General features: G+C 60.5%; 103 protein-coding genes, 2 tRNA genes and 1 pseudogene (1 of these 106 only partly in view). 27 read left to right on the top strand and 79 right to left on the bottom strand.

Annotated features, from left to right (window positions below; translation table 11 throughout):
• Positions 1–1,358: the 3' portion of an ABC transporter ATP-binding protein gene (locus ACTNB2_RS04225; protein WP_441040832.1), read on the top strand. Its footprint begins 499 nt before the window's first position; only the last 1,358 of its 1,857 coding nucleotides appear in the window; its start codon lies off the left edge, out of view; its stop codon occupies positions 1,356–1,358.
• A 305-nt stretch (positions 1,359–1,663) separates the two neighbouring features.
• Complete coding sequence (locus tag ACTNB2_RS04220) at positions 1,664–2,695, top strand: 3-deoxy-7-phosphoheptulonate synthase (protein WP_441040834.1); 1,032 nt, start codon at positions 1,664–1,666, stop codon at positions 2,693–2,695.
• 558 nt (positions 2,696–3,253) lie between these two features.
• On the opposite strand, the gene ACTNB2_RS04215 is transcribed toward ACTNB2_RS04220, so the two are convergent.
• A complete protein-coding gene (locus ACTNB2_RS04215; protein ID WP_441040835.1) occupies positions 3,254–5,455 on the bottom strand; it encodes an FtsX-like permease family protein in 2,202 nt (733 codons plus the stop codon).
• On the bottom strand, positions 5,445–6,230 hold the full coding sequence (locus ACTNB2_RS04210) for an ABC transporter ATP-binding protein (protein WP_154514962.1): 786 nt from the start codon (positions 6,228–6,230) through the stop codon (positions 5,445–5,447). Before ACTNB2_RS04210 ends, ACTNB2_RS04215 begins: the two co-directional genes overlap by 11 nt.
• Before the next feature lie 262 nt (positions 6,231–6,492).
• Between ACTNB2_RS04210 and vsr the strand changes: the two genes are divergently transcribed.
• On the top strand, positions 6,493–7,482 hold the full coding sequence (gene vsr / locus ACTNB2_RS04205; RefSeq protein WP_441040837.1) for a DNA mismatch endonuclease Vsr: 990 nt from the start codon (positions 6,493–6,495) through the stop codon (positions 7,480–7,482).
• A 688-nt stretch (positions 7,483–8,170) separates the two neighbouring features.
• Here vsr and ACTNB2_RS04200 read toward each other — a convergent pair.
• Positions 8,171–9,028: a class II fructose-bisphosphate aldolase gene (locus tag ACTNB2_RS04200; protein ID WP_022095149.1), complete on the bottom strand. Its 858-nt coding sequence runs from the start codon at positions 9,026–9,028 to the stop codon at positions 8,171–8,173.
• A 334-nt stretch (positions 9,029–9,362) separates the two neighbouring features.
• Here ACTNB2_RS04200 and ACTNB2_RS04195 point away from each other — a divergent pair, with 334 nt between their 5' ends.
• Positions 9,363–10,166 (top strand): DeoR/GlpR family DNA-binding transcription regulator, encoded by an 804-nt coding sequence (locus ACTNB2_RS04195; protein WP_441040839.1) that lies wholly within the window; start codon positions 9,363–9,365, stop codon positions 10,164–10,166.
• A 64-nt stretch (positions 10,167–10,230) separates the two neighbouring features.
• On the opposite strand, the gene ACTNB2_RS04190 is transcribed toward ACTNB2_RS04195, so the two are convergent.
• Both ACTNB2_RS04190 and ACTNB2_RS04185 read right to left on the bottom strand, forming a co-directional pair.
• Complete coding sequence (locus tag ACTNB2_RS04190) at positions 10,231–11,391, bottom strand: FprA family A-type flavoprotein (RefSeq protein WP_441040841.1); 1,161 nt, start codon at positions 11,389–11,391, stop codon at positions 10,231–10,233.
• A gap of 129 nt (positions 11,392–11,520) precedes the next feature.
• Positions 11,521–12,507 carry a LacI family DNA-binding transcriptional regulator gene (locus ACTNB2_RS04185; protein ID WP_441040921.1) on the bottom strand — a complete coding sequence of 329 codons (987 nt, stop codon included), beginning with the start codon at positions 12,505–12,507 and terminating at the stop codon, positions 11,521–11,523.
• Between the two features lie 383 nt (positions 12,508–12,890).
• Here ACTNB2_RS04185 and ACTNB2_RS04180 point away from each other — a divergent pair, with 383 nt between their 5' ends.
• Together ACTNB2_RS04180 and ACTNB2_RS04175 are read left to right on the top strand one after the other, a co-directional pair.
• Positions 12,891–14,096, top strand: a complete 1,206-nt coding sequence (locus ACTNB2_RS04180; RefSeq protein WP_441040843.1) for a galactokinase — start codon at positions 12,891–12,893, stop codon at positions 14,094–14,096.
• Positions 14,087–15,715 carry a UDP-glucose--hexose-1-phosphate uridylyltransferase gene (locus tag ACTNB2_RS04175; protein WP_441040844.1) on the top strand — a complete coding sequence of 543 codons (1,629 nt, stop codon included), beginning with the start codon at positions 14,087–14,089 and terminating at the stop codon, positions 15,713–15,715. The genes ACTNB2_RS04180 and ACTNB2_RS04175 overlap by 10 nt, the downstream gene beginning before the upstream one ends.
• Before the next feature lie 269 nt (positions 15,716–15,984).
• On the opposite strand, the gene ACTNB2_RS04170 is transcribed toward ACTNB2_RS04175, so the two are convergent.
• The 6 genes from ACTNB2_RS04170 to ACTNB2_RS04145 all read right to left on the bottom strand — a co-directional run bounded on the left by ACTNB2_RS04170 (position 15,985) and on the right by ACTNB2_RS04145 (position 21,572).
• Positions 15,985–16,920 carry a hexose kinase gene (locus ACTNB2_RS04170; protein WP_441044784.1) on the bottom strand — a complete coding sequence of 312 codons (936 nt, stop codon included), beginning with the start codon at positions 16,918–16,920 and terminating at the stop codon, positions 15,985–15,987.
• Between the two features lie 345 nt (positions 16,921–17,265).
• On the bottom strand, positions 17,266–17,790 hold the full coding sequence (gene lacB, locus ACTNB2_RS04165) for a galactose-6-phosphate isomerase subunit LacB (RefSeq protein WP_346981957.1): 525 nt from the start codon (positions 17,788–17,790) through the stop codon (positions 17,266–17,268).
• 63 nt (positions 17,791–17,853) lie between these two features.
• Complete coding sequence (lacA, locus tag ACTNB2_RS04160) at positions 17,854–18,282, bottom strand: galactose-6-phosphate isomerase subunit LacA (protein ID WP_006234830.1); 429 nt, start codon at positions 18,280–18,282, stop codon at positions 17,854–17,856.
• 310 nt (positions 18,283–18,592) lie between these two features.
• Positions 18,593–19,603: a hypothetical protein gene (locus ACTNB2_RS04155; RefSeq protein ID WP_441040848.1), complete on the bottom strand. Its 1,011-nt coding sequence runs from the start codon at positions 19,601–19,603 to the stop codon at positions 18,593–18,595.
• A 411-nt stretch (positions 19,604–20,014) separates the two neighbouring features.
• Entirely contained in the window at positions 20,015–20,353 is a 339-nt protein-coding gene (locus tag ACTNB2_RS04150; protein ID WP_055252615.1) for a PTS lactose/cellobiose transporter subunit IIA, read from the bottom strand.
• 214 nt (positions 20,354–20,567) lie between these two features.
• Positions 20,568–21,572 carry a LacI family DNA-binding transcriptional regulator gene (locus ACTNB2_RS04145; protein ID WP_427795504.1) on the bottom strand — a complete coding sequence of 335 codons (1,005 nt, stop codon included), beginning with the start codon at positions 21,570–21,572 and terminating at the stop codon, positions 20,568–20,570.
• 357 nt (positions 21,573–21,929) lie between these two features.
• Here ACTNB2_RS04145 and ACTNB2_RS04140 point away from each other — a divergent pair, with 357 nt between their 5' ends.
• Together ACTNB2_RS04140 and lacG (ACTNB2_RS04135) are read left to right on the top strand one after the other, a co-directional pair.
• Positions 21,930–23,705: a lactose/cellobiose PTS transporter subunit IIB gene (locus tag ACTNB2_RS04140; protein ID WP_427728585.1), complete on the top strand. Its 1,776-nt coding sequence runs from the start codon at positions 21,930–21,932 to the stop codon at positions 23,703–23,705.
• 66 nt (positions 23,706–23,771) lie between these two features.
• Complete coding sequence (gene lacG / locus ACTNB2_RS04135; protein WP_154514977.1) at positions 23,772–25,211, top strand: 6-phospho-beta-galactosidase; 1,440 nt, start codon at positions 23,772–23,774, stop codon at positions 25,209–25,211.
• A gap of 357 nt (positions 25,212–25,568) precedes the next feature.
• Here the strand turns inward: lacG (ACTNB2_RS04135) and ACTNB2_RS04130 are convergent, their stop codons facing one another.
• Positions 25,569–26,570, bottom strand: coding sequence for a LacI family DNA-binding transcriptional regulator (locus tag ACTNB2_RS04130; RefSeq protein WP_441040850.1), 1,002 nt, complete (start codon positions 26,568–26,570; stop codon positions 25,569–25,571).
• Between the two features lie 285 nt (positions 26,571–26,855).
• Here ACTNB2_RS04130 and ACTNB2_RS04125 point away from each other — a divergent pair, with 285 nt between their 5' ends.
• The gene (locus tag ACTNB2_RS04125; protein ID WP_441040852.1) at positions 26,856–28,634 is read left to right on the top strand and encodes a PTS lactose transporter subunit IIBC; all 1,779 of its coding nucleotides are present in this window, start codon (positions 26,856–26,858) and stop codon (positions 28,632–28,634) included.
• 75 nt (positions 28,635–28,709) lie between these two features.
• On the top strand, positions 28,710–30,131 hold the full coding sequence (lacG, locus tag ACTNB2_RS04120) for a 6-phospho-beta-galactosidase (RefSeq protein WP_260699522.1): 1,422 nt from the start codon (positions 28,710–28,712) through the stop codon (positions 30,129–30,131).
• A 513-nt stretch (positions 30,132–30,644) separates the two neighbouring features.
• Here lacG (ACTNB2_RS04120) and ACTNB2_RS04115 read toward each other — a convergent pair.
• A complete protein-coding gene (locus ACTNB2_RS04115; protein ID WP_441040854.1) occupies positions 30,645–31,409 on the bottom strand; it encodes a DeoR/GlpR family DNA-binding transcription regulator in 765 nt (254 codons plus the stop codon).
• A gap of 206 nt (positions 31,410–31,615) precedes the next feature.
• Here ACTNB2_RS04115 and ACTNB2_RS04110 point away from each other — a divergent pair, with 206 nt between their 5' ends.
• Both ACTNB2_RS04110 and ACTNB2_RS04105 read left to right on the top strand, forming a co-directional pair.
• Positions 31,616–32,668, top strand: a complete 1,053-nt coding sequence (locus tag ACTNB2_RS04110; RefSeq protein ID WP_441040856.1) for an aldose epimerase family protein — start codon at positions 31,616–31,618, stop codon at positions 32,666–32,668.
• Between the two features lie 206 nt (positions 32,669–32,874).
• Positions 32,875–32,950: transfer RNA gene (locus ACTNB2_RS04105), tRNA-Thr, on the top strand.
• A gap of 212 nt (positions 32,951–33,162) precedes the next feature.
• Here ACTNB2_RS04105 and ACTNB2_RS04100 read toward each other — a convergent pair.
• The 4 genes from ACTNB2_RS04100 to ACTNB2_RS04085 are packed head-to-tail and all read right to left on the bottom strand — an operon-like array spanning position 33,163 to position 35,716.
• Positions 33,163–33,636, bottom strand: coding sequence for a YhcH/YjgK/YiaL family protein (locus ACTNB2_RS04100; RefSeq protein WP_117778978.1), 474 nt, complete (start codon positions 33,634–33,636; stop codon positions 33,163–33,165).
• Between the two features lie 32 nt (positions 33,637–33,668).
• Positions 33,669–33,809, bottom strand: coding sequence for a hypothetical protein (locus tag ACTNB2_RS04095; protein ID WP_441045717.1), 141 nt, complete (start codon positions 33,807–33,809; stop codon positions 33,669–33,671).
• Positions 33,810–33,840: 31 nt separating this feature from the next.
• On the bottom strand, positions 33,841–34,776 hold the full coding sequence (locus ACTNB2_RS04090) for a hexose kinase (RefSeq protein ID WP_441040858.1): 936 nt from the start codon (positions 34,774–34,776) through the stop codon (positions 33,841–33,843).
• A 58-nt stretch (positions 34,777–34,834) separates the two neighbouring features.
• On the bottom strand, positions 34,835–35,716 hold the full coding sequence (locus tag ACTNB2_RS04085) for an aldose 1-epimerase family protein (RefSeq protein WP_441040860.1): 882 nt from the start codon (positions 35,714–35,716) through the stop codon (positions 34,835–34,837).
• A gap of 156 nt (positions 35,717–35,872) precedes the next feature.
• Between ACTNB2_RS04085 and ACTNB2_RS04080 the strand changes: the two genes are divergently transcribed.
• Entirely contained in the window at positions 35,873–36,457 is a 585-nt protein-coding gene (locus tag ACTNB2_RS04080) for a flavodoxin domain-containing protein (RefSeq protein ID WP_229770598.1), read from the top strand.
• A gap of 75 nt (positions 36,458–36,532) precedes the next feature.
• Here ACTNB2_RS04080 and nagA read toward each other — a convergent pair whose 3' ends face one another.
• The 20 genes from nagA to tmk form a co-directional block, all read right to left on the bottom strand.
• Complete coding sequence (gene nagA / locus ACTNB2_RS04075; protein WP_154514990.1) at positions 36,533–37,702, bottom strand: N-acetylglucosamine-6-phosphate deacetylase; 1,170 nt, start codon at positions 37,700–37,702, stop codon at positions 36,533–36,535.
• A 117-nt stretch (positions 37,703–37,819) separates the two neighbouring features.
• Complete coding sequence (gene agaS / locus ACTNB2_RS04070; protein WP_441040861.1) at positions 37,820–38,986, bottom strand: SIS domain-containing protein; 1,167 nt, start codon at positions 38,984–38,986, stop codon at positions 37,820–37,822.
• A 114-nt stretch (positions 38,987–39,100) separates the two neighbouring features.
• Positions 39,101–39,832, bottom strand: a complete 732-nt coding sequence (locus tag ACTNB2_RS04065) for a GntR family transcriptional regulator (RefSeq protein ID WP_154514994.1) — start codon at positions 39,830–39,832, stop codon at positions 39,101–39,103.
• Positions 39,833–40,016: 184 nt separating this feature from the next.
• Complete coding sequence (locus ACTNB2_RS04060) at positions 40,017–41,099, bottom strand: PTS system mannose/fructose/sorbose family transporter subunit IID (protein WP_138374505.1); 1,083 nt, start codon at positions 41,097–41,099, stop codon at positions 40,017–40,019.
• A complete protein-coding gene (locus ACTNB2_RS04055; RefSeq protein ID WP_154514996.1) occupies positions 41,089–41,889 on the bottom strand; it encodes a PTS mannose/fructose/sorbose/N-acetylgalactosamine transporter subunit IIC in 801 nt (266 codons plus the stop codon). The genes ACTNB2_RS04060 and ACTNB2_RS04055 overlap by 11 nt, the downstream gene beginning before the upstream one ends.
• Before the next feature lie 90 nt (positions 41,890–41,979).
• Positions 41,980–42,462: a PTS N-acetylgalactosamine transporter subunit IIB gene (gene agaV / locus ACTNB2_RS04050; RefSeq protein WP_154514998.1), complete on the bottom strand. Its 483-nt coding sequence runs from the start codon at positions 42,460–42,462 to the stop codon at positions 41,980–41,982.
• 36 nt (positions 42,463–42,498) lie between these two features.
• Positions 42,499–42,780, bottom strand: coding sequence for a preprotein translocase subunit YajC (gene yajC, locus ACTNB2_RS04045; protein ID WP_022094612.1), 282 nt, complete (start codon positions 42,778–42,780; stop codon positions 42,499–42,501).
• Positions 42,780–43,223 (bottom strand): PTS fructose transporter subunit IIA, encoded by a 444-nt coding sequence (locus ACTNB2_RS04040; RefSeq protein WP_117743271.1) that lies wholly within the window; start codon positions 43,221–43,223, stop codon positions 42,780–42,782. Before ACTNB2_RS04040 ends, yajC begins: the two co-directional genes overlap by 1 nt.
• A gap of 646 nt (positions 43,224–43,869) precedes the next feature.
• The gene (locus ACTNB2_RS04035) at positions 43,870–44,955 is read right to left on the bottom strand and encodes a hypothetical protein (protein WP_441040864.1); all 1,086 of its coding nucleotides are present in this window, start codon (positions 44,953–44,955) and stop codon (positions 43,870–43,872) included.
• 126 nt (positions 44,956–45,081) lie between these two features.
• Positions 45,082–46,167, bottom strand: a complete 1,086-nt coding sequence (locus tag ACTNB2_RS04030) for an isocitrate/isopropylmalate dehydrogenase family protein (protein WP_427728602.1) — start codon at positions 46,165–46,167, stop codon at positions 45,082–45,084.
• 6 nt (positions 46,168–46,173) lie between these two features.
• On the bottom strand, positions 46,174–46,872 hold the full coding sequence (locus tag ACTNB2_RS04025; protein WP_427718960.1) for a hypothetical protein: 699 nt from the start codon (positions 46,870–46,872) through the stop codon (positions 46,174–46,176).
• 15 nt (positions 46,873–46,887) lie between these two features.
• The gene (locus ACTNB2_RS04020) at positions 46,888–47,316 is read right to left on the bottom strand and encodes a hypothetical protein (protein WP_441031309.1); all 429 of its coding nucleotides are present in this window, start codon (positions 47,314–47,316) and stop codon (positions 46,888–46,890) included.
• Between the two features lie 5 nt (positions 47,317–47,321).
• Positions 47,322–48,401 (bottom strand): NAD(P)-binding domain-containing protein, encoded by a 1,080-nt coding sequence (locus tag ACTNB2_RS04015; protein WP_427718955.1) that lies wholly within the window; start codon positions 48,399–48,401, stop codon positions 47,322–47,324.
• Positions 48,402–48,499: 98 nt separating this feature from the next.
• Complete coding sequence (locus tag ACTNB2_RS04010; protein WP_427718953.1) at positions 48,500–49,453, bottom strand: DegV family protein; 954 nt, start codon at positions 49,451–49,453, stop codon at positions 48,500–48,502.
• A gap of 80 nt (positions 49,454–49,533) precedes the next feature.
• Entirely contained in the window at positions 49,534–50,118 is a 585-nt protein-coding gene (gene hpf / locus ACTNB2_RS04005; protein ID WP_055285508.1) for a ribosome hibernation-promoting factor, HPF/YfiA family, read from the bottom strand.
• A 317-nt stretch (positions 50,119–50,435) separates the two neighbouring features.
• Positions 50,436–51,428, bottom strand: a complete 993-nt coding sequence (locus tag ACTNB2_RS04000) for a substrate-binding periplasmic protein (protein WP_441040922.1) — start codon at positions 51,426–51,428, stop codon at positions 50,436–50,438.
• A gap of 604 nt (positions 51,429–52,032) precedes the next feature.
• Complete coding sequence (locus ACTNB2_RS03995) at positions 52,033–52,773, bottom strand: ComF family protein (protein WP_441040866.1); 741 nt, start codon at positions 52,771–52,773, stop codon at positions 52,033–52,035.
• Positions 52,774–52,941: 168 nt separating this feature from the next.
• Positions 52,942–54,636 (bottom strand): PSP1 domain-containing protein, encoded by a 1,695-nt coding sequence (locus tag ACTNB2_RS03990; protein WP_427718946.1) that lies wholly within the window; start codon positions 54,634–54,636, stop codon positions 52,942–52,944.
• Entirely contained in the window at positions 54,627–55,754 is a 1,128-nt protein-coding gene (locus ACTNB2_RS03985; protein ID WP_441040868.1) for a DNA polymerase III subunit, read from the bottom strand. Before ACTNB2_RS03985 ends, ACTNB2_RS03990 begins: the two co-directional genes overlap by 10 nt.
• A gap of 1 nt (position 55,755) precedes the next feature.
• Positions 55,756–56,439 carry a dTMP kinase gene (tmk, locus tag ACTNB2_RS03980; RefSeq protein WP_441040869.1) on the bottom strand — a complete coding sequence of 228 codons (684 nt, stop codon included), beginning with the start codon at positions 56,437–56,439 and terminating at the stop codon, positions 55,756–55,758.
• A 306-nt stretch (positions 56,440–56,745) separates the two neighbouring features.
• Here tmk and ACTNB2_RS03975 point away from each other — a divergent pair, with 306 nt between their 5' ends.
• The gene (locus ACTNB2_RS03975; protein WP_441040871.1) at positions 56,746–57,726 is read left to right on the top strand and encodes a zinc-ribbon domain-containing protein; all 981 of its coding nucleotides are present in this window, start codon (positions 56,746–56,748) and stop codon (positions 57,724–57,726) included.
• Between the two features lie 153 nt (positions 57,727–57,879).
• Here the strand turns inward: ACTNB2_RS03975 and ACTNB2_RS03970 are convergent, their stop codons facing one another.
• From ACTNB2_RS03970 to ACTNB2_RS03940, 7 genes are all read right to left on the bottom strand, one after another.
• Positions 57,880–60,453 (bottom strand): DNA topoisomerase I, encoded by a 2,574-nt coding sequence (locus ACTNB2_RS03970; RefSeq protein ID WP_441040873.1) that lies wholly within the window; start codon positions 60,451–60,453, stop codon positions 57,880–57,882.
• A 54-nt stretch (positions 60,454–60,507) separates the two neighbouring features.
• Positions 60,508–61,191 (bottom strand): hydrogenase nickel incorporation protein HypB, encoded by a 684-nt coding sequence (hypB, locus tag ACTNB2_RS03965; protein ID WP_152068470.1) that lies wholly within the window; start codon positions 61,189–61,191, stop codon positions 60,508–60,510.
• A gap of 54 nt (positions 61,192–61,245) precedes the next feature.
• The gene (gene hypA, locus ACTNB2_RS03960; protein WP_152068469.1) at positions 61,246–61,602 is read right to left on the bottom strand and encodes a hydrogenase maturation nickel metallochaperone HypA; all 357 of its coding nucleotides are present in this window, start codon (positions 61,600–61,602) and stop codon (positions 61,246–61,248) included.
• A 6-nt stretch (positions 61,603–61,608) separates the two neighbouring features.
• Positions 61,609–62,403: a twin-arginine translocase subunit TatC gene (tatC, locus tag ACTNB2_RS03955; RefSeq protein WP_193221504.1), complete on the bottom strand. Its 795-nt coding sequence runs from the start codon at positions 62,401–62,403 to the stop codon at positions 61,609–61,611.
• On the bottom strand, positions 62,403–62,975 hold the full coding sequence (locus ACTNB2_RS03950; RefSeq protein WP_193221503.1) for a twin-arginine translocase TatA/TatE family subunit: 573 nt from the start codon (positions 62,973–62,975) through the stop codon (positions 62,403–62,405). The genes tatC and ACTNB2_RS03950 overlap by 1 nt, the downstream gene beginning before the upstream one ends.
• Positions 62,976–63,128: 153 nt before the next feature.
• Positions 63,129–63,443 carry an STAS domain-containing protein gene (locus ACTNB2_RS03945; protein ID WP_152068467.1) on the bottom strand — a complete coding sequence of 105 codons (315 nt, stop codon included), beginning with the start codon at positions 63,441–63,443 and terminating at the stop codon, positions 63,129–63,131.
• A 66-nt stretch (positions 63,444–63,509) separates the two neighbouring features.
• The gene (locus ACTNB2_RS03940) at positions 63,510–64,814 is read right to left on the bottom strand and encodes an aminotransferase class I/II-fold pyridoxal phosphate-dependent enzyme (protein WP_441040874.1); all 1,305 of its coding nucleotides are present in this window, start codon (positions 64,812–64,814) and stop codon (positions 63,510–63,512) included.
• A 158-nt stretch (positions 64,815–64,972) separates the two neighbouring features.
• Here ACTNB2_RS03940 and ACTNB2_RS03935 point away from each other — a divergent pair, with 158 nt between their 5' ends.
• On the top strand, positions 64,973–65,227 hold the full coding sequence (locus ACTNB2_RS03935; RefSeq protein WP_154515036.1) for a hypothetical protein: 255 nt from the start codon (positions 64,973–64,975) through the stop codon (positions 65,225–65,227).
• Positions 65,228–65,327: 100 nt separating this feature from the next.
• Here the strand turns inward: ACTNB2_RS03935 and nhaA are convergent, their stop codons facing one another.
• The 3 genes from nhaA to ACTNB2_RS03920 all read right to left on the bottom strand — a co-directional run bounded on the left by nhaA (position 65,328) and on the right by ACTNB2_RS03920 (position 68,993).
• Positions 65,328–66,686 (bottom strand): Na+/H+ antiporter NhaA, encoded by a 1,359-nt coding sequence (gene nhaA, locus ACTNB2_RS03930; protein WP_154515038.1) that lies wholly within the window; start codon positions 66,684–66,686, stop codon positions 65,328–65,330.
• Between the two features lie 263 nt (positions 66,687–66,949).
• Entirely contained in the window at positions 66,950–67,873 is a 924-nt protein-coding gene (locus ACTNB2_RS03925; protein ID WP_154515040.1) for a manganese-dependent inorganic pyrophosphatase, read from the bottom strand.
• 166 nt (positions 67,874–68,039) lie between these two features.
• Positions 68,040–68,993: an ROK family protein gene (locus ACTNB2_RS03920; RefSeq protein ID WP_427728539.1), complete on the bottom strand. Its 954-nt coding sequence runs from the start codon at positions 68,991–68,993 to the stop codon at positions 68,040–68,042.
• 340 nt (positions 68,994–69,333) lie between these two features.
• Between ACTNB2_RS03920 and ACTNB2_RS03915 the strand changes: the two genes are divergently transcribed.
• Together ACTNB2_RS03915 and ACTNB2_RS03910 are read left to right on the top strand one after the other, a co-directional pair.
• Positions 69,334–70,053, top strand: a complete 720-nt coding sequence (locus ACTNB2_RS03915) for a GntR family transcriptional regulator (RefSeq protein ID WP_154515044.1) — start codon at positions 69,334–69,336, stop codon at positions 70,051–70,053.
• Positions 70,054–70,125: 72 nt separating this feature from the next.
• The gene (locus ACTNB2_RS03910) at positions 70,126–71,058 is read left to right on the top strand and encodes a type I phosphomannose isomerase catalytic subunit (RefSeq protein WP_441040877.1); all 933 of its coding nucleotides are present in this window, start codon (positions 70,126–70,128) and stop codon (positions 71,056–71,058) included.
• A 238-nt stretch (positions 71,059–71,296) separates the two neighbouring features.
• On the opposite strand, the gene ACTNB2_RS03905 is transcribed toward ACTNB2_RS03910, so the two are convergent.
• The 4 genes from ACTNB2_RS03905 to ACTNB2_RS03890 all read right to left on the bottom strand — a co-directional run bounded on the left by ACTNB2_RS03905 (position 71,297) and on the right by ACTNB2_RS03890 (position 77,477).
• Positions 71,297–72,064, bottom strand: a complete 768-nt coding sequence (locus ACTNB2_RS03905; RefSeq protein WP_441040879.1) for a hypothetical protein — start codon at positions 72,062–72,064, stop codon at positions 71,297–71,299.
• Positions 72,052–73,005 (bottom strand): hypothetical protein, encoded by a 954-nt coding sequence (locus tag ACTNB2_RS03900; protein WP_441045716.1) that lies wholly within the window; start codon positions 73,003–73,005, stop codon positions 72,052–72,054. The genes ACTNB2_RS03905 and ACTNB2_RS03900 overlap by 13 nt, the downstream gene beginning before the upstream one ends.
• Positions 73,006–73,446: 441 nt before the next feature.
• Entirely contained in the window at positions 73,447–76,350 is a 2,904-nt protein-coding gene (locus ACTNB2_RS03895) for an ATP-dependent helicase (RefSeq protein ID WP_441040882.1), read from the bottom strand.
• A 146-nt stretch (positions 76,351–76,496) separates the two neighbouring features.
• Entirely contained in the window at positions 76,497–77,477 is a 981-nt protein-coding gene (locus ACTNB2_RS03890; protein ID WP_441040884.1) for an undecaprenyl-diphosphate phosphatase, read from the bottom strand.
• 242 nt (positions 77,478–77,719) lie between these two features.
• Here ACTNB2_RS03890 and ACTNB2_RS03885 point away from each other — a divergent pair, with 242 nt between their 5' ends.
• The gene (locus ACTNB2_RS03885) at positions 77,720–78,157 is read left to right on the top strand and encodes a universal stress protein (protein ID WP_154515052.1); all 438 of its coding nucleotides are present in this window, start codon (positions 77,720–77,722) and stop codon (positions 78,155–78,157) included.
• Positions 78,158–78,409: 252 nt separating this feature from the next.
• Here ACTNB2_RS03885 and ACTNB2_RS03880 read toward each other — a convergent pair whose 3' ends face one another.
• The 4 genes from ACTNB2_RS03880 to ACTNB2_RS03865 all read right to left on the bottom strand — a co-directional run bounded on the left by ACTNB2_RS03880 (position 78,410) and on the right by ACTNB2_RS03865 (position 82,491).
• Positions 78,410–79,453: an ATP-binding protein gene (locus ACTNB2_RS03880; protein ID WP_441040886.1), complete on the bottom strand. Its 1,044-nt coding sequence runs from the start codon at positions 79,451–79,453 to the stop codon at positions 78,410–78,412.
• Between the two features lie 9 nt (positions 79,454–79,462).
• The gene (locus tag ACTNB2_RS03875) at positions 79,463–80,134 is read right to left on the bottom strand and encodes a response regulator transcription factor (RefSeq protein ID WP_427728526.1); all 672 of its coding nucleotides are present in this window, start codon (positions 80,132–80,134) and stop codon (positions 79,463–79,465) included.
• 170 nt (positions 80,135–80,304) lie between these two features.
• Entirely contained in the window at positions 80,305–81,435 is a 1,131-nt protein-coding gene (locus ACTNB2_RS03870) for an aminotransferase (RefSeq protein ID WP_441040888.1), read from the bottom strand.
• Between the two features lie 24 nt (positions 81,436–81,459).
• Entirely contained in the window at positions 81,460–82,491 is a 1,032-nt protein-coding gene (locus ACTNB2_RS03865) for an ornithine cyclodeaminase family protein (RefSeq protein WP_441040889.1), read from the bottom strand.
• 217 nt (positions 82,492–82,708) lie between these two features.
• Here ACTNB2_RS03865 and ACTNB2_RS03860 point away from each other — a divergent pair, with 217 nt between their 5' ends.
• Positions 82,709–83,890, top strand: a complete 1,182-nt coding sequence (locus tag ACTNB2_RS03860; protein ID WP_441040890.1) for a PucR family transcriptional regulator — start codon at positions 82,709–82,711, stop codon at positions 83,888–83,890.
• Between the two features lie 18 nt (positions 83,891–83,908).
• On the opposite strand, the gene ACTNB2_RS03855 is transcribed toward ACTNB2_RS03860, so the two are convergent.
• Both ACTNB2_RS03855 and purH read right to left on the bottom strand, forming a co-directional pair.
• Entirely contained in the window at positions 83,909–84,619 is a 711-nt protein-coding gene (locus ACTNB2_RS03855) for a hypothetical protein (RefSeq protein ID WP_441040891.1), read from the bottom strand.
• A gap of 277 nt (positions 84,620–84,896) precedes the next feature.
• A complete protein-coding gene (gene purH / locus ACTNB2_RS03850; RefSeq protein WP_427794233.1) occupies positions 84,897–86,504 on the bottom strand; it encodes a bifunctional phosphoribosylaminoimidazolecarboxamide formyltransferase/IMP cyclohydrolase in 1,608 nt (535 codons plus the stop codon).
• 277 nt (positions 86,505–86,781) lie between these two features.
• On the opposite strand from purH, the gene ACTNB2_RS03845 reads away from it, so the two are divergent.
• On the top strand, positions 86,782–87,423 hold the full coding sequence (locus tag ACTNB2_RS03845; RefSeq protein WP_441040893.1) for a GNAT family N-acetyltransferase: 642 nt from the start codon (positions 86,782–86,784) through the stop codon (positions 87,421–87,423).
• Between the two features lie 459 nt (positions 87,424–87,882).
• Here ACTNB2_RS03845 and ACTNB2_RS03840 read toward each other — a convergent pair whose 3' ends face one another.
• Positions 87,883–89,826: a DUF2207 family protein gene (locus ACTNB2_RS03840; RefSeq protein ID WP_441040895.1), complete on the bottom strand. Its 1,944-nt coding sequence runs from the start codon at positions 89,824–89,826 to the stop codon at positions 87,883–87,885.
• Positions 89,827–90,480: 654 nt separating this feature from the next.
• Between ACTNB2_RS03840 and gluQRS the strand changes: the two genes are divergently transcribed.
• Positions 90,481–91,377, top strand: coding sequence for a tRNA glutamyl-Q(34) synthetase GluQRS (gluQRS, locus tag ACTNB2_RS03835; RefSeq protein ID WP_441040923.1), 897 nt, complete (start codon positions 90,481–90,483; stop codon positions 91,375–91,377).
• 15 nt (positions 91,378–91,392) lie between these two features.
• Here gluQRS and ACTNB2_RS03830 read toward each other — a convergent pair whose 3' ends face one another.
• Genes ACTNB2_RS03830 through ACTNB2_RS03820 form a run of 3 tightly spaced genes read right to left on the bottom strand, consistent with a single transcriptional unit; the run spans position 91,393 to position 93,033 of the window.
• Complete coding sequence (locus tag ACTNB2_RS03830; protein WP_441040896.1) at positions 91,393–92,118, bottom strand: metallophosphoesterase; 726 nt, start codon at positions 92,116–92,118, stop codon at positions 91,393–91,395.
• The gene (locus tag ACTNB2_RS03825) at positions 92,115–92,783 is read right to left on the bottom strand and encodes a metallophosphoesterase (protein ID WP_441044780.1); all 669 of its coding nucleotides are present in this window, start codon (positions 92,781–92,783) and stop codon (positions 92,115–92,117) included. The genes ACTNB2_RS03830 and ACTNB2_RS03825 overlap by 4 nt, the downstream gene beginning before the upstream one ends.
• Before the next feature lie 10 nt (positions 92,784–92,793).
• Positions 92,794–93,033 (bottom strand): hypothetical protein, encoded by a 240-nt coding sequence (locus ACTNB2_RS03820; protein WP_441040899.1) that lies wholly within the window; start codon positions 93,031–93,033, stop codon positions 92,794–92,796.
• Between the two features lie 589 nt (positions 93,034–93,622).
• On the opposite strand from ACTNB2_RS03820, the gene ACTNB2_RS03815 reads away from it, so the two are divergent.
• From ACTNB2_RS03815 to ACTNB2_RS03805, 3 genes are read left to right on the top strand one after another with little or no spacing between them, the layout of a single operon-like run.
• Positions 93,623–94,165, top strand: a complete 543-nt coding sequence (locus tag ACTNB2_RS03815; RefSeq protein ID WP_441040901.1) for a DUF4342 domain-containing protein — start codon at positions 93,623–93,625, stop codon at positions 94,163–94,165.
• An 18-nt stretch (positions 94,166–94,183) separates the two neighbouring features.
• Positions 94,184–94,969 (top strand): response regulator transcription factor, encoded by a 786-nt coding sequence (locus ACTNB2_RS03810; protein WP_441040903.1) that lies wholly within the window; start codon positions 94,184–94,186, stop codon positions 94,967–94,969.
• Positions 94,953–96,248, top strand: coding sequence for a sensor histidine kinase (locus ACTNB2_RS03805; RefSeq protein WP_441040904.1), 1,296 nt, complete (start codon positions 94,953–94,955; stop codon positions 96,246–96,248). Before ACTNB2_RS03810 ends, ACTNB2_RS03805 begins: the two co-directional genes overlap by 17 nt.
• Positions 96,249–96,542: 294 nt before the next feature.
• Here the strand turns inward: ACTNB2_RS03805 and ACTNB2_RS03800 are convergent, their stop codons facing one another.
• Together ACTNB2_RS03800 and ACTNB2_RS03795 are read right to left on the bottom strand one after the other, a co-directional pair.
• Positions 96,543–96,917 carry a VOC family protein gene (locus ACTNB2_RS03800; RefSeq protein WP_427718886.1) on the bottom strand — a complete coding sequence of 125 codons (375 nt, stop codon included), beginning with the start codon at positions 96,915–96,917 and terminating at the stop codon, positions 96,543–96,545.
• 11 nt (positions 96,918–96,928) lie between these two features.
• A complete protein-coding gene (locus ACTNB2_RS03795; RefSeq protein WP_055252380.1) occupies positions 96,929–97,216 on the bottom strand; it encodes a PTS sugar transporter subunit IIB in 288 nt (95 codons plus the stop codon).
• A gap of 163 nt (positions 97,217–97,379) precedes the next feature.
• Between ACTNB2_RS03795 and ACTNB2_RS03790 the strand changes: the two genes are divergently transcribed.
• Both ACTNB2_RS03790 and ACTNB2_RS03785 read left to right on the top strand, forming a co-directional pair.
• Positions 97,380–98,003, top strand: coding sequence for a hypothetical protein (locus ACTNB2_RS03790; protein WP_427718884.1), 624 nt, complete (start codon positions 97,380–97,382; stop codon positions 98,001–98,003).
• A gap of 31 nt (positions 98,004–98,034) precedes the next feature.
• A tRNA-Leu gene (locus ACTNB2_RS03785) sits at positions 98,035–98,119 on the top strand.
• Between the two features lie 152 nt (positions 98,120–98,271).
• Here the strand turns inward: ACTNB2_RS03785 and ACTNB2_RS03780 are convergent.
• From ACTNB2_RS03780 to larC, 5 genes are all read right to left on the bottom strand, one after another.
• On the bottom strand, positions 98,272–99,273 hold the full coding sequence (locus ACTNB2_RS03780; RefSeq protein ID WP_441040905.1) for a Ppx/GppA phosphatase family protein: 1,002 nt from the start codon (positions 99,271–99,273) through the stop codon (positions 98,272–98,274).
• Between the two features lie 19 nt (positions 99,274–99,292).
• Positions 99,293–100,054, bottom strand: coding sequence for a hypothetical protein (locus ACTNB2_RS03775; protein WP_441040906.1), 762 nt, complete (start codon positions 100,052–100,054; stop codon positions 99,293–99,295).
• Between the two features lie 168 nt (positions 100,055–100,222).
• On the bottom strand, positions 100,223–101,083 hold the full coding sequence (mazG, locus tag ACTNB2_RS03770) for a nucleoside triphosphate pyrophosphohydrolase (RefSeq protein ID WP_441040908.1): 861 nt from the start codon (positions 101,081–101,083) through the stop codon (positions 100,223–100,225).
• A gap of 2 nt (positions 101,084–101,085) precedes the next feature.
• Positions 101,086–101,634, bottom strand: coding sequence for a phosphodiesterase (gene yfcE / locus ACTNB2_RS03765; RefSeq protein ID WP_154515089.1), 549 nt, complete (start codon positions 101,632–101,634; stop codon positions 101,086–101,088).
• Positions 101,635–101,699: 65 nt separating this feature from the next.
• Positions 101,700–102,185, bottom strand: coding sequence for a nickel insertion protein (gene larC, locus ACTNB2_RS03760; RefSeq protein WP_441040909.1), 486 nt, complete (start codon positions 102,183–102,185; stop codon positions 101,700–101,702).
• 338 nt (positions 102,186–102,523) lie between these two features.
• Here larC and ACTNB2_RS03755 point away from each other — a divergent pair, with 338 nt between their 5' ends.
• The gene (locus tag ACTNB2_RS03755) at positions 102,524–103,435 is read left to right on the top strand and encodes a PHP domain-containing protein (RefSeq protein WP_441038899.1); all 912 of its coding nucleotides are present in this window, start codon (positions 102,524–102,526) and stop codon (positions 103,433–103,435) included.
• A gap of 110 nt (positions 103,436–103,545) precedes the next feature.
• On the opposite strand, the gene hisE is transcribed toward ACTNB2_RS03755, so the two are convergent.
• The 11 genes and pseudogenes from hisE to ACTNB2_RS03700 form a co-directional block, all read right to left on the bottom strand.
• A complete protein-coding gene (hisE, locus tag ACTNB2_RS03750) occupies positions 103,546–103,863 on the bottom strand; it encodes a phosphoribosyl-ATP diphosphatase (RefSeq protein WP_006235893.1) in 318 nt (105 codons plus the stop codon).
• A gap of 46 nt (positions 103,864–103,909) precedes the next feature.
• The gene (gene hisI, locus ACTNB2_RS03745) at positions 103,910–104,239 is read right to left on the bottom strand and encodes a phosphoribosyl-AMP cyclohydrolase (RefSeq protein WP_154515095.1); all 330 of its coding nucleotides are present in this window, start codon (positions 104,237–104,239) and stop codon (positions 103,910–103,912) included.
• 140 nt (positions 104,240–104,379) lie between these two features.
• Positions 104,380–105,162 carry an imidazole glycerol phosphate synthase subunit HisF gene (gene hisF / locus ACTNB2_RS03740; RefSeq protein ID WP_117769949.1) on the bottom strand — a complete coding sequence of 261 codons (783 nt, stop codon included), beginning with the start codon at positions 105,160–105,162 and terminating at the stop codon, positions 104,380–104,382.
• Between the two features lie 3 nt (positions 105,163–105,165).
• Positions 105,166–105,909, bottom strand: coding sequence for a HisA/HisF-related TIM barrel protein (locus ACTNB2_RS03735; RefSeq protein WP_427718862.1), 744 nt, complete (start codon positions 105,907–105,909; stop codon positions 105,166–105,168).
• Entirely contained in the window at positions 105,906–106,607 is a 702-nt protein-coding gene (hisH, locus tag ACTNB2_RS03730) for an imidazole glycerol phosphate synthase subunit HisH (RefSeq protein ID WP_441040911.1), read from the bottom strand. The genes ACTNB2_RS03735 and hisH overlap by 4 nt, the downstream gene beginning before the upstream one ends.
• 137 nt (positions 106,608–106,744) lie before the next feature.
• Complete coding sequence (gene hisB / locus ACTNB2_RS03725) at positions 106,745–107,332, bottom strand: imidazoleglycerol-phosphate dehydratase HisB (RefSeq protein ID WP_441040913.1); 588 nt, start codon at positions 107,330–107,332, stop codon at positions 106,745–106,747.
• The gene (gene hisC, locus ACTNB2_RS03720; RefSeq protein ID WP_441040915.1) at positions 107,333–108,448 is read right to left on the bottom strand and encodes a histidinol-phosphate transaminase; all 1,116 of its coding nucleotides are present in this window, start codon (positions 108,446–108,448) and stop codon (positions 107,333–107,335) included.
• Position 108,449: 1 nt separating this feature from the next.
• Positions 108,450–109,886, bottom strand: a complete 1,437-nt coding sequence (gene hisD, locus ACTNB2_RS03715; RefSeq protein WP_441040916.1) for a histidinol dehydrogenase — start codon at positions 109,884–109,886, stop codon at positions 108,450–108,452.
• A gap of 105 nt (positions 109,887–109,991) precedes the next feature.
• Positions 109,992–111,707 (bottom strand): ATP phosphoribosyltransferase, encoded by a 1,716-nt coding sequence (gene hisG, locus ACTNB2_RS03710; RefSeq protein WP_441040918.1) that lies wholly within the window; start codon positions 111,705–111,707, stop codon positions 109,992–109,994.
• Positions 111,708–112,171: 464 nt separating this feature from the next.
• Positions 112,172–113,008: a sugar phosphate isomerase/epimerase family protein gene (locus tag ACTNB2_RS03705; protein ID WP_441040919.1), complete on the bottom strand. Its 837-nt coding sequence runs from the start codon at positions 113,006–113,008 to the stop codon at positions 112,172–112,174.
• A gap of 73 nt (positions 113,009–113,081) precedes the next feature.
• A pseudogene (locus ACTNB2_RS03700) lies at positions 113,082–113,457 on the bottom strand (SIS domain-containing protein); the annotation flags it as partial.

Genomic DNA, 113,457 nt, shown 5'->3' with positions numbered 1-113,457 from the left:
TCGATACGCTGGGTCAGTCGCTCAACCAGAGCGTGACGCAGCTCATCACGTCGGTGACGCAGATTATCGGCGTGCTCGTCATGATGCTGTCGATCAGCCTGCCGCTTACCGGCGTCACCGTGCTCACACTGCCGGCCGCCGCGATTATCCTGACCGTGATGATTCATTTCTCGCAGCCGTACTTCCGCGAGCAGCAGCAGGTCCTGGGCACCGTCAACGGCATTATCGAGGAGGACTTTGCCGGCCAGAACGTCATTCAGGTGTTCGACCGCGCCGAGGCCTCAATCGAAGAGTTCGACCGTCAAAACGACCGCCTCTTTATTAGTGGCTGGCGCTCGCAGTTCCTGTCGGGCCTGATGATGCCGCTTATGAGCTTGGTGGGTAACATGGGCTACGTGGGCGTGGTCGTGGTGGGCGCACAGCTCGCGCTGACCGGCAATGCCACGCCCGGCGACATCCAGAGCTTTATCCAGTACGTTCGCAACTTTACGCAACCCGTGCAGCAGCTGGGCAACGTGAGCAACACGATGCAGTCTATGGCCGCTGCCACCGAGCGCGTCTTTGAGTTCCTGGCCGCGCCCGAGGAGGAGCAGAAGGCCAACGCGCAGATTCCCGAAAAGCGCCCTGGCCATGTGGAGTTTGACCACGTCAAGTTTGGCTACACGCCCGACAAGACCATCATCCACAACTTTAGCTGCGAGGCACAGCCCGGCCAGACCATCGCCATCGTCGGTCCCACCGGCGCCGGCAAGACCACGCTCATTAAGCTGCTACAGCGCTTCTACGACGTGGACGGCGGCTCGCTGCGCGTCGATGGCGTCGACGTACGCGATTGGGACCGCGCGGCACTGCGCGGCGAGTTTGCCATGGTGCTGCAGGATACGTGGCTGTTTAACGGCACCATCCGCGAGAACATCCGCTACGGACGCCCCGATGCAAGCGATGCCGAGGTCGAGGCCGCTGCACGCGCTGCACGCTGCGACCACTTTATCCATACGCTCGCCGGCGGTTACAACTTTATGATCAACGAGGAAGGCACCAACCTTTCGCAGGGCCAACGCCAGCTCGTGACCATTGCCCGCGCCATTTTGGCCGACCGCCCGGCGCTGATTTTGGACGAGGCGACATCCAACGTCGATACCCGCACCGAGGAGCTTATTCAACGCGCCACGGATGCGCTGATGCAGGGCCGTACCAGCTTTGTTATCGCACACCGCCTGTCCACGATCCGCAACGCCGACGTGATCTTGGTAATTCGCGACGGCGACATCGTCGAGAAGGGCACGCACGACGAGCTGCTCGCCCAAGGCGGCTTCTACGCCGACCTGTACAACTCGCAGTTCGACGAAGCGGCGTAAATTCTGCCGCAGGGAACGGATAACGCCCGAAAACGGGGGCGCAGGACAACCTGCGCTCCCGTTTTTTGTTCTGCGACCCTCAAACCGCCTCCCCTGGGACCAAATCGACGGCCTCTTCCAAGCCGCGTGGCATCATTCCATTCCAGGGCCAGCCAACGTTTGCCCAGATAAAACCTGCCAAAATAAACCTGTCCCTTTTTGGCAGGTTTTGGGGTGACGAGGGCTTGCACTTTAGCGTGCGACAGCGGATAATGCCGAGCATTCGACAATGCACACTTTGTCTTATTTGATTGAGGAGGCCCCGTATGGCCATGGAATTCAAGCGCAGGTTGCCGATCCCCATGGAAATCCGCGAGGAAATGCCGCTTTCCGCCGATCTTACCGCCAAAAAACAGGCATTCGACGCCGAGGTCGCCAAGGTCTTTACCGGCGAGGACGCGCGCAAGGTGCTCATCATCGGCCCGTGCTCTGCCGACCGCGAGGACTCGGTGCTTGAGTACATGAACCGACTGGCCAAGGTCGCCGAAGAGGTCAAGGACAAACTCATCATCATTCCGCGCGTCTATACCAACAAGCCGCGCACCAAGGGCACTGGCTACAAGGGCCTGCTGCACAACCCCAACCCCGAGGCTCCCGACGACCTGCTCGAGGGCGTCAAGGCCATCCGCCGTATGCACCTGCGCGTCATCGAGGAGACCGGTTTCTTTACCGCCGATGAGATGCTCTACCCGTCCAACTACCAGTACCTCGTCGACCTGCTGAGCTACGTCGCCGTGGGCGCGCGCTCGGTCGAGAACCAGGAGCATCGTCTGGTGTCGAGCGGCATTTCGGTGCCTGTGGGCATGAAGAACCCCACCGCCGGTTCCACCACCGTTATGCTCAACTCCATCTACGCCGCCCAGGCACATCAAAGCTTCATCTTCCGCAACTGGGAGGTCGAGTGCGACGGCAATCCGCTCGCGCACGCCGTCATGCGTGGCTACATTGGTCTCGACGGTCGTACCTACCCCAATTACCACTACGAGCATCTGGAGCGTCTGGCTGAGCGCTATACCGAGCATGCCGGCTACGCCAACCCGGCGGCGATCATCGACTGCAACCACGACAACTCGGGCAAGCGCCCGCTGGAGCAGCACCGCATCTGCAAGGAGGTGCTCGACAGCTGCCGCCGCAACGAGTCCATCTCCAAGCTGGTCAAGGGCTTTATGATCGAATCCTACCTGGAGGACGGTAACCAGTCTGTCGACGGCGGCGTCTTTGGCAAGTCCATCACCGACCCGTGCCTGGACTGGGAAAAGACCGACTACCTCATCCACGAGATCGCAGAGCGGGTGTAGGTTACGGCGTTTTACCAAACCGCGTAACTACTCGACGCTGCGCGGGCCGCATTTGGACAATCTGACGCTCAACTTCAAGGGCGCGACCAGAAGGTCAGCGCCCTTTCGTTTCACGTCACCTTGTCTCAAATGCGGCCCGCTCGCTGTCCGTCCTCTACCTGCGGCGCCGTCTTGCTCCGAACGCGACAGTTAGGGACGTTCCTTTTCTGCCGGCAGTCTGGGACATTCCTTGGGGTAGTCGTTGGGGACGCTCTTGTTTGACTAGTCGTTTAAGAACGTCCCCAACGACTACCGGGGGAGTTGCCTTCCCTCGCGGCGGTCTTCTAGCAGAAAAACCAAGTGAGTAGGCTTTTTGCAGGAGGCCAAGCACGCCCCAAAACGCCACAGCTCTGACCTGCGGTTTTATTGAGCATTTGTCGCGATGTGCTCGGCAGGTTCAAAAAAGTCTACTCACTTGTATCTGAGACGCACCAGGTTGGAAAAAACCGCCGCGAAAGGGCCCCTGGTCCCTTCGCGGCGGTCATACGCCTCTGATTTTGCGACGATTTTGCCCGCTTGTTATTCGCTGTAGCGGGTGGCTATGGCAGCTCGCACCATTTCGGCACTCATGAGGTAGGTCACCAGGAAGTAGCCACCGTATGCTGCCAGGAAGATCGCGCAGGTGAGGCCCACGGTGCCGCCGATGCTCATATTTCCGAATATGCTCACCAGCTCGATAATCACCTTAAGTGCCACAAAGGAGTGCGCCAGACCCACTGCCAGCGGGAACAGGAAGAATACCGCCTGCTGCGCCATCACCGAATGGCGAATCTGGCGGTCGTCGCAGCCGATCTGTGCCAGCACACGATAGCTGCGGCAGCCGTCGGCCACGTTGGAGAGTTGCTGGATCGACAGAATCGCCGCGCATGCAACAACCAATACAAAGCCGATGTAGATGGCTAGGTAGCTAATAAGACCGTTCATTTGCGCTGCTTGCGTGTACATCTCGGAGCGTGTGATGAAGGTTCCCCAAAACCCCGGCTCTTTGCCGTCAACGAGCAGATTGTCGAGCAAAGTGTATTCAATGCTCTCGTCTGCCTCGGTCGTATCCATCCCCTGTTTGTAGTTAACGAGCAGGCTACTGGAATACGGCTGCAGATTAAGTTGGGACAACAGCTCGTCGGCAACGACGACGGTACCCGGATTACTGCCCATCGCCGAGTTGGCGATGGCCGCCGTATCTTCGTCCGACTTATCGGTTGCGGGCTTGAGCGTATGCCCGCCCAAGGTAAGGGCATGGCCGCCAGCCATATACTTGGTGTACAGGTCGACCAGCTCGCCGCCCATATCACACGTGAGCAAATACTGGTCGTGACCGATGTGCACCGGCTCCTCGCCCATCATCTGGCGCAGTTTGTTGTACTGGCTCGCCGGCGTCACAAACAGACCCATCGCATCGGCATTGCTACCCCCGAACGCCTTTGGAAGCTTTTCGCCCATGATCTTGCACATCTCACTTGGGGTCACCGAAGGATTCGAGCCGCCAACCGGGTAACTCAGATACGAATCGATCTGTACATGCTCACCGGCAACATCGGCGATATTGACCTTCTTGCCGGTCTCGTCGTTGTTGTCCGCCGACTTGCCCTTACCGTGCCATGCGGGGTACAAATCGACCGTTGTATCGGCCAGCACCATGCGATCGGCCTCAGACGGATTGACATACTCTTTGTAGTAGTCGAGCGTATCGGGCGTGTAATAGACATACGTCTGCGACATATCGGCCGGCGTATAGCGCTCCAGGTTTTCGTTCATCACATTGGCAATCGACATACCGCACGTCACCGAGGTGATGGCCAAAAACAGGAGCATCGCGATGACGCCCATCGAAAAGCACACCGTGTTGACCTTGGCCGCAAGCTGGCGCACGGTAAACATGTTGAGGCCGCGCCAATACACGCCGCGCAGGCTCTGCAGCAGCTTGATAAGCATGCCCGAGAGTCCCCAAAACAGGGCAAAGGTACCCACGGTAACCATAGCGGTCGTAATGCCAAACTGGTTCATGGCCTCTTGCAGCTTGCTGTCCGTCGCGGTTAGCGGGAACCCATCACGTAGCAGACGGTAATAGGCCACGCCCACAAGCACCACGCCCACGGCAAAGATGGCAATCGCGATCCAGGGGTTGCGTGTCTTGATGCTCTCGTTGCGACGCTCGGCACCCATAAGCTCGATGAGTTTGGTACGACGCACGGCGCGAAGGTTCAGCAGTAGCGTGAGCACAAACATTACGAGCATGCAGGCAAGGGTCAGGTTGAACGCATGCACCGAGAAAAAGAAGTGGAAATTGGCGATCTGTGTCTTAAAGAGCGAGGCCGTAAAGAACGTCATGAGCTGGGAGAGTCCCACACCCAGCACAATGCCGGCGACAAAGGCCACAACCGATACTATCACGGTCTCGAGCGCCATGATCGTGGCGACGCGCCCGCGCCCCATACCGAGCACCTGGTACAGGCCAAACTCCTTCTTGCGGCGTTTCATAATGAAGTTATTGGCATACACCATCAAAAAGGCCATGACACCGGCCAAAAAGTACGTCAGGTAGCCGAGCATGCTGCCCATAACCTGCGCCAAGCCCTCTTCATCGATTCCGGCGATGTCGACCTGCATCGAGATGGTGTTAAAGGCATAGAAGACCGTGACGCCCAGGGTGAGCGTCAAAAGGTAGACGAGGTAGTCGCGGCCGGCGCGGCGGACGTTGCCCCAAGCGAGTTTACAGAGCATCGGAGCCCTCACCGCCCATCATGGCAACGACCTCCATAATGCGGTCGAAGAACTCGCGGCGGTCGGTGTCTCCGCGGCGCAGCTCGGTGAAGATCTTGCCGTCGCGAATAAACAGCACACGGCTCGTGTAGCTGGCGGCAAAGCTGTCGTGCGTGACCATGAGCACGGTGGCGCGCAGGCGGCGGTTAAGGGCCTCCAGGCTCTCGAGCAGCAGGCGAGCGCTCTTGGAATCGAGGGCGCCGGTGGGCTCGTCGGCCATGATCATGGTGGGGTCGGTGACGAGCGCGCGAGCCGCGGCAACGCGCTGCTGCTGACCGCCGGACATCTGGTAGGGATACTTGTCGAGCACCTGACTGATGGACAGGCGCGCTGCCACATCCTGCACGCGGGTCGAGATCTCTGCCGAGTTTGTGCGGGCGATGGTGAGCGGCAGGGCGATGTTCTCGCGTGCCGTGAGCGTATCGAGCAGGTTGGAGTCCTGGAAGATAAAGCCGAGCTCCTCGCGGCGGAACTGCGAAAGCTTAGCCTGCTTCATGCGCGTCACGTCCTGGCCGTTGATGCGGATCGCGCCACTTGTGGCACTATCGATGGTCGACACGCAGTTGAGCAACGTCGACTTGCCCGAGCCCGAAGCGCCCATGATGCCAACGAATTCGCCGCGGTTGACGGTAAAGCTGACGTCGTTGAGCGCGCGGGTCACGTTGCCCAGCGCTCCGTATACCTTTTCGAGATGCACGACTTCCAGTACCGGGGTCGCCATGTGCGTGGTTTGCATACCGAGTCCTTTCTTGCGATTAGTCTACGGCATCTATAGTCGCAAGAAGCCGAGTCGGCTACCATCGATATCGCTTACGCTTGCCTTACCGTTGCGTAAGGTAGGGGTAGTCTTTTTGGGACGGGGCTTTTTTAGCTACCCTATCCGTAGCCTTCGAAGCATGAGGCCGCATTTGACATAGGGCAGCTAAAAAAGCCCCGTCCCAAAAAGACTACCCAAATGAGCTGCCTTGTCATGTGTTGATGCTGAGAGAGGACTCCTGTTGAAGACTGTTCATGTTGCCGCTGGGATCATTCGCAAGGAAGGATCTGACGAGCTGCTTGCCGTGCAGCGCGGCTACGGCGACATGCGGGGACTTTGGGAGTTTCCCGGCGGCAAGCTCATGCGCGGCGAGACGCCCGAGGACGCCGTACGCCGCGAGCTCATGGAAGAGCTGCAGGTAAAAGTCACCAACCTGCGCGATTTCTATACCGTTGAGTACGACTACCCCGATTTTCATCTCTCCATGGAGTGCTACTACTGCTCGCTCGCCGATGACTCCGATGAGCCCCAGAAGCACGACCGCCAGCTCGATATCCGCTGGATTCCGCGCACCTCGCTTGCCACCGTTGAGTGGATGCCCGCCGACAAAGGGCTTATCGATGCTCTGATTGAGTTGAAGGAAGATCGGCTTGAGGCCAACGGCGCCGCCGATGACGCCACGCCCAACACGGCCGACAAACCCGCCACCAAGCCCAAGCGCGCACCTAAGCGCCGCAGCAAAAATCGTCCCAAGCCCGGTCTGCTCGACGGCATCGATACCTCGGACCTCTCCGCTGACGAGCGCGAACTGGTGCGCCGTCGCGCCGCTATAAAAAAGTCCATGAAGGGCAACAAGCGCGCCAACACCAAACCCGAGCTGCTCGTTCGCCAGCGCCTGCGGGCAGCGGGCCTTACGGGATACCGTCTGGAATGGAAGGTACCCGGCAAGCCTGACATCGCCTTTCCCGGGCGCAAGATCGCCATTTTCGTCAACGGCTGCTTTTGGCATCGCTGCCCTAAGTGCAATCCGAGCCAGCCCAAGCGCAATGTTGAGTTTTGGGAGGCAAAGTTTCGCCGCAACGTCGAGCGCGACCGAGCCGCCATCGACGCGCTTACCCGAATGGGCTGGACGCCCATCACCGTCTGGGAATGTGAGCTCAAGAAAGACCGCATCGACGCCACCATGGAAAAGGTCATCGAACAGGTACGCGCCGCCGCACCGCAGCGCTAACAGCGATCATTCACACGCTCCGCACGTCCGCGCCACAAACCTTAGAAAGCCCTTAAGCTCAAAACCTTTCAAGAGTGTTATTCGATACCTTTGACCTGCAGTTTCACTGTTATAACAAACCTGATTAAGCCTTTCTTTAGTGCTTCTTTGCAGCAGCCGCGGCATAATACTGCCAACGAACGGGACCTAGCAGCACACCCCGTGCGCAACCTTTTGGTGGACATCGAGGAGGCCGCATAAGCATGCATTCTTCCAATGACGCAGCACAGCAGCCATCCCTAAAACATGCAGACCTTTTCTCCTTCCCCCCGACACAGAGAAACGGCCTCCTCGACTCCCCCACCACAAAAGCCAAACGCTCAACCGATCAGAATCTCAACTTGCGAGCATCGTTCGAAAAGCTCCAAGCATCCCTAAACAAGTCATTCCCCAACCAAGCCCGGGCATACTAGTCCCCCATCAACAAAGAAGCCCTAGCGCCCCACCCCTTCAGCCCCAACGCCACAAGGGCGATCGAGCAGGGCCGTCCGGAAACGGAAAAGGGCCTATCTCTCAGAACATTCCGCAGGACGGAGGAAGCCCCGCAGCGCGTGCGCGCAGCGGGGCTTCCGACATGTCCGAGGACGTTCTGAGAGATAGGCCCTTTTCCGTTTCCGGACGGCCCGGTGGGATCAGAGTACCCTTGCTGTTACTCTGCTTTGCCCACAGAGTTGAGGTTGGTCATGCGAATCTTAACCAGCTCGGTGATCTCACGCATGCCCTCCTTGGCCGGCTTCTTGGGATCGAAGCAGGCGGGGTTCTCGGCCATGTAGGCCATGAAGCCCTTGGTGTAGGCCTGACGCAGCTCGGTAGCGTAGTTAACCTTGCAGATGCCGTTCTTCACAGCCTCGGCAACCTGCTCATCGGGCACACCGGAAGTGCCGTGCAGAACCAGCGGCACGTCGACGGCGTCGCGGATGGCCTTGACCACGGACTGCTCGATGTGCGGATCGCTCGTGTACACGCCGTGGCTGGTGCCAACGCCAATGGCCAGCGAGGTGCAGCCGGTGCGCTCGACGAACTCCTTGGCCTCGGCAGGATCGGTGTAGGGGCTCTCGCCCTCAACCGCGGGACCGTCGTCCTCCTTGCCGCCAACCTTGCCGAGCTCGGCCTCGACGGGCACGCCCATGGCGCGGCCAGCGTCAGCGACGGACTTGGTCAGGGCAATGTTGTCCTCAAAGGACTCGTGCGAGCCGTCGATCATGACGGAGGTGTAGCCCGTGCGGAAAGCCTGCATGCAGCGGTCATAGCCATCGCCGTGATCGAGGTGCAGAGCGACGGGCACGGAAGCGCGCTCGGCAGCGGCCTTCACCATGCCGTAGAAGTAGTCCAGACCAGCGGTCTTGATGGTGCCCGGGGTGGTCTGCATGATGACGGGGGACTTGGTCTCCTCGGCAGCGGCCAGAACGGCCATAACAAACTCGAGGTTCTCGACGTTGAACGCGCCGACGGCGTAGTGGCCGGCCTGAGCGTCCTTGAGCATCTTTTCGGTGGTAACAAGTGCCATGAGCGTTTGCTCCTCTCCCTCGCCCGCATCTGGACATCGGGCGTAGTTGTTCACAAGGCGTTTTACCTTGCGTTTTACTGCGCTCATTGTATGAAATTCAGCGGCTTTGCACGTACGAGATATTGAGTCCATGCAGGCCAATACAGTCGTTTTTGAAAAGTAAACGGAAGGAATCGGAACCGAGTGGGCGTGTTCGATATTGAATTTTGAGCGTTTAGCGTCTTTCTTTTATAGAAAAGATAAGTAATCGAAAGGTGTTTTCTTACTCAAAAAGAAAATGAACGAAAATAGAGTCAACACAATTCCTGCAAATTTAGCCGAGAATGGAGCAAACATGGCCCAAGCTACCAACCGCGCTTTTGCTGACGAGCGCCGTACCGCCATTATGGAAATACTCGAGCATAACGCCTCGGTGCAGGTAGCAGAAATCGCCCAGACCTTTGGTGTGTCCTCCGTCACCGCCCGCGCCGACCTGGACGCGCTCGCCGAAGCAGGCAAGCTGCGTCGCACACATGGTGGTGCCGTATCGCTCCACAAACGCCTGACCGTCTCCACGCAAGATCGCCGCATCAATGTCAACGTCGCCGCCAAGCAGGCCATCGCGCAAAGCGCCATCGAGCTCGTTAATGACGGCGACACGCTGCTCGTCGACTCGGGCACCACGGCGCTCGAATTCGTCCGGCTCCTCGATCAGCGCGACGGCATCACCGTTATCACGGCCGACATTACCATCGCCGATTATATTGACGAGAGCATGCCCTCGGTCGATGTCGTCATGCTGGGCGGGGCACTGCGCAAAGGTCATCGCTATCTGTACGGCCCACTTACCATGCAGGCGCTCCAAATGGTCCACGCCGACCTTGCCGTCATGTGTCCTGGCGCTTTTGTTCCCGGCTGCGGTTTTACGACCGACTTTCCGCAGATGGCCGAGACCAAAACGGCTATGGTCGGTGCCGCCCGTCAAAGCGTCGCCCTCATGGACGCCAGTAAGGTCAACGGACGCGGCATGTACCGTTTTGCCGAGCTTGCCGACGTCGACATCATCGTGATGGACAGCGACCCCGACGCCGCCGTCGCCACCTCAATCGCCGAGGCCGCCGACAGCGCACGTCCAGCCCTCATCATCGCTGGCGCTTAAACAAAAACCACCACAAAGGGCCTGTCCCTTTGTGGTGGTTTTGCCCGTTAAAAGCGAAATATCGCTACTTGGAAAGCTCGTCGGCGAGGGCCTCGATCTGGGCGCGCGATGTGTCGTTGAGCGAGCCCAGGACAGTCACCTTGTTCTGCGCCAGGGTGATGTCCTTCATGCCCTCGAGCTCCCTGGTCATAACCTTGGCAGCGGCGGGCGTCCAGGAACCGGCCTCGACGAGCGCCACGGTGCGGTTCTGGTAGGCATGCTCGGCGAGCGTGTGGATAAAGGTGCTCATGAACGGGAAGATCTCGCCCTGATAGGTGATAGAGGCGAGCACCAGGCGGTCATAGCGGAACGCATCCTCAACGGCCTCGGCCATGTCGTCGCGAGCCAGGTCAAAGACGGAAACCTTCTGGCCGCGAGCCTCGAGCGCTGCGGCGAGCTCCTCGACAGCGGCCTTCAGATGGCCGTAGACGCTCGCGTAGGCAATGGTGATGCCCTCGTCCTCGGGCTGATAGCTCGACCAGGTGTTGTAGGTGTCGAGGTAATAGCCCAGATTCTCGGTAAGGACAGGACCGTGGAGCGGGCAGATGATCTGAATATCCAGATCGGCAGCCTTTTTGAGCACGGCCTGCACAAACTTGCCGAACTTACCGACGATGCCAAAGTAGTAGCGGCGAGCCTCACAAGCCCAGCCCTCGGGATCCTCGATGTCGTTGGCGCCAAACTTGCCAAAGCCGTCGGCGCTAAAGAGCACCTTGTCGGTGACCTCATAGGAGAAGAGCACCTCGGGCCAGTGAACATTGGGGGCGCCGATAAAGGTCAGGCTGTGGGCGCCCAGGTCGAGCACATCGCCCTCTTTGACAACCATTTTGCGCTCGGGGAAGTCGGTGCCAAAGTAGTTGACCATCATGCGGAAAGCACCCATGCTGGCCACAATCTGCGCCTGGGGATAGCGCTCCATAAAGGCGGCGATACCGGCGGAGTGATCAGGCTCCATATGATGGATGACCAGGTAGTCGGGCGTACGGCCATCGAGCGCGGCCTCGAGGTTGCCGAGCCACTCGTCGACAAAACCACCGTCGACCGAATCGGCGACAGCGATTTTATCGCCCAAGATAACGTAGCTGTTGTATGCCATACCGTTCTCGGACACATCGTACTGGCCCTCGAACAGGTCAATGTCGTGGTCGTCGACGCCAATGTAGCGGATATCCTTGGTGATCTCCATCAGACAAAGCCTCCTAGATAGACAAAATAACTTGTCTATCATAGCACTTGGCAGCATTCCAACTGTTATCTGCCGGCATCCTTACCGATTGTTATTGAAATACGATAAATCGTCGTTTACCTGCGCAAACTATGAGCGTGGCATCGCCGTGCTATGTCGAATAATGAGCTGGCCGGGAATACGGATAGCAACGGTTTTGCCCGCCGTACCCGCCTCGGGAACCGCGTGCTCAAACACCTCGCGTCCACGCTGATGTAAATCGAATCGAACGGTCGTGAGCTCGTTATGCGCGACAAAGTCGTCGAGCGAATCGTCGACGCCCACCACGCTTACGTCCTCGGGCACGCGCAGGCCGCTATCACGCAGCGCGGCAATCGCGCCATTTGCCATCTGATCGTTTGCCGCATAAATCGCCGTCATGGTGCGATCGTGCTCGGCCAGGTACCTGCCGGCCTCGTAGCCGCTGTTGGCAGACCAGTCGCCCTCGAGCGGCGCCTGCGGCTTAATGTGCTTGTGCTCGAGCGCATCCTGCCAGCCGGCGCGACGAAATTGCTCGTCGACCGAGAACGACGGGCCGCCAATATAGCGAATTTGCTCGTGCCCCAGCTCAAACAGATGATCCATAAGCAAGAGCGAGCAGCCGTAATGGTCGGAGTCGACCGTGGTCACCCGCGGGTGCGCGTACATGGTAACAATAACCGTGCCAATGCCCGGCAGCGGATCAAACGTCTCAAAATCGGGCGCCATACGACTCATGCCGATGATAATGCCGTCCACCGGCAGCGCAGCCATACGACGCGTGGCCTCGGCAAGCGAAAACTCCTCGGTCTTGGACATCTCGACCAGCGTGATGGCGCAATTATGCTCGCGAGCAGCGCTGGCGATGCCGTCGATCATTGAGAGGTTGCCAAACTTGGTGATATCGTTGACGCACAGACCGACCGAATGGTAACGGCCGTCGCGCAGCGAGCGACCGGCATAACTCGGACGAAAACCGAGCTCTTGCATAGCGGCCTGCACGCGGTGGCGCGTCTGCTCGTTAACGTTGGGCAAGCCGTTGGCGACGCGCGAAACCGTCTGCTGCGAAACACCGGCAGCGCGGGCGACGTCGGCCATGGAGACCGGACGCGTACCTGTATCGTTGGACGAGTGCCTTGCCACAGAATCACCTTCACCCTTGCGAAATCTGAATAGCGTGCATGCCGACCCGGGCAGAAATATATCCCGCTCCGAGGCCCGCTATCGTCGGACGCATGTTAACGTACTCTACTTTTTCTATCTGCATCTCTTCTGCTTTATAAGTCCATACGGCGGTACCGTTCACGGCTGTAATTCTACCGACTACCGGATTCTCAAAAAGTGGCAAGCGTTGTGTTATGAGTACGTTAACATAGCGCGTAACGTGCGATATCGTGAACACTTGGTTCATGCCGCTTCAAGTTGTTAACGTACTCATAACGACGCAAAACTCGCCCGTGCGCGCCAAAGAAAGGACTCCCATGACCACCCCCGACGAAAAGACACTCACCTTGCTCACCAAGCTGTTTGAGGAGGAGTTTGGACCCATCGGCGACCGCCAGGTGCTCTACGTGCACGCACCCGGGCGTTCTGAGATCAGCGGCAATCACACCGATCACGAGGGCGGCCATGTTATCGCCGGCTCGCTCGATGTCGCCGTTGACGGTATCGCCGTGGCAACCGACTCCAACAAGATCCGCGTCGCCGACGAGGGCTATCCTACCTTTGAGATCACGCTCGATACGCTAGATGTTCAGGAGTCCGAGAAGGGCACGTCCGCAAGCCTCGTCCGCGGCATGGCCCATGAGATTGCAGCTCTGGGCGTTGAGCCCCAGGGCTTCGACTTCGCCTTCACCTGCTCCGTTCCCTCGGGCGGCGGTCTTTCGAGCTCCGCTGCTGTCGAGGCGGCGTACGGTCGTGCCATGGAGGCGCTCTGGGGCGCACCCACTATTGAGCCCGTCGCGCTCGCCCAGATGAGCCAGCGCACCGAGAACAACTATTACGGCAAGCCCTGCGGTCTTATGGACCAGGCCGCCGTTTGCTTGGGCGGCCTTGCCTACATGGACTTTGAGGACCAGGCTCAGCCTAAAACCCAGAAGCTCGAACTCAACTTTGAGGATCACGGCTATGCGCTCGTGCTCGTTAAGGTTGGCGCCGACCATGTGGCAGCTACCGACGACTACGCCGCCGTTCCGCGCGAGATGCAGGACATCGCCGCCGAGTTTGGCAAGACACGCCTGTGCGAGGTAAACGTGGCGGATTTTGACGCCAAGCTCCCCGAGCTACGCGCCAAGCTGGGCGACCGCGCCTGCCTGCGCGCCGTTCACTACTGGTACGAGAACGGCCTGGTCGATAAGCGCTGGGCAGCCCTTAGCGCCGGCGACATCGACCAGTTCCTGGTCCTGACGCGCGAGTCCGGTGCCAGCTCCGCCATGTACCTGCAGAATGTCGTCGCCAAACTGGGCTCCGAGCAACCTTCCATGTATGCCTTGGCGCTGGCCGAGCATGTGCTCGACGGCCGCGGCGCCGTCCGCATCCACGGTGGCGGCTTTGGTGGCACCATCCAGGCCTTCGTGCCGCTCGACCTGGTCGACACCTTCATCACCAAGATGAACGGCTGGCTGGGCGAGGGCTCTGCCCGCCACTACGCAATTTCTGACAAGGGGGCTTACGCGGCATGGCTGTAATGACTGATGTGCGCGAGGCCGCGCAGGGCCTGATTGAGTATGCCATCCATCGATCCATGATCGGACAGGATGACCGCATCTGGGCCTACAACACCATTCTCGAGTGCATCGGCGCCACGGGTCCTGCGCTCGACATGGCTTGGGCGATGCAGAACGAGAAGCTCTCGCTCTTGCACCCCGATACGCTCCCCAATTTTGACCTGGAGGGCACGCTTGCCGCGCTTTCCGAGGACGCCGTTGCCAACGGCGCTGCCGAGGACACGGCGTCGGGCCGCGACCGCATCGCCATGCGCATCATGGGCGCGCTCATGCCGAGGCCTTCGGTTGTAAACGAGGAGTTCAACGGACGCATGGGCGTCAACGAACCCCGCGCCGCGACCGACTGGTTCTATGGTCTGTGCTGTGACGCCGGTTACGTGCGCCGCGCCGCCATCGCGCGCAATATCAAATGGAGCACCCCCACCAACTGGGGCGACCTGGAAATCACCATTAACCTGTCGAAGCCCGAGAAGGACCCGCGCGACATTGCCGCGGCCGGCGCCGCAAAGAACACGGGCGAGAAGTATCCCGCCTGTCAACTGTGCATCGAGAACGAGGGCTACCCTGGACGCTCCGCCGCAGCCGACGGCGGCGCCCATCCCGCTCGCCAGAACCTGCGCGTTATCCCCATCCAGCTCAACGGCGAGCGCTGGGGCTTCCAGTACAGCCCGTACGCGTACTTTAACGAGCACTGCATTGCTATGAGCTCCGAGCATCGCCCGATGCACGTCGACCGTAAGGGACTGACCTGCCTGTTCGATTTTGTGGACCTGTTCCCGCACTACTTTATTGGCTCCAACGCCGACCTGCCCATCGTGGGCGGCTCGATTCTGTCGCACGACCACTTCCAGGGCGGCGCGCACGAGTTCCCCATGATGCATGCCGCCGAGGTCTCGCAGTTTAACGTGCCCGGCTTTGACCAGGTCAGCGGTACCGTGTTGCAGTGGCCGCTTTCGGTGCTGAGACTGCGCTCGCACGACCGCGCCCAGCTGCTCGACGCCGCCGAGAAGATTATCCTCGCCTGGCGCGAGTGGACAGATGAGTCTGTGGGCGTCATCGCGCACACAGCCGACGGCGTGGCGCATAACACTGTGACGCCCGTCATACGCCGCGTCGACTCTCGCGGCAATGCCGGCGGCGAGATCTACGAGGCCTACCTGGCGCTTCGCTGCAACATCACAACCGACGAGCATCCGCTGGGCGTATTTCACCCGCATGCCGAGTACCACCATATTAAGAAGGAGAACATCGGCCTGATCGAGGTCATGGGCCTGGCCATTTTGCCGCCGCGCTTGGTTCCCGAGCTCGGCGCTGTCCGCGAGCACTTGCTGGCAGCCAAGGCCGATGTCAGTTACGACCTTGCCGGCGCGCTCGAGGGCGACGACCTTTGCCGCAGCCACGCCGCATGGGCCGAGGACGTCTTTGCCCGCCGCGCCGACGAGCTTACGGCCGACAACGCCATCGACATCCTGCACGAGGAGGTCGGCATGGTGTTTGGCCACGTGCTCGACAACGCCGGCGTTTTTAAATGGGACGAAGCCGGTCGCGCCGCCCAGCAGCGCTTTATCGACTCGCTGTAATGATCCCTTGGGGACGGAGGAAAACGGATCATTTCGTCTTCAAGACAACGGCGCCCGCCGGCAACACCGCCGGCGGGCGCCGTTTTTGGTGCAAGGGCAGCTATTTTGGGACGGGGCTATTTTGACTACTTTGCATCTAGAAGTAGTCAAAATAGCCCCGTCCCAAATTAGCTGCCTCTCATGAGAGTGGAAAATCTCCCACTCTAAGCCCGCTTGCGAGCCCAAAATGGGAGATTATCCACTCTCGTTTTGTTCGGTACGCCGTAACTCTAAAGTTCGGTTACCTCTACGCTGTTGTAGACCTCGTCCCAGCGGTCCATGACCAGGTGGCCGGTCTTGGGATCCATGGCGTTGAGCTTGCCGCAGGTATTGGCGGTCTTGAGCACCGTGACGTCGTCGGCACCAGCAGCAATGGCATGCGCAAAACCGGCGATGGTCGAGTCACCGGAACCCGTCGCGTTTACAGCCGCAATCGCGGGCGTCTTGGCGCGGAACGCGCGGCCCTCATGGAAGCCCACCGAGCCGGCAGCGCCCATCGAAACGACGACCCAGGGGATACCGGCAAAACGGTCATCGGCGGCAAGCGCCTCGCGCAGAGCATCGACATCATCGGTCGTAAAGGACGTACCCAGCAGGCCGTTAATCTCGGTCAGGTTGGGCTTTACGAGCTCGGGCTTAGCTGCGGACTCCAGCGCGGCCTCCAGCGATGCACCCGAGGTGTCGAGTAGCACCTTGGCGCCCGCCTCTTCGGCGATCTTGACGAGCTCGGCATAGTAGCCGGCATCGACGCCGCGCGGCAGCGAGCCCGAAAGCGTCACAACGTCCGCCTTCGCTGCAAGCTCGGCGAACTTGGCCGTAAAGGCCTCGAGCTCTGCCGGGTCGATCTGCGGGCCGCTCTCCAAAAGCTCGGTCTGATTACCCTCGTGCAGAATATTCAGGCAAATACGCGTCTCGCCGGCAATGGGTACAAAGTCGTTCTTGACGCCGTCGGCATCCATAAGCTCGGCCATATAGGCACCCATGTGACCGCCAAGCAGGCCAGTCGCGAGCACATCGTCGCCCAACTGCAGCAGCACACGGCTCACGTTGAGGCCCTTACCGCCAGCGGTCTTTTCGGGCGTCACACGGTTAACATCGTCGATGACCAGCTTATCGAGCTGATAGCGCGTATCAATCGACGGGTTCATGGTAACAGTCAGAATCATATTGAACTCCTGTTTAGAAAACCGGCCCGCGCCCCCTCACAGAAACGCGAGCCGTCAATTGAAAAGCTGCAGAATGCCGGGTACCGCCAAGAGCGAAGCACTCAAGCCAAGCAAGCAAACGTGTTATCGGAGCAGCTTACCGAACCAGAAAGCTTCGCAACAACAGCGGTAACCCCACAGGTGCCCCCAACGTCAGCGAGCGGCGATCAGGTGCCCCAGGTCGCCGCGAAAGAGGAGCGACGCGTACTTCATGTACGCGAGCGACGGTTTGAGTGGCGAGATGGGGTACCTGGGCGTCGCGCAGCGTCGACCCGTTACGCGGTTTGGCAAAACCGCGTAACCCCACTAGTCGTGATACTCGCCGCGGTCCCACTTCTCCAGGAACTCGTCAAAGAAGTGCGGGTCAGCCTGAGCCTCGGCGTCGGCCTTATTGCAGGCATCGATCTTGGCGATCAGGGCATCGTGCTCGGGGGTCTTCTCGTAGGGCTCCTCCAGGAAGGCAAGCATGATATCGGCCATCAGGAACTCACCGGTGATCTTGCCGCCAAAGCCCACGATGTTGGCGTTGAGCTCGCGACGGGCATACAGGGCAGAGGTCATGTCGCGAACCAGGGCACAGCGGGCGCCGGGAACCTTGTTGACGGCGTTGGTGATGCCGATGCCGGTGCCGCACAGGGCCACGCCAAAGTCGGCCTTGCCGCTGGCAACAGCCTCGCCCACGGCCTTACCGTAGATGGGATAGTGCGTACGGGTGTGGCTGTAGGTGCCGCAGTCGAGCACCTGGTAGCCAGCCTGCTCCAGGCGGTCGGCCAGATAGATCTTCTCGTCCGTAACGATATGGTCGCAACCGATTGCGATGGTCTTCTTCATCAGAACGTCCTTTCGTCTGAATTCACAAGTTGAGGTAGAAGTTCGAGTTCTCGGTGGCTCTCGTTAGGCCATCTTGTTGAGCATGTCGACACGGATCTGGTGACGGCCGCCGGCGTACTGTGCACGCAGGAACTCGCGGGCGATCTTCTTGGCGACCTCGGTGCCCACAACGCCCGGGCCCATGGTGACCATGCGTGAGCCGTTGTGCTCGCGGGTCATGTAGGCGGAACGCTCGTCGGAAATGTTAGCGACGACCATGCCCTTGATCTTGACGGCGGCCATATAGGAGCCGACACCGTACTTATCGAATGCGAAGCCCTGGGAATCCTTGTGCTCCAGCAGGTCCTTGGCAACGGCGGTAGCGGAATCGACAAAGTCCGCGGCAGGGGTCTCGGAATAGTCGACGACCTCGTGACCATCGGCGATGAGCATCTCCTTGATGGACTCCTTCATCGACATGCCGTCGGCATCGGAAGCGATTACAACCCTCATGACATCCTCCTTGAGAGATACGCAGGTGCGTTGTTTCTGTTTGGAAGTGTTGAATCTCGTTCAGGTCCGGGCATCTGAATGTGCGATTCTTCACTGTTCATGTTTATTTGAACACATTCGAACAGTAACTGCAACAACTATTTGTTTATCTTTGTTCTTTTTTGAACAAATACCGTTCACGGATGATTGCTGACCGTTTGGACCGGGCGCGGGCGTAGCGACCATGTGTTCAACAAACAAAAGGGCGGCCGAGAACGTGTCTCGGCCGCCCTTCGGCGGTATGCCCCGGTATATACGGCAGCTTTAGCTACTAGGACTGCCCGCCCTTCTTGGCATGCTTGGACGGATTGCCCAGAAAGCGGCCCGTCAAATAATTCGTCGGCCCGGAAATATCAATCCCCAGCAGTGTGTGCCCCAGCCACAAAAACGCCGCGAGCACCAGCAATGGGATAACGCACGAGGTCACTACCATCACAATGACGCCTTCGATCAGATCGGTCACCTGCTGCACAATCTCATCGGTCATCTGCTTGGCGCCGCTGGTCACCGTCGTGACGAGACCCGAGGCACCGTCGGCAAGCTGTTCAAGCACGTTCTTGGACTCTGCGGACTCAGTCTTTTTCTTGGTTGCTTTGGAGCTATCGCTATCTACCGCACTCGCAGCGTCAGTCGCCTTTTGCTCGGCCGCCTCGATGCTCACTCGATACGTTTCATCGACCTTCTGCGACACCCATACGCTCGCGGGCACCAACACCATGCTAATGATGGCGACCACCAGCACACGCGTTGCCACGCGACGAATGACCGTGCTCGTGCTCCAGCGTCCGTGAATGCCAAGCGACGCTGCAAAGAGCACCAGCGCAAACGGGATCAGGATGCCCAGGCCAACCGACCACAAAATCGTGAGTAAATATTTCTCTAGGTATAGCACGGCAAGCACGATACCAAGATTACCCGAAAGCTGTGCGAGCTGCTCGGCAACCGGCGTTCCCGTATCGCCCGGCAGCGCAGTGATACCCGCAGATAGGGCGACGCACGAGGTCGTGAGCGCCAATACATTGCCCTTCTTTTGATCGATGACCTCGATGGTAGAGTCCCAAGTCTTGGTATCGGCAAAATGCGGACGAGCCACAAACCCCGACAGCAGCGCCAGTACCACGAGCGCAACGATGAGGCAAATCTGCAGTTTTTTGTTTGCGCACACGACATCGGATAGGCTGGGCTGCAGCTCGGTCACCGTTGTTTGCTCGGTTATCTGGACAGGACGCCCATGAGCCATCTCGCTCGCGTCTCTCTTTTGAATCGATCCGTTGTCCGGCATTTGGATACCTCCTCATTCCGGCGTTTAATGCGAAAGGAAGTATACCCATCGAGCAAAAATCGAACGGGAGGAGGCGCAACGGGCTGCCGCATGACCCGCTTGCCACGAAATGGGCCCATCTACTACGTTTAACTGCCCATCCCCGACCATGCCCCGTGGCGTAAAAACAAAACCACAGGTAGAACGCCTGCAGTTTTCCATGAAACGCGGGTATGGACGGGGGTATCGGGTTAAACGTAGTAGATGCGTCAGTTTCGTGGCGACGCTGCCAACCGATCCCCTGGGGACGGAGGAGAACGGATCATTTTGGGCCGTCAGCCCCTATTTCACCGCAACTTGGAGGAGGACAGAAAAAGCCCTGCCGCGGATAGCGGCAGGGCTTTTGGAAGGGGACTTGGTTGTGCGGGCTCGTTAGGCGAGCTTGGCCTCGAGCTCGGCAATGCGCTTGTAGGCATCGATGGTAAAGCGGGCCTGCTTCTCCAGGATCATAGTGGTCATGAGAGTGTCCTGAGCGTGAGCCATGATGAAGGTCATCTCCATCTCGCCGCCGCCGGCCTCCTGCGAAAGCAGCTTGGTCTGCGTGTCGTGGGCGCCGATAAGCGCATCGCTGGCATCCTTGTGCAGCTGTTCGGCCTTCTCAAAATCACCCTCGCGAGCAGCATCGAGCGCTGCAAGCAGATCAGTCTGGGCGTCACCCGCGTATGCGACAATCTCGAATCCAACCATCGAGATTTCTTCTTTGGTTGCCATATTGCGTTCCTTTCACATATGAACCAACGGAGAGCACCGCGTCCGGGCATACGCGCTGCGTTGTGTATGACAGAAACAATAACATTCAAACAAAAAAGAACAGCGCAAAACGTAATTTCAAGCTATGAACGGTCAATTTTTGCCCGTGAACGGTTTCCAAACCATTTCGAACAATATCAAACATGATTAACGGAAACCCAAACAGGACCGCGCCCTAACGCAAATCGCGCACCGTATCGCCCTCTACGAGCACGCCGGGGATCAGCATGTGCTCCACGCCAGACGCAACTCCCTCGGCGCCGGCGATCTTGTCGACTGCCCACATGCCGACACGCTTGTTGTCAAAGCGCACGGTGGTCAGGCGACGATCGGGCACGATGTCGCCCAGACTATCATCAACCCCCACCACGCTCACGTCCTCGGGCACACGCCTTCCGCGCGACTCGAGTCCGCGAATGCAGCCGTAGGCCATGGCGTCATTGGAGGCATAGATGGCAGTACAGGTCGGATCGTCCGCCAGAGCCTGGCCTGCGGCATATCCACTCCGCGCCGTCCAGTCGCCACGGATGAGTCGCGGCAGCTCAATACCATGCGCGCGCAATGTCTCGCGCCAGCCCTCCTCGCGCTGCATGCCCGAAAGCGAGCGTTCGGGACACGAGATAAAGTGCACGGTCTTGTGCCCCTGCCCCAGCAAGTACTCGACAACCTGGCGCGAGCAATCGAACTGATCGTTATCGACCGTCGAGCACAGCGGGTGCTCCAGCATGGTAACGAGCACCGTCTGCATACCAGGCAGCGGCTCAAAGGTGCCAAAGTCCGCCGGCATGCGATTCATGATCACAACCATGCCATCCACCGGCAGTGCGCTCATGCGCGACGATGCGCTCTCGAGGGTATACGGATGTCCATCTACTTTAGTGAGGGTAATGGCGTAGCCGTGCTTATCGGCGGCGGCGGCAAAGCCCTCCATACGGTCGAGGTTGCCGGTACCGGTAATGTTGAACATGGCGACGCCGACGGTCTTAAACTTGCCGCGGCGCAGCGATCGACCGGCAAAATTGGGGCGATACCCCAGCTCGCGCATGGCGGCACGCACGCGCTCCTTGGTCTCGGGGCGCACGCTGGGCGAATCGTGGACGGTGCGCGAGACCGTCTGTTCTGAGACGCCCGCGAGGCGCGCCACATCCTTAACGGAAACCGATTTTTTAACAGCGGCCATAGGTCGATCTTTCTATGTCAACGATGCCATTGGTGGCACCCTACGCAGTCAAATGAAACGTCTTCAAGTATATCTAACGCCTCCCCCACCATACGCTCACCACCCAAAACCTACCGTTCACCGACATTTTTGCTTCCCCGAACGGCTTTTATCGCCCAAATGTTAACGTTGCCATTGTGCAAACACAGAGCCACCGGGCGGCTCAAACGTTTGCGCGCAAGAAATCGACGGTCCGCAGGCACAGGGGCCATCGGTTCGCGTCTTATTTTGTGTCACAAGATGGCAACGTCAACATTTTGGCAACCAAACGTCAAAAGCTACTATCGTTGCTAACCCACCGACTCTTAGGAGCTTTGCATGGAGCAACTCATCGCCACCATCGAAAAGGGCCAGCCCTTTTTCAACGCGATCGCCCGCAACAAGTACCTCAAGGCGATCCGCGACGGTTTTATCTCCGTCATCCCCATCATCATCTTCTCGTCCATCTTCTGCCTGGTAGCCTCGGTCCCCAACATCTGGGGTTTCTACTGGCCCGATGACATCAACAACGCCCTGTGGAAGTGCTACAACTACTCCATGGGCATCCTGGCCATCGCCTGCGCCGCTACCACGGCCAAGCATTTCGCCGACGCCCAGAACCGCGATCTGCCCAAGAATAACCAGATCAACTTTATCTCGTGCATGTGCGCGGCCATCATCGGCTTCTTGCTCCTTTCGAGCGACACCATCGCCACGGATGCCGCCAGTGGCTTCAACACCACCTACCTTGGTTCCAAGGGCCTGCTGACCGCCTTCATCGCTGCGTTTGTGACCGGCATCATCTACAAGTTCTTTATCAAGCGCAACATCACCGTCAAGATGCCCGAGCAGGTTCCGCCCAACATCTCGCAGACCTTTAAGGACATCATCCCCTTCTCCGTCTGCATCACCGTCTTTTGGGTCTTTGACATCGTCTTCCGCGCTGCCTTTGGCTTCTGCTTTGCCCAGGGCGTCATCCAGGTGTTCCAGCCCCTGTTCACCGCTGCCGACGGCTACATCGGCCTTGCTGTGATTTACGGCGCCATGAGCCTGTTCTGGTTCGTGGGCGTCCACGGCCCCTCGATCGTCGAGCCCGCCATCGCCGCCGCCCTCGTTGCCAACATGACCGACAACCTGGCTGCGTTCCAGGCCGGCCAGCACGCTTCCGCTGTCCTGACCCAGGGTGCCCAGTACTTCGTCGTCTGCATGGGCGGCACCGGCGCCACGCTCGTCCTGGTCTTTATGTTCTGCTTCCTGGCCAAGTCCCAGGAGATGCGCGCTGTCGGTAAGGCCGCCATCGTCCCCGTGTGCTTTGCCGTCAACGAGCCGCTGCTGTTCGCCGCGCCTATCGTGCTCAACCCCGTCTTCTTTGTCCCGTTTGTCTTTGCCCCGATCGCCAACATCTGGATCCTCAAGATCTTTATCGACTTCTTGGGCATGAACGGCTTTATGTACACCCTGCCTTGGACCGTCCCCGGCCCCATCGGCACCATCATGGGCCTGGGCTTCCAGCCGCTCGCCTTTGTGATGCTCGCCCTTATCCTGGTCGTCGACTTCGTTCTGTACTATCCGTTCTTCCGTGCCTATGACGCCCAGAAGTGCGCCGAGGAGGCCGAGATTTCCCAGGAGGAGCTCGCCGCCAAGAACGCCGAGAAGGCCGCCAAGCTCAACGATGCCTTCCAGGGCAAGGCCGACGCCAAGAGCGTTGCCGCCGGCGCTGCTGCCGAGGCCGTGGAAGCCGGCGCTCCCGCCGCTTCCGCAGCACCCGCTGCCGAGGCAACGGCCACCAGCGACCTCAACGGCAAACGCGTGCTCGTGCTCTGCCAGGGTGGCGGTACCTCGGGCCTGCTCGCCAACGCGCTGGCCAAGGCCGCCAAGGAGCGCGGCATCAATCTTGAAACCGCTGCCGAGGCCTATGGCAACCACGTGGACATGCTCCCCGACTTCGATCTGGTCGTCCTGGCCCCGCAAGCCGCAAGCTACCTGGCCGACCTGCAGAAGGACTGCGAGCGCGTGGGCAACAAGTGCGTCGCCTGCCGCGGTAAGCAGTACATTGAGCTTTCCCAGAACGGCGATAAGTCTCTCGCCTTCGTAAGCGAGCAACTCTCGAAGTAAGTAACGCACAGGGCCAGCCGACCATCCAAGACCGGCTGGCCCTTCGCTTTAGACGATTGGATCATCATGTCCGTTAACCCTGCTAGCGTCACCAACCCGCCTGCGCAGTTTCCCGAGGACTTTGTCTTTGGCGGCGCCACTGCTGCCTACCAGGTAGAGGGCGAGACCCGCACCCACGGTAAAGGCAAGGTTGCCTGGGACGACTTCCTGGAGGCCCAGGGGCGCTTTTCCCCCGATCCCGCTTCGGACTTCTACAACCAGTACCCCGTCGATCTGGAGCTGTGCGAGGAGTTCGGCATCAACGGCATTCGCCTCTCCATTGCCTGGAGCCGCATCTTCCCCAACGGCACCGGCGAGATCAACCCTGAGGGCGTGCAGTTCTACCACGATCTCTTCGCCGAGTGCCACAAGCACCACGTTGAGCCGTTTGTCACGCTGCATCACTTCGACACGCCGCTTGCCCTCTTTGAGAAGGGCGACTTCCTCAACCGCGAGACCATCGATGCCTTTGTGGACTTTGCCACCTTCTGCTTTAAGGAGTACGCCGACCAGGTGACCTACTGGTTCACCTTTAACGAGATTTGGGCCGATGCCTCCAACACCTACATCGAGGGCACCTTCCCCGGCGGCGTCAAGGCGCATCTGGCCGAGGCTTTCCAGTGCGAGCACAACATGATGCTCGCCCACGCCAAGGCCGTACTGGCCTTCCACAACGGCGGTTTTAAGGGCAAGATCGGCGTCATTCAGTCGTTGGAGTTTAAGTATCCGCTCAACGAGAACGACCCCGCCGACATCAAAGCCGCCAACAACGAGCACGTGTTGCAGAACCAGTTCTTGCTCGACGCCACCTTCCGAGGCGACTACGCGCCCGACACCCTCGAGTGCGCCAACCGTCTGGCTGCCGTCTCGGGCGGCACCATCGAGATCCTGGACGAGGACCTCGAGATTATGCGCGAGGCCGCGCTCTACAACGACTATCTGGGCGTCAACAACTACCAGTGCCGCTTCTTGAAGGCTTACGACGGCGAGAACGACCTGCACCACAACGGTACGGGCGAGAAGGGCACCGGCCGCTGGCGCGTTAAGGGTATTGGCGAGCACGTGAACAAGCCTGGCATCCCCACCACCGACTGGGACTGGATCATCTATCCCGAGGGCCTGTTCGATCTGCTCGTCTACATTAAGCAGCGCTACCCCAACTACAAGCAGATCTTCATTACAGAAAACGGCATGGGCTACAAGGACCCCTACAAGGACGGTTTTGTGGACGACCAGCCGCGCATCGACTACATCGAGCAGCACTTGCGCTGGCTGCTCAAGGCCATGGAGGTGGGCGTCAACGTGGGCGGCTACTTCCTGTGGAGTCTGCAGGATCAGTTCTCCTGGACCAATGGTTACAACAAGCGCTATGGCTTCTTCTACGTTGACTTTGAAACCCAGAAGCGCACGCCCAAGGCAAGCGCCTACTGGTACAAGCACGTGGCGCAGACCCGTCGTCTGGACTAGCGGCTGGCGACCAGCGGAATTGCCCCGCTCACATAACCTGTCCCCATTTCTCAGCCGGGGGTGGCACGTCACACGGCGCGCCGCCCCCGGCCTTTTGTTTTTGTTCGGCTGGGGGGCCGTTTGTCTCGATCTGTAACATCTAGCCGAGTTTTTGGTCCCTAGCTGTTACAAATCAAGACAAACCGGGAAGACGGGGCCGAATTGTCTAAATCTGTAACACTAAAACCGGTTTTGGACGTCTGGTTGTTACAGATCGAGACAAACGCACAGGACAATCCTCTCAATCTCGATCTGTAACATCTAGCCGAGTATTTCGGTCCTACCTGTTACAGATTGAGATGAACGAGCCGAGCACGTCTACGCCCGCAGGTCTTTCACGCTGGAACGCTCGATCAGCACGCCCGACACAAGCGTACGGCTTCTGGAGCTCGGAGCCTCAAGACCTGCGACGACCTCGTTAAGTGCACGGATGCCCAGCTCGCGGTGGCGAAACTTCACCGACGTCAGAATCGAGTTGGGAATCGTCTTGTAGAGCTCATCGTCGAAGCCGATCACGGACACGTCGTCGGGCACACTGAGCCCTTTGTCACGTAGAGCCATCATCACGCCGTTTGCCATGCAGTCGTTAGCAGCGAGGACCGCCGTGCAATCGGGTTTATCGGCAAGCACAAGGCCCGCGGCATAGCCACTATCCGCATTCCAATCACCTTGCAGAGGCTCGGGCGGCTCAATGCCACGCGTCTCGAGTGCTGCACGCCAACCTTTCATACGGCACTGGCTCGACAGCGACTCTTTTTTACCAGAAACGAAATACACGTTCTTGTGCCCGCGATTTAAGAAGTACTCGCACGCCATGCGCGCACCGTCCTCTTGATCGTCACTAACGGTAGAGCAGGTAGGATGTTCCATCGGCGTGATAATCACCGTCTTGAGGTCCTTCGGCGCCTCAAAGGTATCAAAGTCATCGACCATCTGGCGCAGATTGAAGATCATGCCGTCGACGGGAAGCTGCGACATCCTGCGCGCCGCTTCGGCAAGGGTCATCTTCTCCCCCGCCCGCTTTTTGATCATCGTGAGAGCAAAGCCGCGTTCTTCGGCGGCATCTGCGATACCGTCAATCATGTCCACGGCGCCGCCCGACAAGTGGAACAGCACCACGCCGATGCACCCGTAACGGCCCAACTTGAGTGAACGCGCGGCAAAGTTCGCCCGGAACCCAAGCGCCTCCATGGCAGCATGGACCTTATCGCGTGTCGACTCTCGTACGCTATCGGGCTCGTTGATCACGCGCGAAACCGTCTTGAGAGAAACGCCCGCGGCAATCGCCACATCGTTCATCGAGACATTCTTCTTGTCCATCGTTGCCACTTCTTCTCCACTCGGTTCTATATCGCTTGTTTTTTTGCGTTCTAGCATACACTACCTGCCCGACTGACAAATCAGCCGTTTATCGGACGATATCGACCGTTCACCTGTAAATCCTTGTTGCTCTTCCAAAAATGTCTTACGTTGTCATTAACGAAATGACAACGTTGTCATTTCGCAATGCCTTCCTTAAGAGGGAAGGTTTCCGGGCAGTCCTGACCATCCATCGACGACCAGTTCCATCCACATGCATCGCGCATCAAGTAACAAAGGAGCTTTATGGACGCCATCGTAAAGATGCTCGAAAAGCATCAGCCGTTCTTTGAGAAGATCTCGAGGAACATCTACCTCCAGGCCATCAAGGACGGATTCCTTGGGTGTATGCCCATTGTCCTCACCTCTTCGATCTTCCTGCTGATCGCCACCCTTCCCGGCGTAGTTGGCATCACGCTGCCCCAGCCGCTCATCGACTGGTGCAACAAGCTGTACAACTTCACCATGGGCGTTATGGGCATCATGGTTGCCGGCACCACCGCCAAGAACTTCACGGCTTCCATGAACCGTCGCATGCCCGCCGGCAAGGTGCTCAACGACGGTTCCACCATGGTTGCCGCCCAGTGCAGCATGCTTTTGCTCGCCGTTACGCAGTTCACCACCAAGCTCGACGGCTCCGAGCTTTCGGTCTTCGATTGCACCAGTATGGGTACACGCGGTCTGTTCTCGGCCTATATCGCCGCGTTCATTACCGTGTGGGTCTATAAATTCTGCGTCTCGCGCGATCTGACCATTAAGCTGCCCAAGGAAGTCCCGGGCGCCATCGCTCAGAACTTCCGTGACATCATCCCCTTCGGTGGCGCTGTCATCATCTGCGGCATCATCGATGTCGTCGTGCGCAACCTCATGGGCGTTCCGTTCTCCGAGCTGCTCATCAAGCTGCTCTCCCCGCTCTTCACTGCGGCAGAGACCTACCCCGGTCTCATCCTTATTCAGGCAGCCACCGCGTTCTTCTGGTTCATCGGCGTCCACGGTCCTTCGATTGTCCAGCCGGGCATCGACCCCATCCGTCTTGCCAACCAGGCCGAGAACCTGCAGGTTCTGCTGGCCGGTGGTCACCCCGCCCATTCCCTCACCTTCAACATGTCGCTCGTGGGTGAGTTCGGCGGCACCGGCGCCACGTTCATCGTGCCGCTTCTGCTGATTCTCTTCATGAAGTCCAAGCAGCTCAAAGCCGTCGGCAAGGCCTCGATTGTTCCTGTTGCCTTCGCCGTCAACGAACCGCTGCTCTTTGGCGCGCCGATGATCCTTAACCCCTACATGCTCATCCCCTTTGTTGCCGCCGGCTGCGTCAATGTGAGTGTTGCCAAGTTCTTTATCGATAACGTGGGTATGAACGGCTTCTCCTTCGTGGTGCCTTGGGCTACCCCCGCCCCCATCGGCATCTTCATCACCACGAACTTCCAGCTTATCGCCCTGGTATTTGTCGCGATCATCATCTTGCTGGATGCCATCATCTACCTGCCGTTCTTAAAGGCATACGATAAGCTGCTCTGCGACCAGGAGGCCGAGCGCGCCGCCGAGCTGGGTCTCGAGTCCGATGGTGCTGCCACCATCGCCGCCAGCACCTCCGCGCCCGCTGTCGAGCAGGCTACCGCTTCCGTCGAGCCGACCGCCGCTGCCACCGACAGCAAGCCTGTCGCCGATCAGCCCGAGCCCGTCGTCGAAGCATCCGCTAAGAAGGATGTCGACGGTCTGAAGGTCCTCGTCCTGTGCGCCGGTGCCGGCACCTCTGCCATGCTTGCCAACGCCATCAAGGAAGGTGCTGCTCAGACCGGAGAGAACATCGCTTCCTCCGCAGGCGCCTATGGCCAGCACACTGCCATCATGGATCAGTACGACGTTATCGTGCTCGCCCCGCAGGTTCGTAGCTACTACAACGACATGAAGGCCGACACCGATCGTCTGGGCATTAAGCTGCTCGCCCCGCGCGGCAAGGAATATATCGACCTTACCCGCGACCCCGCTGGCGCCATCAAGTGGCTCCGCGAGAACCTCGACTAGCTCCTCCCTCTGTTGGTGCCCGGATCCCCAGTTCGGGCACCTCTCCCTATTCGTATCCCACAGAAAGGATGCCTCATGACCAACCCCATGCAGTTCCCCGACGGCTTTGTGTTTGGCGGCGCCACCGCTGCTTACCAGGTTGAGGGCGAGACCCGCACGCACGGCAAGGGCAAAGTGCCCTGGGACGATTTCCTGGCAGCCCAGGGTCGCTTCTCCCCCGACCCCGCAAGCGATTTCTACAACAAGTACCCGGTCGATATCGACCTGTGCCAGCGCTTCGGCATCAACGGTATCCGCGTCTCCATCGCTTGGAGCCGCATCTTCCCCAACGGCACTGGCGAGATCAACCCCGAGGGTGTCGCCTTCTACCACGAGCTCTTTGCCACCTGCAATAAAGCCGGCGTTATCCCCTATGTCACGCTCGATCACTTTGATACGCCCGAGGCCTTTTACCAGAACGGCGGCGAAGGCTTCCTGACGCGCACGACGATCGACGCCTTTGTCGAGTACGCCAAGTTCTGCTTTGCCGAGTTCACCGAGGTCAAGCACTGGTTTACCTTTAACGAGATTCCCGCGACCGCCGAGGGCAGCTTTATCGTCGGCAACTGGCCGCACGGCGAGAAGTATCGCCTAGACAAGGCCTTCCAGCTTATGCACAACATGATGGTGGCCCACGCCAAGGCTGTCGTCGCCTTCCATGAGGGCGGCTTTGAGGGCGAGATCGGCATTGTCCAGAACCTAGAGCCCAAGTATCCCCTCGACCCCAACAACGCCGCCGACTGCGAGGCAGCTCGCATGGCCGACGTCATCAACAACCGCTGGGTACTCGACGCCACCTTCCGCGGCCACTATGCAGCCGACACCATGGAAGCCGCAACCAAGCTGGCCCATATCGCCGGCGGCGAGCTCGACGTCCGCGACGAGGACATCGCCGCGCTGACCGCCGCGCTCCCCTACAACGATTGCCTGGGCGTCAACACCTACAAGTGCCAGTTCCTGCGTGCTGCCGAGGGCGAAAACGACATCAACCACAATGGCACCGGCGACAAGGGCTCCTCGCGCTGGTTCCTCAAGGGCGTGGGCGAGTCGTGCGTGCGCGAAGGCGTACCCACCACCGATTGGGACTGGATTATCTATCCCGAGGGCCTGTACGACCTGCTGCTGCGCATTAAGAACGATTACCCCAACTACAAGAAGATCTACATCACCGAGAACGGCATGGGCTATAAGGACGACTTCGAGGATGGCTTTATCGACGACGCCCCTCGTATCGACTACATGCGCCAGCATCTCGCGTGGATCCTCAAGGCGATCGACGGCGGCGTGAACGTCGACGGCTACTTTGTGTGGTCGCTGCAGGACCAGTTCTCCTGGACCAACGGCTACAACAAGCGCTACGGCCTGTTCTACATCGACTTTGAGACCCAGAAGCGCTATCCCAAGGCGAGCGCGTACTGGTACAAGAACGTCGCGGAGACCGGCCTGCTCATGGCCTAACTTTTGCCGCATACCCCCTGTCGGCCGCATACGAATCCCTCCACGGGTTCGTATGCGGCCTCTTTTGTTTTGGCTCGGCCCGAGCAGGTCGTTTATCTCGATTTGTAACATCTAGCCGAATATTTCGGCCCTAGCTGTTACAGATCAAGACAAACAGAACGCCCGAGCAGAAATATCTCAATCTGTAACATCTAACTCGCTTTTAACCGTCTAACTGTTACAGATCAAGACAAAGGTGATGGCTGGATAGACAAAATCTCGATCTGTAACACCTAGTCGAGTTTTTAGGTCCTAGCTGTTACAGATTGAGACAAACGGGATAGGCCGGGCCAAAAATCTCAATCTGTAACATCTGGTTGGTGACTTCACCCCTACCTGTTACAGGTTGAGACAATTTGATGGCGAAGTCCCCATTTGCGCGTCATATCGCGTAGCGCTGACGCGCCGATTCCCCACAATGACAGGGGGGCAAAAGTCCTCACACAGTGCTTGCTAGCAATCCTGCAGCGCTAGCTAGCAAATGACCTGCGTATGCTCCTCGATGGCGGCGCGATCCTCGACCGAGATACCCGGCTCGCACACCACGGCATCCAGGCTGTCCAGACGGCAGAAGGTGTAGAAGTCGCGCTTGCCGATCTTGCTGGAGTCGGCGATCAGATAGCGCGAGTCTGCCTTGCTAAAGGCGAGCTGCTGGATGCGGCCCTCTTCCATGTTAGACGTAGACACGTCGCCGTCCAAGATGCCGTTGGCGCCGATAAAGGCTGCATCGATCCCCAGCGCACGCAGGGTATCCTCGGCCGTTGGTCCCACAAAAGCGGCGGTGCGGCGACGATACATGCCGCCCACGAGGCACAGGTCGCAGTCTTCGCGCGCCTCGAGCAGGTTAAACACCGAAAGCGAGTTGGTCACAATGCGCAGGCGGCACGCCGGCAGCATCGAGGCCATCTGCTCAACCGTAGTGCCCGTACCCAAAAAGATGGTCGAACCTTCCTCGATAAGCTCCACGGCGCGGCGCGCAATCTGCAGCTTTTCCTCGGCATGCTTGGTGCGCTTTTCGCTGTGCGAGTACTCGTGGCGCAACATAGCGTGGGGACGACCCTGCGCACTGCGGGCGCCGCCGTGCACGCGCTCGATCTCGCCCAGGCTCGCAAGCTCCTCAAGATCACGGCGGATCGTCATATCCGAGACGCCCAGTGCATCCGAAATCTCCTTGACCGAGACCGTGCCCTGCTCCTCGAGCAGCTGACGAACCTTATCCTGTCGCTCCGCTTTAATCACGATGAATCCTCGCCGTTCTTTGTGCGCATATCATTCAAACAGTAACGAACAAATTGTATCAGACTCGCGCGCGTCAAAAATGAACGCCCGCACGGCTCCAATCATCACTTTTTTGAGAAAAATACCCCCTGCTTTAGTGGGATGTAGTGATAATCTCACCTGTTCGCGCTACAGTTTGTCGGAAATACCTCGATGTTAGGAACCAAATGATCACTTCTGAGCTTTTCGGCACCGCGCCGTGCGGTACCCCCGTTCATCGTTACACCCTCAACGGGCCCGAGATCTGCGTTCGCATTATGGACTATGGCGCCACCGTGCTGGGTATCGATGTGCCCGACATTCCCGGCAACGTGCGCGATGTGGTGCTGGGCTTCGATAAGCTCGAGGATTACTTTGACAACCCTGCCTGCTTTGGCGCGACCATTGGCCCCGTGGCAAACCGCACCGCGGGCGCCACGATCACCATCGACGGTACGGACTGGCATATGCCCGCCAACGAGGGCGCCAACAACCTGCACAGCGATCTTGAGCACGGCCTGCACAAGCGCGTGTGGGATGTTGAGCTCGACGAGGTTCACAACGCCGTGCGCATGACCACCTCACTTGAGGATGGCGAGTTGGGCCTGCCCGGCAACCGCACCTTTACGGCCGTGTTTACCGTGACGCACACCGGCCGCTTCCGTATCGAATATGGCTGCGAGAGCGACCGCGCCACGTACGTGTCCATGACCAACCACACGTACTTTAACCTTGCCGGCCATAACGCCGGCATGGACTGTGAGCACTTCTTTGTTGCTAACGCTGCCCACTACCTGCCCATTGACGACCAGAACATTCCTACTGGCGAGATTGCTCCGGTCGAGGGAACACCGTTTGATTTTCGCGAGTTACGCCCCGTCGCGCCTGGCATGGAGGCCGACGATCCGCAGATCAAGCAGGCACGCGGCTACGACCACTGCCTGTGCATCGATGGCTATCAGTACGGCCGCAACCTGCGTCGCGCTCTGCATGTCGAGGAGATGTGGACCGGCCGCGAGCTGGACTACTACACCACCGCCCCGGGCGTGCAGCTCTATACCGGCAACTGGCTAGGCGACGAGCACGCCAAGGACGATGCCAACTACGGCTGGGGCGCCGGCTTTGCCCTCGAGGCCGAGATGTACCCCGACACGCCGCACCAGCCGCTGTTCCCGCAGGGCATTGTGGGCCCGGGTCATCCCTACAGCAATGTGATCGAATACCACTTTATGAGGCACTAAGCCCATAACGCAACATATCGCACAGCAGTGCCCGCCGGCACACCGCCGACGGGCACTTTTCTACCTAGTTGTAGGCAACCAGGCACATCCCGGCTTGAATGATTAGTGCATTTAACGTGAGAAAAGCCGTCAGAACACTTGCGCGGATTTGCGATGTCCCGTATCATAGACAGCCGTTGACGCCTCAGCTGCGTCACCACATGGCCGCCAGCGTAGCTCAGTTGGTAGAGCACCGCTCTCGTAAAGCGGGGGTCACCGGTTCGAGCCCGGTCGCTGGCTCCATTGCACAAGACAGCCGCCTTCGGGCGGCTTTTTTGTTGCCGATTTTGAGTGCGCGCCCCCACCCACGCATCGCAACAGCGTCAGCTCCCCTATTCAAAAACAGAAACCCCGTTAATCGTGATTCCCCTAGGGAAAACACGATTAACGGGGTCGTAGCGTGATTCCCTTAGGGAAAACACGCCAGCATACGAACAGCTCAGCAGAGCAGCGCGCTATTCCTCCCAGTAAGCGTCTGCAAGCAGCTTAAAGCAGATCTTCTTGACCGGCTGTGCGCCATCGCCCGGGAACTCGAGCGTGGGCATGTGCGGCTCGCCGGCAACAAACAGCGCAAACTTGTCGTCGGCAAGATCGCCGGCGATCGAGGCGTCGGAATCGACCAGATCGTAGTCGTCCTTCTCGTCAAACTCCTGGACCAGCGTTAGGCTGCCCGTAGCGACCTTAAAGGCCTCGCGACCCTCGACGTCGATCTGCAGGTCGTGATAGCGCTGATGCGTCTCATAGTGAGCCTCGGCCTCGGGACGCGTCGTGGGAGCCATGACGTTCGCAAAGACCTTGTCGCCCAAAATCGGATGGCTGCCGACCTCGAGCTCCGCCGGGTCGTTCTCCTCGAGCCAGTCGATCAGCACGTCGAGGCCCTTGAGCATTCCGCGGTACTCCTCGATATCGCCCAATGCACCGTAAATCATCTAAATCCCCTCTCGGATCGTTTCTTTGGCGGTTACTCGGCAAACGCGTTGCCAAAGCTGTTGCCACCCGCATACGTCTCGACCAGGGTAAGGTCGGGAATGAACACGACAGTATCGGCGTCGCGCCCCGGCATAATGCTACCGCACTTGTCGTCGGCTCTAACCACAAGCAAACAACCGATGCCAGAGCCGACGCCCAAGTTCTTACAGCTCGGCCACGATAACGCCGTTGTAAACCTCGTCCCAACGGTCCATGACCAGATGACCGGTCATGGGATCCATGGCATTAAGCTTGCCGCAGGTGTTGGCGGTCCGCAGCACCGTCTCGTCGTCCGCGCCGGCAGCGATGGCATGCGCGAAACCGGCGATAGTGGAGTCGCCGGAACCCGTAGCGTTAACGGCAGGAATATCGGGGGTCTTGGCACGGAACGCACGTCCGTTGTGGAAGCCCACGGAGCCGGCAGCGCCCATGGACACGACGACCCAGGGGATATCGGAGAAGCGGGCGTCAGAGGCGAGCGCAGCACGGAGCTCGTCCACATCGTCGGTGGTAAAGCTCGTGCCCAGAAGGCCGTTGATCTCGGTTAGGTTAGGCTTGACCAGCTCGGGCTTGACCTCGGACTTGAGGGCAGCCTCAAGCGAAGCGCCCGAGGTATCGAGCAGCACCTTGGCGCCGGCGTTCTCGGCAATGCCCGTAATCTTGGCATAGTAGTCTGCCTCGACACCGCGGGGCAGCGAACCCGAAATAGTGACGACGTCGGCCTTGCTCGCCAGCTCGGTAAACTTGGTGGTAAAGGCATCCAGCTCCTCGGGGGCAATCGTCGGACCGCTCTCGAGCAGCTCGGTCTGGTTGCCGGCGTGGAGGATGTTGAGGCAAATGCGAGTCTCGCCCTTGATGGGCACAAAGTCGTTGTTAATACCGTTAGCATCCATGAGCTCTGCCATATAGGCGCCCATATGGCCACCGAGCAGACCGGTTGCCACAACGTCGTCGCCCAGCTGGCCCAGCACACGGGCCACGTTGAGACCCTTGCCGCCGGCGGTCTTTTCGGGCGTCACACGGTTGACGTCGTCGATAATGAGCTCATCGAGCTGATAGCGCGTATCGACGGACGGGTTCATCGTAACGGTGAGGATCATTTTTAGCTCCTTATCTCGCAGGCTCCTTATGCCTCGCGATACGAGTCGAAAAACGGAATTACAGAATCTCAATCGTGAACGAGCGAACGACAGTCTCCTTGGGCTTGGCGACAAGGCAGCCGCGCTTATGCTCAAGTACGTCGTCCTCATCGGAGCAGGTCGAGAGGCCGCCCCAGGGCTCAACTGCCACAAAATCGCCCTCGGGCTTACTCCACACGATGAGGTACGGGAAACCCTCAAAACTCAAGCGAACGCCCTTGTCCTCGCCCTTCTTGGAAAGCGTGACCTGACGACTCTCGAGCACGTCAAAGATGGTCTCCGCAAAATCGAAGAGCTCATGCGACAGGGGGAGCGTCTTTCCCACCATGGGGTTCTTTGAACGGTTAGCTACATCAATCAAGCCAGTCGAGGGTACGGCGGTGCAAAGCTCCGCAGCCTCGTCTTTCTCGAAGCGCAACTCGTAGTCCGTATAGGCCTCGCCCTCGTCGAGCGGGCACCTAAAGCCGGGGTGTCCACCGATAAAGAACGGCATGTCCTCGGTGCCCTCGTTGGTCACCTCATAGGAAACGCGCACGGCAGCGTCCTCGAGCGTATAACGAGCGACAAGCTTAAACGGGTAGGGATAATCTCTCAGCAGCGCGGCGTTATCCTCCGAAGCCAGGCACATAGCCAGCTCGTTTGCGCTTTGGCTCAGCAGCTTCCACTCCTGCTTGCGCGCAAAGCCGTGGCGGGCGAGCTTCACATGATACCCGGAAAACGTCATGGCGCTGCCATCGCGCAGGCCTCCGCAAATCGGGAAGCAAATCGGTGCCTGGCCAGACCACACGGCGGGATCGCCCTGCCACAGATACTCGCGACCTCCAGCCTCAATCGAGGTAAACGAACCACCAGCCGTGGACACCTTAACAGAAATCGAATCGTTGGAGAGAGCGTATTCCATTGCCCATCCTTTCGAACAACTGCTTTTTGCTCACAAGCACCCGTCTCGGCCCTGACTAAAGGACAAACCCGCACGCTCATCGATGTGTCCGGTATCCCAGCCATGCAACGGGGTACCATACAGGCATTGATGCAATTACAGCTGGAAGGCCTTCTTATGCGAACCATCATCCTCTACGCCTCGCGCCATCACGGCAATACGAAAAAGCTCGTGGACGCCATCGTCGAGGCACACCCCGAGATCGATACCCTCGACGTCAAGGCGCTCGGCAAAAACGAGTATCCCAACCTGCATGAATATCATCTGATCGGTGTCGCCACGGGCATCTATTACTCCGAGATCGACAAGGACATGGCACGCGTGCTCACCAACGTGCTGCAGCCGCAGGACAAGGTGTTTGGCCTTATGACCTACGGTGGCAAAAACAAGTGGTACGGCAAGGATATCGATGGCATCTGCCGCATGAGGCAGGCCATCTTTATGGGTGTCTACGGCTGCCCCGGCTTTGATACGTGGGGGCCGTTCAAACTCACCGGTGGTGTCCAAAAGGGACACCCGACCGCTGAGGAAATTAAGGGCGCCGTCGACTTCTTCGACAAGATCGAAGACGAGTATGGCGACATCATCGTCGAAGAGTACGCCAAGCGCGAGAAGCGCCTAGCATACGAGAAGGAGCATCCTGCAGGAGGCCTGGTGGCCGGCGTTAAGCGCACGGTAAAGAAGATCGCTAACAAGCTGTAACTGTGAAGGTACTTTTGAGCGTTTAACCCATGCGGCGGGTCCGAGCAGATTCGGGCCCGCCGTCTTTTTCTATCGTTACTCGGTAAAGGCGTTGCCGACGCTCTGACCGCCAACATACGTCTCGACGAGGGTGAGCTCATGGTCGAACACGACAAAGTCGGCGTCGCGACCCGGCATGATGCTGCCGCACTTATCCTCGATGTGTACGGAGCGTGCCGGCACCTCGGTTGCCATGCGAATGGCGATATCGGCACTGGCGATGCCCCAGTCGACGATGTTCTTGACGCCCTGGGCAAGCGTGAGCACCGAGCCGGCAATGCTCTTGCCGTCGGCGAGCCAGCACAGGTTGTCCTTCATGATGACGTCCATGCCGCCACTGGTGTAGCTGCCCTCGGGCATGCCGCCGCAACCCAGGCAGTCGGTGATGAGCACCGTATGCTGCCAGCCCTTTGCCTGCAGGAGCGCCTTGATGGCGCCAGGGTTTACGTGCTTGCCGTCACAGATGATCTCGGCGTAGGTCTCGGGCGTGGACATGGCAGCACCCACAACACCGGGCTCACGGTGATGCAGTCCGCGCTGGCCGTTATAGGTATGCGTAAAGCAGCTGGCACCGGCGTTGATGGCGGCGATGCACTCATCGTAGGTGGCGTCGGAGTGACCGATGCTGGTCACCACACCCTTGGCGTTCAGAGCAGCCGCATAAGCAGCGGCACCGTCGTGCTCGGCCGCCATGGCGCTCTTAACGATGCGACCACCCGCAGCCTCCTGCCACTGATCGAAGACCTCCTCGGAGGGATCGATAAGATAAGCGGGGTTCTGCGCGCCCACGTGCTTCATGGTAAAGAAAGGGCCCTCCAGGTAGATGCCCTGAATGCGAGCACCGCAGAAGTCGGGGCCACGGCCCTCGTCCGCCTGAGCGATGGCGGCGCAGGCGTCCTTGATCTGCTCGACGCCATCGGTGAACGTCGTGGGCAGCCAGCTGGTGGTACCGCGACGGGCTAGCTCGGTCGAGCTGATATCGATGCCCTCGGGATCGTTATCGGTAGTCGAATGGTTATAGAAGCCATGGATGTGGGTGTCGACCATGCCCGGCGCAATCCACGATCCCGTGTAGTCCTTGATCTCGCAGGAGGGCTCGTCGGCCTGCCAAGCGCCAAAGACGCCGTCCTCGACCATAAGATAGCCGCCCAGTTGCGGGCCTGCCGGCAAGAAGAACTTGTCAGCCTTAATTGCGTACGTGCTCATATGTACTCCTTACTTCTAAAGCAGTTAACTGTGGTGATGTTTATACCCAGCTCACGTAAAACAAAAAGCGCCCGCCCGCCGTTATGAGCGGACGGGCGCCCTTACAGGGGGACGCGATTAAGCGGTGAAGGGGTGAATCGTCACGCCCTTGACCACGCGGTTGACCGTGCCGGTGGGGCTCGGCGTGTCGGGCGTGTTGCCCACGCGCACGGAGTTAAGCAGGCTGATAGCCTGAGCAAACATCACGAACGGCAGAGCAAGGTAGCCCTCGGGAAGTGCCTCGTAGCCCTTAAAGGTGAAGGACTCACCCTCGTAGACAGTAGCGCCATCCTGCTGAACGGCAACGGTGTGCTGAGCAATATCGTCGCCACCGATCTCGTTGAGGATGTCGATGTCGTACTGACGGGTGTAGGCGTCGTTGTTGACGAACACGAACACGAGGGTCTTGTCGTCGACGAAGGACTTGGGTCCGTGACGATAGCCCATGGAAGTGTCGTAAGAAGTGGCAACCAGGCCGTGAGCGAGCTCGAGGATCTTGAGCTGGCTCTCCTGGGCAAGGCCACCGAAGGAGCCAGAACCCAAGTAGGTCACGCGGTTAAAGTCTCCAGCGAGATAATCGGCGACCTCGGGCTCACGGGAGATGACCTCCTCGCCCATCTTGGCGATGGTCTCGACCCACCCGGCCTTCTGCTCGTCAGAGGCAGTGTCGAAAATAAGGGTGGCGAGCAGGGTCATGCAGGAATAAGAACCGGTCATGGCGAAGCCCTTGTCGTTGGCGCGCGGAATGAGCAGCGTCAGCGCGTTGGGATCATCGGCAGACTCGACGGCGAGCTTGCCCTCGGGAGCGCAGGTGATGTTGAGGAATTTGACGTTGTGGACAAGCTCCTTGGCAACGGCAACGGCGGCAAGGCTCTCGGGGCTGTTGCCAGAGCGGGCAAAGGAAACCACGAGCGTGGGATCCTCGGCACGCAGGAAGTCGCGCGGGGCGCTCACGATGTCGGTCGTGGCAATGGGCTTAAAGTCGTAGAGATCAGTGTTGCCAGCGTGACGCAGGTACGGGGCGCAGGTATCGCCAACGTAGTCAGACGTACCGGCACCGGTGAAGACAACGGACAGACGGCCCTCGCCCATAGCGCGAGCCTCGGCCAGAAAGGCCTCGATGGCCTCCTTGTTCTCACGATAGATGTTGAGCGTATCACGCCAAAGCTCGGGCTGCTGAGCAATCTCGGCCGTGGTGATCTGGGCGCCGAGCTCGGTGAGCTCCTCGACACTCTTCTCGAACATTTCTAATACCTCTCTCTAGAAGTAATCCTCTGACGTGCAATTATACACTTCGGTTGGTTATCTGGTAGTAACCAGTTAAATGCAAGGAATCACCATATGGAAACGATGCGAACACTAGTTGCTACGCTGGTGGTAAACCTTGTATTTAAACTGATCGGCACGAGCAACCGAGAGCGTATACTCCACAACCTCGTTTGACTCGTTATACGTAGTCCTGACCAAATCGAGCACAGGCGACCCCTCGACAATTGCCAAAAGGTGGGCATCGGTGGGACGGGCTATGCTCGCATAGAACTCCTCTTCGGCCACGCGAATCTTTTGCTGAAAGTCCTGCTCAATCACATCGTAAAGCGGCTTACTCTCCAGCAGTGGTCGCTTTAGGGACAGAAATTGACGAACCGGCAGATAGCTGCGTTCGACCATCATGGGCATGTTGTCGGCAGAACGAAGGCGCTTGAGCTTAAAAACGCGATCACCGATATGCAATCCCATATGCTCGGCTAGATTCTTATCGGCCTCCATCTCGCAAAACTCGAGAATCGTGGTCTCGGGGTCACGACCCATCGCGCGCATCTGTTCGGTAAAGCTGTAGGACTGCATAAGATTGGTTGCCTTTGCCGAACGGTCGGTCACAAAGGTACCGCGACCGTGCTGCCGAACCACCAGTCCTAAACGCTCCAGTTCCTGCAGAGCCAGGCGTACCGTGGTGCGCGAGAGACCATAGCGCTCCGAAAGTTCGCGCTCGGAAGGAATCATGTCACCGGCACGATATTCATGGTCAATCTTTTCGGTCAGAATATCGACCAGCTGATCGTACAGCGGTTGCTTACGCGCCCCGATCGCCATCCTATCCTCCCATTTTCTCAAACTCGGCTACTACCTTGGGTGGTTAACATTATCTGTCTGCCACATCCGAATCATCAAGAAAACAAAAGCCGCGCGCTCTTTCGAGCACGCGGCTTTTAACATACACATGGCTTAAGGGGTCGGGGTGTGAGCCGCGTAGGGACACACCCCTCAAGCTAGAGCCTTACCAGATGCTCGGCCAGAGACCAAGCGGGCCAGCGCCCAGGATGCCCAGGACGAAGAGCAGCAGAATGCCCTTGGTCGGGGTCCAGCTGTGCTTAGCGAACATGTAGTAAAGCAGCAGCGTAAGCATAAGCGGGACGAGCTTCGGGACGATGGTGTTGAGGGTGTCGGCAACAGAGAAGTTGACCGGATCCTCGGTAACGGTGCCGTAGGTCACGGACTCCATGCCGTTGCCCAGATCGGTAACGCCGCACTCGACAGCGTTGCCGTCGGCATCGGAAGCGGTAAGGGCGTTGCCGTCCTTATCGGTCATGGCGATGGTACCGGCCTCAGCGGTCTCGGTATCGATGCCCTCCATACCGGTGAAGTTCTCGGCCTCCTTCTCGGAGACGATCACGGTAGTAGCGGAGAGGCCACGGGTGGTGCCGTTGGGAATCTGGAGGTTGATCTGGGTGCCACCCATGGTGACGACCAGGCAACCGACGACGAAGACGCCCATGATGGAAGCGGCGCGCGTGAAGGCCTGCATGTTGGCGGTCAGAGCGTCAATAGCGCTGGTGCCAAGCTTGTAGGACCAGTTCATGAGCCAGAAGCGCAGTGCGAACTGGACGGCGTTGAAGATCACCAGGAAGATGATCGGCGCAGCGGCGTTGCCGTTGATGGCCATGTTGGAGGTGATGCCAGCCGTGATAGGCACGAGCGTCAGCCAGAACAGGGCGTCACCGATACCACCGAGCGGGCCCATTGCGGCGACGCGGACGGCGCGAATCGTGGGGATGTCAACCTTGTTCTGCTCGAGCGAAAGCACGATGCCCATAACAAAGGTGACGAGGAACGGGTGAGTGTTGAAGAACTCCAGGTTGTGGCTCATGGAAGCCGCGAGGTCGTTCTTGTTGGTGTGGATCTTCTCCAGACCGGGGATGATGGAGTAGAGCCAGCCAGCGGCCTGCATACGCTCGTAGTTGAACGAGGCCTGCAGGAAGCAGGAGCGCCAAGCCATCTTGTTGAGGGTCTTCTGGTCGAGCTGCGGAGCAGGAGTGAGATCCTCGTAGTGCTCCGGGATCACATACTCATTAGATGCCATCTTCGAAGTCACCTCCGTCAGAAACAGCTGCACCCTTCAGCTCGGTCTGCTGCTGGAAGTCCCAGAAAGCGATGCCGAAGCCGATGAGAGCGAGGATGAGCAGGGCAGGAGTTGCCAGAGAATCGTTGGCAACGGTGATGATCGCGAGGCCAAAGCCCATGAGGAAGAAGCCCCACATATCGCGGTTCATCATAACCTTGAGCAGGACGGCGAAGCCGACGAAGCGCATCATGCCGCCTGCAGCGGAGAGACCGGTCTGCAGCCAAGCCGGGATGGCGGAGGCGATGGTCTGACCGATGGTAGCGCCAGCGATGAAGAACAGGGTGACGACGATAGCGAAGATCAGGCCGAGCAGAGCCATGGCGAAGTAGTTCAGACGCTCGATACCCTTGGTGTCAGCGTTGTGAGCCATGTTGTCCGCGGAGGACATGAGCGGCGACATAAGCGTGAAGACCAGGGTAACGCCGAGCTGACCAAGCAGAGCGAACGGAATGGCAAGGCCGACTGCCGCGTTGGGCTCGAGGCCCGTGGCGATTGCGAGAATGGCTGCCATGATGCCGCCGATGACGGCGTTAGGCGGCTGAGCGCCTCCGATCGGCATGTTGCCGATCGTCATGAGCTGATAGGTACCACCCACGAGAAGACCGGTGTTGAGGTCGCCAAGGATAAGACCGATGACGGCGCCGGTGACGATGGGCTGATAGAGAGACTCGAGGAAGTTGAACTGGTCGATTGCCGCGACGAACGTGACGATGAAGACCAGAGCGACCTGGATGATCGAGTATTCCATCTTGCTCCTCCTTTCAAAATGCATGTACGCACTTTTGATATCACGTACAGAACGTCAGGGTTTCACTCCTGACAATGTGGATCACGAGGATTACGAGAAGAGCTTGCTCGTGTCCTCAACAGGCGTGCTCGGAACGCGCCTGATCTCCAGCTCCACCCCCAATTCCTGCAGCTCTTTAAACGCAGCGACATCCTCGTCGTTAACTGCGACAGAGGTGGCGACTTGGCGCTTTCCTTCCGACATGTGCATGTTGCCGATGTTTACCTTCTTTATAGGCACACCGCCCTTGACGAGCGTAAGCACGTCTTCCGGTGTTTCGGCCACGATGAAGATCTTCTGGCGCGGGCTCGCCTTGCCGATGACGTCGATGGTCTTCTGCAGGGAGAAGAAACGCGTAGCGACGCCGGCGGGAGCGGCCATCTTCATGAGGTTCTGGCGCATGGTATTGGTTGACACGTCGTCGTTGGCGACGAGGATGAGGTTGGAGCCCAGAGTGGAGTTCCACTGGGTGGCAACCTGACCATGAATCAGTCGGTTATCGATGCGGGTAAGAAGAATGTTGGGTTCTGCCATGTTGATCAGCTTCCTTTCGCTATTTGCTGACGACAGTTACTTGATCTCCTGAATCGCGTAACGCGAAACATCTACGACGGCTCCGGATCGGACTTTGATCTGGACCTTCTCGCCTTCGATGCCCTTGACGGTTCCGTAGATACCGCCGGCGAAAAGAACCTCCTGACCCGGCTTGAGCTCGGTGTGCAGCTCCTTGAAGTACTTCTGCTTCTTCTTCATGTTGATTTGCGACCAGATGGTGTAAATCAAGCCCATGATGACAAGCAGGCCTAAAAGAGCGACCGAGGAGCTCAGGACGTTGGCTCCGAAATCGGCCATTAGATGCCGTCCTCGTCGCCAAAGATATCCTCTTCGTCGGAGCCGGCAACGGATGCGACCGTCTGGGCGGTGATGCCCGTCTGGCCAACGGTCACTGCCTGCTCGCCAAGCTCGGCGAGCGTGGCATTGCCGCGGAGGAACAAAAGCTCAATAACCATGGGGAGGTTAGTGCCGGTCAGAACCTCGACGTTGTCGACATCCTGGGCAATCATCATCGACTGGTTAAACGGGGTGCCGCCAAGCAGGTCGGTAAAGACGAGCACGCCATCGCACTCCTCGCGCATGGCGGTAATAGCGGCGCGGAGATCCTCACCGTAGGAAGCAGCCTGGTCGCCCTCAAAAGGAACGACGGTAAAAGCAGGCTGGTCGCCGGCAACCATAGCGATAGCGCTTGCAAGGCCGGGTGCGAACTGTCCATGACCGGTAAGAATAAAGCCAACCATTCAAATTTCCCTTCCGAAGGTGTGTACGATCTGAGTCCGATGATTTTCGGAAGCCAGCGGGCGCTCGCCCTTAAAGCTTCTTAGAAAGCGTTCTTTGAAGACCAGTGGTTTCTCAACTGGTAGTAACCACGTGACGTGTTGTTGTCACTATATCACCCCAGAAGAGGTCGCTTTCGTTGATTCATACAGTAAAACGTTTTTGCACCGCTCACGGTGATATTTCGACCGTTTACCGGTCGTTAACACATCTACCTGCGGTTTTGAAACCGTTTCGAAATGTTTTGGCAAAAGATCGGATCTTTTCCCGTGTCTAAACAACGCAGGGCGGATAAAAATAGCGTGTAGAAAAATTGCAGGTCATTGTGAAGATATGTGAATTGGTCTTTTTGACTTAATACCAGTCTGAACCAGTTTTGAGATTATCGGCGAACGGTCGTTTTCGACCGTTCACCGGTTACTTGCAATCGTTTGCAGTTGTTTTCCCAGATGAATTAGGGAGACCCGATGAAACACATGCGTGATCATTCAATCTGCCCTTTCCGTCTCAATAGATAGCCCTCCAACGCAAAAAGCCCCCTAGAACGATGTCCGTTCTAGGGGGCTTCATCAGATATTTCGGCTTCGTACTCGAAGGCTCAGGTAATCTTTACGCAAACAGGCCGTAGATGCTGATATTGGCCTTGGCGTAGAGGCCGTTGGCGTACTCGGTCCACTTGGAGCTGGCGCTCGAAGCCTGCGAAGAGTACTGCTGGTAGGCGGTGTAATAGGCGGTCATGGCCTGCTTATAGGTAGCGCTATCGGCCGTAAAGGCATCGTCAGCGAAGGCCTTAGCGTAGGCGCTATCGGCGTCCTTCCAGGTACCCTTTTCGCTATCCCACTCGTCGCCGGCAAGGTTGATGATGTAATCGGCGTAGTCCTTGCTCGCGGTGTCCTCGTTGCCGTCAGAAGGCTCGGTCGGAGCGATCGGCATGCTTGCGGAGCTATCGCCCACCTTCTTCTTGTAGAGCTTCTGCAGCGTTGCGGACTGGCGGACGATCTGCTTGGCCTGGTCCTTGGACACGCCATACTGCGTGGCCATGGTCTTGTAGTCCGAAGTGCCGATAGAATCCTCGGCGTACTTCTTCATCTCCTTAGAAGAGACGGTGATGCCCTCATCCTCGGCGGCGTCGAGCAGAATCTGGTTGCGCACGTAGGACAGGATAACGTCGGCAGAGGGAGCGGTGTAGTTGCCATCGCTATCCTTGACGGTATCAAGGCTGTACTGGCTCTCGATGGCCTCGCGCGCGGTGATGTCGCTCTTCTTGCCGTTGTAGCTGTAGCTTGCCACGGTCGAATCGAGCTGGTCCTCGGTGAGGGTCGCCGAGCCGACGCCCTTGCCGCCAAAACCACCGTTGCCGATAAAGAAGCCGACCACAGCAGCGATCACGATGGCGACCACAAAGGCGGCAATCATCGTCTTCTTGTGCTTGGATGCGCTGTCGTCCACGTCGGAGTCATCGTCCTCGTCCTGCTCCTCAGGCATGAGGTTCTCGTCGGCGGCATCCGCGGCAATCTGAGCCTCCAGGCGGGCGTCCTCCTCCTCGGCGGTCGTGCCGGCAGCAATGTGCTCGGCAGACGTACCTGCGACCAGATCGATCTTCTCGTCCTCGTCACCGTCGGGGCCTTCGCCGCGCTCGATAATCTGGATGCCGTCGATCTCGTCCTTTTCGTCCTTCTTTTGAATCAGACCCATATCAGTTACTCCTTGTTAAGAAACATAGTCCTCAATAGAATACGCCCGACAGAGCGCCGGGCGTATTCATTCTCAGGTTATCCGCAAACGTATAAGTACCGCTTAGGCGTTTGAAGCCGTATCCCCTTAGGCAAGATGCGCGATAACGGCATCGGCAAAGGCCTGCGTGCCCACGGCGCCCTCAATGGAGCCGGTCTGGGCACGACGCACGTCACCGGTAACCTGCTCGCCCTCGTCGAGCGTGGCAGATACGGCGGCGCGAATACGATTGGCAGCATCGTTCTCGCCCAGATGATCGAGCATCATAGCCGCAGACAGAATCTCGGCCGTGGGGTTAGCGATATCCTGGCCAGCGATATCGGGCGCGGAGCCATGCGTGGCCTCAAAGATGGCACAGTCGGCTCCGATATTGGAGCCGGGGGCCATGCCAAGGCCGCCTACAAGACCGGCGCACAAGTCGCTGACGATATCGCCATACAAATTGGGCAGGACTAGAACATCGAAGTCGTTGGGGTTCTGAACCAGACCCATGCAGGTGGCGTCGACGATCTTGTCGTTGAACTCGATATCGGGATAGTTGGCAGCCACCTCGCGAGCCACGCGCAGGAACAGGCCGTCAGTCGCCTTCATGATGTTGGCCTTATGCACGGCCGTCACCTTTTTGCGGCCGCAGCGGCGAGCATACTCAAAGGCGTACTCCACAATACGGCGGCTCTTGGCGATGGAGATGGGCTTGATCGAGATGGCGGAATCCGCGGCGAAGGTTTTCTGACCCGAGCGCTCGACAAGCTGTGAAAGCTCCTCGACCTCGGCAGCGCCCTCGTCGAACTCAATACCAGCGTAGAGGTCCTCGGTGTTCTCGCGCACGATAACCAGGTCGACATCGCGGAAGCGCGAGCCATCGCCCGGTTGCGACAGGCAGGGGCGCACGCAGGCGTACAGGTCGAAGTACTTACGCAGGGCAACGTTGACGCTGCGGAACCCCGTACCGACCGGCGTGGTGATGGGGCCCTTGATGGCAACTTTGGTCTGGGCGACGGCATCGAGCACATGCTGGGGCAGCGGCGTGCCAAACTCGTCCATGACGCCGGCACCGGCCTCCTGGACGTTCCAATTGATCTGGACACCGGCGGCCTCGACCACGCGGCGCATGGCCTGCGTAATCTCGGGACCGATCCCGTCACCGGGAATCAGGACTACATCGTGCGCCATAATCTGTTACTCCTCGTCTTCGGCGTCGTCAGATTTTTTAACGCTAGCACGCTTCTTCTTTTTGGAGAGATCCAGGCCAAAACGTTTAACAAGCATTTCGCAAATCTCGCTCGAACGGGCCTTGAGATAGCTGCCCTTGCCGTTCTCGGCATCGAACTTAAGGCGCAGCGCAAGCTTCTCGGCGATCTCGGCATCGATCTCGCCTTTGCCAAACTCGTACAGGCAGCCGAGCATATCGCGATACTCGAGGTCACCGTGGTAGCACTGGATGGCCTCGTCCAGGATGGGCCAAGCCTCGCGCGAACGCTCGACGCTCGTGGCACCCCACACGCACAGCAGGCGGAAGGCGGCATAGCGCAGCGTGGAGGAAATCTCGTCAAACAGTGCGGTCTCGGCGCCCTCAAAGGCATCGCCCAGCTGGTCGGGGCAGGTGGTGGCGAGCGCCGCCAGGGCATCGAGGGCCTCCCAGCGAGTCTGAGCCTCGGGGCGGTCGAGCGCCTCGATCAGCGCGGGCACGCAGGGCACGACGCGCTGCGGATCGCGCTCGGCAAGCAGGTGCAGCACGCGGGCGGCAAACTGGCGGATACGGCGCGTGGGGCAGCCGAGCTCCTGGACCAAGCGGTCGACGGTGTTCTCGTTCTCCTCTGCCAGCTGAAGCTGTGCCAGCTCCTCGTCGGTGAGCTGTTCGTCTTTGTTTTCTGCCATAGTTACCTCTTCTTACTATTTCTTAGTGTGCCTGCCAGCACCCTTGCTGTCATCGGTGACCGAGATGAGCTGTCGGTCAGCCGCGCCATTGCGACGCGCGCGGCGGCGCTCCTCAGCGTCTCCTGCGTCGGCGGCGGCGCGATGAGCCTGGTTGACGTTAAAGACCTCATCGTGCTTGCGCCACGGACCAACGGACTCGCCAAAGCTCATCTTAAGGCCGGCGATAAAGCCGCCAAGCCAGCCGATCGGCGCAAACTGCACCAGCGGGAACAGCGAGAACACCCAGGTCAGCAGGACGACTGCCGCCGCCCCTGCAAAGTTGGCAATCCAGTAGTCGCGCTTGGTGATGACGCGCTTTTCGCACGCCCACTGGCCGCACAAAAAGCCAATGTAGATCGCAAAGAGAAAGAGCACTAGTGCAAGCACCACGAACGTCCAGCTCATGGGCGCTACTCCTCGTGATGGTGGCCGCAGCAGCACTCGTGGCCGTCGTCATGGCCGTGGCCGCCGCAGCACTCGTGGTCCTCGCCATGGTGGTGGCCACAACCGCACTCGTGGTCGTCGCCATGCTCGCCGCAACCACAGCCTTCCTCGTGAGCACCATGCTCCTCGGGACGATACTGCGACCAGTCCAGACCGGCGGCAATGGCGTCGGCCTCCTCCTTATAGAGGACATTGATGGCCTGGGTACCCAGCTTGGCACCACCGATGGCGTCGAGCATGTCATAGAGCGTAAAGGCCACGTCGGCGCCGGGCAGCGCAAGCTCGCGGTCGTCGGCATAGGCGAGCGCCAAGCGCAGGTCCTTGATGAAGTGCTCCACCATAAAACCGGGCTTGTAGTCGCCGTCGAGCGCCTTGGGCGCCAGGCTCTCCATGGCACCGGACTTGCCGGTGCCGCCCAGGATCATCTGACGGGTCTTCTCCATATCAAGGCCGCTCAGCTCGGCAAACGCCAGCGCATCGGCCATGCCGACCATGCAGGCGCCCAGCGACACCTGGTTGGCGAGCTTGGCAGCCTGGCCCTTGCCGGCGCCGTCGAAGCAGCAGATGGTTGCCGCAAAGGTGGAAAGGATATCGCGGACCGGGGCAATGTCGTTCTCGGTAGCGCCCACGATAGCCGTAAGCGTGCCGGCGATAGCACCCGACTCGCCGCCGGTGACGGGGCAGTCAAACGCCATGCGGCCGGAAACCTGGGCGGCCTCGGCAATGTCGCGCGCCAGCTCGGGCGAGCTCGTGGTGAGGTCGATCAGGACCGCACCGGGCTTAGTGCACGCGAGCAGACCGTCGCCCGCCAGGTAGAGCTCCTCGACCTCGGAGGGATAGCCCACCATGGTAAAGACGACGTCGGCGTTCGCCGCGGCATCTGCCGGCGTATCGGCCCAGACGGCACCGCGCTCAACAAGCGCTGCAGCCTTGGACTTGGTGCGGTTGTTGACCGTGACGGGATAGCCAGCGTCCAGAATGTGGCCGGCGATAGGGGCACCCATGATTCCGGTGCCGATAAATGCGACAGAGAGCTTGTTTGCCATGAAACCTTTCCTTTTGGGTTGGGTGTTATTGCCAGGTTGAATACTCGTTGCCAGCGTTTGGGCTGTGAGTCGAGGGCGATTACGGACGCAGCGCTTGTCTACTGGCCGCGCACGCGGCGGGCGATGCGGTCGGAAAGCGACGCCTTGTCGGTGCGGTTCTTGCCCCAAAACGCGCAGGCCACCATGCCGGGGCCCACGTGCGAGCCGATGGTGGGGCCCACGGAGCTGCGAATGATCGTGACGTCGGCGCAGCCCTCCTCCTTGCGGATGGCGGCTTCGAGCCAGTCACCGTCCTTTTCGGCATCGGCCGTCATGATGGCGATGGGCATGGTGCGATCAGGCACGTAGTTCTCGCGGAACGACTTGAGGATGGACTTGAGCGCCTTCTTGCGGCCGCGGTTGACGCCGATCAGCGACAGCGAGCCGGCAAGGTCGTAGGAGAGCTCGGGCTTGACGTCGAGCTTTGCCGTGAGCTGCGCCGCCGCGGGCGGAATGCGGCCGCCGGCAGCCAGCGCATCGAAGCTCTCGAGCGTAAAGTAGCCGTGCACGTAGGTCTTGGCCTCGTTTGCCCAATCGACCAGCTGCTTGGCAGTCAGTCCCGCCGAACGCTGGCGCACGGCCTCAAGCGCCAGGAGCTCGCCGGTCGCGCAGGGCAGGGCGTTGTCGACCACGTAGAGCTCAAAGTTGGGATACTCGGCGCGCACGGCATCTGCCGCCTGGCACGCGGAGTTGTAGCTCGACGACAGCGCCGAGGTAAAGCACAGGTAAACCGTGGGCGTGCCCTCTTTGGCGCACTCGGTAAAGAACTCGATATAGCGACCGAGCGACACAGCCGAGGTGGACACGCGGGCACCGGCGCGCATGCGGTCGTAGAACTCCTTAGGGCTCATGCTCGACCAGATGTCGTCCGTGCGCTCCTCGCCATCGATAATAAAAGGGAAGCCCAAGATATCGACATCGAGGTTCGCGGCGACCTCGGGGTTAAAGTCGCAGCAGGTATCGACGACGATACGGCAACGGTCCGAATGACCGGCGGATGCGGCCTTGTCCATCAAAGCGACTCCTTACGTAAAAAAGGCGGCCACCCGCATGGGATGGCCGCCAACCGTTAACTCATGCAAGTTAACGTATTTTACTCGTCAAGTGTTTCGATGCGGGGCTTGATGATGCCATATCCACCATTCTTACGGTGATACACCACATTGATGAGGCCAGTCGTCGCGTTCTCGAACACGTAGAAGTCGTGGCCGAGCAGATCGGTCTGCACCAGCGCCTGCTCCTCAGTCATCGGGGTGACATCGATGACCTTCTCGCGGACGAGCAGGTCGTCGTCCTCCTCGGGCAGCAGCAGGTCGGCCAGATCCTCGACGCGCTCGACCGGTGCGACATCCGCGGCGCTGGCACCGCCCTGGCGGTTGTCCACAACCTTGGTCTTGAACTTGCGCAGCTGGCGGGTGACCTTATCGGCGGAGAGATCGATGGCGGCATACATATCTGCGCCGTGCTCGGCGACGCGAATCACAGAGCCGCGGGCACGAACCGTGACCTCGACGATTGCCGGGTTGGGGTTCGAGGGGTTCTTCTCATAACGAAGCACGACGTCGACTGTCATGGGCTCGATATCGAAAACCTTGAGCGCCTCGCCGATCTTCTCGTCCACATGCGCACGCAGAGCATCGGTTACCGTCGTCTTGCGTCCAGAAACCTTGATATCCATACGTGGCTCCAATCTGCCTCGGGGACTTACTGTACTGGCTATGTACCCATTGCCGTGCATTTAATCACCCGAATTCCCAAAGGCCCGAATAACGACTGCTTGATACCGCATACCGAAGTCTCGCACTTTTCCGCGGCAAAGTGCGCTATATGAGGGCGTCGGCGGAGTTGGTTTTTCTCCTGGAAATTGCCCTTGAGCTGCTGGTTTTATCAAAATTGAAAAGCCGGGCTCCCCTATTGGGGAGACCCGGCCATGCGTGTTGAAACCGTGAAGAAGCGCCTTGTTCAATGTATGGCAGGCGCCACCCCTACCAATAACTAGCTATTGAGCTTGTTGATGTCATCGTCGGTGATGGCGCCCTCCTGACTAGACGAGGGGCTGTCGCCGTTGTTATCGGAGGTGTCGCCATCGGAGGACTCGGTCTCGTTGGACGTGGATTCGGATGCCTGCACATTGGCCCCCGAAACAGTCTTGGCGGTAAGGTCATAGGGCATTTGGCCGTACCAGACGCAGTGGACCGCCTCGAGCGTGCCGTCGACCGTGATGTCGTCGAGGGCATCGCTCACGGCACGGCACAGCTCATCGTTAGAGCTAAGGCCTGCGATGCCAAGCGTGGAGGGCGTCTCGAGCGTGCCGACACAGGAGATCTGGCTCATCAGGCGCGCGAGGTAACCACCGGCCGTGGAATCACAGACCACGTAATCGACCTCGCCCGACTCGAGCGCCTCGAAGCACTCGTTGATGTTGGAGAAGGTCTTTTGGTTGGCCGTGATGCCCTGCTTGGCGAGCGCTTCCTGCGAGGCCGAGAAGGTCTGAACGCCCAGGGTAGCGGTGTTAAGCGTTTCGGTGGAAACGCTCAACGACTCGCCGTCAGTGCTCTTGCCGAATACGGCGGGGGCGTCGTACAGACAGGTGCCAAGCGAGCTGATATCGCCGTCCGTAGAGCTGGCGTCGCCAATGAAGATATCGGCCTTTTTATCGCTGAGCGCGGAATCGGCCGAGGACGCATCGACAAAGGCGACCTTGAGACCCATGCGGCATGCGAGGGCACGAGCGGCATCGACCGCATAGCCCGTGAGGTTTCCGTCGGCATCCTGCATGGCTTGCGGGGCATCGGAAGTATCGAGGGCGACCGTCAGGGTTCCCGGCGCGACCAGGGCATCATCCGATACCGTGGGGGTAACGGTCTCGCGCTCGATCTGGTCGATCGTGGGCGTCGTGAACGTGGACAGTGGATTGAACGCGCACCCACTCAGGCCCAAAACGGCAATGACCGCCGCGGTCCCAGCACCCAACCGAGTCGCATGCATCAAGCTGCCCCTCACCATGTCCGCTACCCTGCCTTCTGTGTCGTATACGATCCGTGCCCTGCACGGAATATCGGGTTGTTCCCACCAGCTGACCTGGTATTTGACCCCACACTTGCGCACCGGGGCGTTTGCTCGGGAGGCCGCAGCCACCTTCACGACTGGCCCGCTCGCCCGCGAGGCGGTATTGCCCCAAAGAAAGTAGAACGGACGGTGCGGCTTACATCTAGGACGCGCCATGATCGCGCCGCGCGCACGCGGTCGCTTACGTGGATCCCTTTGACCGCGTCTGTCTTGGACTTGGATGGGCGCATTGCCCGTCCGCAACCACAGCCTGGCGGGAACGTAGCGCATTATAGCTAAGTTCAAGCTAAAGTTTAAGGTTAGGTCGTCATTCGCACCGCGAGTACAGATTTCGCAGGTCGAGGCGGGTAGCACACGGCGCTCTTCATCGGGATGGAAGTCCCTCCAACTGATGTGACCCATTTGCCGGCGCTCGGCGCGCATCATGCGTAGCGCCGAGGCGCCGGTCAGGATTACAGAGGCTGCCAGTTGCTCGCCTGTCGGCTCGACGCGCCGCGCAATCTTCACTGCCACAAAACCACCCCTACCAAACGCGTGCGATAGCGAGGCCATCGACGGCTTTGGCGCCGGCGCGCTTAAGCTCCGCCGAGGCCGCTGCCATTGTTGCGCCCGTGGTAATGACATCGTCGATGAGCAGCAGACGGCAGCCACGTACATCCTCGACCGTCTCGTACATGTCCCGGACATGTTCCCGGCGCTCGGCGCGACCGAGTTCGCGCTGGTCGCCATGACCGTATTTGACCAAGGCGTCCACCAATGGCACGCCCGAAAGATCGCAAAACGAGCGCGCGATTGCTTCCATGTGATCAAATCCACGCCGCCGATACGCCGCCGCAGTCGCGGGCACAAATACCACCGCGTCGGCACCGGACAGCACGCCGCCGTAACGGTCGGGGGCTGCTACCTGGGCATGCAGGGCGGTGTCGTAGAGCAGCTCTGCCAGATACGGTGCCAGACGGCGCTCGCCCGCATCCTTGTATGCCTTGATGATGCGCGGCAACGGATGTGCATAGACAGCGCACGCCAGGCAGCGATCGAGGGCCTTAGCCACCGCCGAAGACGCACCCTCGACCGGGCACTCGGTACACAGCAGGTCTCCAAACGGAGCGCCGCACCTCGTGCAGCTGTGGCGCGGATCGACAAGCGTGAGCGACGCCAGGCACTCCCGACAAATAAGCGCACCGGCACGCTCGCAACCGGCGCATCGCGTGGGCGAAAGAACCTCGAGTGCCTCATGCGCCGCGCGCTCGGCAAACGGTAGCATTTCATCCGCAAACGGCGAGATGCCGGCACTCCGTAAGCGGCTCAAACCATTCAGATAGTTATTTATGACAAAACCCTCCCTACGCTTGGGCGAAGGGAGGGTTGTCGATTCAGTGCCATGATACCCCGTTGCATTTGGGGTCAGACAAGTCGAATCCGCTTGCGGGCGCTATTCGCCGGCAGGCGGTTGCGGTGCGGACGAGGTGTGGGTCGAGCCTTCGCCACCATCCTGGCGCGGCTTGCGGGAACGGCGACGGCGGCGGCGCTTCTGACTCTGGTCGGCCGAACCCTCGCCACTGCGATCCTCACGCGGTTCGCGCTCGTCGCGAGCACCGCCGCGCGAAGCCTTGGCGGCAGCTCCTCCGCCATCGCCGGGGCGACGGCGCGTGACCTTGACTTCACCATCCGAAACCTGATCGGCCACAGAAGGAACCGAGGGTTTCTGCTGCGTGCCCGAGGAATGGCGACGGCGAGGACGCGGCGCGCGCTCCTCCTCGCCACGTGGCCTGCCAGCCTTGTCGGCAGGCGCGTCGGAGGCCGAGGCGCCCTTGGGAGCGGCACCGGCCTCACGAGCGGCTGCGGCGCGGAAGGCGTCCTCGCGCTCCTCGCTCGACAGGTGGCGGCGACGACGGCGCGTGGGGTTCATGCCGCCGCCGCGGTTTTGCTGCTGGGGCTGCTGAGCCTCGCGCTCGCGAGAGGCGTTCTTGCCCGCGGTCTCGCCGTTGTCGACGGACGCCGCGCGCTTGCGGCGACGACGGCCGCCGGCCGCCTCCTCGGCCTCGGACGCCTCGGCCTTGCCGCGGCCCTTTCCGCGGCCACGACCCTCGCCCTGGCCCTGACCGGCACAAGCATCGGACTCGGCATCGCGACGACGGCGCTTGGGCATCGACGTGCCGGCCAGACGGTCGGCACTCGACAGGCCATCGCCCACGTCGACACCGTTCTCGCGATCGAGCTCCATGAGCGCCAGGCGCATCTCGGGCGACTCGATGCGCTCGAGCACATCTCGCGTCACGCAGTCGGGACGGCAGCTGCAGCCCTGCTCGGCGGCCTTCTTTTTGCAGCCCTCCGAGCACGTCATATCGGCCAGGTTGACCTTAAAGACTTTACCGTTCTCCAGGCGCAGCACCAGCTGCTCACGCGGCGTGTCATATTCCTGGATACGCGCCTTGCCGAGCGGCGTATCGATGAGCGTCTTCTTTTTGGGCGCACGGCTCTTAAAGTCCTTGTACGCCTCGAACTCATAGCGCAGGCAGCACATCAGGCGGCCGCACACGCCGCTGATCTTAGACGAATTGAGCGGCAGGTCCTGCTCTTTTGCCATGCGAATCGAGACGGGCTCAAACTGTCCGCCAAAGCGTGTGCAGCAGAGCTCCTGTCCGCATTGGGCATAGCCGCCCACCAAGCGGGTCTCGTCGCGCACGCCAATCTGGCGCATGTCAACGCGAATGTGCAGCGTCGAGGACAGGTCCTTGACGAGCTGACGAAAATCGACGCGCTCCTCGGCCGCAAAGTAGAACACGGCTTTCTCGCCGCCAAACAGGTATTCGACACCCACCGGCTTCATCTCGAGGTCGAGATCTTTGACCAGACGGCGGAAATCGACCATGGCCTCATCGCCCTGGATGGCCAGGTCGTCGGCAAGCTGCAGGTCGATATCGCTCGCCACACGCAGCACGGGCTTGAGCGGCTGACCGATCTCGTCTTGAGGCACCTCGAAGGGATCGGCCGTGACCAGGCCGATCTCGGTTCCGCGCTCGGTGGAGCAAATGGCATAATCGGCCTCGAGGATATCCAGATCCTGCGGGTCAAACCACAGGTCGCGCGAGGCGTAGGTAAACTTAACGGGTACGACTAACGGCATTTCAGTGCCTTCCTGATATCGAACAGCATGACCTCGATGGCCAGCTGGGGAGTAACGTTTCTGGCAATGTTGCGCTCGGCGGTCGCGACCGCCTCGAGCGCCCGGGTGGCACCCGCAACATTCGTCGCGGCGGCAAGCCGCCCGATCGTGTCGCGCACGTCCTCGTTCACAATGTCTGCCGCCTCATCCTGAAGCGTCAGCAGCACGTCGCGCATGAGCGTCCGCGCGCTCGACAGCGCTTCCATGATACCCGAACGCTCGCGCGCGTTGAGTTCGCGCTTGTTGCGGTCCTCAAGCTGCTTCAATGCTCCACGCGACAGATAATCGGCGTTTTGCTCGAGCACCTTTTCCTGCGTGGACTTGACCTCGGCGAGCGGAGCCTTAACGGCGACGATGAGCGACTTGGCGCGGCTGAGTACATCGGCCTCGTCGGCGGCGATGAGCGAATCGATGGCGCGGATCATCTGGCGGCGAGCATCCTGACGCTCGGCGCTCTTAAGGAACTCGATGCCGCGCGTGGGGCTCCCCGCCACGGCGACCGCCATGCGACAGCGTGCGAGATCCTGGCCCGTCGCGCGGCTCACGGCCTTCGTGGCCACGGCGGGCGACACCAGCCGAAACGGCACGCACTGGCAGCGGCTCACGATGGTGGGCAACATCACGTCTGCCGAGGTGCCCAGCAAGATAAACATAACGCCCTCGGGCGGCTCCTCGAGCGTCTTGAGCAGTGCGTTGGCGGTGTTGACGCGCAGCTGCTCGGCACGGTCGATGATGTAGACCTTGGCCTTGGCACGGATGGGCGCCAGCGGCACGTCGTCGAGCAGCTCGCGGGTCTGGGCGATGAGGTAGCCCGTGGCGCTCTCGGGCGTGTAATAGTGCACGTCGGGGTGCGTATGGCGGGCGACACGCACACAGCTATCGCATGAGCCGCAGCCGTCCTGCTCGCACAGGAAGGCTTGGGCGAGCGCCCAGGCGGCATCGAGCTTGCCGGCACCGGGAGCGCCCAAAAACAGGTAGGCGTGCGATGCGCGGCCGCTGGCGACGGCGTTGGTCAAAAAATCGCGTACGCGCTCTTGGGTGTCGAGCTTGGCCAGCAGGCTTGCCTGAGCGGGGGCCATGTTACTCGGCCTCCTGGGCAAGCGTGGCGGTGACGGCGTCCTGGGAAATGTCGAGACCGCACGCGCGAACCTGCTCGACCGTCTGCGCGAAGACGTCCTCGATGGAAGCGGTGGCGTCGATGAGCTTCACGCGATCTGGCTCCTCGGCGGCAATGGCACTAAATCCCTGGTAAACGCGCTCCTGGAACGCCATGCCCTTGGCCTCCATGCGGTCGACCGCACCACGGGCGGACATGCGCAGCGCCGCCTGCTCGGGCGTGATGTGATAGACGAGCGTGAGCGCCGGGTGCGTCCCCGCGACAGCAAGGTTGTTGGCGTCGCGTACCATCTGGCGATCGAGGCCGTCGGCAAACGCCTGGTAGCAGGTCGTGGAATCATAGAAGCGGTCACACAGGACCACCTTGCCGGCCGCAAGGGCGGGAGCTATGACCTCGTGCACCAGCTGGGCGCGTGCGGCCTCGTAGAGCAGCAGCTCGCAGGTATCCCCCATCGCCGTATTGGCGGGGTCGAGCAGCAGGGCACGAATCTTTTCACTAATGGCGGTGCCGCCCGGCTCACGCAGGGTCACGACCTGGTAGCCAGCGAGCTCGAGCGCACGGGCCAGCAGGCGCGCCTGCGTGGACTTACCGGCACCATCGACGCCCTCGAGCGTGATAAAGCTATGTTGAGCGGGCTCAAAAGCCATGGGCGCAGCCCCTTCCTACAAGGCGCGTAAATGCAGATATATCAACCAAATCATGATACCCCAGGGGCAGGCGCACCCCAAATCCAACCTAGTCATTGGGGACGTTCTTAATTGACTGGTCGTTTAAGAACGTCCCCAATGACTACCCAATGACTAAAGGTGCCTTTCCAAAGTTGCGGTGAAATAGGGACTGATTGAAGCTCTAAGACCGCCAAACAGTCCCTATTTCACCGCAACTTATGATGGGGAATTTTGGATGCTGGTATAATCGTCGGATGGCATTGAAATGTGGCGAAAGGAGTGGCAATGTCTCGGTATTGCGCCTCGTGCGGCAAGCTTCTTGCAGATAATGCCAAGTTCTGCACCTCGTGCGGTGCACCCGTTGAGCAAACAGCCGCGAGCGATAGCCAGCCCGCTTTTGAGCAGACCGGGCCCCTTGATACGCCGCAAGCCAAGGCGGACGATCCCCTCGCTTATCGCCCCGACCCCGCCGCAAGCCCCGCGGCCGTCGAGACCACGCAGTGCATACCCGTCGCGAGCGGCTCGCCCCAACAGCAGCCGGCTCCCGCATACACGCCTGCTTCGCCACAGACCCCCGCTCCCAAAAAGAGCGGCACCGGGGCGCTTGTCGCCGTCATCGTTGCGCTGGCGGCAATCATCATCGCCCTGGTCATCTTCTTTGTGATCAAACCGTTCGACAACTCCGCCACGCAGACGACTGCCGAGGTTACCAAGCTGCACCACGATGTTGACGATGATGACCTCAAGCCTCTCGGCGACCCCAATAGCCTTTACGACGATGACGATGACGACGAGGTTGGCGGCGAAGCAACCCTCTCCGAGCAGGACATCTACCGTCGCCTGAGCGAATACTACGACCTGCTCGAGGACCTCGATAGCCAAGTCCGCGCCTGCGCGCAGGCCTTCAATGGTAGCTATCTGGAAGAAGATCGCACCACCCGTCAAAATCTCGCCGACGTCGCCGAGCGCACGGAGGAGACCATCGAGCAGTATTACGATATCGTCGAGGACCTGGACGTCCCCATGAGCTCCAAGAACTACCACTCCTGGAAAGACATCATTGCCCTGTATGACGACCTTGATCACCGCATCGACGCGATCTGCGATGCCTGGGAGATCAGTCTAAAGTACGCAAAGCCCTCGGACCATAAGGACGAAATCGTGGCGCCGCTGGCACGCGACAACGAGCCGGGAACCAGCAGCAACAAGTATCGCTTGGACTTTGAGGACCGCTATCCCAGCGCCAAACCCGTTGAGGTGAACTAGCGTTTTGTCGTTCCCGAGCTGGCAGTTAGGGACGTTCTCAGACTGCCGGCAGAAAAGGAACGTCCCCAACTGCCGAACTTTCGAACAAAAAAACGGGCGAGGATCATGGGACCCTCGCCCGTTTTTGTTTTGGGCAATGTTTCGGCTGCGCCGCTACTTACTGGCGGCCGCCTTCTTTGTGGTCGTCTTTTTCGCGGCAGCCTTCTTGGCAGTCGTCTTTTTCGCCGTGGTCTTCTTCGCCGTACTCGCCTTGGTCGTCGTCTTGCGGCCGCGGGCGGGCTTCTTCTCCTTGGTCGGGCAGTCCATGTTGACGCAGATACGCCACGGACCGCGCGCCGTGTTGACCACCACGATGGGAGCGCCGCACTCGGGGCAGGTCTCGCCCGTCGCCTCGAGTTTGCCACGCGCCGGCAGCGGATAGCTCACGCCGCAATCGTCATAGTTGGTGCAGCGGATAAAGCGCTTGCCGCTCTTCTCGCTCTTGTGCGCAATCAGATCGCCATGGCGTCCGGCCTCGGCGCACACCTTGCACTCGCCCACCTTAAGGTCGGGCTCGTAATTGGTGGGACACGTGGGGTTCACGCAGATCTCGAAAGCCTTCTGGCGGAACGGCTGGCACTTAATGCGCGGTGCGCCGCATTCGGGACACACGGCAGCCTCGCCCTCGAGCGGACTCACCTTGACGCCGCTCGGCACCGGATAGGTCACGTCGCAGTCGGGCCAGCCCATGCAGCCGATAAAGCTGCCGCGGGTCTTGGCGCTCGTCTTCATAACCAGATCCTTGCCGCACTTGGGACAAGCGCCCACGCGCGCATCGGCCGTGACGGCATCGCTGATGGCGTCGCCCAGCTCCTGCGTATGCTTGAGCAGCTCATCGAGCACGCCGGCCAGCAGCGCGCGCGAGTGCGTCACGACATGCTCTTCGGTATCTTCGCCGCGCTCCACGCGGGTCATGTCGCCGTCGAGCTCGCTGGTCATATCGGGGCTCGTGATACGCGGGGCAAACTGCGACAGTGCATCGATGATGGCGATACCCAGCTGACTCGGCTCCACGGGATCGTTTTTGAGGTAGCGCACGGCGTACAGGCGCTCGATGATGCTCGCGCGCGTGGACTTGGTGCCCAGGCCGCGCTTTTCCATCTCCTGCACGAGCTTGCCCTGGCTGTAGCGTGCGGGCGGCTCGGTCTGCTTGGCCTCGAGCTTAATGTCGAATACGTCGACCATGTCGCCCTGCTCCAGCGGCGGCATCTGCTCGTCGCGCTTGAGTCCGTACGGGTATACCTCGCGGAAACCCGGGGTCACGAGCACATCGCCCGAAGCCACGAACGGCTCGCCGTTCACGTCGAGCTCGAGCTTGGTGTTCTCGATGGTGGCGGGGCCCATAAGCGTCGCCAGGAAGCGACGAGCGATGAGGTCGTAGAGCTTGCGCTGGCCACCGTCGAGCGTGGACGGATCTCCCTCGCCCGTGGGGTAGATAGGCGGGTGGTCGGTGGTCTCGACCTTGCCGCGCGTGGGCCTCATGGGACCGGCGAGCACCTTTTTGCATACGGGCGCCAGCGCCGGGTTAATCTTTGCCAGATCGCTCACCACGGCGCCCAGATCGAGCGTCGCGGGGTACACGGTGTTATCGACGCGCGGATAGCTGATAAGACCCGCCATGTAGAGGGACTCGGCGATGCGCATGGTGCGTGCGGGCGAGATGCCCTCGGCCGCAGCGGCAGCCTGCAGCGAGGTGGTCGCAAACGGCGTGGGCGGCTGCTGCTTGCGCGAGCGCTTGGTCACCGCGGCGACGGTTGCCGTCTTGGCACCGTCAACGTGACCGTACGCCATCTCGGCAGCATCCTTGTCGGTAAAGCGCGCCGTCTTGTGCGCGATCTTAAAGCGGTCGTCCTCGGCAGCAGCCTGCGCGGCAGCCATGCCGCGGATCTGCCAGTAGTCCTCGGGCACAAACGCCATGCGCTCGCGCTCGCGCTCGACCACCAGGGCGAGCGTCGGGGTCTGCACGCGGCCGGCAGAACGCACGTTGCCAAAGCCGCCAAACTTGGCGAGCGTCAGGTAGCGCGTGAGCACCGCACCCCAAATGAGGTCGATGTGCTGACGGCTCTCGCCGGCATCGGCCAGGTTCTGGTCGAGCGAGACGAGGTTATCAAAGGCCTGCGTGATCTCGGCCTTGGTAAACGAAGAATACTGGGCGCGGGCAACCGGCAAGTCGGGCGCAACCTCGCGCACCTTGTTGAGGGCGTCCGAACCAATCAGCTCGCCCTCGCGATCGAAGTCCGTGGCGATGATGACACTGTCGGACTTCTTGGCAAGGTTCTTGAGCGAGCGAATGAGTTCTTTCTCGGCCGGCAGCTTGATAACGGGCGCCCAGGTAAGGTAGGGCAGGCTCTCGAGCTTCCAGCCTTTGATGGAGATACCGTCGGCAAGGAACGGTTTGCGCTTGGTGTCATAGGGCGGACGCGCCAGGCCATCGGGTATGTCGGCCGGCAGCATCTCGCCGTCCTCGGTGACCGAATACCAACCCAGCTTTTTATCGAACAGCACGCTGTCGCAAAAATCGGGCGCAAGGATGTGACCGGCAAGGCCGATTGTCACGCACTCCTCGCCCTTCCACTCAAAACGGTAGATGGCGGTGTTGTACACCTTGTCCTTTTTGGGCTTGCCCGTGGAAAGACGCTCGGCAATCTGACGCGCGGCGTCGTTTTTCTCGGCGATGATGAGCTTCAAAAGAGGCTCCTATCTCGTGTGTCTGCGGCTGCGCCCGCACGTACGACGGCCGACTTACGCCCTTGTTTGTTCGATCTGCCCGATGAGCCAATCGCACCAGGCATCCATGCCCTCGCCCTTGCGTGCGCTCACGGCAAACCGCGGCGCCTGCGGATTGAGGTCATCGAGTGTCTTAGTATACCTATCCATGTCAAAATCGAAAGCCGGGGCCACATCGACCTTGTTGAGCAGCTGTGCGCCAGCGTGCTGGAAGATGCCCGGGTACTTAATGGGCTTGTCGTCGCCCTCGGGCACCGAGAGAATCATGATGGACAGGTTCTCGCCCAGGTCAAAGTCGACCGGACAGACCAGATTGCCCACGTTTTCGATAAAGATAACATCGATGTTTTGAAGGCCCACTGCCTGGTCGAACGCGTCAACGGCCTCCATGATCATGTTGCCCTCGAGGTGGCACAGACCGCCCGTGTTGATCTGAATGGCGGGCATGCCGGCTTCCTTCATGGTGATGGCGTCGACATCCGAGGCGATATCGCCCTCGATGACGGCACAGCGCAGGCCGGCTTTGTCGCGCAGGCGCTCGTTGGTGCCCAGAATCGTGGTGGTCTTACCAGAGCCGGGACTCGACAGCACATTGATCACATAGGTGCCTGTCTCTTTGAATCGCTGACGCAGCTGATCTGCCAGGCGCTCATTGCGCGACAGAATTGGCGATGCGATATCAATAGTTTTCTCGGCCATACTCGGCACTCCTTACTTCTACCATTTATACCCCGTCCTCAAATGGCAGGCTGGTTAATTGTCGGGGGTTTCAATCTCGATGCTGGCGATGTCGAGCTCGCGGCCGTGCAGCAGGCGCACGTTGGTGCCGCCACACTGAGGACAGCGGCAATGGAAGCGGTCGTGCTCAAAGACCTCGCGGCAGTCCAGGCACTCGCTTTGTGGATGGACTTCCTCCACGGCAAGCTCGCAGCCGCGCGTGAGCATGTCCTCGTCGCGAAACGTCTCCCACGCAAAGTCGAGCGCCTCACGCACAACTTCGGTCATATCCCCAATGCGCAGCGTTACCAAAACAGCGCGCGAGGCCCCCGCCCCACGCGCCGCGCGAATCACTGTATCGAGTATGCCGTTGACAATGCCAACCTCGTGCATACGGATTTACTCCTCGTCGTCCTCGTCGTCGTTCGAGAACAGATCCAGACGGCTCACAAACAAGCCTTCCTTGCCATCGCGCGCGGTAATGACCACGCGGGCGATGGCGAGCGAAATCTCGTAGAGCGAGAGCAGGGCGCCATACATGAGACCCAGCGTAACGGGCGAGCCGTCGGGCGTAATCACAGCCGAGCCCGCAAGCAGGCCAACGTATACGTAACGCCAGGCACCGCGGAAGGCCGCATAGGACACGATATGGAAGACAGACAGGTAGAAGATGATGAGCGGCAGCTCAAACGCCACACCAAAGCCGATCATAAAGAGCAGCTCCATGTTGACGTAGTTCTCCAGATCGGGCAGCGCCGTAGCGACGGCCGAGGTTTCGCCGATGAGCCACTCAAAGCCCGCAGGGATGATGATAAAGTAGCAAAAGATTGCGCCCAGGAAGAACAGCACCGTCGAGGCGAGCACCGTGGGCACAACCCACTTGCGCTCGTTGGGGCGAAGCGCCGGCAGGAAAAACGCCAGAATCTGCCAAATGATCATAGGCGTGCACATGACAACGGCCATCTTGAGGGCCAGCGAAAAGCGCAGACCAAAGCCGCCGAGCGTGGTGGTGATGTAGAACTTACCGTCCGGCACAAAGGAGCGGATGGGGTCTTCCAGGATGTCGAGCACCACGGGCGTGGCGAAATACAGCACGATGGCGGCGGCAAAGACTGACACGACCACGATGGTCAGGCGGCGACGGAGCTCACCCAGATGATCGAAGAGCGGCATGCGCGCAGGTCCGATAGGCATTACTCATCGCCTCCCTTCGGGGCATGGGCGGCAGCGGCGTCGTCCTCGGCCTCGAGCTCGCGAGCGAGCTGGTCGACGACGGCCTTGCGCTTGCGGGGACGACGGGCGTAGAGGTCAGCCGTCGTGGGCTCTGCCGGCTCGGGCTCGGGCTCCGGCTCTGCAGCAGGCTCGGGCTCGACGGCGGCAGCGGCAGACTCGGCGCCCTCAGCCTCACCAGCAGCACCTTCGTCCTCGGCAGCACCCTCACTCGCGGCCTTCTCGGCGGCAAGGCGGGCACGGCGCTCGGCAAAGGTCTCCTTCTTTGCGGGCGCGGCCGTCTCGACGGCATCCTCGTCCGCATCGGAATCGTCATCGACGGCAGCCTTCTTGGGCTTGACCGGAGCCGAAGCGGCCTCGCTTACCGGATCGATAATCTCGGACTGAACAACAGCCGTCATCTTTTCCTGCGTCTCGCGGAACTGACGGATGGCACGGCCGATCGTGCGGCCCATCTGCGGGAGCTTATCCGGGCCAAACAGCAAAAAGCCGAAGACCACGATGATCGCGAGCTCACCCTCTCCAATACCAAACACACATACCTCCAAGGCTCGATGTGAGTCGAGCCCGCACCGCGCCATTCGGCCGGAACTCGTCTATTCATTCGGTCAAGTATAGCGCCCGGACGTCAAAACATCCGAGCGCATCACAAACATATACCAAACGGCACGCCCTTTTTGGGGCAGGGCTTATGCCGCCGTAATTGAAATCTCCTGGTCGACACCCAGCAACTGAACCACGCGCATCACCGGGGGCTGCACGTTGACGCAGCCAAACCGCTTGCCGTGATCGGCTGCGTGGTGCGCGGCGCCCACAAGTACGCCAATACCTGTCGAGTCGATATAGCTCACCTGGGCAAAGTCGAGCTCAACGGCCTCGGTGGGCTGCTCGAGCGCCAAGTCGATGGCGTTACGCAAGCTGTCGGCGTTAGAGATATCAATCTCACCGGTCACCCTGATGGTGTAGAGCTCCGGCGTGGGGTTGGTGGAAATACCCAAATCCATGTATACGCTCCTTTGCGTATCGAGAGTGCGGATGGTACTGGACGCGGATTTGCGGGGCCCTACGCGTTAGGCGCGCTCGGCACGAGCAAGCTCGGCAGCGACAAGCTTGACGGCCAGCACCAGCACGTCGAGTGCGGCCTCCAGGTCCTCGACCGTGGGATAACTCGGCGCGATGCGGATGTTGGTGTCGCGCGGATCCTTGCCATAAGGCCAGGTGGCACCTGCCGGCGTGAGCTTGACACCCAGGTCGGCGCAAAGCGCGGCGACCTTTTGGGCCGAGCCCTCGGGGCCATCAAAGCTCACAAAGTAGCCGCCGCGGGGATGCGTCCAAGTAGCGCAACCCGTATCGCCCAGGCCCTCAGTGAGCTTGCGCTCGACGGCCTCAAAGCGCGGACGCAAGAACTCGGCATGCTTTTTCATGTGCTCCTTGACCGCCTCGATGGTGGGAAGGAAGCGCACGTGGCGTAGCTGGTTGAGCTTGTCGGCGCTGATAAGACCGGCCTTCAGGCGCTTGGAGAACTCCGCGATGACCGCGGGACTCGCACCGATAAAGCCGATGCCCGCGCCCGGGAAGGTGATCTTGGACGTCGAGGCGAATGCCACCACGCGGTCCTCGGTACCCGCCGCGCGGGCAAGATCGAAGATGTTGGCGAGCTCGTCGGTCTCGTCGTACAGGTCGTGCACGCAGTAGGCGTTGTCCCAAAAGATGCGAAAATCGGGCGCGGCCGTGGGCATCTCGACCAAGCGGCGCACGGTGTCCTCGCTAAAGGTGATGCCCGTGGGGTTGGAATACTTGGGCACGCACCAGATGCCCTTGATGGAGTCGTCGGCGGCAACCAGGCGCTCTACCTCGTCCATGTCGGGGCCGCTGCCGGTCATCGCGACGGGGACGTTCTCGATACCCAGGTCGGCGGTGATGCCAAAATGACGGTCGTAGCCGGGAACCGGGCACAGGAACTTGACCTTCTTACCGTCGTGCGCGGCCTCATAAGCCTCCCAAGGCTCGCTGCCGCACGAGCCGCAGCGCCAGAACATACCGGCGATATCGTGCTCGATCAAAAGGCTCGACGAACCCAGTACGAGCGTCTGATCGGCGGGGCAACCCAGGAACTCCCCCGCCAGCTTGCGTGCCGAGGGGATGCCCTCAAAGCAGCCGTAGTTGGAGCAGTCGACGTTACCGTCGTGCAGATCGGCGTCGGCATTGAGGATATCGAGCATGGGGCGCGAGATGTCCACCTGGGAGGGCGACGGCTTGCCGCGCGCCATGTCGAGCGCCAGGCCCTTGGCCTTGACCTCGTCAACCTCGGCTTTGAGCGCCTCGATGGCGGCATCGAGTTCGGTGGTTTCCATCTTCTGGTAGATCGTCTGCATGGGTGCGACCTTTCGCAAAGCGGGACGTTGCAGTTTGTCTAAGTATAGACCGCTACCGCCGCAACGGTATGAAGCCGTGATAGATTAAGTCCATCGCAATGAATTACGATATCCACCGTATGACCCGTATAGCCGCATGGCACATCCAAGGAGGCAGTATGGAATACGGCTCTTTTCAAGCCGAGGAGTTCGGAGACCTGCAGCGTCTGGTCGACGGCTTGTTTTATGACCGTAAGGCCATTGACCGCCTGGATCTAATCGTTCAGGCGGAGATCTTGGACCTGGCGCCCGATCTCATGGAAATCGTGAATCTTTTGCCGCCCGGCCACTACGACCGCCAATCGCTTTGCGACCAGCTTAACTCGGCCCTTGCCGCCCATGGCTGGGGCGCCGTCTACGGCACCGTGGAATAAAAATGGCAAATAAATGAAATGCCGTTTGTGACAGTGCTCACAAACGGCATTTTTTCACACGAGGGCATCCGGGGCATGTCCGGCCCCGGTTTTCGCGCTCCTACTCGTCCTTGGGCGAAGGATGCTTGCAGACCACGCTCATGTAGATCATGCCCAGCACGGCCGCGGTAACAGAACCGGCAAGAATGGCGGCCTTGGCGGCCAGAACCTCGAACTGGGCCGTCGGGAAGGCGAGGCCGCTGATGAGGATCGACATGGTAAAGCCGATGCCACCCAAAATGCCCACGCCGGCGATCATATGCCAGTTAACGTTATGAGGCAGCTCGCAAGCCTTAAGCTTGACCAGGGCAAACGTCACGCCAAAGATACCGATCGGCTTACCCAGCAGCATGCCAAAGTACACGCCGAGGGTCACCGGGTCGGTAAGCAGCACGCTCATGTCCACGCCCACAAGGCGAACCTGCGCGTTGACAAACGCAAAGATCGGCAGGATCACAAAGTTGACCGGCGTGGAGATCAGGCGCTCCATGCGGATGAGCGGCGGGGTCACACGGTGCATGACACGCTCGACCTTGGTGGTCGAAAGGGTAAAGTCGTGCTGGCCCAGGATGTGCGCCTCGTCGTCGTAACGGTCGTCGAGCAACGGCAGGTACTCGCCTAGCCAATCGGTAAGGCTATCGAGCTTAACACCGCACTTGGCCGGGATGGTGAAGGCCAGGATGACACCGGCAAGCGTGGCGTGCACGCCGCTCTTAAACATGCAAAACCACAGCAGCAGACCAAGCACCGAGTACGGGGCAAGGCGATAATGCTGAGTCTTGTTGAGCCACACAAGTGCGCAGGTCACAACTGCAGCGGCACCCAGCCAAAACGGACTGGGGCTCTGGCCGTAGAAAATGGCGATGGCGGCGATGGAGATGAGGTCGTCGGCGATGGCGAGCGTCGAGAAGAACACGCGCACGCCGTTGGGCACGCGATTGCCCAAAAGCGACAGCACGCCCAACGCAAAGGCAATATCGGTTGCCATGGGGATGGCCCAACCGTTGCGGGCGCCGGCATGGTTAAAGATCAGGTAGATGCAGGCGGGAACGACGACGCCGCCCACGGCTGCCAGCATGGGAAGCATGGCCTGACGCGGATTCTTGAGCTCGCCGACCGTCATCTCGTACTTAAGCTCAATACCCACCAACAAAAAGAAGATCGCCATGAGAAAGTCGTTGACGAAAAGCTCGACGGTGAGGCCAGCCGTAAGGTTGCCCAGACCCACATACAGCGGGGTCTCCAAAAAGTGATGGATAGCCTCGTAGACATCGGTGTTGGCGCAGATAACGGCGGCGATGGCGGCGATGACCATGACGGCGGCGGAAATCGTGCCGTTCTCGGCGATGCGCTCCCAGATGTCATGACGTTCAAAGCGTTTGCGCTCACGAACGTTGAACAGCTGCTCAGTTGCTGCCATGGGCGGCTCCTTTCACGGGAAAGCTCCCGTCTTAAAAAAGCACGGCCCGCCCAAGTGGCGGCACCGCGCTCCAACGTATTACGCTTGCATCTAGCCTACCCTGCACGACAAGCACGCAGGCGTGGCCGAAAAGCGGAACCACAGGTTGAACATTATTTGCCCAACGGTACGGGCGCCCCTGTCCAATAGAGGACGCGGTCCCGCGCACAAAAAACGACCGGAGCGCGGGGCGTCCGCGGTCCGGTCGTAGCAGGTTACAAAACCTAGCAGGCGGCCATGATGGGGGCAGCGACCTGCTTCTTACGGGAGAGGACGCCCGGCATCCAGACGCCGTCGTGCTCGTCGGCAATGCCCAGGCCCTTCTGAGCGGCCTCGGTCTCGCCCTCGAGCAGGACCTGCGAGCCCTCCTCCATGATGTCGGTGATGCACAGGACGATGCCGTCGGCACCCTTCTCGGCGGCGTAGGCGCGCATGGCCTCGCGGATCTCGTCGATCATGCCGAGCGCACGGCTCTTGTCGACGGTCTCGTACTGGCCGATGAGCAGCTTCTTGCCGGCGGGCTCGAACATCTTGATGTCGTTGCCGACCATCTCGGCTGCGGTGAAGGAGCCGGACGGACGGGTGAGGAAGACCTCCATGCCAAACTTGACCGGGTCGACACCCACCTGCTCGCCGAGCTTGGCGGCGACGGCGCGGTCGACATCGGTGGTGGTGGGGCTCTTGAGCATGAGCGTGTCGGTCATCATGGCCGAGAGCAGTAGCTTGGCCTGAACGTCGGAAAGCTCAACGCCGAGCACGCCGGCGAGCTTAGTGACGATGGTGCAGCTGGAACCCCAGGGCAGGCAGATGTAGTGCAGCGGGCCGGCGGTCTCAAAGTCGCCGATGCGGTGATGGTCAACGACGCCAAAGACCGTGGCGTCCTTAAGGCCGGCGACGGACTGGGCGGACTCGTTATGGTCGGTGAGAACGACAAGCTGGCCGGCCTCGACGGACTCAATCATGCGGGGCTCGGCAATGCCGGCGTCTGCGAGCAGCTTGGCGGACTCTGCCGGAAGCTGACCAAGAGCGCAGACCTCATAGGTGTTGCCGGCATACTCAACCTGGTTGAGCAGCTGAGACAGAACGACGGCGCTCATGATGGCGTCGTTATCGGGGTTCTGGTGACCAAAGACAAGAACGTTTGCCATGGGTATCCTCCACTTGGTATGTGTAATTAGACGTAGCTATGGTAGCACGCTGGCAGCTGGCCTTTGGGGACGGAAGGGCCACGGCATATTTTGTGGCAGGTATGGGGGCCAAGGCTGTCCCTTTTGCACCATGTTGGTGCAAAGTAACCTGGCCCCCTTGCACCAGCTATTTACCGGCAGCGCGCAGGGCTACGTAGGCAGAACCGATGATGCCGGCGTCGTTTCCGAGCGAGGCAACCTTAATGGGCGTCTCGCGCGAGGCGGAAAGCGCGTAGCGCTGGAAGTACTCGCGAACCTTATCGAGGTAGACATCGGCCGAGGCGGAGGCGCCGCCGCCGATCAGGAACATCTCGGGATCGACCACGTTGGCAATAAGCGCCAGGGCACGGCCGAGATAGTCGGCCATGGTATCGGCCGCGGCCAGCGCGAGCTTATCACCCTCGCGGCAGGCTTGGAACACGTCCTTGGAATCGGAGGGGCCGGTGAGCTCGATGGGCTCGACGCCCGCCTTCTTGCACTCGGCAAGGTAGTTGCTCACCACGCCGGTGGCGCTGGAATACTGCTCCAGGTGGCCATGGCCGCCGCAGCCGCAAGTGCGCTCCTCAGCCGGATTCAGGCACATATGGCCAATCTCGCCGCCAGCGCCCACAACACCCGACACCACATCGCCGTTGACGATAACGCCGCCGCCCACGCCGGTACCGATGGTGACCATCACCACATTCTGCACGTCCTTGGCAGAACCGAGCCAAGCCTCGCCCATGGCAGCGGCGTTGGCATCGTTCTCGTACTTAACGACCGCATCGGGGCAGTGCTCCTGAATGGCGATCTTCAACTCGGGCAGGTTAATGGCAATGTTGGCCTTGACCTTGGCATCGCCCGCTGCCGGAATGGGGCACGGAACAGCAAGGCCAATGCCCGCCACAAAGGCGCGCGGAATCTGTGCCTTGGCGACCACCTGGTCGATAGCCTCGGTCACCGCGGCAAAGCCCGCAGCGTCAACGATGGGAGGCGTGGGCACGCTGACCTTCGCAAGCAGGTTGCCATCCCCGTCGAACAGGCCCTCCTTAACCGAAGTGCCGCCGACGTCGATGCCGATGTAGTACTGCTTAGGTTCCATAGGGGCCCGCCTTTCTCGTTTAAACATTGTCTGTATGGTACCGCTCCCAAGGCAAAAACCTACCAAAAAGGGACAGGTTTGTTTTGGTAGGTTTTATCTGAGGAAATGCAGAATACAGGATTCGGTTCGCTGGGTGCTAAATCGGTTCGGCCCCGTCCTCGGACCGATTAGATTTCTCAACACGACATTATTCGAATGTATATTTATTTAGAGCGCTTTTATTTTTAGCGCAAAGCGACTTTTAGTAATATATCTATCGAACTTTTCAATGACTCAATAGGGATACTTAGGTGTTGAGTATACTTTCTTTTATACTCAATCAAGTTGGAAAGGAGGTTCCATGATTCCCAAATACGAGGCGATAGCTGCAGATATTCGTCGAAGTATTGAGGATGGCGCTCTTAAACCAGGCGACAAGCTTCCCACCGTCGTTGAGTTCTGCGAGCTCTATAGCGTTTCCAAAATCACTGTCAAACGAGCTATCGAGCAAATCACCGAGGAAGGTCTTGTTACCAGCCGTCGTGGATCGGGTACCTACGTTAAGGACACGGCGGGGCTTCCCGGCCAAGCGTTTTTCCAGGGCAAAAACGACCGTGCCCAGGGCTTTTCGTATGAGCACCGCGGGGAGAAGGTGACCTCGGTAGTCTACGACTTCTCGATTGTTAATCCACCAGCGGACATCGCAGCCCAGCTGGGAATTGCCGAGGATGACTTTGCCTATCACATCGTGCGCGTGCGTCAGGCCGATGAGAAGCCCATCGTTATCGAGTACACCTACATGCCCCTCGAGCTGATTCCGGGCCTTAAAAAGAAGGACCTGTACGGATCGGTCTACCGCTTTGTCCGCGAGCAATGTGGGCTGAAGATCTCGAGCTTCCACCGTACCATTCGCGCCGTGGCAGCAACCGAGGAAGAAGCCGAGCGCCTGGACACCAAACCTGGCTCTCCCCTACTCGAGCTCAACCAGATTGGCTTTTTGGACAGCGGCGCGGCCTTTGAGTATTCGGTCTCGCGCAACGTTGGCGACCGCTTTGAGTTGCACAACGTAACGTTGGCATAGGTTTTTGTAGTCATGCGGGCGCTCGTTTTGAGCTGTTTGTGCAACGCCCGCGCAACACAATGGGGTATGAATATGTCCGATTTGATTAAACTGACGCCGATCTTCCACGAGAAGATCTGGGGCGGCCGCCAGCTCGAAACCGTATTTGGCTACGACATTCCCGATGGACCCATCGGTGAGTGTTGGGCCATCTCGGCCCACCCCAACGGCGACTGCCAGATTGCGGAGGGCCCGTATGCCGGCCACACGCTGTCGTGGCTGTGGGCCGAGCACCGCGAGCTCTTTGGCAGGTGCGAGGGCAAGGAGTTCCCGCTGCTCGTTAAGATTCTGGACGCCAAGGACGACCTTTCGATCCAGATTCATCCCAACGACGAGTACGCCGCCAAGCACGAGAACGGCAGCCTGGGCAAAACCGAGTGCTGGTATGTGCTGGACTGCGAGCCCGGCGCCACGATCATCGTCGGCCAGCGCGCGCATGACCGCGCCGAGGCCGCACAGATGATCGAGGGGGGCCGTTGGGACGACATGCTCAACGTGCTGCCGATCCACAAGGGCGACTTTTTCCAGATTGATTCCGGTACCGTACACGCCATCAAGACCGGTACGCTCATTTTGGAGACGCAGCAGTCAAGCGACGTGACATATCGCCTGTACGACTACGACCGTCCCGGCACCGACGGCAAACTGCGTCCGCTGCACATTGAGCAGAGCCTCGATTGCATCGATTTTGATGCTCAGGCTCCGACCGGCGGCACGGTGGTCGCGCCCGAGGTGAACGGCGTAACCGAGCTCGAGTCTAACTCCTGCTACACTGTCGATCGCGTGCGCGTCGACGGCAGCAAGACCTTGGAGCAGCGCTGGCCCTTCATGTGCCTGTCGGTCATCGACGGCGAAGGCACCGTCTGCGGCGACCCCGTCCACAAGGGAAGTCACCTGCTGGCACCCAGCACCGTCAGCTCCATCGACCTCGAAGGCCAGATGGAACTGATCGTCTCGCACCTGTAAGTTACCGGTCCCCGAGCGCTCGCCGGGATGGGGCGCGGGGTTTGGTCGCCTGCTCGGACAGTCCTGCTCGCACGGAGAGCACATTAAGTGCTCTCCGGCTCGTGCGGAACTCGCGATCGACCAAACCCCGCGCCCCATCCCGGCGAGCCTCTGGCTAGTAACGACAATCAAAAAGCAACAAGGGGCTCTTCCGTTCATCAACGGAGGAGCCCCTGCTATACATAACGACTCAAGGTGCCTATAGGTAGACCTTTTCGAGAAACGATAGCGTGTCCTGAAGCCGCGCCCTTTCCTTACGGTTGGTCTGCCGATTTACATACAAAGCAAAGTCCGTAAGAAAATCCTCCGCATCAACCCTCATTTGCCCCGTTAGCTCCAAACGCGCCGAAGGCGACAACAAGTCAGCAAGTCGAGCAACATCCGAACGGTGCTTCCGCCGATCAATGTTGTTGCAACGACGTCCCTCTTCATAACTTCTGTTGATATCAATGTGCGCACGCATCTTGAGGGGAATGATATGGAGTGCATCGAGCAACGTAATGCCTTCTACGTTCGTTGCGTTGTCGCGAATAAATTCGTAGTAGCCATCGTCGAGGATAATTGCCGAGAGACTTGCTACGGCCCCGTCAAAGGAAAGAGGTGCCACTTCGCCCGTTTCATCTTCGAGCACAAAATCAGGATGTCGGGCAAATAGCTCAATTTGACCGGGATAGTCTAGGGCCCGCTTCGATCCTTTGGGCAAGCAGAACCGATAGTAAGTACACTTTCCATCGCCGACCTTTCCAATCTCGTATCCAGCTGCTTTGATAAATGCCCACAATGCAGTGGCAAATTCAACGCCTTCCCCATCAGCAATTACGACGACATCCAAGTCTTCGGTAGCCCTGAATGAATCACCTTCGCTGTCAAATAGAACGCTGCAGGCCCCTCCACCAATAAGGACGTAACCACCTTTGCAGCCGCTCATGGCATCGGCAAATCGCTCTATTCCCCTCACTTTTGACATATCGTCCTCCTGAGCTGTTCGACCGCATCGAGCAGACGATCTTCTTTGTAATCTGCTTTTGCGCAAGCAACGTATAAGGAAAACGGGTCGACACACTGCAAACCCGACGTGTCAAAACTAATATCGGACGGCTCGTCCACGGGATACGACCAGACCTCAATCTCGACAGCAGCCGGTTCGTACCACTGGGCCTCCAGCCATCTGTCACCCATGTGCTCTTTTAGGTCCTCTAGCTGATTCTTTTCGAGAGCAATGGTTGGAGCAGAGTCTTTATGAGCAAGGTCGGACATATAGCTAAGGGCAGACACACCGGAAAGCAGCGCGTCAACGGCACGTAGCTCTGTTCTCTCGATAACCTTCTTGAGCCGGATTCGCTCTAAAACTGGTGTGCGAAGATAGTCCTCAAACCCATCCAGCAGCGTCTCGGTCGACAACCCGACATCGCACAATATACGCTTTTTGCCGTCCCGCATAATCAACCCAGGAGCTATAGCGGCGATTTCCGAAAGATAGCCGCTGACGCTTGCCGCGCTTTTGCCACACAGACGCGCCAGGTCGCCGGCGGAGCAGTCAACCCATCGTCCCGCGATGAGATTTAGGACGATTCGTTGAGATTGGGGCGAAAGCGGAGCAGCGGGAGACGCACCCAGCACCTCACCGGAAATAACGGCTCCGATAAACGGCAGAAACGCATTTCGCTCATCTCGGATATATGCGATCCCCTCCGAAGAAAGCGCGTGCATAAAACCTAAATCCATAGCATCCCAGCAAATTGCTACCGGACGAGCATCTATCTTGCGCACTGCATTGACGAGATTTCGCGCCGAAATGACACTGGGCGGTTCTTTTGGTTCCGCAACAATAAAACGGCCCTGCTCAGACATGCCAAGCCGTGCCAAGCGAAGCGAATACCGCTCGAGATACATGCGAGGAATCTGCATCTCAACTGGCTCTGAATCGATGGCGAGCTCTAAAGAGAAGAGTCTTTTAGGGAGACAATTTAGCAGCATGTCCACTCACCATTTTCATTTCAGTTACATTTTAGTATCTATCTAAAATTATACTGAATCGTATAAAACGCTCAATCCCCAAAGTCATAAGAAACAATCCGAAACGTAATAAGGGGCTCTCCCGTCCATGTACGGAAGAGCCCCTACTCGTATCTATCTATCAGCCCACCCGGCTCTCCAGATCAAAAAGCGAACGAGCAGAGCGAGGTTCGAAAGCTGCAGGCTAAAACGTCACAAGGAAGAGGGCGCGCCGGGGGCTTTGGTCGATCGCGAGTTCCGCACGAGCCGGAGAGCACTTAATGTGCTCTCCGTGCGAGCAGGACTGTCCGAGCAGGCGACCAAAGCCCCCGGCGCGCCCGGCCAACCTCGCAGTTAGGCATTCAGCTTAACAATCGGAGCGAAGCCTTTCATTAGCTTTTTGGTCTGGCCGGTCTTTTCGAATTGGACCTCGATCATGTCTCCAGCGACCGAGATCACGGTACCCGTGCCAAAGGTCTTATGACTCACGGTATCGCCCGCGGCAAAGTCCTGCGACGCGCTGGCGCGATCGACCTTGCGCTCCACTGTTGGGGACACCTTGGACGACGGCTTTTTGGCTCGCGGTGCGCCCGAGCCAAAGGTCGAGGCAGCGCGACCGGCGTCGGGCGAGACCCCACGATGGCGCTCGGTCCCGTAGCTGCTGCCGCCAAAGAAATCGTCGAAGCTCGATCCGCCGCGCGAACCGGAACCGCCGGTCGAGCGCGTATGCGAACCAAACACCTTGCCGCCATACATATCCGAACCCATGCCCGAGCCAAAGGTGCCGCGACGGTCGCCGCGTTTCTCCCAGCCCGTGCCCTCAAAACCGGCAGAACCGATACCGCTAAACTCGATATCCTCAAACGGAATCTCGTTGAGAAAGCGCGAACGCGGGTTGGCGGAGGTCGAACCGTAGGTGCGACGCGTGGCCGCATAGGTCAAGAACAGGCGCTTGCGGGCACGCGTGATGGCGACGTAGGCCAGGCGACGCTCCTCCTCGAGCTTGCCCGGATCATCGCTGCCGCCAAAGTCGTGCACGTGCGGAAAGATACCCTCCTCCATGCCGGCCACGAACACCGCCGGAAACTCCAGGCCCTTGGCGGAGTGGATGGTCATCATGGTAATGGCATGCGTCTCGCCGGCCAGGGAATCCAAGTCGGAGCGCAAGGCCAGCCACTCCATGAGTGCCGGCAGCGCCTTACAGGTGAGCGGACCGTAGGTACGCTCGATCTCGCCGGCATGCACGGCACCCGCCGACAGCTCCGTCGGCGCGGCATACGCGTTGCCTGCGATGGCGGCGGCCAGGGCATCCTGCGGAGACAGCGCCGGAGCGTCCAAGCCATCGAGCGGATTGGAGCCCGCGGCGTCACGGGCGCCGACGAGCGCCTCAAACGAGGATGCCGGGACAGATGGCCCCGGTTCGGGCGCAGGCGCGCTCACCACGACGGGCTCGGGCTCGGCGCCGGCAGGCACGTCGGCAACACCGGCTGCGCGCAGCTCTTCTAGGCTCTCGAGCGTACCCTCGATATCCTCGTGCGTCTCCTCAAATTCCGCCGCAACGCCCAGAAATTCCTGGATGTTCTCGGCGCGGCTCTCAGATTCCATGGTGCCCTCGGCGCGAAACGCCTGCAGCAGGCCCGTCTTATCGACGATCATCTCGACAACGTCCTTGAGCTCGCCGTCCATGCGGCGGCCCTCGCGCACCAGTGAGACAAAGCTCGACAGGCCGTTGCGCACCTTGGCGCTAAACATGCCGGTTTCGGCGCACGCGATCTCGCAAGCCTGGAAGAACGAGCAACGGTTGTCGCGTGCCAGCTGCTCGATCTTTTGGATTGAGGTGGAGCCAATGCCGCGGCGCGGTGTGTTGATGACGCGCTTGACGCTCATCTCGTCGGCCGGGTTCACGATCATCTTGAGGTAGGCCATGACGTCGCGAATCTCGGCACGGTCGAAGAATCGAGTGCCGCCCACGATCTTGTAGGGCACGCCCGCGCGCAGAAACATATCTTCGAGAATACGCGACTGGGCGTTGGTGCGATAAAACACGGCGATGTCGTCGTAGCTCGTGCCTTTGGCATGCAGTTTCTCGATCTCACCGGCAATCCAGCGGCCCTCGTCGCGCTCGTCGCTCGCCTGGAAGGCCTGAATCTTCTCGCCATCGCCCTCGGCCGTAAACAGGCGCTTGTCCTTGCGCTGCGAGTTGTGGCGCACCACGGCGTTGGCGGCGTTTAGGATATGGCCCGTAGAGCGGTAGTTCTGCTCGAGCTTAACGGTCTTGCAGTTTTTAAAGTCCTGCTCAAAGTCCAAGATGTTGGTGATGTCGGCGCCACGCCAGCTGTAAATGGACTGGTCATCGTCGCCCACAACCATGAGGTTTTGGTACTTGGCGGCCAGAAGGTTGGCGATTTCGTACTGGACGTGGTTGGTGTCCTGATACTCGTCGACGCTAATGTAGCGGAAGCGCTCCTGGTACTTGTCGAGCACCTCGGGGCGGGTGCGCAGCAGTTCGAGTGTGCGCACGAGCAAATCGTCGAAGTCCATCGCGTTGGCGGCGCGCAGGCGGCGCTCCAGCTCCAGGTAGACCTGCGCGGCCTTTTTGTCGTTGGGGCTATCGGCGGATTTGAGCATGTCCTCGGGGCCGATCATGGCGTTTTTGGCCGAACTGATCTTGCTGCGAATCATGTTGATGGGGAACTGCTTTTGCTCGATGCCGAGCGCCTGCATAATGTCACGCACCATGCGCTTTGAGTCATCGTCATCGTAGATGGTGAACTGACCGGTGTAACCCAGCAGGTCGGCGTCCTCGCGCAGCATGCGCACGCACATGGCGTGGAAGGTGCACACCCACATGCCGCGGGTACCGCTGGGAATGAGCGCCGTCAGACGCTCGCGCATCTCGGCCGCGGCTTTGTTGGTAAACGTGATGGCAAGAACCTGCCAAGGCTTAACACCCAGGTCGCCGAGCATATGCGCGATGCGGAAGGTCAGGACGCGAGTCTTGCCCGAGCCTGCGCCGGCGAGGACCAGCAACGGGCCCTCGGTGGTCAGGACGGCCTCGCGCTGGGCGGGATTAAGGCTGTCGATGTCGATGAGCGGCTTGACGGGCTTGGGTGCCGGCGCGGGAGCGTCGTAGATGTCGAGCGGAACGAGCTCGGGCTCCGGCGCAGCGGGGGCGATGTATGCATCGAGCGGCACGGGTTCCGGCGCGGGCGGCACGGGTACCGCGGCGTTCTTTTCCCAGGGCAAGGGCTGGGTCATGGGCGACTCCTCATCTGACGGACGGCGCGCCTGCGGGCGACGCCATAGTTTGAGCCGTACCAGTATACCGAGCCGCGCGGACACCGATGCAAATCACACCACGACTCCGTGCGCCGCGCTCTGGCCGCCGCGCAGCGTCAACCAAGTTACAGACCGAGCATAGGCTCCAGAACAAAGAAGTACGCGAGCACCACGATGCCCAGAATAATGCGGTAGACGCCAAAGCACTTAAAGTCGTGACGGCGAACGAAGCCCATGAGCCACTTGATGGCAATAAGCGAAACCACAAAGGCCACGACGCAGCCCACGCCCAGAATGGCAATCTCGTTGGTGCCAAACGTACCGCCCTTAACGAAGTACTTGACCAGCTTGAGCGCGCTCGCGCCAAACATAACGGGAATGGCCAGGAAAAACGTGAACTTGGACGCCACCGAGCGCGTGCAGCCCAGCAGCAGGCCGCCGATGATGGTGGAGCCGGAACGTGATGTGCCCGGAATCAACGAAAGCACCTGGAAGCAACCGATACCCAATGCGGTCTTCCAGCTCAGGTCCTCGAGCGTGGCGATGGATCCAAAATCCAAATCCTCGTCATTGTCATTGTCTTCGGCAATATCCGCCGCAGGCGCCGCGAAGTGTGCACCGGCGGGACGCCCGCCCGCCACCACAGCACGCGAACCAAACGAATCGGCAAGAGCGGCGTTCTCGCGCTTACTCGCACGCCAGTTCTCAATCACGATAAACAACACGCCGTACACGATGAGCGCCAGCGCCACGACGGGAGCGTTATAGAAATGCTCCTCCATCCAGTCGTTGAGCGGCAGACCGATCGCCGCGGCGGGAATACAGCCAAGCACAATCTTGCCCCACAGCACCCAGGTGTCGCGACGACCCTCCTTGCCCTTGCTGGGCGAGAGCGGATTTAAGTCGTAGAAGAACAGAACGCAAACGGCCAAAATGGCGCCAAGCTGAATCACGACCAGGAACATATTCCAGAATGTCTCGCTCACATTCATCTTGACGAACTCGTCCACCAAGATCATGTGGCCCGTCGACGAAACGGGCAGCCATTCGGTGATGCCCTCGACCAGGCCCATGAAGGCAGATTTTAGAAGCTCGATGATATCCAAAGGGACCCCCTCGTTTGTCACCCGCCGATAGTTGTTCTGCGGACGGTTGCGGGCGATGTCCCATTATCAACCGTTCGGCCGCGGCCGCGCCCACCCTTACCAAAAATCTCGCCCGTTCACAGAATTGCGAGCGGTCAAACCGAAATCCTTGGGTATAACTGCAACAAGCTAAAGTGTCCGGCGGCCAACACGTCGTCCGATGCACGAGCCCCGCGCCCGTGCGATAGACCAAGGAGGAAACCATGAACGAGGGCTATACCAAGGTATTTGTTTCACTCGACGGTACTGAGCAGCAGGATTTTGTGCTCACACGCGCTATCAAGGTCGCCGCAAACAATGGCGCCAAGCTGATCATCGGTCACGTCATCGATTCCACGGCGCTCGAGAGCGCCGGTTCCTATCCGGTCGATCTGGTCAACGGCCTGGAGGAGGCCTTTAAGAACTCCATCGCCAAGCAGCTCGAAGAGGCCAAGGCTAATCCCAACATTCCCGAGGTCGAAGTCATGATTCGCGCCGGCCGTATTCGCGAGACGCTCAAGGACGAGATGCTCGACGTGGTCAAGCCCGATCTGGTGCTCTGCGGCGCTCGTGGCCTTTCCTCGATCAAGTATGCGCTCCTGGGTTCGATTTCGACATTCCTGCTGCGCAACACCGACTGCGACATCTTGGTCGTGAAGTAGGTTCCTTCCCGCCGGCGCAAGGCCTGCGGGGTTATCACGCCGACGTCCTCGCCGCTTCGCGGCTGCGGGATGTCGGCTTAGATAACCCCTCCCGGCCTTGCGCCTTCGTCACCGTACTTCAGCGAGTTAGCTGAATAGAGAGATGGCGTGCCGCCCTGGTCGGGCGGCACGTTTTGTTTGGGTGATTTTTTAGAGCCTCATAGCCATGTTCACGCTCGGGAACATAGCCATCCGCACCACAAGACGGCCCGACTACTCGAAGTATTGAAACTTGTTGGTCGAGAAAGCGAATGTTACGACAAAGCCTTCGCCGGAGTCGGATGCCGCGGTGACGTCGATGCCCATCTTGGAACACAGGCGCGCCACCAGGTAGAGGCCGATGCCCGTTGCGCGCTTGGTGGTGCGGCCGTTATCGCCGGTAAAGCCCTTCTCGAACACGCGCGGCAGGTCAGCCGCGCTCACGCCGCAGCCGTTGTCCGCGACGGTAAGCTCGATGCGCTCGCTTGCCAGGCCCTCGTCCAGCAACGCACCCGAAAACACAATCTTCGCGCCGTCCTCACGCGCATATTTAATGCTGTTCTGAATGAGCTGGCCCAGAATAAACTCGAGCCATTTCTCGTCGGTGAACACCTCAAAGTCGAGGTTCTCGCACACCGGAGCCACGTGCGCCGCGATGAGCTCGCGCGCGTTGGCTTTAATCGCGCCCGTCACCAAGCTCTTGAGACCCCAGCGGCGAATCAGGTAGTCGCGCTCTACGACTTCCGAGCGCGCATAGTACAGCGCCTGATCGATATAGCGCTCCACGCGAGCTAGCTCGCGACCCAGGTCATCCACGCGCGACAGGTCGTCTTCGCTGCCGTCCAGGTTTTCCAAAATCAGATGAGCCGCCGCCAGGGGCAGCTTGGCCTCGTGGACCCAGCTCTCGATATAGTCGCGGTAGTCATCGGTCTGGCGCCGGCCTTCCGCAACCTCGTCGCAAGCGGCTTTGCCCACCCGGCGCAAGACCTCATATTCGAGCTCGCCCTCGGCATAGGTCGGGCATTGCACCATCTCCTGCACCCATGCGGGGCTCCCCAGCTCCTCTGCCGCGCGCTCCAGCTGGCACAGAAAACGACGACGGCGCACGTACTCGATCACGATGCCCAGCATGCCAAAGATAAAGGACACACCGACCGCCACGACCACGATGGATGCCGGGGCGCCGGCGACCGTCAGTACAAAACAGCTCAGCAGCACGCCGCAGGTCCACACGGCAACGGAAAGCAGTGCATCTTTAAAGAACTTGGCAAACGACATAACCGGCCCCTAGACCGAATAGCCTTGGCCGCGATGCGTCGTCAAATAGCCCTTGATGCCGATTTTTTCGAGCGTGGTGCGCAGGCGGTTGATATTGACGGTGAGCGTATTGTCGTCCACGAAGGCGTCGGAGTCCCACAGGTCCTGCATGATAGCCGAGCGCGAGACAATCTTGCCCGCGCGGCCCAAGAGCAGCGAGAGGATACGCAGCTCGTTTTTGGTGAGCTCGGTACTGTCGCCGGTTGCCGTATTGGTGACCATGGAGCGGGCGAGGTCGAGCTCCAGCCCCTTGTGGACGAGCGTGCTGCGATCGCCCGCCGCCGCGGTGCGGCGCAGCAACGCATTGATGTGCGCCACGAGCACACGGGCGCTGTAAGGCTTGGGAACAAAGTCGTCCGCGCCAAGCGTCATGGCCATGACCTCGTCGATCTCGGTCGTGCGCGACGTGAGGACGATGATAGGAACCTCGGATTCGCGGCGAACCTCGTGGCAGATATGTTGGCCGTCCTTGACGGGAAGCGTGAGGTCGAGCAACACCAGGTCGGGCGCGGCGGCAAGGATATCGCGCGAGACATGCTCAAACGATTCGCAGGCCTCGATTTCAAACCCGGCGCGGGCAAGGATGTCGACAAGCTCACGACGAATGCGCTCGTCGTCCTCAACGACATAGATCAGCGCCATGTGTCCTCCCATTTCGCGCAACTTGCACCTTCCACACCATTATGCCCACGGCGTCGCAGCGATACGACCCCGTGGGCACCTAATGTGACAAAAGCGTTCGGTAGCCTTGAGAGAAAATGGGGGGCCCTCGGTCCTAAACCGATCGGCCCCATCACTTCGACCTCGAGCCTCTACTCGAGCGTACGCATGTACGCAGAGATGGCATCCAGGCCCTTCTGCAGGTCATCGGTGTTATCGGAATATGCATAGCCGATACGCATGCTCTTGGGCTCCTCGAAGCAATCGCCCGGGGTGACGAGCGCGCCGGACTTCTTAATCATGTCGGTGCAGAACGTCCTGGAGTCGATGTCGTAGTCGTAATACACGAGCGCGGTGCTACCCGCCTCGGGCTTGACGAACGACAGGTGCGGCTCGCTCTCGACCCACTTTTCCAGAACAGCGAGGTTCTGACGGACGATGCGACGGCTGCGCTCAAGGATCACGGAAGCGTTACCCAGAATCAGCTCTGCCACCGACTCGCTGAATATGCCGGCGGAAATCAGGTTGTAATCGCGATGCGAGAGGAGCGCGCGACGGAGCTCCGGGCTCTTGGTGACCGCCCAGCCCAGACGCAGGCCGGCGAACGACCAGACCTTGGACATGGATGCGGTGGCGACGGCCTTGTCGTACAGGTCGACCACGGACTCGCAGTACTCATCCGTCTGAGTAAGCAGACGGTAGACTTCGTCGCAGAGCAGCCACGCGTCGTGTTTGCGCGCGACCTCGACAATCGCCTTGAGCGTATCGGTGTCGAGCAGGGCGCCCGTGGGGTTGTCCGGGTTATTGATGCAGATGAGCTTGGTATCGTCGGTCACCAGGGCATCGAGGGCGTCGACGTCGACGTGGTAGCCGTTCTTGCGATCGAGCTGAAGGATATCGACCTTCGCACCGCACATCTCGGGAATCGAGTAAAGCTGCTGGTAGGTGGGCTTGACGGAGACTACATGATCGCCCGGTTCGACGAGCGTGGAAATAACCAGGGAGTTGGCACCGGTCGCGCCGTGCGTGGGCACGATATGCCCGGGCTCGACCGTCTTATAGAGACGCGCGACCCCCTCGAGGAAGCCGGGCTGCCCCTCGATGTCTCCGTAGGTGAATCGGCGCGAGCACAGGCTATCGAGCCACGCCTTCTTGTCGGTGTTCGTAAGCTCGAACAGCTGGTCGAGCGTAAGGGAGTAGACGCACGTCTCCGCAACGTTGTGGGTGCACTTGGTCTCCCACTCGTTCATCCACTGCTCGACGGCGAAATCCTTAATCTGCATTGTCCTTTCCTTTCCTTGACTTTCTTACAGTTCCACCGCGGTGCCCAGCCCCGCCTCGACGGCGCGGTCGTAGGCGATTTTCGATGCCGAAAGGTCCTGAACGGCGATGCCCGACGTATCGAACACCGTTACCTGCTCGTCATCCGAACGCCCCGTAGCCGTGCCGGCGATGACTTCGCCGAGCTCCGCTTTGATGTCCTCGGGCGTAATGGCACCCTCGGCAACCGGAATCTCCAGCTCGCCGGACGCGACCGATTGCTCGCGGTCGTCGACGTAAACAGCGGCACGGGCGACAAGCGCCGAGGCGAGCTCCTGCTTGCCGGGCATGTCGGCACCGACGCAGGAAACATGCGTACCGGGGCGCACCCATGCATCGGGGATGATGGGCTTGGTCGCCGGCGTGATCGTCACGATGATGTCGGCCTCCGCCGCGGCACCTTGGCCGTCGGCCGTCGCCTCGATGGAATAGGTGGATGCCTCGCGAGCATGCTCGCATGCGCCCAAGATATGGGCGACCTCGTCTCGCATGCGATCGACGCGGGCCTCGGGAGCGGCATCGGAAACCGGCTCCCACACCTTGACCTCGCTCACCTTGGGACAGGCGGCGAGCACGCCCGCCACCATATAGGTGCTCATATGGCCGGCACCCGCAACAAGCAGTTTGGACGCATCCGCCCGAGCCAGCCACTTGGCACCGAGCGCAGCGGCGGCACCGGTGCGAAGTCCAGTGACGGCGGAGGCATTGAGCAGCGCCAACGGCTCGCCCGTCGCGTTGTCGCACAACAGCGTGGTGCCAAAGATCTCGGGCAGCCCCTTTTTAGGATTCTGAGAGAACCAAGCAGTGAGCTTCAGACCGAAGAGGCCGCTTCCCGCCAACTCGCCCGAGCGGATATCCATGTCGGCCACGCCGGGTTCGAACTGCTCATATACCATCGGCCACGCAACACCCTTGCCCGTTGCCTTCTGGCGATATGCCTCCTCCACGGCAGCGATTGCATCCTCGATCGTCAGCACCTTGGAAACTTCCTCGGCCGAAAGCACCATCATCTGCCCCATCATCGCTCCTTTCAGCGAAAGCTTTACGTTGCTTCACTGTACGGTTTAGCAACGATGCCGCCAAGGATCGTTTTTTGTTGGGATCTACAACGACTCTCAATCTAATTTTTCGTTCTAGCAGCATGTATTTAAACTATTTCTCGCATCAAAGGCATACGGATGTGCGATTATCCTATTTATACGGGTACTTACTGTAGTGATTTACAAGGTGATGTTGATGCTATACACCGTCTCGGACTTCTCACGGGAATATGAGGAATCGGTCCGTCTAATCGCCGGCAGCGATGGCGTCTCGCGTGCCGTCTCTGGCGTCGGGATCCTCGATTATGAACTCATGCCCGGTCTCAAGAACAAGTACCAGCGCGTCAACTTCACCTCAGACGAGATCGTCCTCAGCACCTTCCTCTATGCGAAGGACGACCCGTACCTCATCACTGAAGCCGTGAAATACCTTGTCGCCAAGGGAACGAGCGGTCTCATCATCAAAAACGTCTTGCACATCCCGATTCCCGACCAAGCCATCCGCTACGCCAACGCGCGGCACTACCCCGTCTTTCTCACGACCGACGACTCACTGTTCTTTGACAGCGTCATCTATGAGGTCAAACGGCATATCGAGCAGCTCGCGTCTATCGACTTCGCACAGCGCGAGATCGATGCCCTGAGGACAGATGTATCGCCCGAGTCCATCTGCCGACGCATCCGAGGCCTTAACCCGTCATTTCTGGACGAAGCGGTCGCCCTGTTCGCATCGTTTGCAGAGCCCCTCGACCCGCGTACGTTTTTGCAAATCGAACGTCTCTGTTCAAAATCGACCCTCGCCGAATGCCACAACATGCTGGCACCCTATGACGGAGGTCTGCTATTCGTAGCGACAAGCGACTCGGAGCAGACGCTCGATGTGGAGCGAATCGCGCAGGCGCTCACGGAGCTCATCGAGGTTAGCGGTATCGATGGCGGAGCGGAAGGGCTCGGCATCAGCGATATTCTGTTTGGAGACGAGGCGGTGGCGCAGGCGATCTCACAGGCGATTTACGCACAGCGCCTATCTTGTCAACGAGCCGAGGGCCCTGTCCGCTATACGCAGCTCGGCATCTTGAGAACCGTGATGCCTTTTGCGGAAACCCCGGAGATGCGATCGTTCTCGGAGGCGATTCTCTCGCCGATACGCGAGCACGACAGTGAGCATGGCAGCGAACTGGAATCCACGCTCGCCGCATTCATCGAGAACGACCGACGTATCGAGCGAACCGCCAAGCAGACTAGCCAGCACCCGAACACGATTCGATATCGCCTCGATAAGGTGACAGCTCTCACCGGACTGAGCTACAAATGCGCCCCGGAGATGGAGCAGCTGTCGCTCGCCTACGCCATCGAACGCGCTCGCTCGCTTCAGTAAGCCCACCCCGCCTTGAGGTTAGGAGCGGCGGGCACGGAGCTTTTCGTAGCCTTCGGCAAAGAAGGCAACCGTAGCGGCGTCGGACTCGACGGCGTCCGTCTCGGCGGCAGGGACCACGCCGTGCTCGTCACTCACCAGGAACAGCGCGCCCTTGAGCTGCGCGGGAATGTCCACGCGCGTGACCGGGATGCCCTTGGTCTGAGCCAACTGCTCGATAAGCGTCGCCGTGCCACACAGGCACTCGTCCGCCGGTGCCACAAAGACCAGCTCGCCGTCGTTGACGGCGGCGAGCAGCTCGGGCGCCACGCCGGTTTCATCGGCCTCGGAGCGGGCCTCGGCGGAGCGGGCACGCAGCGCCTTGGCCGAAGTATCGGCCAGCGGCTCGTACTCCCCCACCGTCATGGCGGCATTGCCGTTAACGTCGATCACCAGCATGAGCACGCCGTCGCGCGCGGTGTAATCGCCCTCGGCAAGCGACCACTCAACGTGCTGCTTGGCCCAGCTGAGCATATTATGGGTGAGCGGCTCGCCCTGCACCAGGCGCTCGGACAGCGCACGAATGTGACGGTTGAGCATGGGCACCTTTTTGTTGGACATGCGCCAACGGCAGACAAGCGCGGGCTTGTCGAGCGTAAACTTCTCGACCGCCTCCTGATTGGCGCAAAAGTCCTCGTACGCACGCTGGTCCTCGGCATTGCCAAACAGCTCGGCATCATCCACAACGGCCATATCCAACCTTTCTCAAAAACATACACCGCACCGTTATACCCAAAAAGCCGCCTGCACCAACCGGCACAGGCGGCAATAGATAGCTTTAGTTCGGGGCGAGCCAATACCGCTGGTGGAGCACAAGCCAGCGAGCCGGACCCAAGTGCCTCAGGTCGCCGCAAAAGAGGAGCGACGCGTACTTCTGTACGCGAGCGACGGTTTGAGCGGCGAGATGAGGTGCTTGGGGCCGGCGCAGCGTCGAGCAGTTACGCGGTTTGGTAAAACCGCGTAACGATCATTAGTGGCGGAAGTGGCGAGCGCCCGTGAAGACCATTGCGATGCCATGCTCGTTGCAGGCCTGGATGCTCTCGTCGTCGCGCTTGGAGCCGCCGGGCTGGATGATGCAGGTCACGCCGTGCTCAGCAAGCACGTCGACGTTGTCGCGGAACGGGAAGAACGCGTCGCTTGCGCAGGCAAAGCCGCCCTTCTCCACGCCCTCGCGCTCGCAGAAGTCCTCGGCGCGCTCGCAGGCAAGCAGTGCGGAGTCAACGCGGTTGGGCTGGCCCGGGCCCATGCCAATGCCGGCCTTACCCTTGGAGACCAGGATGGCGTTGGACTTGACGCCCTTGCAGACCTTCCAGGCAAACTCAAGCTCGGCCATCTCGGCATCGGTGGGCTTGCGGTCGGTGGGGAACGTAAAGGTCGCGGGATCCTCGATCACGTGGTCGACCTCCTGCACCAGCATGCCGCCGTCGATGGAGCGCAGCTCCACCTTGGCGCCGTGGTCCACGCCGCCGGTAGCCAGCACGCGCAGGTTGGGGCGCTTGGCCATGCGCTCGAGCGCCTCGGCGGTGTAGCTCGGGGCGATGATGACCTCGACGAACTGCTTGTTCTGATCGGCAAAGTGCTCAACCAGCTCAAAGGGAACCTCGCGGTTGCAGGCGATGATGCCGCCGAAAGCGCTCTTGGGATCGCAGGCAAAGGCGCGGTCGTAGGCAGCCGTGATGTCCTCGGCAACGGCGGAGCCGCAGGGGTTCTGATGCTTGAGGATCACGCAGGCAGGCTCGTCGAACTCGCGAACCAGGTTCCAAGCGGCATCGGCGTCCAAATAGTTGTTGTAGCTGAGCGGCTTGCCCTGAATCTGCTCGGAGCCCACGAGCGGGAACTGCGAGCTCGCGGAGTTCTCGCAGCCATCGGCAAAGCGGTAGACCGTAGCCTTCTGCTGAGGATTCTCGCCATAGCGCAGGTCGTCGACCTTCTCCAGCGAGACCTCGAGTTTGGCAGAGGTGTCCGCCACGTCGCTTGCCTGGGCAGCAAGCCAACGGGAGATAGCCGTGTCGTAGGCGGCGGTGGTCTGGTAGACCTTCACCTGCAGGCGACGACGGGTGGAAAGCGTGGTGCAGCCACCGGTCTCGCGCATCTCGGCCAGGACGGCATCATAGTCGGCCGGGTCGGAGATGACGGTAACGCTCGCGGCGTTCTTGGCGGCAGAGCGAAGCATGGAGGGGCCACCGATATCGATGTGCTCGATGGCATCCGCGAAGGTGACCTCGGGGTTGGCGACGGTCTTCTCGAACTCGTACAGGTTGACGACGACCAGGTCGATCAGCTTAATGCCGTGCTGAGCTGCCTCCTGCATGTGCTGCTCGGAATCGCGGCGAGCCAGCAGCGCGCCGTGAACCTTGGGGTGCAGCGTCTTGACGCGGCCGTCCATCATCTCGGGATAGCCCGTGAACTCCTCGATGGGGGTTACGGGAACGCCCGCGTCCTCGATGGCACGAGCCGTGCCGCCCGTAGAGATGATCTCGACGCCAAAGTCGTCAACCAGCGTCCGTGCGAAATCGACGACGCCCGTCTTATCGGTAACCGAGATCAACGCGCGTGCGATCTTCACATCAGATCCCATGCAGTCCTCCTGTCTGGTACGCCGCCGTGCTCTGTGAGTCGGTGATACGTCGATCTGCAGCGCTCGCGCAGCGGCATTGAAAATACTGATTCAATGTAGCGCATCGAGCGCATCGATGCACCCCGTAACGGGCGCATGTGCAGAAAAAGCTTGCGAGCGGGGGTTGCAGGAGCGCCACTGGGCACGGTGAGTTGATGGAACACAGGGGCACCATAATTAGTTGCCAATGGCGTGGTAGAACTGTGCTCGATATGCATCCGCAATAGAAAGAGGCACCATGGTCTCGCGGGTTCTCTACCGACCGTTTGATACCGAAGATTTCGACGCCATCGCGCTGATCTTGCAGCAGCTTTGGCACAACAATTCGGATAACGAAGAGTACAACCGCCTTGAGGCTGCGTGCGATCTTGCCTACTGCCTTTCATCATCGACGTTTTCGCAGGTCGCCGTAATCGACGGCCAGGCGCGCGGCATTGCACTCGCACGTGTGGGGCAAAGCAGCGGCGCCACCGTCAAGGAGCATTGGATGGATACCGAACGCGCATTGCTGTCGCAGATGCGTGAGCTGGAGCCCGATGCCTGTGCCGAGTATCTCTCGTTTGTGCGCGCCACCATCCGGACCAACAACCGCCTGCTCGAGAGCAGCCCGCTGCCGCATGACAACGAGGTCACGTTGCTTGCCGTGGATCGCGATGTCCACGGCCTGGGCGTTGGCTCGGTTCTGCTCGATGCCGCGGTCTCGCACCTGTCCTCGCGCGGAGCGTCGAGAGCGCACCTGTATACCGACTCCAACTGCTCGTGGAAGTTCTACGAGCTGCACGGCTTTAAGCGCACGGCCACGCACCGCGCCAACCGCGAAGAGCGCCGCCACGACATGCCGCGCGAAAGCTTCCTCTACGAACTCGACCTGACAGCTTAAAACCGGCAGTCAAGGGAGTGTCCCCAAGTGCCGACATCCGGGGAAGTTCCTAAACTGCCGGCATAAAAAGAACGCCCCTAAGTGCCGTCCGTGGAGCAAGCAGCCCCACTCGAAAACTCACAGGGAAAGCGCATCCCAGAATTCGCCTAAATTGCGGGATGTGGTTTCCGGAAGAGAGCCTCTTGAGAAACTGCATCCCGGTTTGAGCGCATATTCTGGGATGCACTTTCCGAATGGCACGTCTGGCGGAAACTGTGACCCAGAATCGAGGCCCAGAGTGGGATGCGCTTTCCGAAATCATCCCATCGGGAAAGTCCATCCCGCTCTGCGCCTAAATAGCGGGATGCGGTTTCCGCGAAAGCTCGCCTTGGGAAAGCCTGCATCGCTTCTGAGCATAAAAATGGGATGGATCTTCCGGCAACAGCCGCCGGGGAAGACCCATCCCATGATTTGCGCTCGCTAGAACGTTCCGCCGCCGCCTCCGCCGACGCCGCCGCCCCCGCCGCCCGAGAAGCCACCACCGCCGCCGCCGCTCGAGCTATCGGAACTCGAAGCCAGCTCACGGATGCTCTCGTGATACACGCCATCGAACGAATCGAGCGGAGACTGGTTTCCGTAGTGATGGTAGTACCACCAGTAGCAGGGGTAATTGTCGTAGAAGCCGTCGGCCTCGCGCACCTCGGGCGGCACGGCCTCGGCAAGCTGACGCAGAACTTCCTTGGAAACGCCCAGCGCCGCACCCATCACCAGAAGTTTATTCCACAGCACCAGATCGCCGGGGACGGCTTCCTTTAGACGCGTGAAGTCCTCGAGCCAATGCTTGAGCGCCTTGCAGCGAGCCGCCACCTCGGCGCCCTCCGGCGTAAGGCGGCGGAACGTAAGGCCCACGCCAATACCCACCAGCACAATCGGCACCGAGATAACCGCGGCGACAATGTTCACCTGTGCGCCGTCGGTAAAGAAGATGGATCCCACGGGAACAAAGGCGATCAGAGTACCAAGAACCAGGCAAAACACCATTGCGACAATGCCGTCCGAGGCAACGTACTCGCTATCGGCCAGTTTGCCCTTAACGGTGCTCTGATAGTCCTTGAGCTTGTCGCCCACGGGCGTAGCGTGCTGCTTAACATAGTGTTGCAGCTCGTCAAACGTGCGCGAGCGATCGCCGTTCTCGTCGGGCTTAGCACCGGCAAAGAAGACCTTGAGCACCATGCGGTCAATGCCCTTGGCCGACTTCCAGCCCGCATCACTCACCGTCACACGATACGTCTGCTCCTCTTTTTCGCGACGGAGCAGGCCCTTCTTGCCCTTGGTCGCGATTGCCTCCTCTAACTTGATCACGCGATCGTCGGTGAGCTTCATGAGTGTGGCGATATATGCCTGATCGGGCACCTCGTTCCAGCTCATGAGGGCCGAAAGCACGGCGGGATGGTCGGCCGAGGGCACGTCACGGAAGTATTCGTCCTGGAACAGCGGTTTGGGCTTGCGCTTGCGCAACTTGAGCACGACGATTGTGCCGGTAAAGGCCACCGCCGCGACAACGCTAACCACGGCAAGTGCATTGGCGATCATGCGGGCATGAGCGCGGCGGGCGTTGGCCTCCTCGGCCCACGCCTTCTCCTCGCTCAGAATTGTCGACATGCGTTCCTTGCCCGAGGCGGCGAGCTGCGGCACCCAATCGCTGGGGAAGGCGATGCGCGCCTCGGCGAATTCACCCTGATGCACGCAGGGTATGGTATAGGTGACCATGGGCTCGTCCGCGTCGAGCGACACGCCGCCCGTGAGCGGACCGTGGCCCCACGCACGGAAGTTATCGCCCTTGACGGCCGCCGTTCCGGCAGCGGCATTTGCGAAGTAAACTTCCATCTCGACGTCATCGGAGTCCGCAGACCAGCCGTCGCCCACAAACTTCCAGTAGAGCTCGGCGGTATCGGACCATTTCATAACCGCACCGGTCATGGTGTAGCTCACGTAATAGATCGCGCTGTCGCCGCTCTCGTGGGGGCTGAACACCTTGATCTTTACGCCGCCGTCGGACTGCTCGACCGTATAGACGCCGTTGTCGCCTTTGTTTGCATAGTCAACCCTGCTAAACGCGGCATCATCTTCCTCGACGCTCAGCACATCGACACCCGCCGTACCACCCTGCTGGTTGGTGCCCGTATTGATATCCCAATACACGCCGTTGATGTCGTCGTCGAAATCAAACTGGCGCCCCTCGACAACGGTCAGCGATCCATCGGCCTCAACCGTGGCACCGATATAGGTTTGGGTCATGGAATACCCGTCGGCACGTGCAACGGCGGGCAACAGCAGCAGCACGCACGCGACGAGTGCGCAAATGGAAGCAAATCGCGCAAACGGGCAGCGCTGCCGACAAGCATTGGCAACGGGGGCGTTCATAGGCACATCCTTTGTCTGTAAAACCAACAGCGCCATTGTCCCACGTTTGCGGGTACACATGACGAACATCTAGGCGACCGGAGCGCCAAACGGGATGAAAGTCATGCCTGCCGCCAGCAGCTAATCATTGGGTAGTCATTGGGGACGTTCTTAAATGACTAGTCATGAGGGACCCCCTTGGCATGGCCCGCGCCAGCAATAGATACCACTTCACAGCTCCGTCACAGGTATAGCAGCTTTGTGTGGGCGCGGCACGCGCTGATTGAGCCGCCAGCCGAGGGGCATAAAGCAGTTGAGCGAAACTGGTTTGCCCCTTTGCCGTTCGCTCGAGGATCATGTCCCCCTTTTCCGCGGAAACCCCGGCAGTTGCGAAGAGCTGCCGGGGTTTCTGTTGTTTGAGGGGTTAAAGGGGCTGAGCTTGGGGCGGTAATCGAGGTGTTGAGTCGGTGCCCGCCGCGCACAACACGCAGCCTCGGCAACTCGCGAGCATCGACGACGCCCCCCACCTCACCCCGCGCTATACTCGTCCGCATGGATATCAACGCATGCAACATAGCAACACACGCCGTGGCCACGTCGACGGCGTCCAACAGCAAGCTCGCCCCCGCCCTCACGCCCGTCGTGGGCCGCTTTGCCCCATCGCCCTCGGGCCGCATGCACCTGGGCAACGTGTTCAGTTGCCTGTGTGCGTGGCTTTCGGCCCGCAGCCAAGGCGGCAGCATCGTGTTGCGCATCGAGGACCTGGACGATCGCTGCAAGCGCACGGAACTTGCCGCTCAATTGATTGACGACCTGGCCTGGCTAGGGCTTGAGTGGGACGAAGGCCCCTACTACCAGCACGATCGCCTGGACTTGTACGAGGACGCCCTGCACCAGCTGCAAGACGCCGGCCTCACCTATCCCTGCTTTTGCACGCGTGCCGAGCTCCACGCCGCGAGCGCGCCGCATGCCAGCGACGGCACGCCCATCTACCGCGGCGCCTGTCGAAACCTTTCTGTCGAAGAGATCGCCCGCCGCAGCGTTCTGCGCGCCCCGGCCACGCGTCTGCGCGTGCCTACCGTCGATGACCTCGCCGGCGACGTGATCGAATTCGTGGACCGCACGTACGGAGCCCAATGCGAGGCACTCGCCACCGAGTGCGGCGACTTTTTGGTGCGCCGCAGCGACGGCGTTTTTGCCTACCAACTAGCCGTGGTGGTCGACGACGCTGCCATGGGCGTCACCGAGGTCGTGCGCGGATGCGACCTGCTGGGCTCCACGCCCCGCCAAATCTACCTGCAACATCTGCTGGGACTTCCCACGCCGCACTACGCGCACATTCCGCTGCTCATGTCGCCGGACGGCCGCCGCCTTTCCAAGCGCGACCGCGATCTGGACCTGGGCGAGCTACGCGCACGCTTTGTCACGCCCGAGGCACTGCTGGGATGGCTCGCCGGGCAAACGGGCATCGCGCCGGACACCACGTCGTGCTCTGCCGAGCAGCTGGTCGAGCACTTTAGCTGGAATGTCATCCGCGCGCACCGCGAGAACATCACTGTAACGGCCGAGTAGCCAAATACCTCGCCCCTACGCAACGTCCCAGGGCTGGAGTTCGTCGCCCAAGCGAACGATGCAGTCGTAGAGCACGGTATGGCGCTCGGCAGGGTTGGCATCCCGATGAAAATGCCCGTAGTACCAGCGCTTGTAGTCCAAGCGGTCTTCCAGCTCATCGAAAAATGCCGTAAGCCGATCAACGGCGGGGCAATTCCAGCCGGGCGCAGGATAGAGCGTGGGCGAAAGCATGCGCGTAGAGCAGGTATGGGTGACCACGTAGTCAACCTTCCAGCCCACGCTGTCGAGCTTTGTCCGCGCCTCCTCAAAGCTGCGCTCATCCGGCAGCTCCTGTGGCCACCAGCTGGAATAGGGAATGCGGTATTCCTTATCCACGCTCGTGGCGCCGCCCATGGTAAAGATCGTTGAGCCGTCGAGCTCAAAAACCTCGCCGCGCGTCAGGCGCCGTATGGGAGAGGTATCCGACAGGCGTTGCGTTAGCCCACCGTGCCACAGCTCCATGGGACGCTCCGCCCAGTGATCGAAACGCTCGTGATTGCCGTCGACGAACAGCACGGTATAGGGACGCGATTCCAGCCAGGCGATATCGATGCATTCCTCGGCAGAGAAATCCCACGGAAAGCCAAAGTCGCCCGCGACAATCAGATGGTCGTCGCTCGTCAGACTATCCCCAAGATCCCAGTCGCGCAGCTTTTGCATGTCGAGGCCGCCGTGAATATCGCCCGTCACATAGACCGTCATCGGATTACCACTTCCCTCTTATAACTTTCGAGATCGTGCTCGACCTGCTCGTCGCCCGTGGCATTGACCCACCACGGCCATTTAACGCAACACATCGGTTCGTCTACCTGCACAAACCAAGCTTTGAGTTCCTCCAAGCTCACCGGGGCGTAGCTGTTGGCGTCCACGCCCACGTCATAGCGCAGCAGTCCCTGCCTGCGGTTGAACTCGTTGTATGCGCTGCCGCAACTGTGGATATGCCCGTGCAAATGCCAGCTGCCGTGCGACATGCCCTGCCAGTCGACCATGGGATAGTGGCTCAGCACGATTTTTTGGCGGCTGATCTTGAGCGCGCAAATGGGCGGCTCGACGATAAAAGCATCCGCTACCGCAGGCTGCGTCCAGTCTTTGTCGTGGTTGCCAGGCAGCAGATGGACGCGCTTGCAGGCAATGCTTTTGCGCAGCTCGTAGGCGTCTTGGACCGTCATCTTAAAGCTAAAGTCACCCAAGATGTAGAGCTCGTCATCCGCAGCAACCTTGCTGTTAATGTTGGCGACCATGGCATCGTTCATCTGCGCAACAGTCGACCAAGGCCTATCGCTAAGCCGTAGCATGTTCTCATGTCCAAAGTGAGTATCGCCGGTAAACCAGATCACGGGGACCTCCTGTTGCTGCGGGGTATCCATCCCTTAGGGCTTACCCCTCGTTCTTCCATCCAAACGGATCAAGCACCCAAAAAATCAGATCGAGCACGCCGCCGGTCATCATGGCGCCGGCAAGGGCCATGCAAACGTGCAGAGAGCTGGCACTTCGGAGCGCGTCGAACGGCCCCAGAACAGCCAGCAGCGCGACCGCTGCGCCGACCACGCACAGCGCGAGGCACGGCCCCGCGTCCTTGACGCACTTCTTTGCGAGATGCTTGGTGTTATCACTCATCAATATCGGACTCCTTAGAGGGCCGTTGTTTGGGTACATGCCGCCGCGGCAGAGCAGGGCGGCAGGGTAAGTGCCACATGCCGTGCGGACATCAATGGAGAAACCGCCTGCTCGACCAACCCTTAACGCCGTTTTGCACCGGCACTCCATCCCCCGCTATCGAGGTCTAATACTTTTCCGCGAAGTGAACGTCTGTTTTTGGACCCCTGAAGCATCCACATTTTTCGTCGGCAAAATCGCAGGATTCCAGCACCGAAACCGCAGGAAACGGCACCTCTAAAGTGTCGATGCTTCGGGGGTCCGTTTTAGCTCGTTCACTTCTCGGAAAAGTATTAGACCTCGTCGGCAGCAGTCCAAAAGGCGAGTCGTTTCTCCCCCGCGCAACCCAATAGACACATTCCGCTCCTCCCTCACACCACCCAAAAACTCATCCAACATTAATCTTGGCTCAAGAATCGCTTAATCTATAACCTGCACTATAAAGTTCGACCAAGGGCGGGGCGGCGCCGCGCAACGCAGGCCGCCGAACGCAACGCTCGTGCCCGGGCAGATCGCCCGACGTCGCGCCCATCGAACGAAAGGACAGGTCATGGACGACCTCGAAAAAGTTGAAACCATCCGCACCAAGTGCAACGTGAGCTACACCGATGCCAAGGCCGCGCTCGACGCCGCCGACGGCAACGTTCTGGATGCCATCATTTGGCTCGAATCGCAAGGCAAGACCCAGGCCACATCGGCGCACGCCGCCACCGAATCCGAGCCGGCCGATGAACCCTCGGCCGAGATGGTCGCCGCGCAGGCAGCCTACGAGAAGTCGAGCGAAAAGACTGACTTTTCCAAGAAGATGGACAGCGTGTGGGAGTACCTCAAAAAGCTCTTCCGCCTGAGCCTGGACACCAAGTTTATCGCCACGCGCCGCGACGCCATCATCCTCAACATTCCCATCCTGATCCCCATCGTCGCCCTGTTTGCCTGGGGCGCCACGATATGGCTCATGCTGATTGGCCTGTTCTTTGGCATGCGCTACCGCATCGATAGCGACGGCGACGTGCCCGGCAGCATCAACAACCTTATGAATCACGCCGCCGACGCCGCGGACGACATCAAGCAAAACCTGAACGACGACAAGTAATCGCAGACGGGGACACGCATGACACAGATCCTGATCGTAGAGGACGAGGAGAAAATCGCCCGCTTTGTGACGCTCGAGCTGGAGCACGAGGGCTACCAGGTGGAGCACGCCGCCGACGGCCGCACCGCCGTGGACTTGGCGCTGGAGCGCGACTACGATCTGATTCTGCTCGATGTGCTGTTGCCGCAGCTCAACGGCATGGAGGTCCTGCGGCGTGTCCGCAAGCACAAGGATGTGCCGGTGATTATGGTTACCGCGCGCGATGCCGTGATGGACAAGGTGGCCGGCCTCGATGCCGGCGCCGACGATTACCTGACCAAGCCGTTTGCGATTGAGGAGCTGTTCGCACGGATTCGCGTGGCGCTGAAGCGCGCGGAGGCCGTGCGGGCGGCTTCGGGCGTTGGCGGCGCCGGCGCTGGGGCGGGCATGACGGGCGGCGTGGGCGGCGACGCCGCTGCGGTACCCCCGGTCAGCGAGTCGACCAAGGCTTCCGTCGCGCCCTCTCCCGCCGCGCTCACCGTGGGCTCGGTCGTGCTCGACCCCGACCGCCGCGAAGTCACGGTCGGCGGCTCGCCCATCGCGCTCACGGCCCGCGAGTTCGACGTTCTCGCCCTGCTTATGGCACATGCCGAAACCGTGCTCACACGCGAGCGCATCGCGCACGAGGCGCTGGGCTACGAATACGTGGGCGACACCAACAACGTCGACGTGCACATCGCGCACCTGCGTGCCAAGATCGAGGACGCCGGCGGCGCCCGCATCATCCAGACCGTGCGCGGGGTGGGCTATGCCTGCCGTGCGTAACGCCGAGGCCAAGCGTGTCACCTCCATCGCCCGCGCCATCAACTGGAGCTATATATGGCGCCGCCTGATGAGCTACGTCTGGCTCGATCTGCTGCTGATGGTGATTGCGGCGGCGATCCTCGTCTATGGATACAACCAGACGCTGCCCGAAGGCGCGTTTACCGCAGGATGGATCCCCAGCGCCGCCGTTCACGGCATGTCGCTGAAGCCCGCGCGCGACTGGGACCTGACAACAATCACCTATACCGTCGAGCTTGTGCGCGCCACCAAGACCTTCCCCCTCGCACAGGATCTCTTCGCGCTATGGCCCCTCTACATCATCGTTGCAAGCTGGCAGGTCATCAGCGTGCTCAACATGCTCGGTGGCGCCCGCCGCGTGCGCCGCACCATGGCACCGCTCAACGACCTGGCCCTACGCGTAGACGAGCTCGGTCGCATGCAGCTCGCCGGCGGCAAGATGGAAACGCTGGAGCAGGCCATTGAGCGCGCAAGCGTCGATTCGCCGAGTGTCACCACCGGCGACGCCGACCTGGCGAGCATCGAGGTCGCACTCAACCGTCTGCTGCGTCAGATGCAAGAGGCCAAGCTGCAGCAGATGCGCTTTGTCAACGACGCGAGCCACGAGCTGCGCACGCCCATCGCGGTGATTCAGGGCTACGTAAACATGCTCGACCGCTGGGGCAAAGACGACCCGGACGTGCTGGCGGAATCCATCGCGTCCCTCAAGGCCGAAAGCGAGCATATGCAGGAGCTCGTGGAGCAGCTGCTGTTTTTGGCACGCGGCGATGCCGGGCGCACGGTCCTGCGGCGTGCGCATACCAACCTGGCCGCACTGGCCGGCGAGGTGTGCGAGGAATCGCAGATGATCGACGCCGCGCACACGTATCGGCTGGCTTTTGACGCTGCATTTGCCAACGATCCGCGCTGCGACGCACCTGTCGACGTGGCGCTTGTGAAGCAGGCTCTGCGCGTGATCGTGCAGAACGCCGCCAAGTATTCGAACGCGGGAACGACCGTCACGTTTGCCATAACTCCCGATACGGGCACGGGCGCGATCGACATAAGTGTTGAGGACGAGGGTATCGGTATGAACCAGGAGTCCGCAGCTCACGCGTTTGAACGGTTCTACCGCGCCGACAACGCACGCGATGCCGGCGCGCAGGGCTCGGGCCTGGGGCTTGCCATTGCTAAGTGGATTGTCGATAGCCATGGCGGCGCCATTGGCGTGACCTCGGTCGAGGGCGTCGGCAGCCGCTTTACGATTCGCCTGCCACGGTAGGAAGCCCCCTCGTGAATCGAGGTCTAATATTTTTCCGGAGAAGTGAACGAGCGTATTTGGACCCCTGAAGCATCCACATTTTTCGACGGGAAAGTCGCAGGATTCCAGCATCAAAACCGCAGGAAACGGTACCCTCAAAGTGTCGATGCTTCGGGGGTCCAATTCTGCTCGTTCACTTCTCGGGAAAAGTATTAGACCCCGATTTCATGTCCCCTCAAAAGGTCGACCCCTCGGCATAAAAAAGGGATAGGGCCATGCGGCCCTATCCCTTTTTTCGTTATAGCAGCTTGCGCGCTACTCGCGACACAGGTGCACGGCGAAGCCGGCGAACTCGCGCTTAAAGTACACAAGCTTGGTGCCGCCGTCGGGCAGCAGCACGCGCGACTCCTCGTTGACCTCGAGCCCGTGCTCGGCAAACCACTTCTCGGCAGCATCGATGTCGTTGACGGCAAAGCCTATGTGGCCCTTGGCGCCACGACCGTTCTGCTTCATAATCTCGACCAGCGAGTCGTTAAAGTACGAAATCGGGGTCTCGCTGACGGGCAGGCCCATCATCGTCGAGAACAGCTCCGCGATCTCCAGGGCGTCTGCCGGGTCGGTGGCGTTAATGCCCACATGGGCAACGCGCATGCCAAAGAGCTCGACCGGGTTGGCGTTCTGCTCGTTCATACAGGCAGCGTCTACTGAGCCATGACGTCGAGAACGGCCTTCTCGGCAGCGACGCGGTTCATGCCGGTCATAAAGGGCACGCCGCTCACGTACGGGCAGGTGAGGCCCTCGGGGGCAACGGTGGTGGCGATCAGCAGGTCGGCGCCCTCGTCGCAAGCGTCCTTGGCCTCGGAAATGGCGCACTGCACGATCTCATACTTGCCGGCGTAACCGTTGGCGTCGAGCATGGTAGCGACCTTCTGGGCAACGAGCGTGGAAGTAGCAGCGCCAGCACCGCAAGCCAAAACGATCTTCTTCATAGGTAATGTCTCCCTTCATGGTTTACTTTAGGTAAGTGTACCGCAGCGAGCGATGGCGCTCGGCCTCGATGCACTTTTGTGTCAGTTTGCTTGCACGCTGCGTATAATACATCTAGTACGTTTTGTCATACCGCTTGTTTTACGAGCGACCGAGGAGCTCAATATGCCCGATTCCCGCACACTCTGGACCGTCGTCGTTGTCATCTGTATCGCCGTGTCGCTGCTCTTTAGCATCAAAAAACGCACCACGTTTAAACGCCTGCAGCGGCTCATGGCCGCCAAACAGTGGGACGAGTTCGATCGTTTGCTCGACGGCAAACTCACCAGCATGCTGTACCCGCGCTACAACCGCGACTACCTGCGCCTGAACTCCTATCTGCTGCGCGAGGACCACGAGCGCGCCGACGAGATGTTTGACCTGCTGCTGGGGCTCAACCTGCCCAAGATGCAGCGCGTCGATCTAGTGATCAAGGCCTTTAACTACTACGTTGGCCAGGAGGACCGCAAAAAGTCCAAGGAGCTGCTGCACGAGATCAAGGGCTTTGAGGGTGGCCAAGCCGAGGCAGTCGCGCACGAATGCCAGCTGATGTACGACACGATGATCCTCAAGCGCCACAACGACATTCCCGAGCTGGAGCGCATGCTCGAGGATGTCGGCAACGACCCGGTCAAGCGCTGCCGACTGGAGTACCTGCTGGCCCTGCAGTACCAAAACAAGGGCGACGAGGCAAAGTTCCAAGAGTTCCTCGAGAAGTCGGGCCAACACTCGATGGCCGTCAACGCGTAACGGACGGCTTGTGCTAGACTTCTAGTCTTACGGGGGCGTGGCGGAATTGGCATACGCAGGAGACTTAAAATCTCTCGCCGCAAGGATTGTGGGTTCGAGTCCCACCGCCCCTACCACGTATTGTTTACGAGCCCGTGTCCCTTTGGAATGCGGGCTCGCTTCTTTTGGACACCGTCAAGCCTCTAAGAAGTTGCGGTGGAATAGTTCCTGTTTTGGCAGTTTATCAGCCCATTTAGGAACTATTTCACCGCAACTTATGAGGGGATGGTTAAAGGACGCTGAGGCTGGGGGTCCAGGCGATGGTGGGGGTCGCGCCGTCGAGAACCTCGTTGATGGTGGCAGCCATTCCGGCGAGCAGACTGTTCTCGCTTACAGTGAGCGCGTCGTAGCCGCCGGCTCGCATGAGCTCGCGAATCACCACAGCACCAGCCAGGATCACGCCCGCACGCTTGGGTTGCACGCCTGGCAACGCGGCGATGCCCGCGACATCCAGCGAGGACATGCGCTCGATAGCGGCCGAAACCTGGTCCAGCGAAAGCTCGCGCAGGTGCACAAAACTCGAATCATACGGCTCCAGCTCGTGAACGAGCGCAACGAGCGTGGTGACGGTGCCACCCACCGCGACCAGGCGCTCGGCTCGCTCAAAGTCGACAGGCAAGCTCTTAAAGTAGCCTGCAAACTGCTCGTTTGCCCACGCCCCAGCGGCGGCAAGCTCGCTGCCCGTTGGCGGCAGCGCCGAGAAAAACCGCTCCGTCACGCGGCGACAACCGATGTCCAGCGAGCGCGTTCCCTCCAGCGCAAAGACCCCACGCTCCGGCGCATAGACGCCCGTCGCGAGCTCCGTGGATCCGCCACCCGAATCGGTAACAATGATGCGCTCGCCGGTAAAGTCGTGCGCCACGCCAAAAAACGTCAGGCGCGCCTCGACCTCGCCCGGAATCACCTGCGGCTCGAGCCCCAGCTCGCGCAGGCCGTCCAGCAGCAGCGTGGCATTGGACGCATCGCGCGCGGCGCTCGTGCACGTGGTGCAGATGCACGCGGCCCCAAAGGCACGGGCCTCGTCCACAAACATTCGGCACGCAGCGAGCACGCGCCCAACGGCCGCCTCACAAAAGCGCCCCGTTGCGTCCACGCCCTCGCCCAAGTCGGTAATCTCGGTATGCTTGGACGATTCCACGATCGCCCCGTCCTCGACCTGGGCCAGCACCAGTCGCGACGACACCGTTCCCAGGTCAATCGCCGCCACCTTATATCGTTTGCAATTCGTCATTGCGGCCCCCCTCCGGGCGCTACTCGCCATTGGACACGACTGCCTGGCCCTCGACGCCGTTAAATCCAAACAGCATGTCAAGCGTCTGGATGTACCACGGCGCGTCCTTGCCGACCTCTTCGATTTCCTTGGCAACTTCGCTGGCCTTCTTGGCGTTCGACGACTTCTGGCTCGACGAGGTATCGGAATCGTCGTCCAGGCCCTGCACTTCAATCCTCTTCTCGCCGGGCATCACCAGACCCAGGTCCTCGGTCGCCGCGTCCTTAATGCCCTCCTCCGAGAGCAGCTTGTCGACGCTTTTTTGCAGGTCGTCATTATATTGCTCGCGAATCTCGACCTGCTTGGCCAAGATGTCGCTCGAGCGTTTTGCCACATACAGGTCGCGCACCGGGAAGTACAGGCTCACGAGCGCCAGGGCGACGACAATGCCAACAAACAGCCCTCGCTGGGGACCGTGGGTAAAATCATAGATTGCCTTGACCACCGCGTTATCGTTGGCGTAGTGCATAAAGTCCGAACCCGAAAGACGGCTTGAGGGACGGCGCGGCTTGTCGGACGCCTGGGTCGAAGGGCGCGACGCATGCTTGGAACGCGATGGGCGCACCGGACTGTCCGAGGAACTATTTGGCTGAGCATTGGGATGCGAAGTCGCCGGCGAGCTATACCTGGAGCGATCAGCGCCAGGATAACCAGACCCGCCAAGCTGCACCGAATGCGCACGGCGAGGTGACGGTTCGCGCGAACCGGCGGAATAGTGCCTGTTGTCGTAAATCTGATCCATGTGCGCCTTGTGCGGTTGAGGTTTGTTTGCGCTAAGTCCTTTAGTTATAGCACGCGGGAGGACCAGCCGGACGAGCCGTAGGACAAATCCATTACTCGAGCGCGCGTGGTCGCCAACGGGCAAGTCGACGGGACGCCGCCCTTACGCCCCGCCGACCAACACCGTGTCCTACTCCTCTGCCTTTGCGGCATCCCACAGGTCGTTGAGCCCGTGGGTCGAAAGCTCGGCAAGATCAACATGGGCATCGGCCGCCATCTGCTCCATTGCGGCCCAACGGCGGCGGAACTTGGCCGTGCTGGCACGAAGGGCGCTCTCGGCGTCGATGCCCTCCTTGCGCGCAACGTTGACCAGGGCAAAGAGCAGGTCACCAAACTCCATCTCGCGCTCGGGTGTTCCGGGCTCCTCGGCCTCAAACTCGGCACGTTCCTCGGCGACCTCGTCCCACACGTCCTGGACCGTATCCCACTCAAAGCCCACGGCAGCCGCCTTGCGCGACACCTTCTGAGCCTGCATCAGCGCCGGCAGATGCGTGGGCACGCCGTCGAGCAGGCCCTCGGGCGCAGCATCGCCCGCCGCCACGGCCTGGTCCTTGGCGGCCTTCTCGGCAAGTTTGACCTCGTCCCAAATCTTGAGCACCTCATCGGAGTTGTCGGCATCCACATCGCCAAACACGTGCGGATGGCGGCGAATGAGCTTGGCGTCGATATCGCGCGCCACGTCGGCCAGCGTAAACTCGCCGGCGTCCGCCGCGATCTGCGCATGCAGCACGACTTGCATGAGCACATCGCCCAGCTCCTCGCGAAGATGGGCCGCGTCATCCGCCTCGATGCAGTCGAGCGCCTCGTAGGCCTCCTCGATCATGTTCTTGCCAATGCTCTGGTGCGTCTGCTCGCGGTCCCACGGGCAGCCGTCGGGCTGACGCAGGCGCCAGATAGTCTGTACCAGATGTTGTAACTCGGCCGATGCATCGACCAGCGTGGACAGGTCGCGCGAACCTTCGGCATTTTGCTGAGCCATGTGCTCGGCCATGGTTAGTCCTCCTCCATGATCACATGGCGGAACGCGCCGCCCTCGTAGATACCATAGCTGTGCGTGCCGTCCTTGGGGATGCTCACGCTGCCGGGATTGAAGAGCCACAGACCCGGGTGCGCGGTGCTTTCCTCGTTGACCTTGACGTGCGTGTGGCCGTAGACGAGCGCGGAGCCCTCGGGCAGCGCGGGCACGTGGTCGACGCTGTTGTGCATGCCGGCGCCAAAGACGTGGCCGTGCGTCAGGAACAGCTCGCGGCCGACCTCGTCGAACAGTGTGGCGTAGTCCGCCATGACGGGAAAGTCGAGAACCATCTGGTCGACCTCGGCGTCGCAGTTGCCGCGCACCGCGATAATGCGGTCGGCCAGGGCGTTGAGCAACGGAATCACGCGCTTGGGAGCGTAGTCGCGCGGCAGGTCGTTGCGCGGACCGTGATAAAGCAGGTCGCCCAGCAGGACGATGCGGTCGGGCTGCTCGGCTTCGATGGCGGCGCAGAGGCGCTCAGTCCAATATGCCGAGCCGTGGATGTCAGAAGCGATGAGGTATTTCATGGAGGTCCTTTCGGGGTGAGGGTGGGGTTGACGTGGCCGGGCGCGGAATGTCGCCACCAGCCGCGTTATTCAAATCGCAGTGCCGCGCTCTGGGCCGCCTGCATCACGCGTTGGAGCGGCACATTGTGCTCACGGGCAAGGCGGGCGCAGTCTTCGTACTCGGGCGCCGCACGCTCACTGCCGTCGGGCAAGGTGGCCACCTTGACGGACACCTCGCCCCACGGCGTCGTTACGCGCTCAAAGTAGCGCGGCAGGCAAACGCGCTCCATAACCTGGCGGCGAATGCCATTGGTCGTGGTTTCCAAAAAGATGATCGTCTGCAGACACTCGATATCCTCGTGGGTGCAGATTACCTGCAACTGCCAGCCAGGGCGGCCTTTCTTGCAATAGAGGGGCAGCCAGTGCACCTCACGCGCGCCGGCCTCGCGCAGGCGGTCGGCGGCGTAGGCGAGCACCTCGGGCGACGCGTCGTCGATGTCGCACTCCAGCTTGACGATGGTTTCGGGCGCATCGGTCTCGCGGGACAGCGGAGATGTACTTCCACGTTGCATACGGTCCGGCTCCTTTCCGCACGGGCTCGTTTTATTCACCCAAACGCTAGCACATCGCGAGCGGCGCAAGTGTGGCGGCGCGCGATGAGCGCGATTTTCCTTGTATGCAAGAACCGACACTCCACCGCCTCGGCCAAACATGTACATCAGCCTCCAAACATGTCATTTTTTGTCAGTTTTGGAGGCTGAGGTACATGATTCGAAGCAAGGCCGATGTCGCGAGCCCGCCCTTATGCGCCGCCCGTCCTTTCCAGTCGATTTCGGCCCCCGGCGCGCACATCGCACTGGGGGCCGCGCCGTTACAATGGAGCAGATTCGCTTGACGCAAAGGAGCCGCCATGCCTGCTTGCCCGCTGGTCGATTGCCATACTCACACCTCGTTTTCGGACGGACACGCCTCGTTTGAAGACAATGTCCGCGCCGCTGCTGCGGCCGGTTGCCGCACCATGGTCTCGGCCGATCACCTTACCCTGCCTGCCAGCATGGATGCCACCTGCGAGGTGCAGGTTGTCGAGGGCGACCTGCCGGCGCATCGTCTGGCTTTTGAGGATGCCCGCAAGCTTGCCGCGCAGATTGCGCCGGAGCTCGAGCTTGTCTATGGCTTTGAGTGCGATTGGTACGAAGGCTGCGAGCCTTTGGTTGAGCGCTGGTCCCGGGGCGCCGTCGTACGCCTGGGCAGCGTGCATTGGATTGGTAACCCGGGCAATATCATGGCAGGCGCCGCGGGCACGACGGGGACAGAGGGCGTCGCACGCCCCGATACGCCCGACTCACGCTGCGGCTGGATCGACGACGACACCAACCTGCACGTTTGGGAAAACTTAGGCGTGCGCGGCGTGTGGGAGCGCTATGTCGATGACTGGTGCCGCGCCTGCGAAAGCTCGCTCAACTTTGATGTGATGGCTCACCCCGACCTGGTCATGCGCTTTTCGAAGGAAGGCTTTGCGCCCGACTTTGACCCCGCGCCGTTTTGGCAGCAGATGGCCGAGTGTGCGCACGATACGGGCCGCCGCGTTGAGGTCTCGACCGCCGCACCGCGCAAGGGGCTCGACGACTACTATCCCGCGACCGGCCTTTTGCGCTGCTTTGCCCATGCTGAGGCGCCCATTACCTTTGGCTCGGATGCGCACCGCGCCTGTGATATTTGCTGGAATATCCGCGAGGCCCAAGCCCATGCCTACGACTGCGGCTACCGAACCTTCGACATCCCCCACCCCACCGGCGAATGGGAGTCCACGCCCCTCGCCTAGCCATCCCTTCATAAGTTGCGGTGAAATAGCTCCTATTTATAGCCCTAAGGCCGTCAAACAAGAACTATTCCACCGCAACTTCTATGGTCATCGGGGACGTTCTTTAACGACTAGTGGCGGCGGGCGTTGAGTTCGCCGGCCAGCTCGTCGAGGGTAATGCCGTAGCGCTCAAGCGTCACGAGCAGGTGGTAGACCAGGTCGCCAGCCTCGTAGCGAATGTGATCATGGTCGTTATCCTTGCAGGCCATGATCACCTCACTCGCCTCCTCGGCAAGCTTCTTGAGCAGCTCATCCTCCACATCGGTCAGCAGTCGAGCGGTATAGCTTTCCTGCGGCGACGCATCGCGACGACCGTGAATCACCTCGGCCAGCCCCGTTAGCGTCTCGCCGATATTTCCATCCTGAACATTTGCAGTACGCACACCCATGGTTCAATCCTTTCTGGTTGGCCAAGCGCCTGGTCGAGCGCCCGCCCTACGCGAGTTTCTTAAAGAAGCAGGTACGGTTGCCGGTATGGCAGGCCGGACCCGGCGAGTCAACCTTGACCAGCAGCGTATCGCTATCGCAGTCGGCCCAGAGTTCGCGAACCTCCTGCATGTTGCCGCTCGTCGCGCCCTTGTTCCAGAGCTCCTGGCGACTGCGGCTCCAAAACCACGTGGTGCCGGTCTTGAGCGTCAGCCCCACCGACTCCTCGTTCATCCAGGCAACCATGAGCACCTCGCCGGTGTCATACTGCTGAACCACACAAGGAATCAGCCCGCGGGCGTCGTACGCAAGCTTTGAAGGATCGGTTATCTCTTCCATTTCTCTCCCCAATTCAAACTTCGCAGGTCGGCGAGGGTTGTCCAGGTGCCGCAGGTTGCCGCGAAAGAGGAGCGACGCGTACTTTGGTACGCGAGCGACGGTTTGAGCGGCAAGATGCGGTGCCTGGGCAAGCCGCAGCGCTAGAAGTCCAACCTGACAGGGATGCCTTGAGAGGCCATATACTCCTTCACCTGGCGAATGCTGAAGGTTCCAAAGTGAAAGACGCTCGCCGCCAGCACGGCGTCGGCCTCGCCCTCGATCACGCCCTCGGCAAAATGCTCGAGCGTGCCCACGCCGCCGCTCGCGATGACGGGGATTGGCACCGCGCGGGCCACGGCGCGGGTGAGCGCCAAATCAAAGCCGGCCTTGGTGCCGTCGCGGTCCATGCTGGTGAGCAAGATCTCGCCGGCGCCGCGACGAGCCGCCTCCTCGGCCCACGCCACCGCGTCGATGCCCGTGGCGTTGCGACCTCCTGCGGTAAAGACCTCCCACTTGTCGGCACCGGATGCGCCGGGCAAGCCGACGCGCTTGGCATCGATCGCCACGACCACGGCCTGGCTGCCAAACGCCGCGGCAGCCTGGCTAATCAGCGACGGATCGCGCACGGCCGCCGAGTTGAGCGACACCTTGTCGGCGCCGGCGGCAACCATGGTGCGCATGCCCGCCAGGTCGCGAAAGCCGCCGCCCACGGTATAGGGAATGGCGAGCTCCTCGGCCGCATGTGCCGCCATCTCGATGGTCGTCGCGCGGTTGTCGCTCGTCGCGGTAATGTCCAGGAAGACGACCTCGTCCGCACCCTCGCGGTCGTAGGCACGCGCCAGTTCCACCGGATCGCCCGCATCGCGCAAGCTCACAAAGTTAACTCCCTTGACCACGCGGCCGTCCTTGACGTCCAGACAGGGAATTACGCGCTTGGTAAGCATGGGCTACTCCTCCCCTCGGGCGGCGGCCAGCGCCTGGGCCAGCGTAAAGTTGCCCTCGTAGAGCGCACGGCCGGTAATGGCGCCTTCAATCGCGCCCTCACCCACCGCGGCCAGTGCGCGGATGTCGTCGAGCGTCGAGATGCCGCCCGAAGCCACGACTGGAAAGCCCGCGACCTCGGCCACATGGCGATACGCCGCCACATCGATACCCGTCTGCATGCCATCGCGCGCGATGTCGGTATACACCAGATGCTTAAAGCCCAGCTCGGAAAGCTGCGCCACGGCATCGTCGAGCGCCACACCTGCGCCGTCGCGCCAGCCGTTCACCTTGACCTGACCGTCGCGCGCGGCGATGTCTGCCACCAGTAACTCGCCAAAGCCTTGGGCTGCCACTTCGGCAAAACCCGGCTCGGTCACCAGCACGGTGCCCAGCGCGATACGGCATGCGCCGTAGCCTGCCAACTCGTCGATGCGCGCAAGCGAGCGGACGCCGCCGCCCACGTCCACGGACAGACCGTCGACGCCGCAGATGGCCTTAATCGCCGCCGAGTTGGCAGCACGTGCGCCCTCGTCCTCGCCAAAGGCAGCGGACAGGTCGACGACGTGCACCCAGCTCGCGCCCTGTTCGGCAAACGTGCGGGCAACGGCCACAGGGTCGTCGGAATATACCTTGCAGCGGCTGCGGTCACCGCGCTCCAGGCGCACGACCTTGCCGCCGATCAGATCGATTGCGGGAAACAGGATCATCGGCCAACCTCCTCGACGATGCTCACAAAGTTCTTAAGGATGCGCTGACCCAGCGCGGAGGATTTCTCGGGATGGAACTGGCAGCCCCACACGTTGCCATGGCGCACGATGCACGGGAAGCTCCGCGTATAGTGTGTGCACGCCAGCACATCGGCGGCATCGGCGTCGTCAGCCACCGCGTAGCTGTGGGTGAAGTACATGTTGGCACCCTCGGCAAAACCGGCAAGCAGCGGATCGGCCGCACCGGCGGGCGTCATGTGCACCTGGTCCCAGCCCACGTGCGGCACCTTCAGTCGACTCGACTCCAAGCGCGTGCACGAACCGCGCATAATGCCCAGGCCATCGACCCAGGGACCGCCAGCCTGCTCGGGGGCGCTGCCGTCGGCGATCGCGCCCTCGTCCGCAGGCACGCCCTCGTTGCCGCGCTCAAAAAATAGCTGAAGGCCCAGGCAGATGCCGAACAGCGGGGTTCCGGCGGCGACGGCGTCGAACACGGCCGCCTCCTCGCCACTCTGGCGCATAAAGGCGATCGCGTCATAGAACGCACCCACGCCCGGGATGACCAGGCCGTCGGCGCGGCGGATCTGCTCCGGATCGTCCGACGTGCAGGCGGCGGCACCGGCGCGCACAAGCCCGCGCACGACGCTCGACAAGTTACCCTTGTGGTAGTCGACCACCACGATCTTCGGTTCGCCCACGCGACCCTCCTTTTTCCCATTCAAAACCTGCCAAAAAGGAACAGGTTTATTTTGGTCGGCTAAACGTTCACCCACCGTATAAGACAGCATTTCCGCAGATAAAACCTGCCAAAATAAACCTGTCCCTTTTTGGTAGGTTACAGCGAGCCCTTGGTGCTGGGGATGCCCTGCACGCGGGGATCGAGCTCGCAGGCGTGGCGCATCGTGCGGCCCACGGCCTTAAAGGCGGCCTCGATAATGTGATGCGAGTTGCCGCCTGCGAGCTCGCGCACGTGCAGCGTGAGCTTGGCATCGCGCGCAAAGGCATAGAAGAACTCGACGGCCAGCTCGGTATCGAAGCTGCCCACACGTTCGGTCGGCACGGGCAGCTCGCAGTAGGCCTGGCCGCGACCCGAAATGTCCACGGCGGCCATCACGAGCGTCTCGTCCATGGCAATCGCCGCGTCTGCAAAGCGCGTAATACCCGCCTTGTCGCCCAGCGCTTGGCAAAACGCCTCACCCAGCACAATGCCCGTGTCCTCGACGATATGGTGCGCGTCGACCTCCACGTCGCCTACTGCATGCACCGTCAAATCAAACAGGCCATGGCGGCCAAAGGCGTTGAGCATGTGGTCGAAAAACGGCACGCCGGTCGAGATATCGCACGCACCGGTTCCGTCCAGGTCGAGTTTGACAACAATATCGGTCTCCCCCGTCTTGCGGACCACCTCGGCATAACGGCTCATCTACATCTCCTCCTTCACCAGCGCGGCAAACGCAGCCAGCACCTCATCGTTTTCCTGCGGGGTGCCCACGGTAATGCGCAGACAGTCTGCAAGCCCCGGCGCGTAGCTAAAGTCGCGCACCAAAATCGAATACTCGTCGCGCAGGCGCTCACGCACGCGCGTAGCATGCGGCGTGCGCACGAGCACAAAGTTCGCCGCACTCGGCCATGCCTCCACGGGCAGACCCCCGGCAGCCATTGCGCGCAGGGCACACAGTTCGCGCTCGCGCTCGGATGCGACCCGTGCCACCACGGGCGCATACGCATCGCGGGCGCGCACGCAGGCAAGCGCCGCCGCCTGGCTCAGCACGTTGACCGAATAGATCTGGCGAATCGCCGCGAACACGTCGATGACCTCGGGCGCCGCAATCACATAGCCCAGACGCGTGCCGGCGGCGCCAAACGCCTTGGACAGCGTATGCAGGATCACCAGGTTGGGATGCTCGGCGATAAGTCCCTGCGCTGTGGTGGCCGCGCCAAACGAAGCGTCGGCGAACTCCACGTAGGCCTCGTCGACCATCACCACGCCGGGGCACGCATCGCACAGGGCCGCGACAAAGTCGAGCGGTGCCACGTCACCCGTGGGGTTATTGGGCGAGGTCACAATGGCCAGGTTGCACTCGGGCGCCGCCGCGAGCACGGCGGCCTGGTCGAGCTCAAAGGTCGCCGGGTCGCGCCACACGTCGCGCAACTCGGTCTGACAGAGCAACGCAAAGAACGCATACTCGCTAAAACACGGCGGGCAGTTGAGCAGGGTCCGCCCCGCGCCGCCAAACGCCAGCAGGTAGTTATAGAGCAGCTCGTCGCCGCCGTTGCCCACGCAGATATTCTCGCGCGCCACGCCATGCCAAGCGGCAAGCTCGTCGCGCAGGTCACAGGACATGGGATCGGGGTAGCGGTTGAGCGGCGTGGCAGCCAAGGCGGCGTCGACCGCCTCGCGCACGCCAGCCGGCACGGGATAGGTGTTCTCGTTGGCCGAAAGGTTGATACGCGTGGGCGTAAAGTTGGGATTATAGGGCTCAATGCCAGCCAAGTAGGGCTGGACGAGCTCCTTCATGCGAGACGTCAGCTCGGCCATATTAGGCCTCCTCGCCGGTCGCGCCAGCGCCATCCGCGCTTGCAGCCGCTAGGTCCACACCCTCGGCGACCGTCGCCACGGCGTCGCCCGGCCAGGCGACCTTGGTCAGGTCGGCCGCGGCCAGAGACTCAGCACTCACGGCACCCTCGCCCTGCTCCAGCACACGGCGACGCAGCGCGGCGGAAAGCGCGTGCGCCCACAGGCCCTCGGCCTCGGCCAGGCGCTGCGTCGCGGGAGCGTCCGAGAGCAGGCCCTCGGGCGTATAGCAAATGACGCTCGAGCGCTTGACGAATTCTTCGACCGAAAGCGGGTTGGAGAACATGGCCGTGCCGCCGGTCGGCAGCGTGTGGTTGGGGCCGGCAACATAATCGCCAAGCGGCTCGGAGCTCCAAGCGCCCACAAAGATGGCGCCGGCGTTGCGAATGCCGCCGAGCAGGCCCATCGCATCCTTGCAGTGCAGCTCCAGGTGCTCGGGCGCCACGGTGTTCACCGCCTCGACGGCAGCAGCCATATCGGCGGCCACCACGATGGTGCCCTCGTTGTCGAGCGAGGCGCGCGTGATCTCGGCACGCGGGGACTGTGCCACCAAAATGTCGATACCCGCCTCGACCTCGCGCGCAAACTGCTCGTCGCAGGTCACCAGATAGCAAGCTGCTAGCGGATCGTGCTCGGCCTGGGCCATCAGGTCAGCCGCGACCACCATGGGCTTGGCCGTGGCATCTGCCAGCACGCAGACCTCGGAGGGGCCGGCGACCATGTCGATGCCCACGTCGCCCGAGACAATCTGCTTGGCCGCGGCAACAAAGGCGTTGCCCGGACCGGTGATTTTGTCGACGCGCGGAATGGTCTCGGTACCGTACGCCAGCGCGGCCACGGCCTGGGCGCCGCCCACCATATAGATCTCGTCCACGCCGCCGAGCTTTGCCGCCGCGAGCGTGTAGGGACTGATCAGGCCGTCCTTTTGCGGCGGGGTCACCATGACCACGCGCTCAACGCCGGCCACCTTGGCGGGAATGGCATTCATGAGCACCGTGGAGGGATACTGCGCGCGACCGCCCGGCACGTAGATGCCGGCCGCCGCAAGCGGGGTCACCTTAACGCCGAGCATGGTGCCATCTGCACGCGTGGTAAACCAGCTCTGCTCGACTTCGCGCTGGTGGAACTCGCGAATCTGGCGCGCAGCCTTCTCGAGCGCCGCGACAAAGGCCGGGTCGAGGCCTTCGAGCGCGGCATCGATCTGCTCTTGCGGCAGACGGAAGCTCTGCAGCTCAACACCGTCAAAACGCTGACAGTAGTCGCGCACCGCGGCATCGCCGTTGGCGCGCACGTTGGCCACGATATCGCGGGCGGCGTCGACGATGTCTTGCGGCAGCACGCCCTTGCGGTTGAGCTGGTTGGTAACGAGACGCTCACCGGGAGCAAGCTTGATAGTCTTCATATCGGTATCCCCTATCGGTCGAGGTTGTGTTCGAAAAACGAGAGGCCGGGCGGCGGCGCCCATCGGCCCGCAGCCCAGACGTTGGGGCGCCCGTGCGTGCTCGCGCTATTGTGCCGAGCCCGCAACGGGCTCAAAATGCTTGTCCTTAACGGCCGCCGCCAAGCGATCTGCCAGATTGCGTACGCGCGGATCTAAGCGAGCGGCACCCGGGTTGACAAAAAAGCGCGCCGTGCAGTCCATAATGCGGCCGGTGATGACCAAATCGTTGTCGCGCAGCGTGGCACCCGTGGCGGTAATATCCACGATGCGGTCGGTCATGCCGACGATGGGGCCCAGCTCGATGTTGCCGTGCAGCGAGACGATATCGGCGTTCACACCGCGCTCGGCATACCAGGCACTCGCGATGCGCGGGTACTTGGTTGCCACGCGAAGCGAACCGCGGCGGGCATAGTTGCGCTCGGCCTGGCCGGCGCGCCACGCGGGCTCCGCCTCGATAAAGGTGCACAGGCCATAGCCCAGGTCGACCAGCTGCAGCAGGTTGAGGTCGGCCTCGATGAGCGAATCCCAGCCGCAGATGCCGCAATCGGCGCCACCGCAGCCCACAAAGGCGGGCGCATCGCTGGGTCGCACGATAACAAACTCGATATCGCCGACCGTGCCCTCACCGGCACGCGTGTCGCGACCGCGCACAATCAGGTGACGGCCGGGGTCACGCAACTCAGAGACGTCCAGGCCCGCGGCCTCGAGCACGTCGAGCGTGTCTGCCTTAAGCGAGCCCTTGGGCACGGCAATGCGCAGCGGACCCTCGGCGCCACGGCCCGCGGCGTGATCGCCGTCGGAAGCGGTGTCCTCTGCCGAGGTACGCGCGGCCTCCAGGCGCTCGAGCGAAAAGGCGAAGCCCGCAGCCGGCACCTCGATGCCGTCGCCAAATGCACCGGTAAAGATGGAGTCGTAGCGTCCGCCCGAACCGACCGGATCGGGCAAGCCGCCGGCATAGGCCTTAAAGACCAGGCCCGTGTAGTAATCGAAAGAGTTCATAATGGAGAAATCGAACGACAGCACCTGGGCGTCCTCGGGAGCCAAACCCTCGACCAGGGCACGCAGCTCGCGCGTCGGCGGCGCGGCGATACCGGCGGCCTCCAGCAGCGCGTCCACGCGGTCGAGCACCTCGGCACCACCGTGCAGGCGCGGCAGTTCGCTAATGGCGGCCTTGACGGCATCAGACTCGGTGCTGGCAGCCACGCGGGCATCGAGGCCCACAAAGTCGTTGGCATGCACGCAGCGCAGGGCCTCGGCTGCCAGCTCGCGATCCTCGCACGCCGCGAGCAGCTCCTTAAAAGGACGCACGCTACCTGCGATAATACGAGCATCGGGAAGCGCCAGCTTACGCACGGCCTCGGCCACCAGTGAAACAATCTCTACATCGCCCGCGGTATCGCCCGCACCGATAAGCTCAAAGCCCAGCTGCGTAAACTGACGCGAGCCACCGGCATTGCGCTGGCACTCGCGAACCACCGGCGCCTCGTAGCGAAGGCGCAGGGGCAGATCGGCCGCACGCATGCGGGTCGAAACCAGGCGCACGATCGGCAGCGTGTTGTCGGGACGGACCACCAGCAGGCGACCGTCGTCATCAAAGAGCTTAAACGGCGTGTCCGCAATGCGGCCGCCCTCCTCGAGCGAACCCTTGTCCTCGAGCAGCGGCGTCTCGACCGGAAGGTAATGATGCTCCCTGAAGCAGCCCTTCACCGTCAGCGCAATCTCCTCGCGCGCCTGAGCCTCCTCGGGCAATATGTCCCGGAATCCCCACGGTGTGGCCGTCATCTGGTGAGCCTCCTCATGCTGTGTTTCTTATAGAACAGAAGACCGGCATAGCTCCGCCGGTCTTCTGGGTACTTTAGCATACTAGAGTGCTTGCGGGGAGAACCGTCCCCCTCGGCTCACAGCGTATTCATTTGGAAACAATGGAGGAGGCACATCCCGCCCGCCGGCCAAAAACTGGGATGCGGTTTCCGGTTGAGACTTCTGGCGGAAACTGCGCCCCGAAATTACAGTCCAGAACGGGATGCGGTTTCCGGTTGAGGTCTTCAGCGGAAAGTGCGTCCCGGAATTTGGGCTTGGAATGGGATGTACTTTCCGGATAGGACCGCATACGGAAAGTACATCCCATTCTGGAGGCTCATTCCGGGACAGGCTTTCCGGTTGGGCTTCAAGCGGAAAGTCTGTCCCATTTCTCAGAGAGCGCCAAACTAAAATTCGCCAAACGCCAGCTCGGCGCCCTGTCCCACTTAGGCGCCAATCGCACGACGATACTCTGCCATTACCTGCGCATCGGCAGCTGCGGGGTCGGCAAAATAGCGCCAGTCATAGGTCTCGGCCGAAACAACTCCGCGATAGCCGCGCGCCACCAGCCTATCCAGGTCGGCGTGCATATCGCGGTCGCCGTCACCCCAGGCAAGATGCGTCGTGCCATCTGCCGCAACATCGACAAAATGCACGTGGGCGACATCATCGCCAAGCAGATCGAAATAATCGTCGATGGTATCCCCCGCCACCGCCATGGCGCCCATATCCAGACACGCCTTAAGTGCTGGATGATCAACTGCCTCGATCATGCGTTTCGTGTCGGCCGCCGAGTTCACGATCATCGACTCAACCGGCTGTAGGGCCTCGAGTACCAGTCGCACGCCGTGCTCTCCCGCATGCTCGGCAATTGCACGCAGCATCGAGGTGCTGCGACCCCACGCATCCTCGATCGGTTCGTTCAAAAATGCCCAGCCACTCGAGACCGTGACCTGCTCGGCTCCAAGTTCCGCCGCGATATCCACAACGTTTTTAAAGTACGCGAGCGTGCGGGCACGTGCCTCATTCCCGCGCGCTGCGATATTCCACGGCTTGGGGTTGTTCTGTTCGGGACAAAGCCCCACAATCCGAACCCCATACCGCTGTGACAGCCCCCGCACCTGCTCGAGCGAATCGTATCCATGGCAATCGACATACAGATGCATCGCCCCGGTCCAAAGCTCGCAACATGTGTAGCCCGAGGCCGCTGCCGAAGAAAAGAATTCTTCAAGGTCAAAATAACGATGGCTGATATTCATGACGGCAAGCAGGGGGTAGCTCATAATTACTCTCCAACCTAAACGAGGCCCCGTTCCATATAGGAGCGGGGCCCAATTACATAAACGTTATTTGCTCTTAATAGTCGAACTGGTGATAGTAGCGGCGATAGTTAAGGTTGTGCTTGGTGACCGTCTCGTAGTAAGCGGCAAGGCGATCGGTGATCAGCGAGGAGAGGATCCACGGAGACACGATGACGCGGAACTCGTCGTCAAGGCCGGGGATCGCGAACTCGGCGGTGTCGATGACGTTGATGTCGGTGTCGCCGGTCACGCCGCGGGTCAGGAAGGCGCGGACGCGCTCGTCGAGCTTGCGGTTCTCGTCCTCGCCCATGAACAGGAAGACCGGGACGCCGGGCTCCACGAGCTCGAGGGTGCCGTGGAAGAAGTCGGCCGAGGTGATGTAGCGGGTGCGCTTCCACTGCATCTCCTCGAGGATGCACATCGAGAACAGG

The organism is Collinsella sp. HCP28S3_G2, from assembly GCF_052065125.1.
In the GTDB taxonomy this organism is placed as follows: Bacteria; Actinomycetota; Coriobacteriia; order Coriobacteriales; family Coriobacteriaceae; genus Collinsella.
Note: the sequence above shows the minus strand (reverse complement) of the source record. Positions and strands in the feature narration are given on the sequence as shown.

What these genes read in the sequence shown, in the direction of transcription:
- ACTNB2_RS04220 (WP_441040834.1), top strand. Translation starts at nt 1,664, where the DNA reads ATGGCCATGGAATTCAAGCGCAGGTTGCCGATCCCCATGGAAATCCGC.
- ACTNB2_RS04215 (WP_441040835.1), bottom strand. Translation starts at nt 5,455, where the DNA reads ATGCTCTGTAAACTCGCTTGGGGCAACGTCCGCCGCGCCGGCCGCGAC.
- ACTNB2_RS04210 (WP_154514962.1), bottom strand. Translation starts at nt 6,230, where the DNA reads ATGCAAACCACGCACATGGCGACCCCGGTACTGGAAGTCGTGCATCTC.
- ACTNB2_RS04200 (WP_022095149.1), bottom strand. Translation starts at nt 9,028, where the DNA reads ATGGCACTTGTTACCACCGAAAAGATGCTCAAGGACGCTCAGGCCGGC.
- ACTNB2_RS04195 (WP_441040839.1), top strand. Translation starts at nt 9,363, where the DNA reads ATGGCCCAAGCTACCAACCGCGCTTTTGCTGACGAGCGCCGTACCGCC.
- ACTNB2_RS04190 (WP_441040841.1), bottom strand. Translation starts at nt 11,391, where the DNA reads ATGGAGATCACCAAGGATATCCGCTACATTGGCGTCGACGACCACGAC.
- ACTNB2_RS04185 (WP_441040921.1), bottom strand. Translation starts at nt 12,507, where the DNA reads ATGGCCGACGTCGCCCGCGCTGCCGGTGTTTCGCAGCAGACGGTTTCG.
- ACTNB2_RS04180 (WP_441040843.1), top strand. Translation starts at nt 12,891, where the DNA reads ATGACCACCCCCGACGAAAAGACACTCACCTTGCTCACCAAGCTGTTT.
- ACTNB2_RS04175 (WP_441040844.1), top strand. Translation starts at nt 14,087, where the DNA reads ATGGCTGTAATGACTGATGTGCGCGAGGCCGCGCAGGGCCTGATTGAG.
- ACTNB2_RS04170 (WP_441044784.1), bottom strand. Translation starts at nt 16,920, where the DNA reads ATGATTCTGACTGTTACCATGAACCCGTCGATTGATACGCGCTATCAG.
- lacB (WP_346981957.1), bottom strand. Translation starts at nt 17,790, where the DNA reads ATGAAGAAGACCATCGCAATCGGTTGCGACCATATCGTTACGGACGAG.
- lacA (WP_006234830.1), bottom strand. Translation starts at nt 18,282, where the DNA reads ATGAGGGTTGTAATCGCTTCCGATGCCGACGGCATGTCGATGAAGGAG.
- ACTNB2_RS04155 (WP_441040848.1), bottom strand. Translation starts at nt 19,603, where the DNA reads ATGCCGGACAACGGATCGATTCAAAAGAGAGACGCGAGCGAGATGGCT.
- ACTNB2_RS04150 (WP_055252615.1), bottom strand. Translation starts at nt 20,353, where the DNA reads ATGGCAACCAAAGAAGAAATCTCGATGGTTGGATTCGAGATTGTCGCA.
- ACTNB2_RS04145 (WP_427795504.1), bottom strand. Translation starts at nt 21,572, where the DNA reads ATGGCCGCTGTTAAAAAATCGGTTTCCGTTAAGGATGTGGCGCGCCTC.
- ACTNB2_RS04140 (WP_427728585.1), top strand. Translation starts at nt 21,930, where the DNA reads ATGGAGCAACTCATCGCCACCATCGAAAAGGGCCAGCCCTTTTTCAAC.
- lacG (WP_154514977.1), top strand. Translation starts at nt 23,772, where the DNA reads ATGTCCGTTAACCCTGCTAGCGTCACCAACCCGCCTGCGCAGTTTCCC.
- ACTNB2_RS04130 (WP_441040850.1), bottom strand. Translation starts at nt 26,570, where the DNA reads ATGGACAAGAAGAATGTCTCGATGAACGATGTGGCGATTGCCGCGGGC.
- ACTNB2_RS04125 (WP_441040852.1), top strand. Translation starts at nt 26,856, where the DNA reads ATGGACGCCATCGTAAAGATGCTCGAAAAGCATCAGCCGTTCTTTGAG.
- lacG (WP_260699522.1), top strand. Translation starts at nt 28,710, where the DNA reads ATGACCAACCCCATGCAGTTCCCCGACGGCTTTGTGTTTGGCGGCGCC.
- ACTNB2_RS04110 (WP_441040856.1), top strand. Translation starts at nt 31,616, where the DNA reads ATGATCACTTCTGAGCTTTTCGGCACCGCGCCGTGCGGTACCCCCGTT.
- ACTNB2_RS04100 (WP_117778978.1), bottom strand. Translation starts at nt 33,636, where the DNA reads ATGATTTACGGTGCATTGGGCGATATCGAGGAGTACCGCGGAATGCTC.
- ACTNB2_RS04090 (WP_441040858.1), bottom strand. Translation starts at nt 34,776, where the DNA reads ATGATCCTCACCGTTACGATGAACCCGTCCGTCGATACGCGCTATCAG.
- ACTNB2_RS04085 (WP_441040860.1), bottom strand. Translation starts at nt 35,716, where the DNA reads ATGGAATACGCTCTCTCCAACGATTCGATTTCTGTTAAGGTGTCCACG.
- ACTNB2_RS04080 (WP_229770598.1), top strand. Translation starts at nt 35,873, where the DNA reads ATGCGAACCATCATCCTCTACGCCTCGCGCCATCACGGCAATACGAAA.
- nagA (WP_154514990.1), bottom strand. Translation starts at nt 37,702, where the DNA reads ATGAGCACGTACGCAATTAAGGCTGACAAGTTCTTCTTGCCGGCAGGC.
- agaS (WP_441040861.1), bottom strand. Translation starts at nt 38,986, where the DNA reads ATGTTCGAGAAGAGTGTCGAGGAGCTCACCGAGCTCGGCGCCCAGATC.
- ACTNB2_RS04065 (WP_154514994.1), bottom strand. Translation starts at nt 39,832, where the DNA reads ATGGCGATCGGGGCGCGTAAGCAACCGCTGTACGATCAGCTGGTCGAT.
- ACTNB2_RS04060 (WP_138374505.1), bottom strand. Translation starts at nt 41,099, where the DNA reads ATGGCATCTAATGAGTATGTGATCCCGGAGCACTACGAGGATCTCACT.
- ACTNB2_RS04055 (WP_154514996.1), bottom strand. Translation starts at nt 41,889, where the DNA reads ATGGAATACTCGATCATCCAGGTCGCTCTGGTCTTCATCGTCACGTTC.
- agaV (WP_154514998.1), bottom strand. Translation starts at nt 42,462, where the DNA reads ATGGCAGAACCCAACATTCTTCTTACCCGCATCGATAACCGACTGATT.
- yajC (WP_022094612.1), bottom strand. Translation starts at nt 42,780, where the DNA reads ATGGCCGATTTCGGAGCCAACGTCCTGAGCTCCTCGGTCGCTCTTTTA.
- ACTNB2_RS04040 (WP_117743271.1), bottom strand. Translation starts at nt 43,223, where the DNA reads ATGGTTGGCTTTATTCTTACCGGTCATGGACAGTTCGCACCCGGCCTT.
- ACTNB2_RS04035 (WP_441040864.1), bottom strand. Translation starts at nt 44,955, where the DNA reads ATGGGTCTGATTCAAAAGAAGGACGAAAAGGACGAGATCGACGGCATC.
- ACTNB2_RS04030 (WP_427728602.1), bottom strand. Translation starts at nt 46,167, where the DNA reads ATGGCGCACGATGTAGTCCTGATTCCCGGTGACGGGATCGGTCCCGAG.
- ACTNB2_RS04025 (WP_427718960.1), bottom strand. Translation starts at nt 46,872, where the DNA reads ATGGCAGAAAACAAAGACGAACAGCTCACCGACGAGGAGCTGGCACAG.
- ACTNB2_RS04020 (WP_441031309.1), bottom strand. Translation starts at nt 47,316, where the DNA reads ATGAGCTGGACGTTCGTGGTGCTTGCACTAGTGCTCTTTCTCTTTGCG.
- ACTNB2_RS04015 (WP_427718955.1), bottom strand. Translation starts at nt 48,401, where the DNA reads ATGGCAAACAAGCTCTCTGTCGCATTTATCGGCACCGGAATCATGGGT.
- ACTNB2_RS04010 (WP_427718953.1), bottom strand. Translation starts at nt 49,453, where the DNA reads ATGGACAAGGCCGCATCCGCCGGTCATTCGGACCGTTGCCGTATCGTC.
- hpf (WP_055285508.1), bottom strand. Translation starts at nt 50,118, where the DNA reads ATGGATATCAAGGTTTCTGGACGCAAGACGACGGTAACCGATGCTCTG.
- ACTNB2_RS04000 (WP_441040922.1), bottom strand. Translation starts at nt 51,428, where the DNA reads ATGCATGCGACTCGGTTGGGTGCTGGGACCGCGGCGGTCATTGCCGTT.
- ACTNB2_RS03995 (WP_441040866.1), bottom strand. Translation starts at nt 52,773, where the DNA reads ATGCTACCGTTTGCCGAGCGCGCGGCGCATGAGGCACTCGAGGTTCTT.
- ACTNB2_RS03990 (WP_427718946.1), bottom strand. Translation starts at nt 54,636, where the DNA reads ATGCCGTTAGTCGTACCCGTTAAGTTTACCTACGCCTCGCGCGACCTG.
- ACTNB2_RS03985 (WP_441040868.1), bottom strand. Translation starts at nt 55,754, where the DNA reads ATGGCCCCCGCTCAGGCAAGCCTGCTGGCCAAGCTCGACACCCAAGAG.
- tmk (WP_441040869.1), bottom strand. Translation starts at nt 56,439, where the DNA reads ATGGCTTTTGAGCCCGCTCAACATAGCTTTATCACGCTCGAGGGCGTC.
- ACTNB2_RS03975 (WP_441040871.1), top strand. Translation starts at nt 56,746, where the DNA reads ATGTCTCGGTATTGCGCCTCGTGCGGCAAGCTTCTTGCAGATAATGCC.
- hypB (WP_152068470.1), bottom strand. Translation starts at nt 61,191, where the DNA reads ATGGCCGAGAAAACTATTGATATCGCATCGCCAATTCTGTCGCGCAAT.
- hypA (WP_152068469.1), bottom strand. Translation starts at nt 61,602, where the DNA reads ATGCACGAGGTTGGCATTGTCAACGGCATACTCGATACAGTGATTCGC.
- tatC (WP_193221504.1), bottom strand. Translation starts at nt 62,403, where the DNA reads ATGCCTATCGGACCTGCGCGCATGCCGCTCTTCGATCATCTGGGTGAG.
- ACTNB2_RS03945 (WP_152068467.1), bottom strand. Translation starts at nt 63,443, where the DNA reads ATGGATTTGGGTATTTCCACCAACCCCACGCCGGAGCTCTACACCATC.
- ACTNB2_RS03940 (WP_441040874.1), bottom strand. Translation starts at nt 64,814, where the DNA reads ATGCAGACGATCTACCAGAAGATGGAAACCACCGAACTCGATGCCGCC.
- ACTNB2_RS03935 (WP_154515036.1), top strand. Translation starts at nt 64,973, where the DNA reads ATGGAATACGGCTCTTTTCAAGCCGAGGAGTTCGGAGACCTGCAGCGT.
- nhaA (WP_154515038.1), bottom strand. Translation starts at nt 66,686, where the DNA reads ATGGCAGCAACTGAGCAGCTGTTCAACGTTCGTGAGCGCAAACGCTTT.
- ACTNB2_RS03925 (WP_154515040.1), bottom strand. Translation starts at nt 67,873, where the DNA reads ATGGCAAACGTTCTTGTCTTTGGTCACCAGAACCCCGATAACGACGCC.
- ACTNB2_RS03920 (WP_427728539.1), bottom strand. Translation starts at nt 68,993, where the DNA reads ATGGAACCTAAGCAGTACTACATCGGCATCGACGTCGGCGGCACTTCG.
- ACTNB2_RS03915 (WP_154515044.1), top strand. Translation starts at nt 69,334, where the DNA reads ATGATTCCCAAATACGAGGCGATAGCTGCAGATATTCGTCGAAGTATT.
- ACTNB2_RS03910 (WP_441040877.1), top strand. Translation starts at nt 70,126, where the DNA reads ATGTCCGATTTGATTAAACTGACGCCGATCTTCCACGAGAAGATCTGG.
- ACTNB2_RS03905 (WP_441040879.1), bottom strand. Translation starts at nt 72,064, where the DNA reads ATGTCAAAAGTGAGGGGAATAGAGCGATTTGCCGATGCCATGAGCGGC.
- ACTNB2_RS03900 (WP_441045716.1), bottom strand. Translation starts at nt 73,005, where the DNA reads ATGCAGATTCCTCGCATGTATCTCGAGCGGTATTCGCTTCGCTTGGCA.
- ACTNB2_RS03895 (WP_441040882.1), bottom strand. Translation starts at nt 76,350, where the DNA reads ATGACCCAGCCCTTGCCCTGGGAAAAGAACGCCGCGGTACCCGTGCCG.
- ACTNB2_RS03885 (WP_154515052.1), top strand. Translation starts at nt 77,720, where the DNA reads ATGAACGAGGGCTATACCAAGGTATTTGTTTCACTCGACGGTACTGAG.
- ACTNB2_RS03880 (WP_441040886.1), bottom strand. Translation starts at nt 79,453, where the DNA reads ATGTCGTTTGCCAAGTTCTTTAAAGATGCACTGCTTTCCGTTGCCGTG.
- ACTNB2_RS03875 (WP_427728526.1), bottom strand. Translation starts at nt 80,134, where the DNA reads ATGGCGCTGATCTATGTCGTTGAGGACGACGAGCGCATTCGTCGTGAG.
- ACTNB2_RS03870 (WP_441040888.1), bottom strand. Translation starts at nt 81,435, where the DNA reads ATGCAGATTAAGGATTTCGCCGTCGAGCAGTGGATGAACGAGTGGGAG.
- ACTNB2_RS03865 (WP_441040889.1), bottom strand. Translation starts at nt 82,491, where the DNA reads ATGGGGCAGATGATGGTGCTTTCGGCCGAGGAAGTTTCCAAGGTGCTG.
- ACTNB2_RS03860 (WP_441040890.1), top strand. Translation starts at nt 82,709, where the DNA reads ATGCTATACACCGTCTCGGACTTCTCACGGGAATATGAGGAATCGGTC.
- ACTNB2_RS03855 (WP_441040891.1), bottom strand. Translation starts at nt 84,619, where the DNA reads ATGGCCGTTGTGGATGATGCCGAGCTGTTTGGCAATGCCGAGGACCAG.
- purH (WP_427794233.1), bottom strand. Translation starts at nt 86,504, where the DNA reads ATGGGATCTGATGTGAAGATCGCACGCGCGTTGATCTCGGTTACCGAT.
- ACTNB2_RS03845 (WP_441040893.1), top strand. Translation starts at nt 86,782, where the DNA reads ATGGTCTCGCGGGTTCTCTACCGACCGTTTGATACCGAAGATTTCGAC.
- ACTNB2_RS03840 (WP_441040895.1), bottom strand. Translation starts at nt 89,826, where the DNA reads ATGAACGCCCCCGTTGCCAATGCTTGTCGGCAGCGCTGCCCGTTTGCG.
- gluQRS (WP_441040923.1), top strand. Translation starts at nt 90,481, where the DNA reads ATGCACCTGGGCAACGTGTTCAGTTGCCTGTGTGCGTGGCTTTCGGCC.
- ACTNB2_RS03830 (WP_441040896.1), bottom strand. Translation starts at nt 92,118, where the DNA reads ATGACGGTCTATGTGACGGGCGATATTCACGGCGGCCTCGACATGCAA.
- ACTNB2_RS03825 (WP_441044780.1), bottom strand. Translation starts at nt 92,783, where the DNA reads ATGGATACCCCGCAGCAACAGGAGGTCCCCGTGATCTGGTTTACCGGC.
- ACTNB2_RS03820 (WP_441040899.1), bottom strand. Translation starts at nt 93,033, where the DNA reads ATGAGTGATAACACCAAGCATCTCGCAAAGAAGTGCGTCAAGGACGCG.
- ACTNB2_RS03815 (WP_441040901.1), top strand. Translation starts at nt 93,623, where the DNA reads ATGGACGACCTCGAAAAAGTTGAAACCATCCGCACCAAGTGCAACGTG.
- ACTNB2_RS03810 (WP_441040903.1), top strand. Translation starts at nt 94,184, where the DNA reads ATGACACAGATCCTGATCGTAGAGGACGAGGAGAAAATCGCCCGCTTT.
- ACTNB2_RS03805 (WP_441040904.1), top strand. Translation starts at nt 94,953, where the DNA reads ATGCCTGCCGTGCGTAACGCCGAGGCCAAGCGTGTCACCTCCATCGCC.
- ACTNB2_RS03800 (WP_427718886.1), bottom strand. Translation starts at nt 96,917, where the DNA reads ATGAACGAGCAGAACGCCAACCCGGTCGAGCTCTTTGGCATGCGCGTT.
- ACTNB2_RS03795 (WP_055252380.1), bottom strand. Translation starts at nt 97,216, where the DNA reads ATGAAGAAGATCGTTTTGGCTTGCGGTGCTGGCGCTGCTACTTCCACG.
- ACTNB2_RS03790 (WP_427718884.1), top strand. Translation starts at nt 97,380, where the DNA reads ATGCCCGATTCCCGCACACTCTGGACCGTCGTCGTTGTCATCTGTATC.
- ACTNB2_RS03780 (WP_441040905.1), bottom strand. Translation starts at nt 99,273, where the DNA reads ATGACGAATTGCAAACGATATAAGGTGGCGGCGATTGACCTGGGAACG.
- ACTNB2_RS03775 (WP_441040906.1), bottom strand. Translation starts at nt 100,054, where the DNA reads ATGGATCAGATTTACGACAACAGGCACTATTCCGCCGGTTCGCGCGAA.
- mazG (WP_441040908.1), bottom strand. Translation starts at nt 101,083, where the DNA reads ATGGCCGAGCACATGGCTCAGCAAAATGCCGAAGGTTCGCGCGACCTG.
- yfcE (WP_154515089.1), bottom strand. Translation starts at nt 101,634, where the DNA reads ATGAAATACCTCATCGCTTCTGACATCCACGGCTCGGCATATTGGACT.
- larC (WP_441040909.1), bottom strand. Translation starts at nt 102,185, where the DNA reads ATGCAACGTGGAAGTACATCTCCGCTGTCCCGCGAGACCGATGCGCCC.
- ACTNB2_RS03755 (WP_441038899.1), top strand. Translation starts at nt 102,524, where the DNA reads ATGCCTGCTTGCCCGCTGGTCGATTGCCATACTCACACCTCGTTTTCG.
- hisE (WP_006235893.1), bottom strand. Translation starts at nt 103,863, where the DNA reads ATGGGTGTGCGTACTGCAAATGTTCAGGATGGAAATATCGGCGAGACG.
- hisI (WP_154515095.1), bottom strand. Translation starts at nt 104,239, where the DNA reads ATGGAAGAGATAACCGATCCTTCAAAGCTTGCGTACGACGCCCGCGGG.
- hisF (WP_117769949.1), bottom strand. Translation starts at nt 105,162, where the DNA reads ATGCTTACCAAGCGCGTAATTCCCTGTCTGGACGTCAAGGACGGCCGC.
- ACTNB2_RS03735 (WP_427718862.1), bottom strand. Translation starts at nt 105,909, where the DNA reads ATGATCCTGTTTCCCGCAATCGATCTGATCGGCGGCAAGGTCGTGCGC.
- hisB (WP_441040913.1), bottom strand. Translation starts at nt 107,332, where the DNA reads ATGAGCCGTTATGCCGAGGTGGTCCGCAAGACGGGGGAGACCGATATT.
- hisC (WP_441040915.1), bottom strand. Translation starts at nt 108,448, where the DNA reads ATGGCCGAGCTGACGTCTCGCATGAAGGAGCTCGTCCAGCCCTACTTG.
- hisD (WP_441040916.1), bottom strand. Translation starts at nt 109,886, where the DNA reads ATGAAGACTATCAAGCTTGCTCCCGGTGAGCGTCTCGTTACCAACCAG.
- hisG (WP_441040918.1), bottom strand. Translation starts at nt 111,707, where the DNA reads ATGACGGCCACACCGTGGGGATTCCGGGACATATTGCCCGAGGAGGCT.
- ACTNB2_RS03705 (WP_441040919.1), bottom strand. Translation starts at nt 113,008, where the DNA reads ATGAGCTACCCCCTGCTTGCCGTCATGAATATCAGCCATCGTTATTTT.